The organism is Pseudomonas sp. GW821-FHT01D09 (assembly GCF_059422465.1).
In genome coordinates this window covers 127,434-242,776 of sequence record NZ_JBWKWY010000006.1, presented here as the reverse complement: position 1 = coordinate 242,776, position 115,343 = coordinate 127,434, and the positions used below count along the sequence as shown (strand labels likewise).

At 59.3% G+C, this 115,343-nt stretch carries 100 protein-coding genes and 3 pseudogenes (1 of these 103 only partly in view); 53 read left to right on the top strand and 50 right to left on the bottom strand.

From position 1 onward, the window contains the following. Positions 1 to 834: the 5' portion of an ornithine cyclodeaminase family protein gene (locus tag AC07W7_RS09615; protein ID WP_099170349.1), read on the bottom strand. Its footprint begins 306 nt before the window's first position; only the first 834 of its 1,140 coding nucleotides appear in the window; the start codon lies at positions 832 to 834; its stop codon lies beyond the left edge, outside the window. Between the two features lie 185 nt (positions 835 to 1,019). On the opposite strand from AC07W7_RS09615, the gene AC07W7_RS09610 reads away from it, so the two are divergent. After that, a complete protein-coding gene (locus tag AC07W7_RS09610; RefSeq protein WP_495039196.1) occupies positions 1,020 to 1,847 on the top strand; it encodes an AraC family transcriptional regulator in 828 nt (275 codons plus the stop codon). An 80-nt stretch (positions 1,848 to 1,927) separates the two neighbouring features. On the opposite strand, the gene AC07W7_RS09605 is transcribed toward AC07W7_RS09610, so the two are convergent. The 9 genes from AC07W7_RS09605 to AC07W7_RS09565 form a co-directional block, all read right to left on the bottom strand. Next, positions 1,928 to 2,869, bottom strand: a complete 942-nt coding sequence (locus AC07W7_RS09605) for a helix-turn-helix domain-containing protein (protein ID WP_099170351.1) — start codon at positions 2,867 to 2,869, stop codon at positions 1,928 to 1,930. A 77-nt stretch (positions 2,870 to 2,946) separates the two neighbouring features. Beyond that, positions 2,947 to 3,726, bottom strand: coding sequence for a 2-keto-4-pentenoate hydratase (locus AC07W7_RS09600; protein ID WP_197882803.1), 780 nt, complete (start codon positions 3,724 to 3,726; stop codon positions 2,947 to 2,949). Beyond that, the gene (locus AC07W7_RS09595) at positions 3,723 to 5,330 is read right to left on the bottom strand and encodes a bifunctional 3-(3-hydroxy-phenyl)propionate/3-hydroxycinnamic acid hydroxylase (RefSeq protein WP_099170353.1); all 1,608 of its coding nucleotides are present in this window, start codon (positions 5,328 to 5,330) and stop codon (positions 3,723 to 3,725) included. Before AC07W7_RS09595 ends, AC07W7_RS09600 begins: the two co-directional genes overlap by 4 nt. Positions 5,331 to 5,392: 62 nt before the next feature. Continuing rightward, a complete protein-coding gene (locus AC07W7_RS09590; protein WP_099170354.1) occupies positions 5,393 to 5,995 on the bottom strand; it encodes an amino acid synthesis family protein in 603 nt (200 codons plus the stop codon). Between the two features lie 10 nt (positions 5,996 to 6,005). After that, positions 6,006 to 6,455, bottom strand: coding sequence for a VOC family protein (locus tag AC07W7_RS09585; RefSeq protein WP_099170355.1), 450 nt, complete (start codon positions 6,453 to 6,455; stop codon positions 6,006 to 6,008). A gap of 11 nt (positions 6,456 to 6,466) precedes the next feature. Beyond that, a complete protein-coding gene (locus tag AC07W7_RS09580) occupies positions 6,467 to 7,507 on the bottom strand; it encodes a WD40/YVTN/BNR-like repeat-containing protein (RefSeq protein ID WP_495039195.1) in 1,041 nt (346 codons plus the stop codon). Positions 7,508 to 7,519: 12 nt separating this feature from the next. Next, a complete protein-coding gene (locus AC07W7_RS09575; protein ID WP_099170357.1) occupies positions 7,520 to 8,314 on the bottom strand; it encodes an SDR family NAD(P)-dependent oxidoreductase in 795 nt (264 codons plus the stop codon). A 27-nt stretch (positions 8,315 to 8,341) separates the two neighbouring features. Then, positions 8,342 to 9,832, bottom strand: coding sequence for an aldehyde dehydrogenase family protein (locus AC07W7_RS09570; RefSeq protein ID WP_169866763.1), 1,491 nt, complete (start codon positions 9,830 to 9,832; stop codon positions 8,342 to 8,344). Between the two features lie 11 nt (positions 9,833 to 9,843). After that, positions 9,844 to 11,385, bottom strand: coding sequence for an acetolactate synthase large subunit (locus tag AC07W7_RS09565; protein WP_099170359.1), 1,542 nt, complete (start codon positions 11,383 to 11,385; stop codon positions 9,844 to 9,846). 234 nt (positions 11,386 to 11,619) lie between these two features. Between AC07W7_RS09565 and AC07W7_RS09560 the strand changes: the two genes are divergently transcribed. Beyond that, complete coding sequence (locus AC07W7_RS09560) at positions 11,620 to 12,378, top strand: IclR family transcriptional regulator (RefSeq protein ID WP_099170360.1); 759 nt, start codon at positions 11,620 to 11,622, stop codon at positions 12,376 to 12,378. Positions 12,379 to 12,388: 10 nt separating this feature from the next. On the opposite strand, the gene AC07W7_RS09555 is transcribed toward AC07W7_RS09560, so the two are convergent. From AC07W7_RS09555 to AC07W7_RS09545, 3 genes are all read right to left on the bottom strand, one after another. Beyond that, on the bottom strand, positions 12,389 to 13,702 hold the full coding sequence (locus tag AC07W7_RS09555; protein WP_495039194.1) for an alginate export family protein: 1,314 nt from the start codon (positions 13,700 to 13,702) through the stop codon (positions 12,389 to 12,391). Positions 13,703 to 13,705: 3 nt separating this feature from the next. Further along, positions 13,706 to 15,136, bottom strand: coding sequence for an aldehyde dehydrogenase family protein (locus AC07W7_RS09550; protein WP_169901388.1), 1,431 nt, complete (start codon positions 15,134 to 15,136; stop codon positions 13,706 to 13,708). An 88-nt stretch (positions 15,137 to 15,224) separates the two neighbouring features. Next, a complete protein-coding gene (locus AC07W7_RS09545) occupies positions 15,225 to 16,673 on the bottom strand; it encodes an APC family permease (protein ID WP_495039193.1) in 1,449 nt (482 codons plus the stop codon). Between the two features lie 300 nt (positions 16,674 to 16,973). Here AC07W7_RS09545 and AC07W7_RS09540 point away from each other — a divergent pair. Together AC07W7_RS09540 and AC07W7_RS09535 are read left to right on the top strand one after the other, a co-directional pair. Beyond that, a pseudogene (locus tag AC07W7_RS09540) lies at positions 16,974 to 18,167 on the top strand (PDC sensor domain-containing protein); the annotation flags it as partial. A gap of 102 nt (positions 18,168 to 18,269) precedes the next feature. Further along, positions 18,270 to 19,025, top strand: a complete 756-nt coding sequence (locus AC07W7_RS09535; protein WP_413469292.1) for a methyl-accepting chemotaxis protein — start codon at positions 18,270 to 18,272, stop codon at positions 19,023 to 19,025. Positions 19,026 to 19,061: 36 nt separating this feature from the next. On the opposite strand, the gene AC07W7_RS09530 is transcribed toward AC07W7_RS09535, so the two are convergent. Both AC07W7_RS09530 and AC07W7_RS09525 read right to left on the bottom strand, forming a co-directional pair. Continuing rightward, a complete protein-coding gene (locus AC07W7_RS09530; RefSeq protein ID WP_495039192.1) occupies positions 19,062 to 20,510 on the bottom strand; it encodes an APC family permease in 1,449 nt (482 codons plus the stop codon). Between the two features lie 94 nt (positions 20,511 to 20,604). After that, entirely contained in the window at positions 20,605 to 21,573 is a 969-nt protein-coding gene (locus tag AC07W7_RS09525) for a helix-turn-helix domain-containing protein (RefSeq protein WP_099169607.1), read from the bottom strand. 214 nt (positions 21,574 to 21,787) lie between these two features. On the opposite strand from AC07W7_RS09525, the gene AC07W7_RS09520 reads away from it, so the two are divergent. The 3 genes from AC07W7_RS09520 to AC07W7_RS09510 all read left to right on the top strand — a co-directional run bounded on the left by AC07W7_RS09520 (position 21,788) and on the right by AC07W7_RS09510 (position 25,290). Further along, complete coding sequence (locus tag AC07W7_RS09520) at positions 21,788 to 23,164, top strand: aspartate aminotransferase family protein (RefSeq protein WP_495039191.1); 1,377 nt, start codon at positions 21,788 to 21,790, stop codon at positions 23,162 to 23,164. Between the two features lie 27 nt (positions 23,165 to 23,191). Continuing rightward, entirely contained in the window at positions 23,192 to 24,646 is a 1,455-nt protein-coding gene (locus AC07W7_RS09515; RefSeq protein ID WP_169901385.1) for an aldehyde dehydrogenase family protein, read from the top strand. Between the two features lie 80 nt (positions 24,647 to 24,726). Further along, on the top strand, positions 24,727 to 25,290 hold the full coding sequence (locus AC07W7_RS09510) for a cytochrome b (protein WP_099169610.1): 564 nt from the start codon (positions 24,727 to 24,729) through the stop codon (positions 25,288 to 25,290). 34 nt (positions 25,291 to 25,324) lie between these two features. Here the strand turns inward: AC07W7_RS09510 and AC07W7_RS09505 are convergent, their stop codons facing one another. From AC07W7_RS09505 to AC07W7_RS09490, 4 genes are all read right to left on the bottom strand, one after another. Further along, positions 25,325 to 26,773: an alpha/beta hydrolase domain-containing protein gene (locus AC07W7_RS09505; RefSeq protein WP_495039212.1), complete on the bottom strand. Its 1,449-nt coding sequence runs from the start codon at positions 26,771 to 26,773 to the stop codon at positions 25,325 to 25,327. Between the two features lie 50 nt (positions 26,774 to 26,823). Then, the gene (locus AC07W7_RS09500; RefSeq protein WP_099169612.1) at positions 26,824 to 27,198 is read right to left on the bottom strand and encodes a DUF6152 family protein; all 375 of its coding nucleotides are present in this window, start codon (positions 27,196 to 27,198) and stop codon (positions 26,824 to 26,826) included. Next, the gene (locus AC07W7_RS09495) at positions 27,195 to 28,016 is read right to left on the bottom strand and encodes a hypothetical protein (protein ID WP_141562832.1); all 822 of its coding nucleotides are present in this window, start codon (positions 28,014 to 28,016) and stop codon (positions 27,195 to 27,197) included. Before AC07W7_RS09495 ends, AC07W7_RS09500 begins: the two co-directional genes overlap by 4 nt. Before the next feature lie 134 nt (positions 28,017 to 28,150). Continuing rightward, a complete protein-coding gene (locus tag AC07W7_RS09490; RefSeq protein ID WP_099169614.1) occupies positions 28,151 to 29,488 on the bottom strand; it encodes an alginate export family protein in 1,338 nt (445 codons plus the stop codon). A gap of 217 nt (positions 29,489 to 29,705) precedes the next feature. On the opposite strand from AC07W7_RS09490, the gene AC07W7_RS09485 reads away from it, so the two are divergent. Genes AC07W7_RS09485 through AC07W7_RS09430 form a run of 12 tightly spaced genes read left to right on the top strand, consistent with a single transcriptional unit; the run spans position 29,706 to position 38,832 of the window. After that, positions 29,706 to 30,098, top strand: coding sequence for a DUF6152 family protein (locus AC07W7_RS09485; protein WP_169901380.1), 393 nt, complete (start codon positions 29,706 to 29,708; stop codon positions 30,096 to 30,098). A gap of 52 nt (positions 30,099 to 30,150) precedes the next feature. Further along, positions 30,151 to 30,912, top strand: a complete 762-nt coding sequence (locus AC07W7_RS09480; RefSeq protein WP_169866775.1) for a hypothetical protein — start codon at positions 30,151 to 30,153, stop codon at positions 30,910 to 30,912. A 26-nt stretch (positions 30,913 to 30,938) separates the two neighbouring features. After that, positions 30,939 to 32,423, top strand: coding sequence for an alpha/beta hydrolase domain-containing protein (locus AC07W7_RS09475; RefSeq protein WP_495039190.1), 1,485 nt, complete (start codon positions 30,939 to 30,941; stop codon positions 32,421 to 32,423). Positions 32,424 to 32,444: 21 nt separating this feature from the next. After that, complete coding sequence (locus tag AC07W7_RS09470) at positions 32,445 to 32,933, top strand: DUF6644 family protein (protein ID WP_099169617.1); 489 nt, start codon at positions 32,445 to 32,447, stop codon at positions 32,931 to 32,933. Positions 32,934 to 32,965: 32 nt separating this feature from the next. Further along, a complete protein-coding gene (locus AC07W7_RS09465) occupies positions 32,966 to 33,454 on the top strand; it encodes a DUF6644 family protein (RefSeq protein ID WP_099169618.1) in 489 nt (162 codons plus the stop codon). Beyond that, the gene (locus AC07W7_RS09460; RefSeq protein ID WP_495039189.1) at positions 33,454 to 34,128 is read left to right on the top strand and encodes a DUF6162 family protein; all 675 of its coding nucleotides are present in this window, start codon (positions 33,454 to 33,456) and stop codon (positions 34,126 to 34,128) included. The genes AC07W7_RS09465 and AC07W7_RS09460 overlap by 1 nt, the downstream gene beginning before the upstream one ends. Beyond that, positions 34,125 to 35,057, top strand: a complete 933-nt coding sequence (locus AC07W7_RS09455; protein WP_495039188.1) for a metal ABC transporter solute-binding protein, Zn/Mn family — start codon at positions 34,125 to 34,127, stop codon at positions 35,055 to 35,057. Before AC07W7_RS09460 ends, AC07W7_RS09455 begins: the two co-directional genes overlap by 4 nt. A 14-nt stretch (positions 35,058 to 35,071) precedes the next feature. Beyond that, entirely contained in the window at positions 35,072 to 35,752 is a 681-nt protein-coding gene (locus tag AC07W7_RS09450; protein WP_099169621.1) for a metal ABC transporter ATP-binding protein, read from the top strand. After that, entirely contained in the window at positions 35,749 to 36,654 is a 906-nt protein-coding gene (locus AC07W7_RS09445; protein ID WP_495039187.1) for a metal ABC transporter permease, read from the top strand. The genes AC07W7_RS09450 and AC07W7_RS09445 overlap by 4 nt, the downstream gene beginning before the upstream one ends. Beyond that, positions 36,651 to 37,646 carry a metal ABC transporter solute-binding protein, Zn/Mn family gene (locus AC07W7_RS09440; protein WP_495039186.1) on the top strand — a complete coding sequence of 332 codons (996 nt, stop codon included), beginning with the start codon at positions 36,651 to 36,653 and terminating at the stop codon, positions 37,644 to 37,646. Before AC07W7_RS09445 ends, AC07W7_RS09440 begins: the two co-directional genes overlap by 4 nt. A 29-nt stretch (positions 37,647 to 37,675) precedes the next feature. Then, complete coding sequence (locus AC07W7_RS09435; protein ID WP_076960909.1) at positions 37,676 to 37,999, top strand: hypothetical protein; 324 nt, start codon at positions 37,676 to 37,678, stop codon at positions 37,997 to 37,999. Positions 38,000 to 38,007: 8 nt separating this feature from the next. Next, complete coding sequence (locus tag AC07W7_RS09430; protein ID WP_076960908.1) at positions 38,008 to 38,832, top strand: DUF4198 domain-containing protein; 825 nt, start codon at positions 38,008 to 38,010, stop codon at positions 38,830 to 38,832. 168 nt (positions 38,833 to 39,000) lie between these two features. Here the strand turns inward: AC07W7_RS09430 and AC07W7_RS09425 are convergent, their stop codons facing one another. The 9 genes from AC07W7_RS09425 to AC07W7_RS09385 all read right to left on the bottom strand — a co-directional run bounded on the left by AC07W7_RS09425 (position 39,001) and on the right by AC07W7_RS09385 (position 50,029). After that, positions 39,001 to 40,860 carry a calcium-binding protein gene (locus AC07W7_RS09425; protein ID WP_495039185.1) on the bottom strand — a complete coding sequence of 620 codons (1,860 nt, stop codon included), beginning with the start codon at positions 40,858 to 40,860 and terminating at the stop codon, positions 39,001 to 39,003. Positions 40,861 to 41,107: 247 nt separating this feature from the next. Then, positions 41,108 to 42,376 (bottom strand): OprD family outer membrane porin, encoded by a 1,269-nt coding sequence (locus AC07W7_RS09420; protein WP_495039184.1) that lies wholly within the window; start codon positions 42,374 to 42,376, stop codon positions 41,108 to 41,110. Positions 42,377 to 42,487: 111 nt separating this feature from the next. After that, positions 42,488 to 43,405: a fumarylacetoacetate hydrolase family protein gene (locus AC07W7_RS09415; protein ID WP_099169626.1), complete on the bottom strand. Its 918-nt coding sequence runs from the start codon at positions 43,403 to 43,405 to the stop codon at positions 42,488 to 42,490. Between the two features lies 1 nt (position 43,406). After that, entirely contained in the window at positions 43,407 to 44,525 is a 1,119-nt protein-coding gene (locus AC07W7_RS09410; RefSeq protein WP_495039183.1) for a cupin domain-containing protein, read from the bottom strand. After that, positions 44,515 to 45,570: a carbon-nitrogen hydrolase family protein gene (locus AC07W7_RS09405; protein ID WP_083743018.1), complete on the bottom strand. Its 1,056-nt coding sequence runs from the start codon at positions 45,568 to 45,570 to the stop codon at positions 44,515 to 44,517. Before AC07W7_RS09405 ends, AC07W7_RS09410 begins: the two co-directional genes overlap by 11 nt. Continuing rightward, positions 45,567 to 46,961: an amino acid permease gene (locus AC07W7_RS09400; protein WP_076960903.1), complete on the bottom strand. Its 1,395-nt coding sequence runs from the start codon at positions 46,959 to 46,961 to the stop codon at positions 45,567 to 45,569. The genes AC07W7_RS09405 and AC07W7_RS09400 overlap by 4 nt, the downstream gene beginning before the upstream one ends. Positions 46,962 to 47,133: 172 nt before the next feature. Continuing rightward, complete coding sequence (gene kynU, locus AC07W7_RS09395) at positions 47,134 to 48,354, bottom strand: kynureninase (protein WP_495039182.1); 1,221 nt, start codon at positions 48,352 to 48,354, stop codon at positions 47,134 to 47,136. Between the two features lie 5 nt (positions 48,355 to 48,359). Beyond that, positions 48,360 to 49,301 carry a tryptophan 2,3-dioxygenase gene (locus tag AC07W7_RS09390; protein WP_099169630.1) on the bottom strand — a complete coding sequence of 314 codons (942 nt, stop codon included), beginning with the start codon at positions 49,299 to 49,301 and terminating at the stop codon, positions 48,360 to 48,362. Continuing rightward, positions 49,298 to 50,029 carry an alpha/beta hydrolase gene (locus AC07W7_RS09385; RefSeq protein ID WP_495039181.1) on the bottom strand — a complete coding sequence of 244 codons (732 nt, stop codon included), beginning with the start codon at positions 50,027 to 50,029 and terminating at the stop codon, positions 49,298 to 49,300. Before AC07W7_RS09385 ends, AC07W7_RS09390 begins: the two co-directional genes overlap by 4 nt. Positions 50,030 to 50,325: 296 nt before the next feature. Between AC07W7_RS09385 and AC07W7_RS09380 the strand changes: the two genes are divergently transcribed. The 3 genes from AC07W7_RS09380 (at position 50,326) to AC07W7_RS09370 (ending at position 52,667) form a co-directional block, all read left to right on the top strand. Further along, positions 50,326 to 50,823 (top strand): Lrp/AsnC family transcriptional regulator, encoded by a 498-nt coding sequence (locus tag AC07W7_RS09380; protein ID WP_076960901.1) that lies wholly within the window; start codon positions 50,326 to 50,328, stop codon positions 50,821 to 50,823. A 134-nt stretch (positions 50,824 to 50,957) separates the two neighbouring features. Continuing rightward, complete coding sequence (locus tag AC07W7_RS09375; protein WP_495039180.1) at positions 50,958 to 51,710, top strand: maleate cis-trans isomerase family protein; 753 nt, start codon at positions 50,958 to 50,960, stop codon at positions 51,708 to 51,710. A 57-nt stretch (positions 51,711 to 51,767) separates the two neighbouring features. Continuing rightward, entirely contained in the window at positions 51,768 to 52,667 is a 900-nt protein-coding gene (locus AC07W7_RS09370) for a LysR substrate-binding domain-containing protein (protein ID WP_495039179.1), read from the top strand. A gap of 13 nt (positions 52,668 to 52,680) precedes the next feature. Here the strand turns inward: AC07W7_RS09370 and AC07W7_RS09365 are convergent, their stop codons facing one another. Beyond that, the gene (locus tag AC07W7_RS09365; protein ID WP_076960898.1) at positions 52,681 to 53,277 is read right to left on the bottom strand and encodes a helix-turn-helix domain-containing protein; all 597 of its coding nucleotides are present in this window, start codon (positions 53,275 to 53,277) and stop codon (positions 52,681 to 52,683) included. Between the two features lie 192 nt (positions 53,278 to 53,469). Here AC07W7_RS09365 and AC07W7_RS09360 point away from each other — a divergent pair, with 192 nt between their 5' ends. From AC07W7_RS09360 to AC07W7_RS09350, 3 genes are all read left to right on the top strand, one after another. Then, positions 53,470 to 54,606, top strand: coding sequence for an NAD(P)/FAD-dependent oxidoreductase (locus AC07W7_RS09360; protein WP_076960897.1), 1,137 nt, complete (start codon positions 53,470 to 53,472; stop codon positions 54,604 to 54,606). Positions 54,607 to 54,633: 27 nt separating this feature from the next. Continuing rightward, positions 54,634 to 55,014, top strand: a complete 381-nt coding sequence (locus tag AC07W7_RS09355; RefSeq protein WP_169902202.1) for a RidA family protein — start codon at positions 54,634 to 54,636, stop codon at positions 55,012 to 55,014. An 82-nt stretch (positions 55,015 to 55,096) separates the two neighbouring features. After that, complete coding sequence (locus AC07W7_RS09350) at positions 55,097 to 56,158, top strand: YkvI family membrane protein (protein ID WP_169867081.1); 1,062 nt, start codon at positions 55,097 to 55,099, stop codon at positions 56,156 to 56,158. A 3-nt stretch (positions 56,159 to 56,161) separates the two neighbouring features. On the opposite strand, the gene AC07W7_RS09345 is transcribed toward AC07W7_RS09350, so the two are convergent. Next, a complete protein-coding gene (locus AC07W7_RS09345) occupies positions 56,162 to 57,106 on the bottom strand; it encodes a Dyp-type peroxidase (protein ID WP_169867082.1) in 945 nt (314 codons plus the stop codon). Positions 57,107 to 57,264: 158 nt separating this feature from the next. Here AC07W7_RS09345 and AC07W7_RS09340 point away from each other — a divergent pair, with 158 nt between their 5' ends. Then, positions 57,265 to 62,142, top strand: coding sequence for an RHS repeat domain-containing protein (locus AC07W7_RS09340; protein ID WP_495039178.1), 4,878 nt, complete (start codon positions 57,265 to 57,267; stop codon positions 62,140 to 62,142). A 111-nt stretch (positions 62,143 to 62,253) separates the two neighbouring features. On the opposite strand, the gene AC07W7_RS09335 is transcribed toward AC07W7_RS09340, so the two are convergent. From AC07W7_RS09335 to AC07W7_RS09305, 7 genes are all read right to left on the bottom strand, one after another. Continuing rightward, complete coding sequence (locus tag AC07W7_RS09335; protein WP_495039177.1) at positions 62,254 to 63,501, bottom strand: OprD family porin; 1,248 nt, start codon at positions 63,499 to 63,501, stop codon at positions 62,254 to 62,256. Positions 63,502 to 63,539: 38 nt separating this feature from the next. Beyond that, a complete protein-coding gene (locus tag AC07W7_RS09330; protein WP_076960891.1) occupies positions 63,540 to 64,874 on the bottom strand; it encodes an MFS transporter in 1,335 nt (444 codons plus the stop codon). A gap of 53 nt (positions 64,875 to 64,927) precedes the next feature. Further along, positions 64,928 to 65,689, bottom strand: coding sequence for a 1,6-dihydroxycyclohexa-2,4-diene-1-carboxylate dehydrogenase (locus AC07W7_RS09325; protein ID WP_169902205.1), 762 nt, complete (start codon positions 65,687 to 65,689; stop codon positions 64,928 to 64,930). Positions 65,690 to 65,699: 10 nt separating this feature from the next. Further along, positions 65,700 to 66,722: a benzoate 1,2-dioxygenase electron transfer component BenC gene (benC, locus tag AC07W7_RS09320; protein WP_495039176.1), complete on the bottom strand. Its 1,023-nt coding sequence runs from the start codon at positions 66,720 to 66,722 to the stop codon at positions 65,700 to 65,702. Between the two features lie 10 nt (positions 66,723 to 66,732). Next, positions 66,733 to 67,221: a benzoate 1,2-dioxygenase small subunit gene (benB, locus tag AC07W7_RS09315; RefSeq protein ID WP_076960888.1), complete on the bottom strand. Its 489-nt coding sequence runs from the start codon at positions 67,219 to 67,221 to the stop codon at positions 66,733 to 66,735. Then, positions 67,218 to 68,594 carry a Rieske 2Fe-2S domain-containing protein gene (locus tag AC07W7_RS09310; RefSeq protein ID WP_099169641.1) on the bottom strand — a complete coding sequence of 459 codons (1,377 nt, stop codon included), beginning with the start codon at positions 68,592 to 68,594 and terminating at the stop codon, positions 67,218 to 67,220. The genes benB and AC07W7_RS09310 overlap by 4 nt, the downstream gene beginning before the upstream one ends. Before the next feature lie 107 nt (positions 68,595 to 68,701). After that, a complete protein-coding gene (locus AC07W7_RS09305; RefSeq protein WP_495039175.1) occupies positions 68,702 to 69,649 on the bottom strand; it encodes an AraC family transcriptional regulator in 948 nt (315 codons plus the stop codon). 260 nt (positions 69,650 to 69,909) lie between these two features. On the opposite strand from AC07W7_RS09305, the gene AC07W7_RS09300 reads away from it, so the two are divergent. Continuing rightward, the gene (locus AC07W7_RS09300; protein WP_495039174.1) at positions 69,910 to 70,572 is read left to right on the top strand and encodes a hypothetical protein; all 663 of its coding nucleotides are present in this window, start codon (positions 69,910 to 69,912) and stop codon (positions 70,570 to 70,572) included. A gap of 96 nt (positions 70,573 to 70,668) precedes the next feature. Here AC07W7_RS09300 and AC07W7_RS09295 read toward each other — a convergent pair whose 3' ends face one another. Then, positions 70,669 to 71,607, bottom strand: coding sequence for an Lrp/AsnC family transcriptional regulator (locus AC07W7_RS09295; protein WP_495039211.1), 939 nt, complete (start codon positions 71,605 to 71,607; stop codon positions 70,669 to 70,671). A 142-nt stretch (positions 71,608 to 71,749) separates the two neighbouring features. Between AC07W7_RS09295 and AC07W7_RS09290 the strand changes: the two genes are divergently transcribed. The 3 genes from AC07W7_RS09290 (at position 71,750) to AC07W7_RS09280 (ending at position 75,749) form a co-directional block, all read left to right on the top strand. Beyond that, positions 71,750 to 73,042: an MFS transporter gene (locus tag AC07W7_RS09290; protein ID WP_169902209.1), complete on the top strand. Its 1,293-nt coding sequence runs from the start codon at positions 71,750 to 71,752 to the stop codon at positions 73,040 to 73,042. A gap of 87 nt (positions 73,043 to 73,129) precedes the next feature. Next, positions 73,130 to 74,542, top strand: a complete 1,413-nt coding sequence (locus AC07W7_RS09285) for an amidase (RefSeq protein ID WP_495039173.1) — start codon at positions 73,130 to 73,132, stop codon at positions 74,540 to 74,542. Between the two features lie 169 nt (positions 74,543 to 74,711). Beyond that, a complete protein-coding gene (locus AC07W7_RS09280; protein ID WP_495039172.1) occupies positions 74,712 to 75,749 on the top strand; it encodes a fimbrial protein in 1,038 nt (345 codons plus the stop codon). Positions 75,750 to 75,808: 59 nt separating this feature from the next. Here AC07W7_RS09280 and AC07W7_RS09275 read toward each other — a convergent pair whose 3' ends face one another. Continuing rightward, entirely contained in the window at positions 75,809 to 76,534 is a 726-nt protein-coding gene (locus AC07W7_RS09275) for a methyl-accepting chemotaxis protein (protein ID WP_413469161.1), read from the bottom strand. 132 nt (positions 76,535 to 76,666) lie between these two features. Continuing rightward, a pseudogene (locus tag AC07W7_RS09270) lies at positions 76,667 to 76,951 on the bottom strand (HAMP domain-containing protein); the annotation flags it as partial. 871 nt (positions 76,952 to 77,822) lie between these two features. Here AC07W7_RS09270 and AC07W7_RS09265 point away from each other — a divergent pair. The 14 genes from AC07W7_RS09265 to AC07W7_RS09200 all read left to right on the top strand — a co-directional run bounded on the left by AC07W7_RS09265 (position 77,823) and on the right by AC07W7_RS09200 (position 95,181). Further along, positions 77,823 to 78,230 carry a GtrA family protein gene (locus AC07W7_RS09265; RefSeq protein ID WP_076960880.1) on the top strand — a complete coding sequence of 136 codons (408 nt, stop codon included), beginning with the start codon at positions 77,823 to 77,825 and terminating at the stop codon, positions 78,228 to 78,230. Next, a complete protein-coding gene (locus AC07W7_RS09260) occupies positions 78,211 to 79,197 on the top strand; it encodes a glycosyltransferase family 2 protein (protein WP_236309530.1) in 987 nt (328 codons plus the stop codon). The genes AC07W7_RS09265 and AC07W7_RS09260 overlap by 20 nt, the downstream gene beginning before the upstream one ends. Beyond that, positions 79,197 to 80,609 carry an ArnT family glycosyltransferase gene (locus AC07W7_RS09255; RefSeq protein WP_495039171.1) on the top strand — a complete coding sequence of 471 codons (1,413 nt, stop codon included), beginning with the start codon at positions 79,197 to 79,199 and terminating at the stop codon, positions 80,607 to 80,609. The genes AC07W7_RS09260 and AC07W7_RS09255 overlap by 1 nt, the downstream gene beginning before the upstream one ends. A 96-nt stretch (positions 80,610 to 80,705) precedes the next feature. Next, the gene (locus AC07W7_RS09250) at positions 80,706 to 81,332 is read left to right on the top strand and encodes a LysE family translocator (RefSeq protein WP_495039170.1); all 627 of its coding nucleotides are present in this window, start codon (positions 80,706 to 80,708) and stop codon (positions 81,330 to 81,332) included. Between the two features lie 62 nt (positions 81,333 to 81,394). After that, positions 81,395 to 82,357 (top strand): arsenic resistance protein, encoded by a 963-nt coding sequence (locus AC07W7_RS09245; RefSeq protein WP_495039169.1) that lies wholly within the window; start codon positions 81,395 to 81,397, stop codon positions 82,355 to 82,357. A gap of 242 nt (positions 82,358 to 82,599) precedes the next feature. Beyond that, positions 82,600 to 83,847 (top strand): multidrug efflux RND transporter periplasmic adaptor subunit MexE, encoded by a 1,248-nt coding sequence (gene mexE / locus AC07W7_RS09240; RefSeq protein ID WP_076961133.1) that lies wholly within the window; start codon positions 82,600 to 82,602, stop codon positions 83,845 to 83,847. A gap of 15 nt (positions 83,848 to 83,862) precedes the next feature. Beyond that, on the top strand, positions 83,863 to 87,042 hold the full coding sequence (locus AC07W7_RS09235) for an efflux RND transporter permease subunit (protein WP_076960876.1): 3,180 nt from the start codon (positions 83,863 to 83,865) through the stop codon (positions 87,040 to 87,042). Further along, positions 87,039 to 88,454 carry an efflux transporter outer membrane subunit gene (locus AC07W7_RS09230; RefSeq protein WP_495039168.1) on the top strand — a complete coding sequence of 472 codons (1,416 nt, stop codon included), beginning with the start codon at positions 87,039 to 87,041 and terminating at the stop codon, positions 88,452 to 88,454. The genes AC07W7_RS09235 and AC07W7_RS09230 overlap by 4 nt, the downstream gene beginning before the upstream one ends. A gap of 416 nt (positions 88,455 to 88,870) precedes the next feature. Further along, positions 88,871 to 89,011: a hypothetical protein gene (locus tag AC07W7_RS09225; protein ID WP_495039167.1), complete on the top strand. Its 141-nt coding sequence runs from the start codon at positions 88,871 to 88,873 to the stop codon at positions 89,009 to 89,011. An 89-nt stretch (positions 89,012 to 89,100) separates the two neighbouring features. After that, entirely contained in the window at positions 89,101 to 90,081 is a 981-nt protein-coding gene (locus tag AC07W7_RS09220) for a cupin-like domain-containing protein (protein ID WP_495039166.1), read from the top strand. Between the two features lie 169 nt (positions 90,082 to 90,250). Beyond that, positions 90,251 to 91,483: a hypothetical protein gene (locus AC07W7_RS09215; RefSeq protein WP_495039165.1), complete on the top strand. Its 1,233-nt coding sequence runs from the start codon at positions 90,251 to 90,253 to the stop codon at positions 91,481 to 91,483. 27 nt (positions 91,484 to 91,510) lie between these two features. Beyond that, positions 91,511 to 92,941, top strand: a complete 1,431-nt coding sequence (locus AC07W7_RS09210) for a hypothetical protein (protein ID WP_495039164.1) — start codon at positions 91,511 to 91,513, stop codon at positions 92,939 to 92,941. Then, positions 92,934 to 93,914, top strand: a complete 981-nt coding sequence (locus tag AC07W7_RS09205; protein WP_495039163.1) for a HesA/MoeB/ThiF family protein — start codon at positions 92,934 to 92,936, stop codon at positions 93,912 to 93,914. The genes AC07W7_RS09210 and AC07W7_RS09205 overlap by 8 nt, the downstream gene beginning before the upstream one ends. A 1-nt stretch (position 93,915) precedes the next feature. Then, the gene (locus tag AC07W7_RS09200; protein ID WP_495039162.1) at positions 93,916 to 95,181 is read left to right on the top strand and encodes an MFS transporter; all 1,266 of its coding nucleotides are present in this window, start codon (positions 93,916 to 93,918) and stop codon (positions 95,179 to 95,181) included. A gap of 98 nt (positions 95,182 to 95,279) precedes the next feature. On the opposite strand, the gene AC07W7_RS09195 is transcribed toward AC07W7_RS09200, so the two are convergent. Further along, on the bottom strand, positions 95,280 to 96,296 hold the full coding sequence (locus AC07W7_RS09195; protein ID WP_495039161.1) for an AraC family transcriptional regulator: 1,017 nt from the start codon (positions 96,294 to 96,296) through the stop codon (positions 95,280 to 95,282). A 184-nt stretch (positions 96,297 to 96,480) separates the two neighbouring features. On the opposite strand from AC07W7_RS09195, the gene AC07W7_RS09190 reads away from it, so the two are divergent. Further along, entirely contained in the window at positions 96,481 to 97,683 is a 1,203-nt protein-coding gene (locus AC07W7_RS09190) for an MFS transporter (protein WP_076960873.1), read from the top strand. Here AC07W7_RS09190 and pssA read toward each other — a convergent pair. Next, the gene (gene pssA, locus AC07W7_RS09185; protein ID WP_495039160.1) at positions 97,680 to 99,023 is read right to left on the bottom strand and encodes a CDP-diacylglycerol--serine O-phosphatidyltransferase; all 1,344 of its coding nucleotides are present in this window, start codon (positions 99,021 to 99,023) and stop codon (positions 97,680 to 97,682) included. The two genes, AC07W7_RS09190 and pssA, sit on opposite strands and share 4 nt — an antisense overlap. Before the next feature lie 124 nt (positions 99,024 to 99,147). Here pssA and AC07W7_RS09180 point away from each other — a divergent pair, with 124 nt between their 5' ends. Together AC07W7_RS09180 and AC07W7_RS09175 are read left to right on the top strand one after the other, a co-directional pair. Then, entirely contained in the window at positions 99,148 to 99,711 is a 564-nt protein-coding gene (locus AC07W7_RS09180) for a TetR/AcrR family transcriptional regulator (protein ID WP_099168948.1), read from the top strand. A 44-nt stretch (positions 99,712 to 99,755) separates the two neighbouring features. Beyond that, positions 99,756 to 100,235: a nuclear transport factor 2 family protein gene (locus AC07W7_RS09175; RefSeq protein WP_076960870.1), complete on the top strand. Its 480-nt coding sequence runs from the start codon at positions 99,756 to 99,758 to the stop codon at positions 100,233 to 100,235. Between the two features lie 42 nt (positions 100,236 to 100,277). On the opposite strand, the gene AC07W7_RS09170 is transcribed toward AC07W7_RS09175, so the two are convergent. From AC07W7_RS09170 to AC07W7_RS09155, 4 genes are all read right to left on the bottom strand, one after another. Further along, positions 100,278 to 101,435: a PQQ-dependent sugar dehydrogenase gene (locus tag AC07W7_RS09170; protein ID WP_495039159.1), complete on the bottom strand. Its 1,158-nt coding sequence runs from the start codon at positions 101,433 to 101,435 to the stop codon at positions 100,278 to 100,280. 19 nt (positions 101,436 to 101,454) lie between these two features. Continuing rightward, on the bottom strand, positions 101,455 to 101,772 hold the full coding sequence (locus tag AC07W7_RS09165; RefSeq protein ID WP_076960868.1) for a hypothetical protein: 318 nt from the start codon (positions 101,770 to 101,772) through the stop codon (positions 101,455 to 101,457). A 187-nt stretch (positions 101,773 to 101,959) separates the two neighbouring features. Next, the gene (gene lpxO, locus AC07W7_RS09160) at positions 101,960 to 102,859 is read right to left on the bottom strand and encodes a lipid A hydroxylase LpxO (protein WP_076960867.1); all 900 of its coding nucleotides are present in this window, start codon (positions 102,857 to 102,859) and stop codon (positions 101,960 to 101,962) included. A 284-nt stretch (positions 102,860 to 103,143) separates the two neighbouring features. Beyond that, complete coding sequence (locus tag AC07W7_RS09155; RefSeq protein WP_099168951.1) at positions 103,144 to 104,484, bottom strand: LPS O-antigen chain length determinant protein WzzB; 1,341 nt, start codon at positions 104,482 to 104,484, stop codon at positions 103,144 to 103,146. 405 nt (positions 104,485 to 104,889) lie between these two features. Here AC07W7_RS09155 and AC07W7_RS09150 point away from each other — a divergent pair, with 405 nt between their 5' ends. Beyond that, positions 104,890 to 105,300: a TIGR03067 domain-containing protein gene (locus AC07W7_RS09150; protein ID WP_169866613.1), complete on the top strand. Its 411-nt coding sequence runs from the start codon at positions 104,890 to 104,892 to the stop codon at positions 105,298 to 105,300. A gap of 134 nt (positions 105,301 to 105,434) precedes the next feature. On the opposite strand, the gene AC07W7_RS09145 is transcribed toward AC07W7_RS09150, so the two are convergent. Continuing rightward, on the bottom strand, positions 105,435 to 106,247 hold the full coding sequence (locus AC07W7_RS09145) for a class I SAM-dependent methyltransferase (RefSeq protein ID WP_169901599.1): 813 nt from the start codon (positions 106,245 to 106,247) through the stop codon (positions 105,435 to 105,437). A gap of 477 nt (positions 106,248 to 106,724) precedes the next feature. Between AC07W7_RS09145 and AC07W7_RS09140 the strand changes: the two genes are divergently transcribed. After that, complete coding sequence (locus AC07W7_RS09140; protein ID WP_099168953.1) at positions 106,725 to 107,135, top strand: Imm70 family immunity protein; 411 nt, start codon at positions 106,725 to 106,727, stop codon at positions 107,133 to 107,135. A 100-nt stretch (positions 107,136 to 107,235) separates the two neighbouring features. Here AC07W7_RS09140 and AC07W7_RS09135 read toward each other — a convergent pair whose 3' ends face one another. After that, on the bottom strand, positions 107,236 to 107,892 hold the full coding sequence (locus AC07W7_RS09135; protein WP_495039158.1) for a hypothetical protein: 657 nt from the start codon (positions 107,890 to 107,892) through the stop codon (positions 107,236 to 107,238). 825 nt (positions 107,893 to 108,717) lie between these two features. On the opposite strand from AC07W7_RS09135, the gene AC07W7_RS09130 reads away from it, so the two are divergent. From AC07W7_RS09130 to AC07W7_RS09115, 4 genes and pseudogenes are all read left to right on the top strand, one after another. Beyond that, the gene (locus AC07W7_RS09130) at positions 108,718 to 109,938 is read left to right on the top strand and encodes a DUF4765 family protein (protein ID WP_495039157.1); all 1,221 of its coding nucleotides are present in this window, start codon (positions 108,718 to 108,720) and stop codon (positions 109,936 to 109,938) included. Between the two features lie 287 nt (positions 109,939 to 110,225). Continuing rightward, positions 110,226 to 110,567, top strand: a pseudogene (locus AC07W7_RS09125) (site-specific integrase); the annotation flags it as partial. 5 nt (positions 110,568 to 110,572) lie between these two features. Further along, entirely contained in the window at positions 110,573 to 112,159 is a 1,587-nt protein-coding gene (locus tag AC07W7_RS09120; protein WP_076960863.1) for an ABC-F family ATPase, read from the top strand. Positions 112,160 to 112,326: 167 nt separating this feature from the next. Beyond that, on the top strand, positions 112,327 to 113,499 hold the full coding sequence (locus tag AC07W7_RS09115) for an MFS transporter (protein WP_169866611.1): 1,173 nt from the start codon (positions 112,327 to 112,329) through the stop codon (positions 113,497 to 113,499). On the opposite strand, the gene AC07W7_RS09110 is transcribed toward AC07W7_RS09115, so the two are convergent. Both AC07W7_RS09110 and AC07W7_RS09105 read right to left on the bottom strand, forming a co-directional pair. Further along, on the bottom strand, positions 113,493 to 114,530 hold the full coding sequence (locus AC07W7_RS09110; protein WP_495039156.1) for an alpha/beta hydrolase family protein: 1,038 nt from the start codon (positions 114,528 to 114,530) through the stop codon (positions 113,493 to 113,495). The genes AC07W7_RS09115 and AC07W7_RS09110 overlap by 7 nt on opposite strands. Before the next feature lie 201 nt (positions 114,531 to 114,731). After that, complete coding sequence (locus AC07W7_RS09105) at positions 114,732 to 115,343, bottom strand: FMN-dependent NADH-azoreductase (protein WP_099168959.1); 612 nt, start codon at positions 115,341 to 115,343, stop codon at positions 114,732 to 114,734.

Genomic DNA, 115,343 nt, shown 5'->3' with positions numbered 1-115,343 from the left:
GTTGTCCAACACCTTGCGCACGTCGCGCTGTTCCATGCCTGCGTCGAGGGAGCACGATGCCGGCATCGCGAGGAAGGCGCCGGGCTTGACCCACTCGCGCCGCACAATTGGGTAGATCGAGGGGTCGCCCACCTCGCCGGAGCTACAATAAGTAACAAGGTCCGAGTCGCGAACCACCGCTTCAAGGGTGTCGACGACCTGGAGCGTGGTGATCTGCGGATAAGTGTCTTTGACCCACGCCATAAAGTTGTCGAGGCTCTTCTGGCCACGGCCCTTGATCTTCAACGTATCAATATGCGGGCATACCGCGATGAAGGCCGCCAGCGTGGTCTTGCCCATCACCCCCGGGCCGAGCAGGCCGACGACTTTCGAGTCCTTGCGGGCCAGGTGACGCGCGCCCACCCCGGGAATCGCACCGGTGCGGTACGCTGACAGCAGGTTGGCCGACATATGGGCCAGCGGTGCGCCGGTGTCGGGGTCATTCAGGGTGAACATCAAGATGGAGCGCGGCAGGCCTTTTTCGCGGTTGGCGATATTGGAGCCGTACCACTTCACCCCGGCGGTGCAAAAGCTGCCGCCCAGATAGGCCGGCATGGCCATCATGCGCCGGTCGGCCGTGGGTTTGGGCATGTTTGGAAACGGCGAGTCCTGCGGAAAAACAACCATCGCGCCATGGGAGTCATTGTTCGGGCCGGCCATGCGGTAGTCACCGGCATACAGCAGGCCGAACATTTCTTCCATGGTATTCACGCAGGCCAGCATGTCGGTCACCCCCGCACGGATCATGTCCTGCTCGGAGAGGTAGATGAAGTCGATTTTTGTATTTATAGGCATAGTTATTCTCGGGTTGAAGGTGAGATCGCTGCGGTAGGCGCAACTCCACACTGTCGACGTCGAGTATCTGGCGGCAGTATCCGGCGGTATTGTAAATTTCGGACATGCCCACGGGCCGGCAGCGTGTCAGTTGGCGCGATTAATGCCTTGGATTTCCCGTACCGCTGCCGTCCCAAGGGGCAACCATGATCCAACAGAGCGTGCCGACTCCCCGGCCTCACACGGTGAACGAACAGCCCTGGTTCGTACTCAACTCTTCACGCTATTGGGTGATGCCCTGCGCGCACCCGGCGATCTCGCATTTCTATGCCTTCGATGTGGCCCACTCGAGCAATCTGCTGGCCGTGCCGGACGGCTGCGTGGACATTGTGTTCGACTGCGACGCCACCCGCCCCAGCGCCCGGATCTGTGGCACCCCGCTGACCGCCCAGGCCGTCCAGTTGCACCAGCACCATCACTACTTTGGCGTGCGTTTTTCACCGGGAATCATTCCCGGCTTTATCAATGTGCTGGCCGAAGAGTTAACCGAGCGGGAATTCGACCTGCTGGAAGTCTCGGGGTTTGCCCAACGGATCTTTGAAAGCATCGTGCAGGCCCCCCTGCTGGGCGATCAAATGCGCCTGTTCAACGACTATCTGGCCCCTCGCCTGATGGGCAAGACGTCCAGGCTCACGGCCATGATCATCCAGCAGACGCTGCGCCATCGCGGCGATGTGCGGATCCAGCAACTCGAAGACCTCAGCGGCTACACCAGTCGCACGGTGCACCGTCAGTTCAGCCAGGACACCGGCATGTCCCCCAAGACTTTTTGCCGGATCATCCGCTGCCAGGCAGCCCTGGATACCCTCAATACCCAACACGATGTTTCGTTTTCGCAGTTGGCGCTCGACCTGGGGTTTTCCGACCAATCGCACTTCCTGCGCGACTTCAAGAAGCTGGTCAGCACCACGCCCTGCGACTACCAGCGCAAAATGCTGCAGAACGCCTACACCGACCGGATCAGCTACGCCTGAGCGGGCCGTACGCCAACCCCCCATCGCTATCGTTTCGTTCGTCAGGCACAGTGCGCTTCGTCGCAGGTCTCGAGCGCGGTTCAGCCCATCGCCCGACGGGTCTCGGACGGCGACTCGCCAAACAGCTCGCGGTAATGCGCGGCAAAGTGGCTCAGATGGAAAAAGCCCAGGGCCACCGCGATCTCACCGACGTTATGGGCATAGGCAGGCGTGGCGATCAAGCGTCGGCGCACCGCATTCAGACGCAAGTTGCGCAGGTACTCGACCGGGCGCATGCCGGTCACCGCCTGAAAGCTGTTCTGCAGGGTCCGCCGGCTCACCCGCAGGTGTTCGCACAGGTCGAGAATACTCAGTGGACTGTCGCCACTGGCATCGATCAACTCCTGGCAGCGCTTGACCAGGTAAGCACTCACGGCGAAGTTGCCGCGACGGCAGCGCACCTCGTCGGTGGCATTGCTGAACAGGTCGAGGAAGGTGTTGAGCAGTTCGTCCTCCAGCATTCTTTCGGCGGTGCTGCTGATGGCGTCCGTTTGTTCCAAAAGGTGACGAAACAGTGGGTAAATACGCTGGCGTATCCGCAGCAGTAACGCGTCATCCGCGCATAGCTGCGAGCGGGTGGTCAGGCGCTTGAGCTGATCACGGGACAACTCGAAGGCGGCCAGTTTGGCGAAGCGTACTGTATCGACATTGAGCGCGAAGAAGTGCGTGCCTTCAGGCGCATGCAATACAAACTCCTCGCCATCGCGTAACAGCACTACGTTATGCGTGCCCACCTGTTGCCCTTGCGCCACCGGTGCACTGCCCAACGACATGGCCGCGCACAGGCGTCCCGTCGGTGCATAACCGCGCTGTACCACGCGTTTGTCCAGGACCTCCTGGAAGATCTGGAAGCGGTCGGCAGACAACTGCAGCAGTTCACTGGTCAGGCAGCCACGGCCCAGTTGGTCATACACTTGCCGCCAGCCCTGGATGGAGCCGGCATGGAGTTGAGGGTCATTGAAGGTTCGGACTTCAGCCAGCATGATCGTCGTTCCTCGTTGGCCCCGTTGTGGTTATCGGCCTGAAAGGGGCTTAAGTCATCCATGACGACCGCTGTGGTTTACACAGGGAGGGTGTCCGCGCTGAAAACCAAAGCCAGTTCCGTGCCAAACATATGCAGGCGGTACGTGGTGGGCTGGATACTCATCGGGGCCAGCAGCGCCCCGCACAGCACCACCTGCCCGGCCTCCACCCGTTGGCCGTCCGCCAACAGACGGCGGATCAGCCAGCACAGATTGGCCAGCGGCGGGTCCTCACGATCCTGGGTCTGGCCATCGCCGCAGGGCGCGCCCGCGCATTCCAGGCGGTAGCCCACATTGGCGTGTTGCCGCGGATCGAACGCCATCCGCGGCCCGAGGCAGTAAAGCCCCGCCGCCGCGTTATCGGCCAGAAAGGCCCCCACGCCGAACGCCCACCCCTGCCAACGGCAGTCGGCAATCTCGAACGCCGGAGCCACTTGTGCAATGGCCGCCAGGATCTCCTCGTCGCGGTAGTCTCCCGGCGCCAGGCTGCGCCCCAGGATGATCGCCACTTCGATCTCCAGCTTGGGCTGGATCAACCGTGAGAGCGCCACCACCGTGTTCGGTTCGACACTCATCCGATTGGTCAGGCCGCCATACACCGGCTCGTCAATGCCCATGCGCTGTTGCGCGGCGCGGCCGGCGAAGGCGATTTTCCAACCGCTCAGTTGTTCGCCTGCCCCCATGCGCCTGTCCAGCGCCTGGCGTTGCAACGCGTACCCTGAAAGCAGGTCCAGCGCCTCGGGTGGCAGCGGCGCAATGGCTTGTGCCGTGCGCGTGGCCTGGTGCAACCGGTTCAAGAACCCGTTATCGCCGCTCATGACAGTTGTTCCGCCAATTTGCGCAACACACCTTCAAGCCGCTCAGGTGTGGTAATGGCCGCGATAAACCGGTCCGGGCGCACCACGACGATGCAGTCGCGGACCTTGGAGAACCATTCGCCCAGGCGATTATCCACGTCCTCCACGCTGATCGCGTCCATGGCCATCAAGGGCTGGTGACGAGCAGTGCCACTGCGCGAACGATTGACCTGAATGAAGCGCGTGTCCCAGCGCCCCCAAAAACTCGTGGTTTCTTCGCTGAGGGCCTCGCGGGGATTGACCCGATACCCCAGCACCGCATAGGAATGGCCCAGCACCTCATCAAGACGCCGACGCTGGCCCTCGCTGTCTTCGATATAGGGCTGCACAAACAATTGGCCGACCAGGTCGTCCTCACGCAGTTCGGCACGCTCGTGATAGACCAGGCCCTTGGTGATGGTGGCCTTGGGCTTGAACTTGAACTCCAGCAGGTGCGAACGCAGGTTATCGACGCTGTTCACCGCCTGGAACAGCCAGTCACGCACACCGGCCATCAACGGGTTGGTCAGCCCCAGTACGGCGCCCATGTTGTCGGCCAGGGCCACCAGTTCGGTGGCGTGCCCGCGGCGTTCCTGGTCGTAGCTGGCAAGGATCGCGTGTGAGGCGCGGCCCTGGAGGATAGCCGCCAGCTTCCAGGCCACGTTGGCCACATCGCGCAACCCGGAATTGAGGCCCTGCCCGGCCCAGGGTGGCGAAATATGCGCGGCATCGCCGACCAACGCCACCCGCCCTTGAACAAATCGCGCCGCGACCCGGGAATGGTGGGTATAGGCGCGGATACGGATGATATTCAACGCGTCGACCGCGTCGCCGATATGCCCACGGATCAGGTCGCGGATGGTGCTCTCGTCACACATCTTCGCCTCATCCTCGCCCTCCATCAGCATGAACTCCCAACGGCGCTGCTGGTAGGGCAGGTAAATGCACACGAAGGGCCGTTGCGGGTCGGCATGCAGTGCGGTGTAGGGGGCATCCAGGGTGTCATTGGCGGTGTCGATCACCACCCATTTGCGTGGATGGGTCAGCCCCAGCAACTCGATGCCGAGTTTTTTGCGCACCGTAGAACGCCCGCCATCGGCGCCGATGACATAGTCGGCGCGCAGTTGGTAGACCTCGCCCCGAGCATCGCGCACCTGCAAGGTCACGCCCTGCCCGTCCTGTTCCAGGTCAAGCATTTCATGGCCCTGGCGCAAAGTGACGCTGGTGCGCTGGCCCAGGGTTTGGCGCAGTGTGCCTTCAAGCAATTGCTGCATGAAAATATTGCGCATTGGCCAGCCGTAATGGGCGGTACTGGGCTTGACCTCGGCGAAACACACACCACGGGCGTTGTAATAGCGCAGCGGCACATCGCAGATCATGTCGCGCGCGGCCAGTTCGGCGATGCCGATGCCCTGCAATACACGCAGGGCTTCATCGTCCATGCCTACCGCACGCGGGTACGGCAGGATGCCGTCGGCAAGCTCAAGGACGATGCAGTCGATTCCGTACATCCCCATATAGTGCGCGGCCGTGATCCCGTTGGGGCCGCCGCCGACAATGACAACCTGGGTTTTCTCCTGCTTCATCGCTATTCACCGCTTTCTTGTTGTGGTTTTAATCCGGCGTCGCCAAAGCTGCACGCCCGCAATCAGTACAGCCCATCAACCCCTTTGACATCTTCGGCCTGCAGGCCGCCGAGCCTGGCATGCAAGCGCCCACGGGTGGCAAAGGCCCAGATCACGATCACTTCATCCGGCGCGGGGCCGTCACCGAACATCAGCGACATACTGTCGTAGTGCGAGCGCACATACAGGGCATCCTTGTGGGCCAGCGGCACATCAATGGTGGAGCCGGGGCCGCCGCGCTTGCCGGTGGAGGGCACCCAGGACTTGCCGCCGCCCAGCGCCAGGCGCACCGGGTCAGCAGCCGGGTTGGTCAGGAAGGCATTGCCATGTTCGTACTCGCCCTGGCTGCCCACCACGCACGCTTTGCCGTAGCTGACAATCTCCCGGGAGCCGGCCAACGCCTGGATACGACGTCCAAACTCATGCCCCAGCTGTGGCGAGGGTTGGACCAACTCGGCCAACGACTCGCTGTAGCGACCGGCATAGGGGTTGGCGATCACGGCGGCAACGGCATATTTGAACAGCGGCTCGCCATCGGCCAATTGGCCGGTTTCGTTGGCCAGGGTTTCTTCGACAAAGCTGTACCATTTGCGGATGTGATAAGTAGCAAAGTTAGCGGTTTTCATAGGGTTTGCCTCAAAGTGGGTCCAGTTTGAAATGACGACTCGGCGCACCGGCGGCCTTGAACCGGGCCTTGCCGCGTGCATCGTCGTGTTCGGTCTCAAGGAAAAATTCCATGCGGTTGCCGTCGGGATCGTTGAAGTACACGCCATGGCCGATCTCGTGGTCGGTGATCTTCACCACTTCGACCCCCTTGCCCAGCAACATGCCGTAGAGCTGACGCAAGGTGGTCATGTCCCCGGCGATCTCCAGGCCGTAGTGTTGCAGCCCCAGCCCGCCCTGGTGGGCGCCGGGCTCGGCACGGATCAAGGCGATGTCGTGATGCTTGCCGCCAAACGCCATCATGACCCAGCTCTCGCCACGGGCACTTTCGTGCATGCCCAGGATGTCGGCGTACCAGCGCGCCGACACGTCAGGATCACTGACCCAGAGCGATAAATGAGTACGCAGGATCTCGACCTTCATGGCGCTCTACCTCAATGCTTTTTCACGATGGATTGATGCCCGGCCTTGATCTGCGCCACGGCAGGTGTCCAGAGCACATCGGCGATCTCGCTGAATTCGCGCCAGTGCTTCTGCCAGCCATCACCGCCATTGTCACTGGTGAACAAGTGCCCATACTTGGTGCCCGCCACGATCTGCTGCGGGTTGGCCGGGTTGAACGCAATCGCCCAGACACAGGAGTTAGGCTGCTGCGGCAAGGGCAGCACCTCCCAACTGAGCGCGGCATCGCGGGAGACCAGGATCTTGCTGGTGGTGCCGGGAGTACCGTCGGAAATACTCAGGTACAGCAGGTTCTGCGTGCCCAACGGCGCGTTCATCGCACGTATGTAGTACAGGCCAAAGGCTTCCCGGCCGATGATGCCGGTCCAGGTCAGCCCTTCATCCAGGCTGCGGTAGACCGCATTGACGCACACCACCACAATGACTTTCTCGCCGTGATTGGGCAGGACCAGGATGTTGTGGATGTCCGAGTTGTAGTCCCACAGCAGCCGGTCGTCGACTCGCGTCCAACTGTCACCACCGTCGCGGGAATGGAACAGCCCGCCCTCCTCCAGGCCGAACCACAGCTGGTTGCGGTCGGTCGGGTCATAGGCGAAGGCCAGCAGGCGCGGGCGGCTGACGCCGTCGCAGAACTCCGGGATGTCCACCGGGGCACGGTCCCAGTTCAGGCCACCGTCCAGGGTCCGCCAGAGCACGGCACGCGAAGGCGCACCGGTGCCGACAAACATCCGTTGCGCATCCTGCGGGTCGACCGCGACTTTCCACACGGTCTGCCCATTGAACGGCGCATCGACCCGCTGCCAATGCCCACCGGTATCGCGGCTGACGCACAAGCCCACGTCTGTGCCGGCATAGATCACCTCGGGGGTATCGGGATGCACCCCCAGGGATCGGGTGATTGCATCGAACTCCAGGTCCTGCCCCAGGCCCAGGCGGTGCCAGGTACGGCCATCGTCGGCACTGCGGATCACCGCTTGCCCCACGGTAGCCACCAAAAGGGTTCCGTTACTCATCACTGATGCTCCTCAGATATAGATGCCACGGGTCAAGCCGCCGTCGATGCCGATCGACTCCCCGGTCACCGCACCGGCCTTGGGCGACGCCAGAAAACCAATCAGCCAGCCCATTTCAATCGGCGCGAGGGTGCGGCGAATCGGCGTTGCGTCGATATACGCCTGCTCGACCTGCTCCGCGGTCTTGCCTTGCTTGATCCCTTCGCGCTCGTACAGCTCCTGGATATGCGGGGTGTCCACCACGCCGGGGTGAATCAGGTTGACCGTGATGCCCGAGGCGCCCAACTGGTCGGAAAGGGTCTTGGTCATATGGGCAATCGCCAGGTTGCGCATGCCCGAGAGGACTTTGCTGCTACGTCCGGTGAGGCCGCCGATGTTGATGATGCGACCGAAGCCGGCAGCCTTCATGTGCGGGGTCACGGCCTTGGCGCAACGGAAGTAGCCGATCACCTTGGTGTTGAGGTCCGACAGCAGCTCGTCGTCGCCGGCATGCTCGATGTCGTTGCGCACCACACCGGACGGCGCGGCGGCACCGTTGACCAGGATGTCGATACGACCAAAGTGCTTGTAGGCCGCCTCGACCATTTCCGACACCGCCGACATGTCATTGGTGTCACAGAACAGCGGCAGCACTTCGTTGCCGGTCTGTGCGCTGATCTCCTCGGCAGCCAGTTGCAGGAACGCCATGCGCCGCGCACAGATCACCACCTTGCAGCCTTCCTCGGAGAGAAAACGTGCCACTTCCTTGCCAATGCCCATGCCGCCACCGGTGACAATGGCCACGCGGCCTTTCAATTCCAGATCCATAGCAATTACCTCTTGTGATTATTCAGTTCAGGCCAGATCGACAAACACGCTTTTGGTCTCGGTGTAGGCATCGATCACGTTTTTCCCCATTTCCCGGCCCCAGCCGGACTGCTTGTAGCCGCCGAAGGGCGAGGCCGCATCGACCACATTCCAGCAGTTGATCCACACCGAGCCGGCCTTGAGCTGCGCCGCCACGCGGTGCGCCGAGCGTAGGTCGCGGGTCCACAGGCCCGCCGCCAGGCCATACGGCGAATCGTTGGCGCGCAGTACCAGGTCGTCGATTTCGGTCCAGCTCATGACGGTCAGTACCGGCCCGAAGATCTCTTCGCGGGCGACACAGGCACGTTCGGCGCGATCAAGAAATACGCTAGGCGCCATGAAGTGGCCGCGCTCCAGATGGGCCGGCCGGGCGCCGCCGCAGATCAGTTCGGCACCCTCCTCCTGGCCCCGTTGCAGGTAGCCCTTGACCGTGCTCAGTTGGCGCTCCGACACCAGCGGGCCCATGCTGCTGGCCGGGTCCAGGCCGTTGCCGAGCACGTGGGCGGCGGCATGCCGTTCAAGCTCTTCCAGCACCTGGTCCAGCACGCTGGCATGCACATACAGGCGCGAGGCGGCCGTGCACACCTGGCCCTGGTTGTAGAAGATGCCATCGGCGGCACCTTTGGCAGCGCGCACAATATCGGCGTCCGGCAAGATGATATTCGGCGACTTGCCGCCCAGCTCCAGCGAAACCTTTTTCATGTTGCTGGTGGCGGCTTGCGCGATCAGCCGGCCGACCTGGGTCGAGCCGGTAAAGGCAATCTTGTCGACATCGGGATGCTGGGCCAGCGGTGCGCCCGTTTCAGCGCCAAGGCCGGTGACCAGGTTGACGACCCCGGCCGGAAACCCGGCGGCCTCGATCAACTGCACCAGGCGGATCGCCACGAGTGGCGTTTGCTCGGCGGGCTTGAGCACCGCCACACAACCGGTGGCCAGTGCCGGGCCGAGCTTCCAGACGCACATGTTCAACGGGAAATTCCACGGCACGATCAGCGCGCAGACCCCCACCGGTTCACGCAAGGTGTAGTTGAGCATGGGCGCACCGCTGGCCGGCGACACCGGCAGCGTGCTGCCTTCGATCTTGGTCGGCCAGCCGGCGAAGTAGCGCAGGATGGTCGCCGCACTGGCCGCTTCACCGCGCGCGGCGGCGATGGGCTTGCCGTTCTCCAGGGTGATCAGTTGCGCCAGCTCTTCGCGGTGCTGGTCCAGCAGATCGGCCAGGCGCAACAGCAGCAGGCCGCGCTGGGCCGGCGACTGCAGTGCCCAGGCGCCATTGAACGCCGAGCGCGCGGCAGCGACCGCCGCCTCCACATCACGCGCATCGCCCTGGGCGACTTCGCCCAGGGTTTCTTCGGTCGCCGGGTTTTCCACGGCAAACCGCCGGCCAGCGGCGGCGTCCTGCCAACTGCCGCCGATAAACAAGCGGCCCGGCCGGGACAGAAAGGCCTGGACGGCCGGCAGCACTTCAAACGGTTTCATCATCGACTCCTTCACAGCGCCATTTCGATCAGGCAAGGACCGCCATCGGCTTTGGCAGTGGCCAGCGCCCGTTGCAGTTCGGCATTGGTTTGCACCGTGCAGGCCGGCACGCCGTAGCCTTTGGCCAGGGCCTTCCAGTCAATGCGCGGGCTGTCGAGCACCGTCAAGCGCAGGGCTTGCGGTTCCATGACGCTCATGCCGAAACGCCGCAACTCATTCTGCAAAATGGCGTAGCGATGGTTGGCGGCAATCAGGATCACCACCGGCAACTGCTCGCGGGCGATGCTCCACAGGGTTTGAATGGTGTACTGGGCGCTGCCGTCGGATTGCAGGCAGAACACCCGATTGCCGGGTTCCGCCAGGGCGGCGCCGAACCCCACTGGAATCCCCTGGCCAATCGCACCACCGGTATTGGTCATTACCCGATGCCGGGCGGCGCGGGCGGAGGCGGTGAAGAAGGGATAACCGCAGGTCCCGCCCTCGACCGAGACAATACTGTCGTGGGGCAGCGACGCGGCCAACACTTGCCCAATGGACTGCGGCGTCAGCTCGGCATGCCCGGGCGGCAGTTCGATGCCCTGGGGCGTCGGCACGTAGGCCGGTGCATCCAGGACCTCGGCCAGCGCCGTCAGCGCCCCGGCCACGTCGTCACCGACATCGGCCAGCGCCAGCAGGCGCTCGCGCTCGGCCAGGCGCGACGGTATGCCTTCGTAGCCAAAATAGCTGATGGGCTCCGGCACCCCGGCGCAGACGACCAGGTCGTACTGCTGAAGAATTTCAATGGCCACTTCCGGGAAGTACGGCAAGCGGTCCAGGTCCGGCAAACCGCCGCCACGGTAACTGAGCCGGGGAAAGGTCTCGGCAAACAAGCGCACGCCCGGCAACTGGGCCAGGCGCCCCGCCGCTTCCAGGCCGGCGACCGACAAACCCTCATCGCCGACGATAAACACCAGGCGCTTGCCATCACGCAGGGCCTGCGCCACGGTCTCGACCCGATCACCGGCAAACCGGCGCACGGGTGCGCGCAGCGGTGCAAACACGCCGTGGTCCGGCACCGCGTGGCCTTGCAGGTCCATGGGCAGGATCAAGCTGGCAATTTGCCCTTTGGCTTGCCAGGCCGCGCGCACCGCTTCCTGCAAGTCCTCACCGATCCCCGCAGCCGTACGCGAGGTGCGCACCCAGCCGGAGACCGTCCCGGCCAAGGCCTGGATATCACTGGCCAATGGCGGGTCGTAGTTGACATGCCATGACGCGTGATCGCCGATCACATTGACGATGGGGGTATTGGCCCGACGGGCGTTGTGCAGGTTGGCGATGCCATTGGCAAACCCCGGGCCCAGGTGGGTGAGGGTCATCGCTGGCTTGCCGGCAATCCGGCCATAGCCGTCCGCCGCGCCCGTACAGACCCCTTCAAACAGTGACAACACCGGCTTGAGAGCAGGTGCGCTGGCCATCGCAGCCACCAGCGGAATCTCGGTGGTCCCGGGGTTGGCGAAGCAGTACTCGATACCGCTTGCCGCTGCCGCATTCACTATCAGTTGCGCACCATTCATTTTCAGCCCTCTTGCTTGAGCATTTGCAGTGATGAGATTTATCACACACAAAAACCAAACCAACAAGCATTTATTTATTTTTTTCTCATTTTATGAGATTTATGCGAATTTAAAGGACGTCAATACCCGTCAGAGATTGCGTTTTTCTCTCACTGCGGTAGTGTTGCCCTCGTGCGAATTGCCTGATCCATTAAGGTAGGCGGCAAGCGCCCTTCCCCTTCTCCTAGGAACGAAATGAGCAGCCTGAGCAAATTGCTGAGTGTCCTGGACCTGTTCGGTCCACAAACGCTGAAGATCGACCCCGACACCATCGCCGAGCGCATGGGGCTGTCACGGGCGACCGTGTACCGCTACGTCAAGGATTTGTGTGACGCCGGCCTGCTGACCCGCGTGGACGCCGGCAGTTACGGCCTGGGCCCGCGTGTGATCGAACTGGACTGGATGATGCGTCAGTACGATCCGATCCTTCTCGCCGGCCGCGAACTGATGCACGAGCTGTCCGCGCAAACGGGCCTGGCCGTGTTTGCCAGCGTGTTTTACGACGGGCGCATCATCAACACCTACATCGCCGAACCTACCGACACCTATCACTTTGCGTTCGGGCGCGGGCAACCGTTGCCGTTCTTTCGCGGCGCACAATCGAAGGTCTTGATCGCCTTTCAGAAAGGCCGCCGCCTGCAACGCCTGTTCGACGAGCACATGGCCAACGACCCCAACAGCCCGTATGACTGGGCAAGTTTCTCCAAGGCGGCGAAAAAGATCCGCAAGGACGGTTACTGCCTGACCCACGACGAACTCAACCTGGGCCTGACCGGTATCGCCGCGCCTATCCTCCAGGCAGACCTCGACGAAGTCGTCGGCAGCCTGTCGGCCGTTGGCAGCAGCCAAAGCTTCAAGCTGCTGCGCCAGGACACCGTGGTCGAAATGGTGATGGATACCACCCGGCGCATTGCCGAAAACATGCGCAACCCACCGAGCGGCATCACGCCCTGACCCGCCGGGCTCAGAACGGCATGATCAGGGTCAATTGGCTGTAGAGGTTGGTGCCATTGCCACCGACCTGGTTGCCACCGCTGGTCGAGTCTTGCTTGGGCTGGTACACCCCCACCAGCGGGGTGGCGATCAAGTGCGGGTTGACCGCCCACTCAAGGTACATATCCAGCTCGCAGGCATCGAGGTTCAACGCATTGCGTTTACGCAACGTGTCGTAATCGAAGTACAGCACCCCCAGGGTCAGGTTTTCCAGCGGGCTGGCCTTCAGCCCGACGTGCTGGATGCGCGTATTGGTGTTGAACGGCCCGGCGAAGTTGCCGGCCACTTCGCCCTGGAACCAGGTGCCGTAGCCCATGCTGAAGCCGGTGAACAGTGCGTCCCACTGCTGGGAATAGCGGGTGTAGCGATAGCTCACCTTGGGCCTCCAGGTCGTATCGGCGAAGGTATAGCCCGCTTCGCCGTACCAGGCTTTTTCCGGCCCCGCGTCCTTGTCCTGCCAGGCGTATTCAAATGCCAGGCTGACGTTCTGGATACCCCCATCGCCTTCGCCGCGTACGCTGTAGACGTTCATGCCCTTGCGCTGGCGTTGAAAGTCGCTGGCCCATTGCTCGTTGACATCGATGCCATGCACCCAGGTCAACCCGAGGGTCCCCGCTCGGGCGGTGTAATCCAGGGTGCCGGCGGCCAGTTCGGTTTCGGCCTGGACGCGATTGTCGGACTTGAGCCACATCAGGCTGCCGTGCAGGCCGTCCTGCCCGCCCAGGCGCAACACCGCGGTTCGATCGAACGCATGCCGCGCCGCCAAGTAATAGGCGCCACCACGGTTCAAACGGCCATCGGCCGGGCCCTTGCCCAGGTTCAGTCCGTCATCGTTGATCAGGAACCCTCGGCCGAGCTTGACCACTTGGCGCCCGCCAGACATATCAATGCCGTCCTTGCCCAATGCCGGAAACAGGTCGCCGGAGCGCCATCCCAGGTAGGCATCCTCGATCTTTGTGGTGCGCTCGCTGCCCAGGGCATTGCCGCTCGGATCACCGTCTCCCCAGGTGGCACTACTGAGCAGGGCAAATGCGCCATACGCGGTGCCGTTGCCCCCCAGTGCCTGGTCGCCGCTCAAGCCATATTTGATAAAGCCTTCGCGCCAGGTAGAGCCGCCTGACGTGCCGTCATAATTCTTGCGGCTGTTGAAGTGGCCGAACACCGCAGTCATGTCGGCGTTGAGATGACGGCTTGCATCGCTGTACAGCTCATAACCCTGTACCTGATGGCAGAGACCTATGGCCAGCGTGCAACCCAATAGCAGATGACGTGATGAATAACCCATGGCTCAAGCTCCTTGTGCGTTGTCACGCTTGCGGACGAACAGCAGTTGCTGGCCAGTGAACTCCAGCAGCCCCTCAAGGCCGAACTCGACGCCAAACCCGGACATTTTGCTGCCACCAAACGGTGTGTTCGGCTGGATCTGTGCATGGCAATTGACCCAGGCCACGCCGCTCTCCAGGCGGCCGGCCAGGGCCTGGGCCTGCTCGACATCCGCCCCCCAGACCGATCCGCCCAACCCCATGTCACCGGCATTGGCGCGCCGCAGCACATCCTCCACCTCTTGGTAAGCGATCAAGGGCAACACCGGGCCGAACTGCTCCTCGTCGACCAGGCGCTGCCCATCGGTAATGTCCGCGACCAGCGTGGGCGGATAGAAAAAGCCGGGGCGGTCCAGACGCGCACCGCCGCACAGCACCCGCGCACCGTTGGCCCGTGCATCGGCGACCAAGGCTTCCACCAGTTCCAGTTGCTCAAGGTTCTGCACTGGCCCGAAGGTGACACCGGCTTCAAGACCATCACCGACCACCTGACGCGCCGCAATCTGCGTCAGCGCCTCGGCGAAAGCCTGGTACTGCGACTCATGGATGTACAGGCGCTTGAGGGCCGCACAGGTCTGGCCCATGTTCAGGAAGGCCGCCTGGAAAATCTCCTCGGCCACCGCCTCCACCGGCGTCCCCGGCAAGACGATTGCGGCGTCGTTGCCCCCTAGTTCCAGGGTCAGGCGCTTGAGATTGCTGGCGGCGCCGCGCATCACGCTTTGCCCGGTGGCGGTGGAGCCCGTGAAGACAATCTTCTGGATCCCGGGGTGCGCCGTGATCGCGCTGCCAAAGCCCTGCTCGCCCGTCACGCAATTGATCACGCCACGCGGCACATGGCGGGCAATGATGTCCACCAGGCCCAAGGTACTCAATGGCGTCAGGCTCGACGGCTTGCTGATCACACAATTACCGGCACGCAACGCCGGCATGATGTGCCACACAGCGATCATGAACGGCCAGTTCCATGGCGTGATCGACGCCACCACCCCCAAGGGCTTGCGGTGCAGTTCGATCCGTTGGCTGGGGGTGTCCTCCACCTGCTCCACCACAATCTCCTGCGCCGCAGCGTAACGGGTCCAGGCGGCCGCCCCCATGACCTCGGAAAACGCCAGCGCCAGTGGTTTGCCTTGCTCACACACAATCAAGCGAGCCAATGCCTCGGCCTGCCGTTCGATATCGGCCGCAATTGCCAGCAACCGCTCACTACGCTCGCAGTGGCTGCTGTGCCGCCAGCTTTTAAAGGCGACCCGCGCGGCGTCCACCGCCTGGTCGAGTTGCGCCAGGGAGCCGGCCGGGCATTGAGCGAATGCCGCGCCGGTGGCTGGATTGATCACGTCAAACTGGCCCTGTTCACCGGCCACCTGAGTGCCGTTGATAAGCATCTTGTAATGGTCCATTAAAATCTTCCTTTCACGCGCTGACCAGCCATGCCGGGCAACGACAGGCTGCAATTGTCGAGTGGGTCGAGCAGTAACGCCGGCGGCGTTAGAGCGTGTGGCTGCCCAAGGCGAGAAACCGTTGCGGCGAGATTTTGCGCAGCCGCGCGGCGAGCACGATGCCGATGATCAGGGCCACGGGAATAATCGCGCAGAGGCTATAGGACAGCAGTTGACTGGCACCGGTGAGGACATCGAAATGCACCACCGCCAGCACCAGTACCAGCACCAGCGCCAGGCAGGAGAAACCTGGCAGGAGACGTCCACGCCAAAGCCCGACGCTCAGCTCGGGATGACGATGGAAGTAGACGCATACCGCCACCGAGGTCAGCGCCATCAACAGGATGACGCAGAGGGTGGCCAGGTTGGACAGCCAGGCAAACAGTTGCAGGATCGGGTCCGCATCCATCGCAGCGAACACCAGGACCACCACCGCCGCAATCAGACTCTGCAACGCCGAGCCCATATGCGGGCTCTGGTGCACGCGATGGGTGGTCCCCAACAGGCTGTGCAACAAGCCGTCGCGGCCAATGGCATAGAAATAACGCGCCGCCGCGTTATGAAAGGCCAGCAGCCCGGCATAGATACTGACCATGAACAGCACCCGGATGATCTGCGTCAGGTGCGGGCCGACAAAGTGGTCAGACATGCCGTAGATAAAGGTGGTCGGGTCCTGCAAGGCCTGGAGCATCGGCACGATCTTGTCCGCGCCCACCCCCACCACCATCGACCACACCGACAGCGCGTAGAACCCGCCGATCAACAACACCGAGCAGTAGGTGGCAATCGGGATGGTACGTTGCGGGTTCCTTGCCTCTTCGCCGTAGATGGTCGTGGCCTCGAAGCCGATAAAAGCTGCAAAACAGAACAGCAAACCAATGGACGGCGTGCCGCTGAACACATGACTGCGGTCGAATGCATCAAGGTTGATGCCACTGTCGCCGCCGGACTTGAGAATCGCGAAGTCCAGGACCAGGATCGCCAGATACTCGGCAATCACCACCACCGACAGCACCCGCGCCGACAGGTCAATCTTGCGGTAGCCCAGGATCGCAATGCTTGCCATCGCCATCAGCGAGTAGGACCACCAGGGCAGCACCAGGCCGACCACGCTTTCCAGGGTGCCACTGACCACCCCGCCGAACATGCCATACAGGCCGACCTGCAGGATGTTATAGGCAAACATCGCCAGCACCCCGGCGGCGCCGCCGGCCAGGCCGCCCAGGCCACGGGAAGTGAAGGCATAAAACCCGCCGGCATGGGTCAGGTGGCGGGACATGGTGGTGTACCCCACCGAGAACGCCAGCAGCACTAGCAAGGCCAGGAGCAGCAAGGCCGGCGTACCGGCGCCATTGCCCAGCATGATGCCAATCGGGAAGCCGCCGGCGATCACGCTGAGCGGACTCGCCGCCGAGATCACGAAGAAGATGATGAAGCCCACGCCCAGGGCGCCACGCTTGAGCTCCGTGGAGCAGTTGACCGGGATAGATACACTCATTTTTTTGACCTTATTGTATGAGGCAGTCGCTTTAGGGGTGGCCCGATCAGACAACATCGGCACCGGTTGCACGCTGGATTTGATCCTATGCGCGCCTGCGAACCGCTCGCTATCCCAAATCGGTAGCATCCGCGACGCCGCCCCAAAACAGGTCGGGCTTGCACGTCCACTCCCCCAGCAGTTGCCGATTCGGGATAGCCGCCGAGCCTTTCATCCCCGCAACCTAGGCTAGCCCGCGCTCTGCCCGGGTGCCGACAACAAGAATAAAAAAGCCAAAGCCCTCAGCAGGAAGTCTCAGCCATGCCTCTAGCCCACCTCACCCTCCAATGGCGCATCACCTTGCTCAGTGGGCTCTGCCTGCTGGCGGTGGTTGCTGCACTGATCGGCGCCAGTGCGTACCAGAATCAAAGCAGTGCAAAACGGCTCAAAGAGCAGAGCAGCCAGTTGCTCGGGCAGGCCGCGGTAGAGCGCTTGCAGGCCCAGGCCGTCGCCCATGGCCAACAAGTGGAGCGCTTTTTCAACGAAACCGCGTTGTATGGCGAAGGGTTCGCACAACAGGTCCTGCAACTGCGCGAGCAAACGCTCAGTGGCCGCCTCACAGTCGCGCAATTACGCCAAACCCTGATCGGCGCCACCCGTGAAACCCTGGAAAAACGCGAGAAAGTACTCGGCCTGTACGTCATCCTGCTGCCGGATGCGCTGGCCGGCCCTGATGCCGTTTGGCGCGGCCAACGTGACCTGGCGGGCAATGAAACCGGGCGCTTTGCCTTGTATTGGTCGCAGAGCCAGCCGGGGCGGCTGGTACAGGAGGTGCTGAGCGAGGCACAGATCAACGCCAACACGGCGCCCCCCGGCAGCGAACCGGCGAACGCCTGGTACACCTGCCCTCAAGCGCAACGACGAACGTGCGTGGTAGAGCCCTACACCATCGAAGTGGAAGGCCGGAAAGTCCTGATGAGCAGTATTTCTATCCCCTTGATCAGCAACGGCAAGACCCTCGGCGTGGTGGGCATGGACATCAGCCTCGACACCTTGCAAAAGCTGGCCGCCAACCTCGGCCAGGACCTGTACCAGGGCAACAGCGAAGTGAGCATTGTGTCGTCCGCAGGCCAAGTGGCAGGCCGTAGCGGCGAAGTCTCGGCGACCGCTCTGGATATACGCCAGGCCGTGCAGACCGTGGCAGGCAATCCCCCCTGGCAACTGCAGATCAAGGTCCCGCAAGCCTTGGTGCAGGCTCCCGCCCGACAGATGCAAAGCGAGCTGGACGACAAAAGCCGTGAAGCCAACTGGCTCAACCTGGGCCTGGGCCTCCTGGCCAGCAGCCTGGGCATGTTGCTGATCTGGTTGGCCGCCTACGGCGTGACGCGCCCGCTGCTCAAGATGGCCGGGCTGCTTGACGCCATTGTCGAGGGCGATGGTGACCTCACCCAGCGCCTGCCTGCCGGAGGGCGCGACGAGTTGGGTCAATTGGCCACGGGGTTCAACCGTTTCCTGGACACGTTGCAGCCGATCATTCGTGACATTCAGGCTGTCTGCCACAACACCCGCAACAGTGCCGATACCTCGTCGGGCATTGCCCGGGACGTCAGCGCCGGCATGCAGAACCAGTACCGCGAAGTGGAACTGGCGGCGACCGCGCTGCACGAAATGAGCACCAGCGCCCAGGAAGTGGCGCGTCACTCCCACAGTGCCGCCAACGCCGCGACCGCCGCCGAAAACGCGAGCCGATCTGGCCAGGCGGTGTTCTCGACCGCCGAGCGCAGCATCGAAGCCCTGGATCAACGCCTGGAAACCACCCTCAAGCAAGTCCACGACCTGGCCGTTAGCAGCACCCAGATCGGCCAGGTCCTGGACGTGATCAGCAGCATTGCGCAGCAGACCAATCTGCTGGCGTTGAATGCCGCCATCGAAGCGGCCCGGGCCGGCGAACAGGGACGCGGTTTTGCAGTGGTGGCCGATGAGGTCAGGCACCTGGCCAGCAACACCCAAAGCTCGGTGGAACAGGTGCGTACGGTGATCGAGACCTTGCAGCAGTTGAGCCAGGCGGTGGTGCACAGTACCCAACTGAGCCGCGAGCAAGCCGGCGGCAGCGTGCTCCAGGTACAACAGACCCGGGTAGCCCTGGAGCACATTTCCCAGGCGGTGGATGTGATCGAGCAGATGAACCAGCAGATCGCCAGTGCCGCCCTGGAGCAAAGCACGGTGGTGGAAGATATCAGCCGCCGGGTCAGCGACATCCGCGGCATCAGCGAAACACTGACCCGCCGGATGAGCGACGCCTCAAAGGCCAGTGATTCACTGCATCAAATGGCCAATCATCAACAGCAACTGGTCGGCCATTTCCGGGTGTAAGGGGTAGGAAGCGAGGCTGTCGTTTCAACGCCGGGTTTAGAGCTTGTGGTAACCCAGGGCCAGAAAGCGCTGCGGCGCTGTCTTGCGCAGTCGCATGGCGAGGAACAGACCGCCCAGCAGGGCCATCGGGATAATGACGCAGAGGCCATATGACAAAGCCATGCTGGCCCCCGTCAACACATCGAAATGCACCACCGCAAGTACCAGCACCACCAACAGGGCAAGGCACGAGCAACCGGGGAAGATTTGCCCGCGCCAGGCCCCGACCTTGAGCTCGGGGTGGCGCCAAAAGAACACCAGCACAGCCGCCGAGGTGAGCGCCATCAGCAAAATCATGCACAGCGTGGCCAGGTTGGACAGCCAGGCAAACAGCTGCAGGATCGGGTCCGCCCCCATTGCGGCGAACACCAGCACCACCACCGCAGAGATCAGACTCTGCAACGCCGAGCCCATATGCGGGCTCTGGTGCACGCGGTGGGTGGTGCCCAACAGGCTGTGCAACAAGCCGTCGCGACCAATGGCATAGAAATAACGCGCCGCCGCGTTATGAAAGGCCAGCAGCCCGGCATAGATACTGACCATGAACAGCACCCGGATGATCTGCGTCAGGTGCGGGCCGACAAAGTGGTCAGACATGCCATAGATAAAGGTGGTCGGGTCCTGTAAGGCCTGGAGCATCGGCACGATCTTGTCCGCGCCCACCCCCACCACCATCGACCACACCGACAGCGCGTAGAACCCGCCGATCAGCAACACCGAGCAGTAGGTGGCAATCGGGATGGTACGTTGCGGGTTCCTTGCCTCTTCGCCGTAGATGGTCGTGGCCTCGAAGCCGATAAAAGCTGCAAAACAGAACAGCAAACCAATGGACGGCGTGCCGCTGAACACATGGTTGCGGTCGAATGCATCAAGGTTGATGCCACTGTCGCCGCCGGACTTGAGAATCGCGAAGTCCAGGACCAGGATCGCCAGATACTCGGCGATCACCACCACCGACAGCACCCGTGCCGACAGGTCAATCTTGCGGTAGCCCAGGATCGCAATGCTCGCCATCGCCATCAACGAGTAGGACCACCAGGGCAGCACCAGGCCGACCACGCTTTCCAGGGTGCCACTGACCACCCCGCCGAACATGCCATACAGGCCGACCTGCAGGATGTTATAGGCAAACATCGCCAGCACCCCGGCGGCGCCGCCGGCCAGGCCGCCCAGGCCACGGGAGGTGAAGGCATAAAACCCGCCGGCATGGGTCAGGTGGCGGGACATGGTGGTGTACCCCACCGAGAATGCCAGCAGCACTAGCAATGCCAGGAGCAGCAAGGCCGGCGTACCGGCGCCATTGCCCAGCATGATGCCAATCGGAAAGCCGCCGGCGATCACGCTGAGCGGACTCGCCGCCGACACCACGAAAAAGATGATGAAGCCCACGCCCAGGGCGCCACGCTTGAGCTCCGTGGAGCGATTGACCGGGTTAGATACGCTCATGTCATTGACCTTATTGGCTGGAGGATCGGTGGCGCGATCCTAGGCCTGCGCCAAAACGCCCCGGTATCCCAAATCGGTCATTCGCTGTTTGTGTTCAGGCGCGCGCGTCACCGTGGATGGCCGCACGGGCCGTCTGGGACGGCAACTCTGCAAACAGCTCCTGATACTGCGCCGCAAAATGGCTCAGGTGATAGAAGCCCCACTGGGCAGCGGCATCCCCGATCGAGAGGTCGGCTGCGCGAGTGGACATCAAGGTGCGTCGTACCCCATTGAGCCGCACAGAACGCAAGTAGTTGAGCGGCGTGGTCTCGGCAACCGCCCGGAAACTGTTCTGCACCGTACGCCGGCTCACCTGCAGGCGCTGGCACAACTCGATCACGCTAGGCACGTTGAGCATTTGCGTGGTTGCCAGGCGGTGGCATTTTTCGACGATAAAGCTGCGCGTGGAGCTGGGGCTGCGCTGGTGTTTGTCACAGGCCGGGTCAGTCATCAGTTGCAGCAACTCATCGAGCATGGCCTGCTCCAGCGCCAACTCCCGTGCTCGCGTGCTGTCGCCACCGTCATGGGTCAAGGCCTGGGAGAACAGCGCCAGCAAGCGTCGCCGGGCCTGTGCAAAGCGCTGGGGAGACACCCTGATCACCGGCTGGCGCAGCAACAGCTTGAGTTCCCTGGACGCCGTCGTCTGCTCCAGCGCCTGCTCGAACAAATCCCGCTCGAAGGTGATGGACAGCAGCTCCATGCCCATCGGCATATGGAACATGAACTCTTCGCCACCGTGCAGAAAGAACAGGCTGCTGTCATCCACTTCCCGCCCCTGCATCCGAATCGCACCCGGCACGTTGATCGGCACGGCAAAACACATCTTGCCCCGCGGGGCCACGCCGTTCTGCACCACACGTTGGTTGATCTGTTCGAGAAACAAGTGACAACCCGCCGTCGTCAGTTGCATCAGCGAACTTTCGGCCGAACCGGCGGTTAACTGGTTGTAGTCCTGGTTCCACTCTTGCACGGTCGCCGCATGCACATGGACGTCTCGAAAATGGCTGATATTCATAGTTGTCATGATGTACGCACGCCTCGACCAGTCTTCTTGTTTTTAGAGCGCTTTTCTTGATGATATTCGCATATGGCGAGATTCCTGCAAGTTATTTGCCGTGTTTTCTCGCCATTGCACCCTGCCTTCAAGCCGGCCTGGCCAAGTGCCGATTCGGGCTACCGGCCCGGCCTGCGCCACGGGGATGATCGACTCACTGAAAACAACACGCAGAGAAGTCGTCATGAGTGAAGCCAAACTGGAATCCCTCCACTTCGCGGATGCCCCGCGGATTATCTCCAACACACTGCCCGGCCCCAGGGCCAGCGAGGCGCTGGCCCTGTCAGCGCGTACCGAGTCGATGGCCCGCGGCGGTGGACGCATGCCGGTGGCCATGGACCGTGCGTTCGGTGCAACCTTCAAGGACCCCGACGGCAATACCTACATTGACCTGTCCGCCGGCGTTGGCGTCAGCAGTGTGGGCCGTTGCCATCCCAAGGTGGTACAGGCCATTCGCGAGCAGTCCGAAGTGCTGATGCATGCCCTGGAAATCAACAGCACGCGCCGCACCGAGCTGGCCGCCAAGCTCTCCGAGATCGCGCCCGATGGCTTGCGTGGCGATTGCATCACCTTCTTCACCCAGAGCGGCAGCGATGCACTGGAGGCCGCGATCAAGTTCGCCAAACGTGTCACCGGGCGCCATCAGATCATCGCTTTCCACGGTGGCTACCACGGCGTGTGGAACGCCTCGGGCGCCCTGACCACCGGCACCGCCTACCGCAAAGGCTATGGCGCGCAGATGGGTGGCGTGATCCATGCCCCCTACCCTTATGCCTACCGTTTTCCGTTCGACACCACCCACAAAAGCGCCGAGCAGATCGCCGGCGAGTACGTGGACTACCTGCTGAACACGCCCTACACCGCCGCCGACGATGTCGCCGCCGTGATCGTCGAGCCGGTACAGGGCGAAGGCGGTTACGTGCCACCCTCGCCAGAGTTCCTGCAACGCCTGCGCCAGGCCTGCGACCGCAGTGGCACGCTGCTGATCGTCGATGAAGTGCAATCCGGCGCTGGGCGCACCGGCAAGATGTGGGCGGTCGAGCATGCCGGCGTGAAGCCCGACATGCTCACCTTCGGCAAAGGAATCGGCAGCGACCTGCCCATGGCCGGCCTGATCATGCGCTCGGACCTGGCGGCCAGGATTCCCGACGGTTCCATGCCCAATACCTTCGCTGCCAACTCGTTATCGGCGGCGGTGGCGCTGACCAACATCAGCCTCCTGCAGGACCCCGAACTCGACCTGCTCAACCGTGCCCACACGCTGGGGCTGGAAGCGCAGGCGCGGATCCGTGGTTTTAACAGCCCATTTGTCGGTGAGGTCCGTGGCCGCGGCCTGATGATCGGTATCGAACTGGTCGAAGACCCGGTCAGCAAGACGCCCCTGGCGGGCGAAAAAATCGGCCAGCTCATGGGCTACCTGCTCAACCACGGCGTGCTGATGGTGCCCTGTGGCCGCTACAGCAACGTCATGCGCGTGATGCCCTCGCTGACGATCTCACGCGCGCTGTTCTTCAAGGCGCTGGACATCTTCGGCGCGGCCCTGGCGACCCTCAAGGCCTGATCCTGCACACTGTTTATGGACTGCAAAATGACTAATCACTTCAATCACTTTATCGAGGGTGCGTCCTGCGCAGCCTCTGACGGGCGCAGCATTACCCTGGTCAACCCCATTACCGAACAGGTCTACGCCACCTGCGCGCGCGGCACGGCGCAGGACGTGAACCGCGCGGTGGGCGCGGCGTGCACCCAGCTTGAGCGTGGCGCCTGGAGCCGGCTTGACGGCGCCCAGCGCGCTCGGCTGCTGTTGAAACTCGCGGACCTGGTCGAACGCGACGCCCACTTGCTGGCCGACCTGGACGCCAACGCCATCGGCCGCTCCCCCGTCGAACCACGACGGATGGACCTGCCCAACGCAATCGCCAATCTGCGCGCCGCCGCCGGCTGGGCCAACCAGCTTGAGGGACGCACCATTCCCACCGGCGGCTATTTCGGCAGCAAGACCCTCTCCTATACGGTACGCGAGCCCGTGGGCGTGGTCGGCGCCATCGTGCCCTGGAATTCACCGCTGATGATCACCGTCTGGAAACTCGCCGCGCTGCTGGCAGCCGGCTGTACCGTCGTGATCAAGCCATCGGAAGAAACCCCGCAGTCGGCCCTGCACCTGGCGGCGCTGGCCCAGGAGGCGGGCTTCCCCGACGGGGTCATCAATGTGGTCACCGGCTACGGTGACGAGGTGGGTCGCGCCCTGTGCGAACACCCACACGTCGCCAAGATCAGCTTTACCGGTAGCCCCGAGGCCGGGCGCGAGATCCAACGCACCGCCGGCGTGCGCTTCAAGCGCGTAGCCCTGGAGCTGGGCGGCAAAAGCCCACAGATCGTGTTCGACGATGCCTCCTTCGACGACGCGTTGCGTGGCTGCGCCCTCGGCCTGTTCGCCAACCAGGGCCAGATCTGTGCGGCCGGCTCGCGCATCCTGGTCCAACGCGGCCTCGCCGAGCGCTTCGCTGCGGCGCTGGCCGATGCCGCGCGGGCGGTCACGGTGGGTGATCCCCGGGAGCCCGGTATCCAGATGGGACCGGTGGCCAAGAAAGCCCAGTTCGATCGCGTCAACCGCTACATCCAACTGGGTATCGACCAAGGCGCTTCTCTGTTGGCCGGTGGTGTCTCGACCCCTGAGCGGGGCTGGTTTGTGCGCCCGACAATCTTCGCCAATGCCCGCAACGACATGACCATCGCCCGCGACGAAATCTTCGGCCCCGTCGGCACGGTGATCACGTTCGACAGTGAAGACGAGGCGGTCGCCCTGGCCAACGACTCCACCTACGGCCTGGCGGCTACGGTCTGGACCCGCGACCTGGTGCGTGCCCATCGCGTCGCCGCCGCCGTGAAGGCCGGTGCCGTGGGCATCAATTGCTGGAGCCCGCTGGATGCCAACCTGCCCTGGGGCGGCGTCAAGACCAGCGGCATTGGCCGTGAGGGCGGGTTTGGCGGCGCGCTGGCCTACACCGAAGAAAAAGTCATCACCGTGCTGCTGCCTGCCTGAGCACCTTCCCTGTCCTGACCGGGCCACCCTGTGCCAAGGGTGGCCCCCTGACGCCTTTGCTGATCAATGGAGAGCCTGCGATGAACCCGATAGACCAACCGACAATTGATCGGTATCCGACCGCCCTGCGCCTGTTGCATTGGCTGCGCGCCGTACTTGTGCTGGGCCTGCTCTGGGCCGGCTGGCATATGACTGGCCTGAATGATGACGTGGCAAGCAAATACGAGCTCTATTACCCCTGGCACAAGTCCTTCGGGTTGTTGACGTTCCTAGTGGTCCTGACCCAGGTCACCCTGCGCTGGCGCACCCCGCACCTGCCGCAGCCCCTGAAAACCCTGGCGCAGTACGAGAGGGTCTTGTCCAGGCTCGCGCAACGGGCCATGTATGCGCTGCTGGTGCTCGTGCCGTTGATGGGGTACTCCATGTCGAGCACTTACACCATGAGCGACGGGGTATTCTTTTTTGGGGTCAACCTGCCGGAACTCTTGACCAAGAATGACGAGTGGTTCGCCGTGTTCCAATGGCTGCACAAAGTGTTCGCCTATAGCCTGCTCGGGCTGATCGTGCTGCATGTCGCGGGGGCCCTCAAGCATCGGTTCTACGACCAGGACCCGCGCAACGACGCCCTGCGCCGCATGCTGTGACGGCATGAGGTGTTGGCGCAGGACGCCAACACCTTCACGGCTTGGGCTGTCGATCCCGGGTAAAGTCCTGCGGCACAGCGACAGGCTGGACCCGGCGGGCATCCTCCAGCAGCAAGTAACCCTCCTGGATCGCCTGTTGCTTGGCCGCCTCGAAGCGCCCTGCGTACTGGGTATAACTGCCATAAAGCGCCTGCAATCGTTGCGCGGAATACGGCACCTTCGTGTCGTACACCGTCCCGCAAGCGGTCTCCTGATCGGTCAGGTAGGTGGCGCTCGGCACCTGGATCCACGGTGGGCGCACCCCTCCCAGCAGGTTGCCACTGTGCGGATCGCGAGCAACGCCCTGTCCCTCGCGAACCACCCGTTCAGCCTTGGGCATCGGCGTACCGTCACGTACCCAGCGATCCATCGCCTCGAGGATCGCCGACACGACCGTCTCCACGGGCTCGTCATAGAGGAACTGGCATTGCAGCTCGTTGCGCTTGTCCCCGTCAGCCGGGTGTGGTTCCGTGCTGTCGGTGCCCTGATCGGCAAGACGCAGGTGCGGCATCCCGGTCACTTCGTAGTAACGTAGCTTCGGCTGGTTCGTATCGGGCGGTAGCGCGATTGCCTGGCTGGCATCGTGCACCACCTCGGTCTGGCTATAGACCGTCACAAACGGCGCATCCCCGGGCAGGTTGCGCGGCGTTCGCAGCACCTCTCCCCCCAGGTCGCCGTACACAACGTGGCCGGTCATATAGGCGTCGATCAGCGCTTGCCCATCGGGCATGCGCCACTGCTGGTGGCGCCCCTGGTCGAGATAATCGAACCAGAGCTGGCCGTTGATTGCCCAGGTGTTGACATAAAGGCGCTTGACGTTCAACCCCGGCATGGGGCCGCTCGCGAGGTTGGACTTGAGCAGCAAGGCCAGTTGCGCGGCAATCCCCTGCGCCTGCGGCGGGTACTGGTCGGGGCCATTACCACGCCGGAACCGGTCGCTGTCATAGTAGCTGCCGAGCGGCGCATAACGCTTGTAGTCATAGCGGCGCATAAAGTCCAGGTTCAAGTTGCGCGGCTCGGGGTCCCACTCCAGGGTCTTGGGATCATTCGCCGGCCGGTTGATGCTCAGTGTGTAGCCGACGAATGCATAGCCCTTGCGCATCAGGTAGTCGCGGGTGAGGATCCAGCCCGCGCCACGCTCGCCCATCCAGCTGAACGGTTCGATCACCACGGTGCCGTTGAATTGCCCGGGGTCCTTGGGTTTTCTGATCAGGAAGCGCGTCACGTAAGGTGCGTCGAACAAACGCTCGCCAGCGGCGGTGATCGCTGGCGCGAGCCCCACCATGTAGTACTCCTCCTCGACGTAGCCGAGCTTCTCCAGGTCGACATATTCCGTGCCATGCCGTGCCGCCGACGCCAGTGGCAGCCGGCCGCTTGCAGGCACCGGCGCGATCTGCGGCATGACCGGCGTTTGCGCAGCGACGGGCTCGCCCCTCGTCAACACCAGGAAAGCCGCCAGGGATAGGATGGGGAGCCGCGGCCCGCCGACGGGCCTCACTTCCAGGCTCCAATGACTTTACCATCGGGCAGGCGCAGCGCCTGAAGGGCACCGCCCGCCTTCGTCTCGTCTTTCATCGGCGCAAGTTGCACGTTGATCCTGTCGCCCGGCTTGAGGGTGTTGGCCATCCAGCCCTGGCGCATCAGGATGTTCGGGCCACCGGCTTCGATGGCCCAGGTCTCGGTCTTGTCCCCGGTCTGCACATCGACGAACAACCAGACATGCGGGTTTTTATACTGCACCTCCCCCACCGTACCGACGATCTCCACCATCCTCGCCATATCGAACGCCGAGTAGGAATGGTGGGCAAACGCAATGGGTGCCGTAAAGCCCAGCAGCACCAAGCTGAACACCATGGGTTTGATATTCACTGTGTCTCTCCTTGTTTCTTATTGTTCTTGCGCTCGGGGATGGTCGTGACTTCCGCTCCCGTCACCGGGTCGATCGACTCGTTATTGCTGTCCTCGCACACGTACTCAATGAATTCGACGCCCTTGGGCGCGCGGCGGAAAGTCAGCGGCGCCCAATGCCATGGCTTGACCAGCGCATCCGGGTCTTCGACCAGGCCATCCACCTGCAGCAGGCCTTTATCGTTGATGAAGATCCGCTCCCTGATGATCATGCGCGGGCCGTGGCCAAGTGCATCGTCGGCATGGCCATACTCATTCAATGTGGTTTCCTGCCGGATGTTGGTGGTTTCGACGACCAATACATTGCCCTCCCAGTGCGCGGTCGAATGCCCCTCGAACGTCGGGGGGGCTTCCTCGGGGTTGGGGTGGGCACGCCCGTCGAGGTAAATGCGCCGTGTCTCGCGCAGGAACTCCTGCGCCCAGTTGACCTGCGTCGGCGTCTGCATGATCTCTACCGCGTAGGGCCCCACCATGTTCGTCGGCATGCCCAACACCTTGCACGAGGTCTTGAACTCACTGCCGACCGCCGCGAGCGCCGCCGTGCGCTTCTTGAAGCTTTCGAGGTACACCCCCTTGAGCTGCGGCACGCTGCCGAACGGAGGGCCGACATTGGTCTCGGGGTTATCGGCCCCGGTGCTGTTGACGAGCGGGTCCACGGAGCTGCCCACCGGCATCCAAAGCCCGCTGATATCGGGCGGCGCGGCGCTTGAGTTGAGCGGGTACCCGGTTGCCGCCAGGGCAACCAGCAGTATGAGAAAGAGGGATTTTGTTATAGGCATAATCTGCATGTCCTCTATTAGCGGTTTGGCATCCCGGCCAGCGCCGGGCGCGTGGGGACGATACGCAAGCACTCTGCGGGTGAGGTAGCCCAAATCAGCATGCGCTCACGCTGCTGGGCGACCTGGGCACCCCTTCAGTAATTCACCCACACAATGAACTGCAAGTAGGTGTTGGTGGCGGCGCTCCCGCTCTGCAGGCCGCCGTCCCCGAACCATTTCCTGGGCTTGTAGAAGCCAATGAGCGGCGAGAGCGTGATGCTGTCTGTCACCCTCCAGTCCAGGAACAGGTCCACCTCCCGCGCACTGGCATCCTGCGAGTCCCGGTCGGAGAGTTGGTGGTAATTGAAGAACATCGCATTGAGGGTCAACTTGTCGGTGGGGCGGACCGAGAACAGCACATCGTTGATCTGCATGTTCCAGGTCACCGATGCGGCGTAGTTGACCGCCACCTCGCCTTGATAGCGCCGGCGATACCCCCCCTGGAACATGAAGTCCCAGCCCTCGGAATAGCGCGCATATCGATAGCTGACCGTCGGTTGCCACGGGGCATCGGCAAAGGTGTAGCCCGCGTCGAAGAACATCGCCCGTTGCGACCCCGAGCGTTTTTCCTGGCGTGCCACCTCGAAGGCGAAATCGGCATGCTCGATCCCCGCATTGCCCTGGCCACGCAAGCTGTAGGTCTCCAGGCCCTTGCGCTCAAGGCGCTCGCCAAAGGCATAGCGCTCGTCGACATCCAGGCCGCGCACATAGGTCGAGCCGATAGAGCCGATGGGCGTCGTGTAGTCGAGGGTGGCGGCGGCCACTTCAGTCTTCGACTGCCCGGGATTGTCCGATTTCAGCCAGATCAGGCTGCCGTGCAAGCCCTGCTCGCCCCCCAGCTTCAATACGGCGCTATGGCCGAACGCCAGGCGCGGGCCCAGGTAGTAGGCCCCGCCACGATTGAAGCGGCCATCCGCTACGCCTTCGATGGGGCTGAAGGCTCTGCCGGGCGCGAAGCCATCGTCGGTAATCAGAAAACCATTCACCGACACGATCTGCCGGCCAAAGGAAAAATCCACGCCGTCCTTGCCCAGCGCGGGAATCAGCTCACCGGAGCGCCAGCCCAGATAGGCCTCTTCCACCGCCGTTCTGCTTTCATCGCCGGCGCTGATCCCCCCCGGATCCCCGTCGCCCCATGAGGCGGTGCTGATCAGGCTGAACCCGCCATAGATCGAGCCGGCATCGAGCTTATCCGTGGCACCACTGACGCCATATTTGGCGAAGCCCTCTTGCCAGCGCATCCTGCCGGGCTCCCTCTGCGGGTCGCCGATATAGTTCCTGGCACTGCTGAACCAGCCCAACCCCGCCCAGAGGTCGGCGTTGAGCACGGTTGCACCTTCGTCTTCGTTATACAGCTCATAACCCTGGGCCGCCGGTTCAAAAGCGCAGAGTGCAACCAGCGAAATCAATGGGCCGTACGGGGGAATGCGCATGACGTCTCTCCTGTTTTTATAGTTATGAGGCGAGTCATGAGTGTTGCGGCTTGAGTGGCGCACCGGGTATCCCAAATCAGCACCTGCAAGGGCAACGGTCCTCCCCCTGCAAAACTTGCCCAGCCCCTTGAACAGTTGCCGTTTTGGGATACGGCTTCGGCACATGCTCCCCCTAAGCTGGGCGCCATAAGAACGTATAAAAACCGAGGCACCCGTCATGATTCCTTTGCCACGTCCGCCCCTGTCACGCCGGCAACTGTGCCTGTTGACCCTCATCGCCTGCAGTGCCCTGCCGTCCCTGGTGACCGCCCACCATTCGTTCGCGATTTTCGACCAGACCCGCACGATCACGCTCAAGGGGGTGGTCGGGCGCTTTGCCTGGACCAACCCTCACGTCGCGATTTACCTCGATACGCCCGGCCCGCCGCCCCAGCAATTCAAGATCGAGACCGGCAGTGTCAACGCCTTGAAGCGCACCGGCTGGAACGCTGACTCGATCAAGGCCGGCGAGAGTGCCGAGATCTCCTTCAAGCCGCTGAAAAACGGTGACCCAGGCGGGCTGCTGGTGGAAATCAAGATCGGTGGCGCCGTGCTCTCGGGAGGCGGCTGAGGCAAGCCCCTGCCCGCTGCATGCAGACCGGACTGACCGTGGAGACACTTCGATGAAACCGACACGCACCTTCAACCTCGCCCTGCTCTGCCTGGCGGCCGCGTTCATGAGCGTCACCGGGACGAGCGAGGCAACCCCTCAGGGCAGCAAACAGGCACGCCCCGATATCAGCGGCACCTGGGAAAGAACCCCGGACGACTGGTTCGGCGAGAACCCGGACGATCCGGTACACCCGGGCGGGCCGATGGATTTGAAGGCGCCCTATGCCAGCGAATATGCCGCGCTGAAAAAGCGCCAGGCCGTAGCGAACGAGGCCGGCACGCCACTGGCCACGACCAGTGCCCGATGCCTGCCCGAAGGGATGCCAACGTTGATGGCGGCGCTCTTCCCGATCCAGATCATTCACGACGCCAAGCAAGTGATCGTGCTCGGCGAGTATCTCCAGCAGGTACGCCGGATTCTCTTGAACGAAGCGATGCCGGCACAAGACAAGCTGGACCCTACCTATCAAGGCCATTCGCGCGGCCACTGGGAAGGCAACACGCTCGTGGTGCAGACCCAGGGCGTACGCACGGACGTGAGTTTCTACGATGTGCCGCACAGCGCTGCGATGAAGATCACCGAACGCCTGCGGCTTCGGGGCCCCGACCACCTGGAAAACCAGGTGGTGATCGACGACCCGCAGGTGCTCAACACGCCGTATCGCTTCACGTTCGACTACAAGCGCTCCGACTACGCCATTCAAGAATACGTTTGCGAGAACAACCAGATCGTGATCGACAGCGAGGGCAAGGCAACCCTCAGTCGCGAATGAACTGCCACCCCCTTGGAGATGACCGGATGAAACGGCTGATAACCGTCAGCGGGTTGCTGTCGCTGATCCTTACGTCGAACACGTTCGCCCAGGTGCCAGCCATGCCCACGGCGCTCGCGGTGCCTACTTCAGGCCAGGCACCGCTGTCGTCGGCCAGGCGCCCGGGCACCGAGTACAGCGACCTGGACGCCTACGGCTATGTCGAGGAGGAGTTTTACCTGCAAGGCGTCGCCCCGGCCATCACCGCCTCGGGCCAACCCCTGTTGGAGGCGCCTTACACCACGCGCATTCTGGTGCGCAAACCGGCGGACCGCGCGCGCTTCAATGGCACGGTCGTGATCGAGCCGTTCAGTTGGTTCGGCGAGCGCGGCGCGGGCTGGATCCTGACCCGTGACTATTTGCTACGGCGCGGCTACGCGTATGTCGGGTACACGCTGAATGTGAATACGCCGCCGGTCGATCCCAAATTCATCGCCGACACCCCGGCCGCGCAGGCCGAACAGATCGCACAGTATGGCCGGATCGTGAACTTCGAGTTTATGCGCCGCTTCGACTATGCGCGTTATGCGCCGCTGGGCACCTATTACGATCCACAACGTTTCACCCGCGGCGACGGGCCTGATCCGTTCCTGCCACAGTCCCAGGGCATCGGCGCGCAACTGGCCTTGCTGCTGAAAAGCAACACGGCGCAAGGCCCGTTGGCCGGCCTCGCTGTACAACGGGTCTATGTCAATAGCTGGGCCGTGACTGCGCAAGTCTGGATGGACTACCTCGACCAGGGGCGGCACCAGCAATGGCGCATGCCCGACCAGACGCCGCTGATCGACGCCTACATGACCGGCCGCATGGCCTACGGCGAGGTGGGTGGCGACGTGATCCGGCTGCCGCGCAAAATGCCCGATGGCGTGCCGTTCGTGACCGTCTACAGCCAGTCCGAACTGATGCATGACGTGATCGAGGGCATCAACCTGCCCCCGGACACCGACACCCCGCAAGTGCGCTACTACGAAGTGACCGGCATGCCGCACCTACGCCTGGCCGACCTCGGCACCGAGCACAGCGAACGGCTCCCCGCCGACCTCGACAAGGGCAACGACCCACGGTGCCAGACCTTGTATGACGAACCGGCGGAACTGGTCGTCTCGGCGCTGCTCGATGGCATGGACCGCTGGGTGCGCGAGGGCAAGCCCATGCCGAGGGCTCCCCGGGTCGCCCGCGAAGGCAAGGCCGCCGCGCGCGACCCGGCAACCGGCAACCTGCAAGGCGGTGTACGCCCGCCGTGGGTCCAGGTCCCGAGCGCGACCTACCTCACCGAGCAGGAAACCGGCTGCGGCCTGATCTATGACACCAAGGTGGCCTACCCGAAAGACGTACTGGGCCAGCGCTATGGAAGCTTCAGCCACTACCGACAGCAATTTGAAAGCGCCAAGGCCGTTTCAGTCCAGGAAGGCTTCCTCCTGCCGGAAGATGCGGCGGGCCTGCGTCCGATCGCAACACCTCAAGACTTCTAACCCCACGTCGAGGAACAACCGATGTCATCAGAGCTCGTCATTGCCTGGATCTACGCCTCCCCCTTGAGCACAGGCATCAGGGACATGCTGTGGGTCGTGCCCACCGTCCAGAGCATTCATATCCTGGCCATCGCCGTGATCTTCGGCTCTGCGGTGCTCTGCGACCTGCGCCTGGCAGGCGTGTTCGCCACCGACCAGCCCCTGGGCGCTGTGGTGCGTCGTTACGACCCGTGGATGCGCCATGCGCTGCTCGTGCTGCTCTTGACGGGGCTGATCATGACCCTCGGCGAGCCTGATCGCGTCCTCGTGAACACAACGTTCTGGCTGAAGATGGCCCTGGTCGTGAGTGCGTTCACCTTGACCTGGTGGCTACACCGCTCCCTGCTGCGCCCGGCTGACGCGGCCCAACGCACTGGCGCGCCCCGGCTTGGTAAGGCACTGGCCTGGCTGTCAATCGCCTTGTGGTGCGTGGTGATCATCTGCGGTCGCTGGATCGCCTACACGCTCTAAGCGTTTTCAATCATAGCTCTCAGGTACTCGCCATGGATATTCAACCCTTGCTGCAAACCCTCCAGGACACCGGGACCGCGACGTTCATCCGCGAGTCAGGCTCGGCCTTTCCCGCCCTGGAATCGGTGCATGTGATCGGCATCGCTCTTGTTTTCGGCACCATCGGCGTCGTGGATCTGCGCCTGCTGGGCGTGGCCGCCCATCGCCGCAGTGCGCTACGGCTGATCCAGGAACTGCTGCCGTACACCTGGGTGGCCTTCGCCGCCTGCGTGATCACCGGCCTGCTCATGTTTAGCGCCAACGCCACCACCTATGCGCAGAACAGCGTGTTCTGGTGGAAGATGGGCCTGCTGCTGCTGGCGGGCCTCAACATGGGGGTCTTTCACCTCGGGGCATTTCGCCGGATCAACGACTGGGACACCACATTGCCGCCGCCCGGCCCGGCGCGTGCCGCCGGGTTCAGCTCGCTGGCCTTGTGGGCCGGGGTGATCTGCCTGGGTCGCTGGATAGCATTTTCCTGATGGCCCGCCTTGTGCACCCGGCCTCCGGCCGATGGGAGTCGCTGGCCCTGCTGTTGGCGACGCTGGCCGTCATCGCCAGCGTGGCCGGCTATGTGCTGCTGCGCCCGCAGAAAGCCGGCCCGCCTACGCCCTTGAGCTGGCAGGTACGTTCCTTCGATGGTTTGAGCGCGGTCGACCAGGCTATCCACAGCGCGCTGTTACCGGCCGGAGAAGAAATCATCTGGTCCAACAACGATACCGGTGGCTGGATCACCCTGGAGCATGCCCAGAAGATTTTGCTGCCGCCCTTCTACCGCGATGCCTTCTGGAAGGCCAACGGCGAGGTGCACTGGCAATTGATTCTGCCCGGCACCCACCGCCCCCACGGGCTTGCCGCCGACGCACTCACACCGGCCGCCAGCGACGTGTCCCGGGCCACCCAAGGCCAGGGGGCGACGGTCTACTACGGCTCAGGGGGCCGCGCCCCCGGCCAGAGCGCCTACCTGCTCGTCATCGGCCACGCCCATGCCGGTGTGATGTGGGCCAACCAGGCAACGATCTGGGTCCACCGCGACCCGAACGCCCCCTACCCCGGCATCGTAAAGCCCGAATCCCTGGTCGGCAGCGGCTGGCGCCAAGTCATCCCCTACGACGGTGCCAGTGAAGTCGAACGCGTAAAAGGAACCCAGCCATGAACCTGTCCAAGAAGTACCCTGCCCTGTGGCGCCATTACCTGGCGCTGCTGGTACTGCTACCTGCCATCGCGTTTGCCGGCACCGGCCCTTCCTCGGGCACCCCCCTGAAAATCGGCGTCACACTGCACCCTTACTACAGCTTCGTGGCAAACATCGTCGGCGATCGGGCACAGGTCGTTGCGCTGATCCCGGCACAGGCCAACCCGCACAACTACCAACCGCAGCCGGATGACATCACCCGTGCGATGACTCTCGATGCGCTGGTCGTCAACGGCATCGGGCACGATGAGTGGGCCTCGCAGATCATCAAGGCCGCCGGCCGCGGGGCGACATTGCCGATTATCCAGGCCAATGCCTCGGTGGCCCTGATTCCCATCGGTGGCGACCAGGGAGGCGCCAAGGTGGTCAACCCGCACACCTTTGTTTCCACCACGGCAACGATCCAACAGGTGTTCGAGATCGCTCGCCGGCTGGGGGAACTGGACCCGGACAACGCCAGCGCGTATCGACACAACGCCCTGGCATACGCCGCACGTATCCGCGCACTACGGGCACGCTTCATGACGCGCTTCGCCGCACTCGACCTGGCGTCGTTCCGCTGCGCGACAACCCATGCCGGCTACGACTACCTGATGCAGGAGTTCGGCCTGTTCGTCAGTGCCGTGATCGAGCCGCGCCATGGCGTCGCCCCGACAGCACGCCAGCTGGCCAACACCATCGAGGCGATCAAGCAGGCCGATGTGCGCGTGCTGTTTGCCGAGAAACACTTTTCCATTGACCTGGCCAAGCCTATCGAGGCCGCCACCGGGGTGAAGGTTTTCGCGCTGTCTCACATCACCGGCAGTGCCTACAGCGCGGACGAGTTCGAGGTGGCCATGGGTGAAAACCTCGAGACCCTGGCGGCGGCCGTTGAATACATGCAGCGATGAAGGAGGATCAAGCCATGCGCGGACCCGCGATAGTGTTCGATAACGTCTCATTGCAACTGGGAGGCACCCAGGTGCTGGACAAGGTGAGCTTGCGCGTGGAGGCCGGCACGCTCCATTGCCTGGTGGGCCCCAACGGCGGCGGCAAAACCTCACTCGTGCGTGTCTTGCTGGGACAAATGCCCCATGCCGGGGAGGTGCGCCTGGAGGGTGCGCTCACAGCGCCGCTGGGGTATGTCCCGCAATTGCCGGACCTGGACCGCAATGTGCCGATGACAGTCAACGATCTGATGGCCTTGCTGGGCCAACGCCGGCCCGCCTTCCTGGGCGCCAGCCGCGCCGCCAAGGCGGCCAATGCCCAGGCCCTGGCACGTACCGGCATGGCCGCCATGGGCGCCAAACCCTTTGGCAGCCTGTCGGGTGGCCAACGCCAGCGCGTGCTGCTGGCCCAGGCAATCAGCCCGGCGCCCTGGCTGTTGATTCTCGATGAGCCGACCGCCGGGATCGACGAGGCAGGTGTACGCCTGGTGGAGACGCTGGTGGGCGAGCTGCTGGGCCGTGGCGTCACCATTCTGTGGATCAACCATGACCTCGAACAGGTCAGGCGTCTCGCGCAGTCCGTGACCGTTATCAACCAACGGGTGCTGTTTCATGGTCCCGCCGATCAGATCGACCGCTGGCTGGAGGTGATTCGATGAGTGCCTTGTATGACTTCATTCGCGACCGGCTCCAGGCCCTTGCCGCGAGTCACCTCTTGCCGCAACCCTTTGAATACGAGTTTGTGATCAATGCACTGATGTGTGCCGTTCTGATCGGGCCGTTGCTGGGTGTGCTGGGTTCGATGGTGATGATCAAGCGGATGGCGTTCTTCAGCCAGTCCGTGGGCAATGCGGCGATGACCGGCGTGGCCATTGGCGTGTTGATCGGCGAATCCTACACCTCACCGTACTTTTCAATGTTCGGTTTCTGCCTGCTGTTCGCACTGACGCTCAAGTACACGCAGCACCGCACCACACTGGCCAACGACACACTGATCGGCGTGTTCCTCTCCATTTCCCTGGCGGTCGGCGCTTCGTTGCTGCTGTTCGTCTCGGCGAAGATCAATACCCATGTGATGGAAAGCATGCTGTTCGGCTCCATCCTGGCCGTCGACCACCGCGACATGAACGTACTGCTTGGCATAACGGTGGTGTGCACACTTATCGGGCTGCCCCTGTACAACGGGATTTTGTTGTCCAGCCTCAACCCGAGCCTGGCCCATGCGCGTGGCGTAAAGGTGCGCAGCGTCGAATACCTGTTCGTGGTGTTGGTCACACTGGTGACCGTCGCCTGCCTGAAGATCATCGGTGCCGTGCTGGTCGAGGCCTTGCTGCTGATACCGGCAGCGGCAGCCCGCAATATCAGCCACTCCCTGCCGGGACTGGTCACCCGCGCCGTCCTGATTGCGACGTTCTCCTGTGTCGTCGGGATCCTGGCCCCGATGCAGTTCCAGATTCCCGTACCGACGGGCGGTGCCATTGTGATCGTCGCGGCATTGGTCTTCGTGGTCACCACCGTGATCCGCGCCACCGCGTCCCGGTTCAGGGGAGCCAGCGTATGACCCGGCCTACTGTTCTGCGCCGCCTCTGGCCGGCGTTGCTGGTACTGCTGCTGGGCGGCCCGTCATCGGCCTTGGCGCAAGCCGAACGCCAGCCAGTGCTTGTTGCCCTGCCGGCGCTCTTTGCGCTCACTGCGGCACTCGGCGATGGCACGCGCCTCGAGGTGGTACGGCTTCCGCCAGAGGCTGGCGTGCCCATGGAAAGCCAGGCCAGCGCGCTGTCACGCCTGGAACCGGCGCTGTTCCAGCAGGCCGTCGCCGTGGTCACCCTGAGCAGCCTGTGGCGCGCTGACCCCCTGTATGCCACGGCCCGGCGCCACAACCTGCGGATCGTCGAGATCGATGCCTCACGCTCATGGGACAGCCTCAAGCCCAGCGTGGCCGTGACCCGCGTGCCCTCCAGCGATGTGCCCTGGGCTGGCGTTCGTGATGGCGCTGGCGCCCCGTCGCCGTATGCCTGGCTTGGGCCTGTCAATGCCATGCGCATGTCGGCGCTGATTGCCGCCGACCTGGCACGTTTATCCCCCGCCGATGCGCCGCAGATAGAACGCAACCTTGCCGCACTCGACGGCCGATTGCGCCGGTTGAAGGCCGACTACGGTGCGCGCCTGCTGGAGGTACCGGATCTGCGTGTGCTGTCGCTGGCCAACGAGTTGGTCTATCTGTTTGGCGAGTTTGGCGTGTATGTCGACGGTTGGTTCGTCCGCCAGGATATCGACTGGAGTGACGCCGACCGCGCCGCCCTGACCCGCTACCTGCGCGAGCGGGAGATCCGCGTGGTGGTCCACAAGTGGGCACCTGACTCCAGGATTGCACAGGCCATCGAGGCCGGTGGCGCACGCTTGCTGATACTGGATACCGGCAACCCGGGCCTGCTCGCCAACACGGCCAACCGCTACGAAACCCTGCTCAGTGCCAACCTGGATGCCTTGCTGGCGGCCTTTGCGCCGGCTGGCAACCCTGCGGCTGCCATTCAAGCATCGGCACCGCAGTGATCAACCTCGACTGTGGAGACTCAAACCTTATGAAACCCCGATATTTGGCCCAACCGATGTTCATGACCGCTGCACTGTTGTGCTGTCAGGCAGCCTTGGCCCATGCCCCCGTGTTCGACTGCTATATCGAGCACGATGACTGGGTGAAGTGCGAGGCGGGCTATACCGATGGCAGTTCCGCCGAGGGTCGAAAAATCCAGGTCCAGGACGCAAGCAACAAGCTGTTGCTCGACGCCCGTGTCGACCAGGACAACAGCTACAGGTTCCAGGCGCCCACCGGCAGCTATCGTGTGGTGTTCCTCGGTGGAGACGGCCATGACACCACAATCCAGTCCTCCGATATTTCAAGGTGACATCGACCATGGCGATCACACCACGACTGCTGCAAGCCCTCGCTGCCGTGACCTTCGGGTGCGTGAGCTGCGCCGCCCAGGCCCACTTCCAGATGCTCTATGTCAAGGAAACGGCGCTGTCGCGTGCAGATGACCTGGAGTTTGCAATCGTGTTCACTCACCCGTTCTCCGCCGGGCCGACCATGGCCATGGGGCAACCCCGCGCCTTCAGCCATATCGGCTCCCACAGCGGCGAGCAAACCGACCTGCGCCACTACCTGCGACCTGTCCAGTGGCAGAGTCGCGGCAACCAGGCGAGCGCCTACCGTGCGTCGATTCCACGGGCGTTGGTGCGCTCACTGGGCGACCATGTGTTTGTACTCGAACCCGAGCCCTACCTGGAAACCGAGGAAGACGTCTATATCCAGCAGTTCACCAAACTGATCGTGAACGTGGGCGGCGTACCCGGCAATTGGTCAGAGCCGCAGGGCTTGCCGGTGGAAATCCAGGCCCTCAACAAGCCCTATGCCAACTGGACCGGGGGCGTGTTCCGCGCCGTGGTGTTGGCCGACGGCAAGCCCGTGCCGTTCGCCGAGGTCGAAGTCGAATACCTCAACCACTCCGTCGATATCGCCAACAACGTCTTCGGCCAGCAAGACTATGTCACAGCTCCCCAACCGGCCTTCAAGTCTCTGAGTACGTATGCGGATGCCCAGGGGATCGTGAGCATAGGCCTGCCCCGCGCCGGCTGGTGGGGCATTGCAGCGCTCAACATTGGTGCGACAAAAACCCATAAAGGCAAACCCCTGTCCCAGGACGCGGTGCTGTGGGTGCAGGCCAGGGATATGAAATGAGTCGACTCCCTACCGCTGTCGCGTATGGAGTGATGAGCGGGGAACAGGTTTTCGGCAACGCTTGCAAACTGGCTGGCGACGCAGCCGGCATGGCGTGGATGGCAGCCGGTCACTGGGCGCCACCTTCTTTTGTAAAAGAAGGTGGCGCCGTTAACACCGGTGTGTTTCTCAGACCAGGCTGAGCATATCCGCGCTCAGATTCGCCGGGTTGAAGCCCACCAGCGTGACACTGGCGTCTCCGGCCTGGATCAGCGTGTCATTGCCTTGCTGGCTGGCGGCACTGATCACCGCATCGGTAGAGGCGAAGAGCGACTTGGAAAACACCAGCACATCCAGCCCGTTCTGGTGAATGTTGAAGTCGCTGATCCGATCCTGGCCAAAGCCTGCCTGGTCGAAGACAAACACGTCACTGCCGACGCCGCCACTGAGCAGATCGTTGCCCTGCCCGCCCACCAGGATATCGTTGCCGGCGGCGCCATAGAGCTGGTCATTGCCGCTACCGCCCAACAAGGTGTCGTTGCCCGCGCCACCGTGCAACAGGTCATTGCCACCGCCGCCGCTCAGTGTGTCGTTACCGGCCTGGCCAAACATCAGGTCACGGCCGCTGGTGCCATTGAGGTTGTCAGCCAGCGTGGTGCCTTCAATGGCTTTGTTGTACGACTTGTCCTGGCCAAACCAACCTTCGTAATCCAGCTTGCCGCTGGTGATGGTGTAGGCCGGGGTCAACGCCTGGCCGATGCTGCTGAGAAAATTGCCGATCAAGGGCAATTGGCTGGCATTGGTGGCCAGGGCCGTTTCAAACTCTACGTGCTCGACGCCGCGCAGTTCCTTGAGCCCGTATTGGCCGCTCGTATCGTTGAGGAACACGGTACCGTCACTCAGATTGACCGCTTCATAGTTCGCCGCGGCGCCTTTGAGGAACACCTTATCGTTGCCCGCGCCGCCGGCTACGGTATCGGTGCCGGTGCTGAGCCGGAAGCTGTCGTCGCCGGCAAAGCCATCGAGGAAGTCATCGTGGCGACCGTCTTGCAGCTTATCGGCGCTGGACGTCCCGAGCAGGAACGCCGGGGTGCCATAGTGGTTGGAAGTCGCCGTCGCTTTGTCGCTGACCCAGGTGAAGCTGCGGCTGATCGGGTCGAGGTTGCTGATGATGATGGTGCTGTCACGCTCGATGTAGTCGTAGAACGTCGACTGGCTGATGGTCTGGATGGGGTTGATGAAAATGCCTTCGAGGTGGGCAGCCCAGCCTGTCAGGTTGGCAATGGAGAACGGACCATTGGGCCAGGTGGGCAAAGCGTAGATCGTGTCGAAGAGCACAATGTTGTCGGTGGTCGAGGTGTAGTTGATATCGCTGCCGGTCAGGGCGTCGATGGCGGCGCTGCCCAGGTTGGTTTCTTCGCCGATCAGCCGGTGCACCACATCGTTTTCAAAGCCAAAGTTGAAGATGCCACTGTCGTTGCCGACCTTGGGCGACTCCATGCCGAAATAATCCGAGTCTTTGAAAAAGCCGTCTGCCAGGGTGTCCTTGGCCAGGAACATGCTGTTGGTCACCGAGCCTCCCTGGCTGTAACCGGTAACCAGTACGTCTTTGCCACTGAGGTTTTTGCCGATGGCGTAATCCTTGACGGCATCCAGCAGGTAATCGAAACCGTTGATATAAGAGTTGTCGATCATGGCTGGCCAGCCTGCCAGGTCGATCAGCGAGTTGGTACCGGCAGAGGCAAAAGCCATTTTGGTCAACTGGCCACTACTGTCGTACTGCCCGAACACCCGGGCCTGGGCACCGATGACATCCCCACCCGTGAAGCTCCCCGTAAGGTCCAGATGGCTTTTATCGACATTCAGCTCGCTGGCATTAATCTCACGCCACCCCTGGGGGAGAGTGAAGTTAGTGCCCTCGCCAAGGACCGCCCCGGGTATGTTGTAAAGCACCCCGACGGTGGCAACACCACTGGCGTAGGTGGCCAGGTTCCAGGCATCAGAAATGAGCGTACGGGCGTCTTGCCCTTTGTAATCAAATATCGCCATGATTCATTTTTCCTGTAAGTTGAATTTCAAGAAAAAACAAGCAGTTGGAAATACAGCATTTTATTACTACGATCAAAACTTCTGAGCCTGGACTTAAATCTCTAATAGATCTGGTGTTCCGAGCCCGCGCCAACCCTACAGGGTTGTTTTATCGGCAGGGCCTGGAAATTGAACATTGGCAGATTTGCCTTATATATAGGCAAATATGTTCTTTTGTCGCTTATTACCCCATCAACGTTACCGCCCCTCAGAAAATACTGATCGGGTAATCAACAAAAATGCGCAGTTCGTTACCCCCTATATTGTAATTGCTCGCTTTATTGGAGACGTTCAAGTGCGAGCTGCGAACCTTGAAACTCAGGTCCTTGGCCTTGCCACTTTGCACCACATACTGCAATTGATTGAACAGCTCAGTCTCTCGGCCGTCACCGGTGCTCTGCGTCTTGATGTTGTCACCCCGTACATAGGCCACCCGATAACTCAGCCCGGGTACCCCGCTGGCGCCAAAATCATAGGCATAGCTCAACTGCCAGGAGCGCTCATCTTCGGCATTGAAGTCAGACCAGTAGGAGTTCGCCACATAAATCGTGCCATTGCTGTCCCCCACCCCACCGGCATTTTGATAGCGACCGTAAATGTATCCGGTGTCCCCGGTATTGCGTTGGTGGGCAAGCATGAACGCATGAGGCCCCGTCTTATAGGTGGCGGCCAGGCTCCAGATCACATTGTCCCGACCGGCCCCGGCCGCGAAGTCTTTGTCCAGGCGGGTTTTATAGGCATTGAAGTCAACGGTCAGGGAACGCTCTTTCTCAAGCGGCATTTCATACAGCAGATTGGCATATTGGCGCTTCAAGACCTGTTGGATATCTGAAGCGTACAGCGCTGCACTCAGGCGATTGTTGAAACGATAGCGCACCCCGTACACATCGATCCTGTCCAGCCCGCCACTGTCGCGCCCCTCGGCGCTTTTCCTGGACTGCGCCGTAAAACGGCCGAGATTGACTTCCAGCCCTTCAAGCTCTCTGGAGGTGATCAGGGTGCCGGTGTAGGCATCCGGTAACAGGCGGGCACTGTCATGCCGCAAGACCGGCAACACCGGCATCTGGTCACCATATTCAACGACGGTTTTGGAGAGACGCAGCTTGATTGAGGCGCCAGCCTTGGCGATGTCGTCGGCAGGCGCCCCACTGTCGCCCTGCTTGAAAAAGTCGATACCGCCAGCACCGCTGCGACCCTTGCCGCCATCCAGGCGAACAGCGTAGTCAGCAAAGCTGTTGATCCCAAACCCGATGAACCCGTCGGTAAATCCAGAGGTGAACCTGGCGCTTATCGCCTGCCCCCATTCGGCCTTGTCTTGATTGCCGTCTTTGTAATCGCGGCTGATATACGCATTCCTTAATAAAACATTCAGGCTGCTGTCTTGAATAAACCCATTGGTGGGCAATGGTTCTTCGGCTCGTGCCTGCATGGACGCAGCGGCAACAACTAGCAGGACATATACTTTTTTATTATTCATATTCATACACCCGAGCAAAGTCGTGGGCATATCCGCAAGGACACACCCAAGTCATCATTTAAGTTAAGTAGGACCTGCAACAAGACCGCGTCAGTCAAACAGCCCTTGCGCTTATTGACTGTTCACCACGGGATTGCGCAACAGGCCAATACCCTCCACCCAGGCCTCAATAACATCCCCGGGCACCATCCACTCTTGCGGCGTGCGCCCGGCTCCCACACCCGAGGGGGTGCCTGTGGCAATGATGTCGCCCGGTTCCAGGGTGATTGCACTGGCAATGTCGGCAATCAACGCGGGAATCCTGAACAACATATGGCGTGTATTGGACTCTTGCTTGAGTTCTCCATTTTTCTTGAGCGTCAGCGCCAGGTTGTGGGGGTCCTTTATTTCATCGGCGGTTACCAGGCAAGGTCCCATGGGGCAATACGTGTCTTGCCCCTTCGAGAAGATCCACTGCCCGGCCCGGCGATTGTCCCGCGCGCTGATGTCGTTGATCACCGTATAACCGAACACGTAATCCATGGCCTGCGATTCGGCAATGCCTTTGGCCTGGCGCCCGATCACCACCGCAAGTTCCACTTCCCAATCCAGTTGCTGGGTGAGTTGGGCGTTGTGTTCGATCCCATCGCCGGGCCCGATCACACTGGTTGGCGGCTTACTGAACACCACCGGTTGTGACGGCAGTTGCGCCGCCGTGTCCAGGCTGCGACTGGATTCGGCGACGTGTTCACGGTAATTAAGACCAATGCCAAAGATGTTCTTGCGCGGTTGTGGAATGGGCGCCAGCAGGTGCACATTGTCCCGCCAGGTCGAGGTGCCTGGCGGCCATTGGTCGGCGTACGGGTCACATAACCGGCCCAGTAACGCCAGTGCATCGGGGCCGGCATCGATCAGGCCCAGCATGGAGTCCGGCAGTGTCTGGCCGGCACTGGCGGCCAGGCGCGCCACATCAACCACACGCTCACCGAGCCATACGCCAAGACGGGCCGCATCGGTGCGAGCACGGTTCTGGTAGGTTACCAAACGCATATCAGTTCTCCTGACCTTGAGTCATAAGTTGATGGCCGCCATTCAGGGCATAGGCCTCTTCGCGGTAGATCGACAGGGCTTTCATCACGGGAAAATCGCTGAATGAAAACAGGCAGGCATCGTCGTCCGGCGACAGGTTGGCGTGCTCGTGCCACGCCCAGGAAGGCACGCAGAAAATGTCGTGTTCCTCCCAGTCAAAGCGCTGCCCATTGATGATTGAATACCCGCAGCCTTTGGCCACGTGATAGATCACATTGCCCGTGTGACGGTGGGCGCGGGTCGCTTGCCCGGCCCGCAGCATTTGCATAGTGGCCCCCAGGGTGGGCATGACCGGCCCGCCGGTCAGCGGGTTTACGTACTCCAGCATCACCCCGTCGAACGGCGAGCCCTCGCTGGCTTGCGCGTATTGGCAAAGCGCCTCGTAGGTGTGTGTCCACGAATACTTCAGCAACGGTGAATAGGCTTTGCGCCAATCCGGTTCCAAGGGCCTGACGCCGGCATGGCTGTAGGTGTTGTAGGACGCATCCAGGGGCCGGGTGACGTGCTGGTGCAAGTCGGGATGCACTTCGTAGAAGTTCGCCTCCAGGGTGTTGATCAGCGGAATGTCGAGCCCGTCCTGCCAGATACAAGGACCGCTTCCCGTGTCATTGCCGTGTTCATGCCAGGTGCCATTGGGGGTGATCACAAAGTCATTGCGGTTGAGGCTCACCCGCTCGCCCTCGACGATGGTATAGGCGCCCTCGCCTTCGATGATAAAGCGCAAGGCAGACGCCATGTGCCGATGCGCGGAGGCCGCCTCCCCCGGGTTCATGACCTGTAGGCCGGTGTACAACAGGCCGACCGCCGCGCTGACATCGTGCCGCTTGGGGTTGACCAACATGATGACCCGGCGTCCGGCCTCTTGCGGGCGGACCAGTTCAAGGGAGCGCAGCACCAGGGGACGCAGTTGCTGATAGCGCCAAATCATCGGAACCGAATGGGCCTTGGGCTCCCAGGGCTCGATGTCATTGGCCACCGTCCACAAGGCCCCCGCCTCGTATTCGGCAAGCTGCTCGTAATACGCGTTGAGCTGCGGTGTATTGACGACTCGGGCACGGCCTTCAACGTTGTCATCCTTCATGGCGGCTAGCTCCAGCAGTGAACCTCTCGTCATTGGGCGACGCCTCTGTGCCCAGCGGCACGCGAGGGCAAGCGAGGGGTTCTTGAGTGATGATATTCAGTGCCTCGAGCGGGCGTTTGTTGAGCGACAGACTGAAGATATCGAAGCGGTTGTAGTGACCGACGATGTCGTGCATCTGTTTGGGCTGGATGCATTTGCTGAGGTCGATCTGCGCGTAGACGATGCCTTCCCGGTCAATCAACGGCTCAGTCAGCAAACGACCATCGGGGCCGAAAATCCCGGAAAACGCGCTGTTCTTGCGCTCCAGCATGGCCCGGGCCTTGGGATCGTCCCCGGCCACGGCAGTGATGATCGGCTCCGAGATCGCCGAGCAAGACACGATATTGAAGACCTTGCCCTCAAAGGCATGGGCCGCGGCGCGCAGTTTGATGGCCTCGACCATGTCGTAGTCGTCGGGCGCCACGGGCAAGGCAATGTAGTTGGCAATGTGGATGAGTTCGCCTTGGGCCAACAGGCTGAACCGCGCCAGGGTATTGGTGTTCTCGCCACAGGCCAGGGCGCCGATCGGTCCCAGTTCGGTCTCATGGACCGTTAACGAACTGCCATCGCCGCCGGTCCACGTCAGCTTCTCGGCCCAGGTGGGCACCAGCTTGCGGTGGCGCCCGATAAGGTGGCCCTGCGCGCTGATCATCAACACCGTGTTGTAGAGCGTGCCGTAGCTGTGGGCACCGCGCTCGTTCACACCGATGACGACAACACAGTTGGCCTGCCGGGCGGCCGCGCACAGCCGCTCGGTTTGCGGCCCGGGCACATCAATGGCGCTCACATACAAGCGCTCGTACCACGCACTGCCCTCTACGGGGTTCATCGTCCAGTTCCAGTAGGGATAGCCGGCCACAAAAACTTCAGGAAACGCCACCAGGCGCGCCTGGTTATGTGCGGCCTCGGCAATCAAGCGACAGGCCAGTTCAACCGTGGCGTCAGCCTCCAGGTACACCGGTGCGGCTTGTACAGCGGCGGCAATGAACGGCGGATAGATCTTCATCCCTTCTCCTCCAGGGTAGCCAGCGTGGGCAGGCGCTGATGGATGCAGCGATAGGCGATAGCCAGCACCAGGAGCAGTGGCACGCCAGTCACCAGCGTCATGCGAAACTGTGGAACCAGCAGCGTGGTGCCGAGCAACGCCGCCATCAGCGTGCCCCCCACCAGCGTGGTCAACGGAAAACCTCTGACTTTGAAAGCAAGCGTGAGGTTGTGGTGTTGGTAATGGCGGCGAAAGCGCCAATGCGTGATGAAAATCATCAGCCAGGTAAAGAGCGCGCCGAACATGGCAATCGACATCATCAAAATGAAGGTGCCCTGGTCCAACAGCACGCTGCACAAGCCCGCAGCGGCCACGCCGAATGTCGAGAAAAACAAGCTGTTGAGCGGCACCCCCTTGGCGCTGACCTTACCCAGCATTTTCGGGGCATAGCCTGTACGGGACAGGCTGAAGATCATGCGTGAGGCCACATACAACTGGGCATTCATCGCCGACAACGCTGCCGTCAGGATCACAAAGTTCATGATGCCCGCGCTGCCCGGGATCCCGATCAACTTCATCACCAGGACAAAGGGGCTCTCACGTTCATTGGCCATTTGCCATGGAACAATGGCGACCATGAGCGCCACGGTGAAGATGTAGAAAAATACCAGGCGAAACAATGCCGACTTGAAGGCGCTTTTTGCCGCGGCGCCTGGGTTGTCCGCCTCGCCGGCGGCCACGGCGATAAACTCGATACCAATAAAACTGAATAACGCGATAATGGCCGCCGACCAGGTCCCAAAGAACCCATTAGGAAAAAAACCTGCTCCCTCCATATAATTATCGAAGCCAATACCGCTGTCGGCAGGTGTTTTAAACACGATATAACTACCGATCACAATAAATGCAGCAATCGCCGCCACTTTGAAAAACGCCAGCCAGTATTCAAAAGCCCCAAACACTTTGACGGTTTGCGTATTCAAATAAATAATCGCGCCGGAGAAGATGGCAATCCATAACCAGGCGGGCGACCCCGGCGCCCAATACTGCATGTAGACCGCAATCGCGGTGACTTCAGTGCCAATCACCAGCACCACGGAAATCCAGTACGCGTAGCGCACCAAAAAACCGGCGAGCCCGCCCAGGTACACTTCGGCATAGGCGCCAAACGACCCGGTAACCGGGTGCGCGACCACCATCTCGCTCAAGCAGGCCATCAGGATAAATGCCACCAGGGCGCTGATCGCATAACTCAGAATGACGCTCGGCCCTGCCATGCCGATCGCCGTGCCGCTGCCCAGGAACAAGCCAGTGCCAATGGCACTGCCGATTGCAATCATGGTCAGTTGCGGTTTGCTCAATAGCCTCTTTAAACCATTTTCCCGCTGCGTAATACCATCTACAGTAGACATAGGTCATCCTCTGAACAGCAGAACTGTTCATTAAGCCTTATAAGTTATTGCGCTACCCTGAGCGGGCAATCGCGTTTTTTATGCGTAATAGGGCCGAGACAAAAACTATCAGGCACCGGAGTGCCGGATATAAAACACCATCCAATCAAATCAACGTTCTAAAACAACTTGTTCAGGTGAAGGCTTTGCGTTCTTCACCGGAAATAACCAACCATTCACGGTTGACCATAATCTCTTCAAGTGCGCTGACCAAGTGCTCCACTTCATCAACATTGTTGTACAGCGGGGCAAAACCGAAACGCATGAAATCGGGCAGTCTGAAGTCGCCAATGATCTGGCGTTTCTGCAGGGCTTGCATGATTTCGTATCCCGCCTCGTGCCGCAGCGATACATGGCTGCCACGCTGTGCATCGTCCATGGGCGAGGCGATGACAAAGCCATGGGCTGCAAGCCTGTGTTGCGCAGCCTCCATGAAGTGGCGGGTCAGGGCTGTGCTCTTGGCTCGCAGCGCCTGCAGGTTGACACCCTCAAAAGCATCCAGGGCGTTGTGCAACACTGACAAGCCCAGCACCGGATGCGTCCCGCAGAAGAAGCGCTCAATCCCTGGCGCCGGTGCGTACTCAAGGTCGAAGTCAAACGGCGCGCGATGACCAAACCAGCCTGTGAGAGGTTGTTCGCATTGCTCGATATGGCGCTTGGCAACATAGAGATACGCCGGGGCGCCGGGGCCGCCATTCAAGTACTTGTAGCCACACCCGATGGCAAAATCGACTTCACAGGCATCCAGTTCGCAAGGCACTGCCCCGGCGGTATGCGACAGATCCCAGATCATCAACGCCCCGGCGGCCTGGCAGGCCCGGGTATAGGCCTGCATATCGTGGATATGTGCCGTGCGGTAATCGACATGGGTCAACACCACGGCGGCGACATCCACATCCAGGGCCTGGGGGATGCTGGCTGCCGGCACGGCATCCACAATCAAGCCATGGGTCTTGGCCACTTCATTGATGATGTACAAATCGGTTGGAAAGGAATCGATGTCCGTCACGATCCGCGTGCGGCCTGGGCGCAGCCTGACCGCGCTGACCAGGACCTTGAACAGATTGACCGAGGTCGAATCACAGGCCACCACTTGGCCGGAGCCGGCACCGATCAGACGGGCCACTTTTTCCCCGGTGCGGGTGGCCAGGTCACGCCAGTGGGCATCATTCCAGGAGCGGATCAGGCCCTGCGCCCATTGTTTTTCCACCACCTCAGTGACCTTCGGGCCCACGCTCCTTGGCATCAGCCCCAGCGAGTTGCCGTCAAAATAAGTCACCCCTTCCGGTATCGTGAAACGCTCACGCATCGATGCCAGCGGATCCGTGCCTGCCACATTTTCTGTACCCAACATACTGATCAAGCTCCCAACCGTGTACGAATTGTCCAAAGCTCCGGGAAGAATCGGTGCTCTACCACGTGCTTGAGCCACGCCACGCCTGCCGATCCTCCGGTGCCGGGTTTAAAGCCCAGAATGCGCTCGACCGAACTGAAGTGCCGCCAGCGGTATTGGGAAAACAAATCGGAAATCTCGGTCAGCCCTTCGCCCAACTGATAGAGGTCATTTTCCGCAGAAGGATCGGCGTACACCGTCATCCACGCATCCTCCACGCCCGCATTGACGACATAGGCCTGCGACCAGTCGCGCTCCAGGGCATCCGCGGGCATTGCCACCCCACGGCGGTGCAGATAGCGCAACACGTCGTCATACAGGCTGGGGGATTTCAGCGCCTGTTCAAGGTAGGGATAGACATCCGGGTTGTTGGCATGGGCCTGGGCCAGACGCACCGATTTATTGCCGAGAATAAATTCGACATGGCGGTACATGTAGGACTGCTGGCCTGAAGAAATCCCCAGGTTATTGCGAAACTCATTGAAGCCCTCAGAGGTAATGGTCGACAGCACGTCCCAGGTTTTGATCAGGTACTCGAACAGGCGCTTGATCCGCGGGATCAGGACCAGGGCCCCGGGCAGGTCGTCTTCCTGGATACGGCGCTGGAAATTGTAGGCTTCAAAATGGATCGCCTTGAACGTCAGCTCCGTGCACTGGGTGATCAGGATGAACAGCATCTCATCATGACCTTCACTGCGCATATGCTGGGTGCTGAGGAGCAAATCGTTGCGGTGATAGTCGATGTAAGGGTTGCTGGTCCCATCGAAGTCGACCATGGGCTGGCCCGAGGTTTGCTTGACGCTTTTTTCCCGGCTCTCGTGGCTCGTCTGATCAATCTGCCTGACCAAGGACAATTCCAGTGCGGGATCACGCACCAGGGGAATGTGCCGGCTTCGTGTTTTTTTCATTGTGGTACTCCTGACAACCGCAGTACGTCAGCGCCAATCAAGGTGGCTGACTGGGAAATATCAAAAACGATATCGAAGTGATTACGCCCTGGGACTTCATACAAGGAGACATCGGCCCCCACGCTGATCAGGCGCTGTGCGAAGTCGCGGCTCTGCTGCTTGAACGCATCGGTTTCCTGCTGGCCAAAGCACACAACCGTCGGGCAAGGGCTGACAATCGGTTGCAGTTGGGGGCTTAACGCCAGCGCCGAATCCAGGGTCAGCTTGAGCGGCGTATTGATGTAGGTCGGGATTAACGGACGCAGGTCGTAAATCCCGGAAATCAACAGCGCGGCGGCGAAAGGTGGCTGGCCGCCTTCGCGTGCGCGCCAGTCGAAGGTCAACAGCATGGCCGCCAGGTGCGCACCGGCCGAACTGCCAGCGATCACTATCCGGCAGTTCGGCCGGGCCGCCTGCAGCGCCTCCAGGGCACGGCAGCATTGCCGGGCCATATCAAAGATATTCGCAGCGGGGGCAAGGCTATAGTTGATGGCCGCATATGCGATGTGGTGCGCGAGCAGGCCCTCGGCCGGGAAGCAAGAGTCCTGCGCCGAAAGCTCTTGCCAGTAGCCGCCGTGGATGAACACCAGCATCGATGACGCGGCCTGGGCGACCGGCTCGAACAGGATTGAATATTCATCGGCACCCTGGCCGTACTCAATACGCGTGGCGGCATGCCGGGTACACATAAGATCACTGAGCGCTCTGTATTGAAGTACCACGGACATAAAGTCCGGGGCGACAGAGCTGGGTGAGTAGGCTCGTTCCAGAGCCGTTAGCGACATTGCCATGAGTACGCCCGCCAATCGTTTGTTTTGACGGTTTCATTTTAGGGAGATCGGCCAGGTAAATTTTGCTTGTCTGCTGGCAAAAAACGACGTCGCCCGGTTATTCGTTTCCAATCGAAGGCAAAAAATGGTTAGTCTTTCCACCTGCCGCGCATAAATACAAAAATACCCTCTTTTTCCTGCCTGAGGACCCGCACATGCCTGCCGCTATCGAACTGTCTGCACTGGATCGGGAAATCCTCTGCGTCCTGCAGAGTGACCCCCGCATTTCCATGGCCAACCTGGCCGAAAAGGTCAACAGTTCGGTGTCACCGTGCTGGCGTCGGGTCAAGCGCATGGAGGACGCGGGCATTATTCGCGACTACAGCTTGCAACTGGATCGCAAGGCATTGGGGTTTGGCATCGATGCGTTTGTCTTCGTGAAAATCGTTTCCCACATGGAACAGCACGCTCAAGAGTTTGAGCAGGCTGTCTCCAGGCTGAGCAATGTACTGAGCTGCTACATCCTCTCGGGGATGGACGACTACCTGATCCGGGTCGTCGCCCCCGACCTGGACACCTTTGCAAACTTCAGCCGCAAGGTGCTGGCTGCCCTGCCCCATGTAAAGGAAGTGCGCAGCACGTTCGTGATGCACGAAATCAAGGAAACCCAATGCCTCCCCCTGCAAGGCATGCCCTACCTGTTCAGCCAGTAATGGCACCCGCCGCCATCGCCGTTGACGATGGTGGGCTCGCGAACCACTGATGTACGGGGCCATAACCCCCTCTTAACATGCCCCCACACAGGCAAACGCCTTGGGCGCGAGCTTATTTCAGAGGGGGTCAAGCCATGAAAAACTTTCGTATCGGTCAAATCGTTCCAAGCTCCAATACCACCATGGAGACTGAAATCCCGGCGATGCTGACGTCTCGTTACGCCCAGTTTCCCGAGGAGCGCTTCAGTTTTCATTCCGCGCGCATGCGCATGAAGAATGTCAGCCACGACGAGCTGAAAAAAATGGATGCCGACAGTGATCGCTGTGCCCTGGAGCTGAGTGATGCGCGCTGTGATGTCATGGCTTACGCTTGCCTGGTCGCAATCATGTGCCAGGGCCCGGATTACCACAAAGTGTCCCAGGCACGCCTGTCCGAGGTCGTGCAAAGCAATCAGGCACCGACGCCGGTGCTCAGCTCCGCCGGTGCCCTGATCGACAGCATCAATGTGCTGGGCTTGAAGAAAGTGGCGATTGTGACGCCCTACATGAAGCCCCTGACGCAACAGGTGATCGACTACATCGAAGCAGCCGGCATCGAGGTGACGGACTCCATCAGCCTGGAGGTCTCCGATAACCTGGCCGTCGGGCGCCTGGACCCGATGAACCTGATCGCTCATGCCGATCGCCTGAACATCGGCTCAGCCGACGGCGTGGTGCTGTCGGCCTGTGTCCAGATGCCCTCGCTGCCAGCCATCCAAATCGTCCAGGATCGCCTCGCCATGCCGGTGCTGTCGGCCTCGGTGAGCACCGTTTACCAGATCCTCAAGACCCTGGGTTTGAAAGCCCAAGTCCCGAACGCCGGTTATCTGTTGTCCGGTGCATTCTGATCTTCAAGCGTAGCGGTTAGTATGGGTCATACTCAGGCAGGCAAATTGGAGCCGGCAATGAAACTTGATCCCGTCTCCCTACGCTTGTTTATCAGTGTCATTGAAGAGGGCACGATCAGCGCCGCCGCCCAGCGCGAACACATCGCCGCGGCGGCGGTCAGCAAACGCTTGAGCGAACTGGAAGAATCCCTCGGCTTAAGCCTGCTGGTACGCACCAACAAAGGCATTACCCCGACGCAAGCGGGTATTTCCTTGCTGTATCTTGCGCGAAGCGCACTCAACAACCTCAACGACATCGCCGTGCAAATGCGGGACTACTCCGATGGCCGTCGCGGCTCGGTGCGGGTGCTGGCGAACATCTCGGCGATCAGTCAGTTTCTCCCGGCGCTGCTCAAATCCTTCATGACGCTTTACCCGTTGATCACCATCACCCTGGAAGAACAGGAAAGCCTGGCCATTACCCGGGGCATTGCCGAAAAACGGGCCGACATCGGCCTCTTTACCCATATGCCCCATGGCGCGGATATCGAGGTTTTTCCGTTTCGCCGCGATCGCCTGGTGTTGCTCGTGCCCAAGGATCATCCGCTGGCCAATGAGACCAGCGTTCGCTTCCACGCCATCCTCGATGATGAGTTTGTCGCCCTCAAAAGCGGCACCCACTTGAACTTCCAGATGATCAAGGCCGCCAACGACCTGGGCCGCACACTGAAATTGCGCATGGAAGTGTCCAGCTATGACGCGTTGTGCCTTATGGTCGATGCGGGTATCGGCATCGGCATCCTGCCCCAAGGCAGCGCGCGCACTTACAACCTGCCCAACACGCGGGTCCTGCCCCTGGATGAGCCTTGGGCCCAGCGGGAACTGGCGTTGTGCGTAGCCTCGCGCGACGCCCTGCCCGTGGCAGCGCAACTGCTGTTGGACCATCTGCTGGCGGTCGACGCCGTGCCCAGCGCTTGAGCTGCCGATGACCTCAGTACTCCGACATCACCACCATCACTTCGGCGACCGCGCCCTCCTCGCCTTCTGCCAGGTAAATATGGCCGATGGCGCTGTTGAAATAGGCCGTCTCGCGGCAGCCGATGCGCAGGGATTCGCCCGTTTCAAATTGAATGCGCACACGGCCTGACAGCACAACCGCAAACTCTTGCCCAGGGTGACGGATGTAGTCTTCAAATTGACTCAGTTCCCGCGCAAAGATCCGCGCATACATCGGCGTCATGCTGCGCCCGGGGAAATCCCCGGCCATCGGGTGATAGTCATAATTGCCCGTGCTGTAACCGGCCGCCCCGTCGATGGCGGTGCGAACCGCCGTCGGCTGTACAGCGCTGCCCCCCTGTTTACCCGGGCTGAACAGCTGGGCAATGTCCACACTCAGGGCTCGCGCGGCGGCGGCCAGTTTTTCGTAACTCACCGACACTTGCGCCAGTTCCATCTTCGACAAGGTCGACAACGCCACGCCTGAGCGCTCGGACAATTGCTTGAGCGTCAACTTCTGGTGTTTGCGGATAGCCCGCAGGCGGGCACCGACCTGGGCGCGATCTATCAAGGGATGGGGCGTGGAACTCATGCAGACTCTCTGTTGTACAAAACGGTGACTGGGACTGAGCCAGGGCATGGGGCTGAATAATACCTCAAGGTTATGGGTTGACTGGAAAATTCTCATATCTTACATTTCTCTTATCTGAGAATTACAAAAACAGAGGACAGGGCATTGCAGCCCTCTCCCCACAAACAGTCCCAGACACAGGAGGTACTCGCGATGCACGACAGCGAATGTTTCGATTTCGCCATCATTGGCGGTGGCATTGCCGGGGCCTCCCTGGCCTATCGCCTGGCCGGACAAGCCAGCGTCGTGGTGCTCGAACGTGAAAGCCAGCCGGGTTACCACGCCACCGGACGCTCCGCCGCGATGTTCATGGAAAGCTATGGCACCCCGCAGATCCAGGCCCTGACCCGCGCCAGCCGCCACTTCTATGAGCAGCCGCCAACCGACTTCACCGAACATGCGCTGCTCGAACCCCGTGGCTGCCTGTACATCGCCAGCCAGGCGCAGCAATCGCTGTTGCAACACACCTTCGCCACCAGCCAGGCACAGGCCGCCAATGTGTCATTGATCGATACCGAACAGGCCCTGGCGTGGGTGCCCTGCCTGCGCCCCGAGGCGGTAGCCGGGGCGATGCTCGAAACCGACGCCCGCGACCTTGACGTCCATGGGCTGCACCAAGGCTTTTTACGGGCCATGCGCCGCGCCGGTGGCGTGCTGCACTGCGATGCGCACCTGAGTGGCGCCACCCGCGAAGGCCGTCACTGGCACCTGACCCTGGCCGACGGCCGCCAACTGCGCGCACGCCACCTGGTCAATGCCGCAGGTGCCTGGGCAGACCAGGTCGCACAGCAGTGCGGTGTGCCGCCCATTGGCTTGCAACCCTGCCGACGTACCGCCTTTACCTTCGACGGCCCCGAGGGCATGGACTGCTCACGCTGGCCGGCGGTAATCGGCATCGACGAAAGCTTCTACTTCAAACCCGACGCCGGGCAATTGCTCGGCTCACCGGCCAACGCCGATCCCGTCCCGCCCCAGGATGTGATGCCCGAAGAGCTGGATATTGCCACCGGCATCTACCACATCGAGGCCGCCACTTCCCTGACCATTCGCCGCCCACGCCACAGTTGGGCCGGCCTGCGCTCGTTCGTCGGCGACGGTGACCTGGTGGTCGGCTGGGACAATCATTGCGAAGGTTTCTTCTGGCTGGCGGCACAGGGCGGTTATGGCATTCAGTCCGCAGCCGGTGTGTCGCAACTGGCCTGTAGCCAATTACTCGATCAACCCCTCCCCGACACCCTGCGCCGCCAGGGCGTCGAGCCCCAGCGCCTGGCCCCTGGCCGCTTGCGTTAATCCATCATCCCAATGAGGTTGCATCCCATGTCTGACACCTTCCAGCGTTACCCCAGCCACCTGCCCTACCCGTTCTCCAAGGCCATCCGGGTCGGTGATTTCTTGTACCTCAGCGGGCAAGTCCCCATGCCCCCCCTGGGCGAGGTGGTGCTCGGTGATATCCGCGAGCAGACCGAGGCGGCCATGGCCCGCATCGGCGAGACCCTGGCCGAATGCGGGGCGGGTTTCGAGCACGTGATCAAGGCCACGGTGTGGCTGTCGGACATGCAGCACTTCGCAGGCTTCAACGAGGTGTACAAGCGCCACTTCCACGACGGTTTCCCGGTGCGCTCCACGGTCGGCGGCGCCCAACTGGCGCTGGGGGTCGATGTCGAGATCGAAGTCCAGGCGTGGCTCGGCGCCCGTTGATTGACCCAGCACGATGCCCCGGGAGGCCATGAGCAGTGGCCTACCCTTAAGCCATAACAACAATAATGTGAGGCAAATCGTCATGAAAGAAAGTCTGAAAATCGCCGGTGCCTTTGTTGGCGTCATTGTCGGAGCAGGGTTCGCTTCCGGTCGGGAGCTGCTGCTGATGTTCGTGGATTTCGGCATCTGGGGGCTGCTGGGGTCGGTGGTCAGCGCCGCGCTCTTCATCTTTTTGGGCATGGCCCTGGCGGGCCTGGGCAGCCGGCTGCGGGCCAAGTCCCACAAGGACGTGGTGCATGCGTTGTGCGGGCGTTACCTGGGCACCTTTGTCGACCTGATGATCACCTTTTTCATGTTTGCGGTGACGGTGGTCATGCTGGCCGGGGGTGGGGCCTTGCTGGAACAACAGTTCGCCATCCCCGCCCTGTTCGGCAGCGCGGCGGTGACCCTGCTTGTGGTCGCGATCGTGTGCCTGGATGTGAAGAAGGTCATTGGCATGATCGGCGCCGTCACGCCGCTGTTGATCCTGACCGCGACAGGCGTTGCCCTGTATGGCGTCGCCACCCGGGGTTTGGGTTTCGGTGAACTCAACCAGCTGGCCAGCCAGCAAGACGCCGGCGCGAGCCATTGGCTGCTGGGCGCGTTGTTGTACGTGTCCTACAACATCGTGGCGGGGGTGCCGTTTCTTGCGATCATGGGCGGCGCCGCAAAATCCGAGAAACAGGCGATCTGGGGCGGCATCTTCGGCGGCGCGTTGCTCGGGCTGCTGATGCTGGTGATGAGCCTGGGCCTGCTGTCACGCCTGGACAGCGTGGCGGACCTGCCCATGCCCATGCTGTCCATCGCCACGGAGGTTTCGCCGGTCCTCGGCCTGCTGATGGCGGTGATCATTTTCCTGATGATCGTCAATACCGCTGTCGGCACCCTGTATTCCTTTTCGGCCCGATTGCTGCCGGCAGGCACCCGCACATTCCGCCTCGGCTCAGCCGCCGCCGGCGCATTGGCGTTTGCCGGCAGCCTGGTCGGGTTTGTCAGCCTGGTGGGTCAGGTCTATCCACTGTTTGGTTACCTGGGCTTTTTGCTGATTGGCGCCGTGGTCGTTGGTTGGCTACGTGCGGGACGCCTGGCCTCCCGGGCTTATTAACCGCTAAGGCGCGCGCTCGGCCAACGCCTCCAGCAGATCAGCAGACGGCACAAAGAACAAACCGCCGGTGACCGCCGTGCTGAAGTCCAGCAGGCGGTCATAATGGCCGGCGGGCCGGCCGACAAACATGTTCTGCAGCATCAGTTCCAGTGGCTGCGGTGAGCGCGCATAGCCAATGAAATAGGTGCCGAACTCCCCCGCTCCCGGCCGGCCAAAGGGCATGTTGTCGCGCAGGATTTTCACTTCCTCGCCATCCTGGGTAATGGTGGTCAAGGCACTGTGGGAATTGCTCGGCTTGACGTCATCCCCCAGCTCGATATCCGACAGCTTAGTACGCCCGATCACCCGCTCCTGGGCCTCGGTGGACAAGGCATTCCAGGCTGGCATGTTGTGCAGGTACTTCTGCACCAGGACATAGCTGCCACCGCTGAACGCCGGATCCTCCTCGGCGACGATGGTAAAGCCCACGGCCTTGCGCCCGGTGGGGTTCTCGGTGCCATCGACAAAACCGATGATGCTGCGCATATCGAAATTGCGGAAACCCTGGACCTCATCGACCACGCTCACCGCATCGCCGAGGGCCGCCATGATGTGCGTGGCCAGTTCAAAACACAGGTCCATCCGATCGGCGCGAATGTGCAGCAGCACATCCCCCGGCGTGGAGACCGCCATGCGCCCCGCCACACCGACCGCCTGAAACGGATGCAGGGACGCCGGACGCGGGCTACCGAACAAGGCATCCCAGGCCGTCGAGCCAAAGCCGCAGACACAGGTCAGGTTGCCATCGGGCACGCGCTTGCCGACGGAGCGTGTCAGGCCGGCGATATCGCCGCACCACTCGCGCACGGTCTTGGCCGCCTCATTGCCGGGGGCAAGGGTGGCGACCATGAATATGGCGGCGCTGGTAATAGGGCTACACACAGACTGGGGATCACTATTCGGGTTCATCGTCAGGGGTTCCACACGCAGCTCCACGGTTAAAGGAGAGAGTAAAAAATCCTACACCCATTACCAAACGATATAAATGACTGTGAGAGTTGACAGTTACGTCAGCGCCAGCGGCCACGTAGTTTTTGAACAGGGATATAAATCTCTAGGAGAGAATGATGGCGCATAACCCGATGGGCACCGACCCAACCGACGACGAAAACGATCCGATCTTCAATGCCACCACACAAAAGCGCAATGTAGTGGACCCGCGCACCGGTTTGTTTGAAGTCTATGTGCCCTTGCCGGCGGTGACCGGCAATACCGGCAACGGGCCAGTAATCGAAATGAGCCTGCACAATACCCCAGTGGTCAATAACGAAGCGGCACTGGGGGATGGTTGGTTCTATGCCATGACCACCTACAGCGAACGCCACAAGAAGCTCACCTTGCATTCCGGTGAAGTGTTGACGGTGGAAAAGGATAAAGATCTCAAGCAATCCGCCGTGATTGCGCAATGGAGCGCTGGCAAGCTAACCGTTCACCGCAAAGGTGGCCGCACGGAAGTGCTGACACTGCTGGCCAATACCGGCATTTACGTACCCGAGTCCCTGACCAGCGATGGTTACAACCACGTGACCCTGAGCTGGATGACCACCGCCCATGTCATCGACGCCAAAACCTACTACCAGATCCAGTTGACCGAAATCCGCGACGCCACCCGCAGCCTGCTCAAGGTGCAATACACCCCCGGGGACCCGACGGCCACGCCCGTCCTCAGTTCGGCCACGATGACCTTCTGGCCCGACGATGCCGTCGAAACCCTGAGCTACACCCTGGCCATCGAGGATTACGCCCTCAAGTCCATCAGCCTGGGGGCGGATATCAAAAGCAGTTTCGAGTACCTGGATCACCCGACCTGTGGCTGGCTGCTGACCAGCATCACCAGCTTCGACGGGCTCCAGGAGCAGGTGCAATACCTGGACAACGGGCTGACCTTCCCGGACAACCCCAAGCTGTCGGCGCTGCCGTGCGTCAGCACCCATACCCTGACACCCAATGGCGGCGGGACACCGGTCATCACCACCTATGTGTACCAGCGCCAGGACCCGGACCACTACCGCACGATCATGAGCGAGGGCGTGCCGGCTATTCGCACGACTACCTATAACTACAATGAACAGCACAACGTCACCTCCGAAGTTCTGGTTCAAGGTGGGGCCAGGACAGAAATAAAATACACGATGGTGGCGCAGGAAGATCTGTACAGACGCACGACGACCACTACCTATACCAAGGGCAACAAGAACCGTGAAAAAATCATCGACAACCACTTCGACGAGCATTCAGCCCTTAAGAAAAACGTGCAAAATGGAGTCACAACGGAGATCGGTTACCCTGTTCGCAGACTTGTCGAGACAGCCCCCAGCCAAGCTCTGAGGAAGGTTCATGCACTGCTTAGCGTCATGAAGGCGACGTCCAAACAGGCACCGACCCTAACCCCTCCTTTTGATTGGCCTCCGGACCTTCAGTTTGTGCTGTCGCCTTTTGAGTCAACTTATATTGATGCCGAACTCATCGAAACCCCCGGGCTACTATCAATTATTCCGGAACTGTTGCCCTTTTTAGCGTTGCTCTCCGGGTTGTTGAATGTGGCGCAGTTCAAGCAATACGGGTACACCGAAATACCGGGTCTAAATGAGCTCAAAGTCCAAAGCTGCTTACAGGGAGCTCTGGCGACGAACTCAGTTGCCGAGGGCGTCTTGACCGGTCAGTACATCGACTATTTCGTGAGTGATGACTTTCGCAAAGGTCGCCAAAAGATCTTTGGCCAGATGTCACTCAGCAACTACAACCTGATGCCAACCTATATAGAACCCATTCGCACGTACAATTATGTTCTAGGCGGCGTTGCCAACACTGAGCTGACCACCCAGACCACCGAAACCGACGCAACCGGCAACACCCGTACTTCGTCGCAAACCCATAGTGTCCTCAGTGGCCGTCTTGTCCGCCAGGTCGACAGCGATGGCAACCGTACCGAATTTGCCTACAACCCATATGGGCAGCTCATCACCCTGACCACCTGCGCCCAAAGCACCACGTATCGCCAGGTCACCACCTACACCTACCCCGCCCCGGGGCAAGTGGCAATCACCGACCCCAACGGGAAAACCCACTTGAGCCAGTACGACGGCCAGGATCGATTGGTCAGTGAGTACTTGCTCGAAGGCAGCCAACGCAAGCAAACCAAGGCGGTTACCTATGACCGCCTTGGGCGTGAACTGCGCATGTCGAGTTTTGATTACGACGAGAACGGGACTCAGCTTACCCTCTGGCAGGAAGCTCAGTACGACGACTGGAATGCCGTCAGCGGCCGACGCTACAGCGATGGCCGGGAAGACTTCAATCAGTATGACCCCATCGCGCTCACCCGTACGCAATGGACCGGCAAGGCCACCGACAAGCATGCCACCGTCACGTTCTATAACACGGACGAAACCATTAAGAAGATTGAATGGAAAGACCAGAACGGCACGGTTTATCAAACCCAGGCGGCCAGCTATACCCGGGCCAAGCAAGTGGAGCGGCTGCACACTGACAACGAATTCGGCTCCACCACGATTGACTATACCTACGATGGCAGCGGTCGGCTGCTGCAGGAGAAACACAGCGAAAAAGCTCCAGGATTGCTCGAGCCCTCCTTCATCTACAGCTACCACTACACCTACCCGGTGCATTGGCTGCTCAAAGAGGCCACGCAAATCGAGCTTGAGTCCGCCGGAAAACGCCAGGTCCTGGGCAAACGCAGCTTCGACAGTTGGGGCCGGGTGACTTCACTGACCCGTGGCAGTTGCACCGAGACCTACACCTACACCGGTACAAGTCCGGTGCCCGCCACCACCGTGACCGCCGACGGCCGCACGCTCAAGCATGACTACATCAAGGAATTGGGCAATCGCCTGGCCAAGGTCAGCACGGTGGATGGCAGCGCACAGAAGACGTTCACCTACGCCTATGGCACACAAGGTATTGCCACGGCATCCGAGGGCGAACATTTCCTCCAGTACAACCATGACCTCTATCTGAATATCACCCAACAACGGGTGCAAACCGAGCCTGGTCAAAGCAAGGAAGTGCTTTACACCCACTCACCAGGCGCACGCTTGCTCAACAGCACCGACGCACAGGGTCAGCAGACGCTGTTCATCTACAGCCGTAACGGGCAACGCTACGCGACTAATAACTATCATTTCACCACCAGCCATAATTACGATGATCAGGGACAGTTTCAGGAAGAAATCATCGTCGGCCCTTATAACCTGGCGCCCATCTCCCCAATAACCTTCAAGGTGAATTACACCCACGACTCACAACAACGTGAAACCAGCCGCCAGTTCACACTCACCGATAAAGTTGACCTCCTGCTGGAAAACACCTATTACACCGATGACAAACTGAAATCTGCCCAACTGAAACAGGGCACCGCCGTGCTGGGCTCCCGCAGCCTGACTTATACCCCCGGCGGCCGGCTTATGGCCTGCACCACTACCGGTGTCTGGCGGCCAAAGACACCGGCCAACAAAAACATCGACAAGCAGGAGTTCACCTACGACGCACTGGGGAATGTACTCACATGCATCACCACCTTTGGCAGCGCAAAAAACACCGCGACCTACACCTACGATGCCGCCAATGGCTATCGTCTTGCGAAAATCCAGAACAGCCATGGGGATTACAGCGCGTCTGCCACCTTGAGCTATGACGCAGCAGGACGGGTGACCCGGGATCAGGCGGGCAAGACCTACAGCTATGACTGGCTGGGACGGCTGATCCAGGCCGGCAGTACGTACTACAGCTACGACCCTTCCGACCGTCTGATGACCCGTGATGACGGCGGCGGACCGAGCCAGATCATCTACAACGGGCTCAAGGCCTGTGGGGACTACTCGCCTGGGAATCTCGATAGTAGCCGCAACCTCAACCCCGGCAGTGCCGCCTGTACCGCACAACAGATCAAGCGCTCCGGGGTCCAGAGAACGCTGTTCGAGCTGAGGGATATCAACGGCAGTGTAGTGGCCAGCTATGACGCCCAGGCACAAACCCTCAAGCATCATGCGTATACCGCCTTCGGCGAGCACTTTTCCGAGGAGAGCGACTCGGTACTGGGCTTCAATGGCGAATACCGCGACAGCAGCACCGGTCAGTACCCCCTGGGCATGGGCGGTCGCTGGTATGACCCTGTCACCGGGCGGTTTCGTATCCCGGATGACCTGAGCCCGTTCGGCAAGGGCGGGCCGAATCTCTATGCCTATTGCGCCGAAGGAGATCCGGTCAATTATCGGGACCCCACCGGACACTATTCCGTGGATCAGCAACTACGAAAGATTTGGGGAGACAAGTTGCCTGGCCCCTTCGGACTAGGGCCCGCAGGATCGTTGATTCATACGATACTGTGGGGAGGGATCGGCGTATTGACCGCTGTGATGACAGGAGGGGCATCCCTGTTACTAACGGCAGCCGCAGTCGCATTTGCCGTGACCTCGCTTGCCACCGGCATTGCCTCGGTGATAGTCAGTTCTTCAGACCCCACCGCCTCCCGCATCCTGGCCTGGATCTCCCTGGGCACAGGGGCACTGGTCGGGCTGGGGACGCTGGCGGCCAAAGTGGTGAGGCTTGGCATGTATCTGGGGCGGTCTCTGCCGTCGGTCGCCAGGAACCTTGTCAGCAAGGCGTCAACCACAGTGGTCAAAACCCTCAGGCAGTCACACGTGGTCCGGGGCATTGAGCGTATCTGGGCAATGGCGTCCCCCCGCACAAACGTGAGCGGGCTGGGTCTCTACAACGATCAGTCGCTAATGATCCAACGTGGAGCGTCAAGCCCGTTAGACATAGGAGACGTGAACACACTCTTGTTCGTGACTTCCGGGGTCTTGGGGAATCTGGAGGTCCTTGAGTCTGAGCCTGCACAGCTTGCCGATACTTTTGTCGGGGATATTACGTGGTTGCCCTTCGGCAAATTCGACAGTTTGTGGCTGAAGATCAGGGTCCGATAAGGTCGGTGCAGCCTTGAACTACACCAAAGGCACGCGTACCTCAAGCTGACCGAACAGGGCCTGATGCCCTGCTCGGTTAGTGATTGTCGCTAACCACTGCCAGAGCAGCGCCTAAAGCAGCGTCCAGGTATAACTGAGGATCAACCGGTTCTCATTGATATCACTGCGGTAGTTTGATCGCGCCATCACATTGCGCAGGCGAATCCCCAGGCCGCTGAGCACGCCGCTTTGCACGGCATACCCGATATCCAGGTCACGCTCACGGTCGCGACCTTCATAGCCGGCACCGGTGTTGACGTTGTTGCCCGTGATATAGCGCACCGTGGTCGTCAGCCCCGGCATCCCCAGCGCGGCGAAGTTGTAGTCATGGCGCACCTGCCAGGAGCGTTCGTCGGTATAGGCGAACTCGTAGGTGGGCACCTCGTTGCCCAGCGGCGTGATATTGGCAAACACCCGTGGGAAAGCGCTGTCGCCATACATCGCCTGATAACCGACAGAGAAGGTGTGGCCACCACGCTTGGCCGACAGCAGCGAGAAAAAGGCCTGGTTGTCGATCTTGCCGAGTAACTGCCCGCCCTCCTCGCGTGCCGTGTAGTAGCCCAGGTTGGCGCCCAGCACCCACGTCCCGAACGGCTGGCTGTGCTTAAAGCCGATAAAGTCCTGGGCGTAGATGTCCTGCAACTGGCCATGCCAGAGGCTGACGCTGCTGCGCTCGCGATTAAAGGCATAGTCGCCGCCGACATAGTTGAAGGCATCGCTCTGTGCCCCGCGCTGCGGCATATGGCCGAGCATGGCAATCATCTTGCTGTCACCGGCCTCGTTGCGCAGGCTGGTAGTGCTCAAGTGCCCGGCCTGTAGCGTAAGGCCCGCGATCTCGCTGGAGCTGAGGTTCAGCCCCTGGTAACTGGGCGGCAGCAGGCGGATATCGCTGAAGGCCAGTACCGGCAGGTTGGGTTGCAACTCACCGACTTTCAACTCGCTGCGCGAGACCCGCGCCTTGAAGGTCAGGCCCAGGCGGCTGTAGTCGTCGGCGGCGCGCCCATCGTCCTTGACCGGTAGCAGGCCGCTATTGACCCGGTCCGGGCTGCTGTCGAGCTTGAGGCCCAGGGTGCCCAGGGCATCCAGGCCAAAGCCCACGGGGCCGGGGGTATAACCGGATTTATAGGTGAGGATAAAGCCCTGGCCCCACTCCTGGGCCTTGGACTGTTGGTTGGCGCCAACGATGTCGGAAAAATCGCGGCTGAAGTAATAGTTGCGGGCCTGCAAGGTGGCCGTGGAACCCTCGAAAAAACCACCCTCGCCCGCCACTGCCGCAAGGGGCAGCCCTAGCAGGGAAAGCCAGATACGTTGTGTGTTCATGTCGTTGCTCTTTGTTTTTATTATCGACAGGGGTGTAGCTACAGCGCCTGGGCGGCTGGCAACGCAATACGGGTGCGCCGCTCATTCAGGGCGAACACCGTCATCGCCAGCGCCGCCACGGCACCGGGAATGGCAAAGGCCATAAAGTTCAGTTGCAGGGGCAGTTCGATCGCCATCAGCGCGCCGCCCAACAGCGGGCCGACGATAGCGCCATTGCGCCCGATGCCGGAGGCCCAGCCCAGGCCGGTGGCGCGGATCGACAAGCCATAGAGCTGCGCCGCCCCGGCATACAGGAGGATTTGGGTGCCGATGGTGGTGGCGCCGGCGATAAAGATCAGCAGGTACAGGACCGGCATCGGGCTGTTGATGCCCAGCAGGCTGATGGAGACTACGGCGGCCGCAAAGAAGCTGATCACCACTTTCACCAGGTTCAACCGATCCCCCAGCCGCCCGCCGAGCAGCGCCCCGGCCATGCCACCGAGGTTCAGCGCAATCAAAAACGACAGGCTCGACCCCAGGCTGTAGCCGGCCCCGGCCATCAGTTTGGGCAGCCACGAACTCAAGGCATAGACCATCAGCAGGCAGCAGAAAAATGCCGTCCAGATCATGGCTGTGCGTACCGCCAGGCCATGGCGAAACAGCTCCACCACCGACGCGCCCTGGCGTTTGACGTCCGTGATGAGCAGTTCATCCAAGGGGTTGATCGGCGTGCCTGGCGACAGGCGATTGAGCAGCGCCCGGGCCTGTTCCATCCGGCCCTGGCGGATCAGGAACCCGATGGACTCGGGCAGCCACAACACAATCAACGGCAACAGCAGCAGCGGGATGACCGCCACGAAAAACATCGACGACCAGCCGTAGGCCGGCAGCATGAAAATCCCCACACTGGCGGCGAGCATGCCCCCCAGGGAATAGCCGCTGAACATGAAGGCCATCAAGGTGCTGCGTACTTTTTTCGGTGCATACTCGTTGATCAGTGCGGCGGCATTGGGCATCAGCCCACCACAGCCAAGCCCGGCGATAAACCGGCAGATGCCGAACTCCGTGGGGCTGCTGGCAAAGCCGTTGACCACCGTGGCGACGCTAAATAACGCAAAGCAAAAGACGATGCCTTTCTTGCGCCCGAAGCGGTCGGCCAGGGTGCCGAAGATCAGCGCGCCGAACATCATGCCGAACAGCGCATAACTGCCCAGGGCGCCGGCTTGCAAGGGCGTCAGGCCCCACTCGCGCATGATCGACGGCAGGACCACGCCATAGATAAACAAGTCATAACCATCAAAGATCAACAGCAAGGCACACAGGCTGACAATCAACCAGTGGAAGCGGTTGAACGGGGCATTATCGATAATCGAATGAACGTCATGGGTACGCATGGCAGTGCTCTCATTATTGTTGTTGTGAGTCAGTGTCTGCAGGTGGAACGCTATTAGCCGAGGTCGCCACCGCCTACCGGCAAGGTCACGCCGGTGATGTAAGAGGCTTCGTCAGAGGCCAGGAACAGGATCGCGCCCACTTGCTCGTCGATGCTGCCGTAGCGTTTCATCGGGCTGCTGTCCAGGGTCTGGTCGACGATCTGCTGGTACCACACGCGCTCCTGCTCGCTCTGCGCCTGGCTGTTGCGCGGGATGCGGCGCGGCGGGGCCTCGGTGCCGCCCGGCGCGGTGGCGTTGACGCGGATGCCGCTGCCGGCGGTCTCCAGGGCCAGGCAGGCGGTCAGGGCATTCACCCCGCCCTTGGCCGCGCCATACGGCACCCGGTTGACCCCACGCGTGGCGACCGAAGACACGTTGACGATGGCGCCGCTGCCCTGCTCCAGCATGTAGGGCAGCACGCAATGGCAGCACCACAGGGTGGGGAACAGCGAGCGGCGCACTTCGGCCTCGATTTGCGCCTCGGCGTAGTACTCGAAGGGCTTGGCCCAGATGGTCCCGCCCACATTGTTGACCAGGATATCGATGCGCCCGAAACGCACCTGGGCGGCGGCCATCACCTGGGCGCACTCGGCATGCTGTTCCAGGTCGGCGGTGAGGGTCAGCACCCGCGGGTGCTGCACTTCGTGCACCAGTTCCGAGCGATCGACCGCGACCACCCAGGCCCCCTCCTCCAGCAACCGCTCGGCCACGCGCCGGCCGATGCCCTGGGCGGCGCCGGTGACCAGCGCAACCTTGGTGTCAAAACGTAGAGTCATGCTGATTTCCTCAGGCGGCGTCAGAGCTCGCGACAGCGTTAGGGGTGAACTTCTCGTAATGGAAACTGGCCGGGCTCACGCCCTGGCTCTTGAAGTGCTGGCGCACCGCATCGACCATTGGCGGCGGCCCGCACAGGTAGACGTCAATATCGCCGTCATTGAGCACCTCGCTGGCCATATGCTGGGTGACATACCCCTGGCGTGGGTGTGCGGTCTGCGGGTCGGCCACGCAGGTGACAAGCCTGAGGTTGGGCAGCCGCGCAGCGAAGGCCTCCAGGGCCTCGACCAGCACCAGGTCCTGATCCCGCGTCACCCCATAGATCAGGGTGATCGGCCGGGTTTCCCCGCGCAGGGCCAGCACTTCAAGCATCGACAGAAACGGCGCCAGGCCAGTGCCGCCGGCCAACAACAGCAGCGGCCGCACCACCTCACGCAGGTAAAAACTGCCCAGTGGCCCGGTGATCAGCACGCTGTCGCCCGGCTGGGCGCGTTCCAGCCAGCCGCTCATCAACCCGCCCGGCACATGCTTGATCAGGAAACTGGCCAGCGCCTCCCCGGGGCGGCTGCTGAATGAATACGAGCGGGTTTGCCCACTGTCGGGCACGTCGATATTCACGTACTGCCCGGGCAGAAACACCGGCGCGTGGTCCAGCTCGAAACTCACCTCCAGCGCGGCATCGGCATGCCGGGTGATGCTCGCCAGTGTCGCGGCAAAGCGCGTGGTGCCGGTCTTGCAGGCACTGGACGGCACCGGCACGGCAATCACGCAATCAGAATGCGGCACCATCTGGCAGGTCAGCACCTGGCGCTCCTGGGCTTCATCCGCACTCAGGGCGTCTTCGATGTAGTCGTCGCCCAAGTCGTAGGCGCCGGTTTCACAGCGGCACTTGCAGGTGCCGCACACCCCGTCCGAGCAGTCCATGGGCAGGTTGATACGTTGGCGGAAAGCGGCATCGAGGACCTTCTCCCCCACCTGGCAGTCGATAAAGCGGGTCACCCCATCCTCGAAGTTCAGGGCAATGGCATACGTCATGGCGGTGTCCTCAGATGTGGTAGATGTCGATGACCTGGTGGATGTAGTCGTTTTTCAGCACCACCTTCTTGCGCGTGATCAGCGGCTGCTCGCCGCGGATATCCAGGCCATAGAACGAGGTGCCGAAATAGCTGTCCGTGGTCTTGTAGCGGTGGCTGAGGGTGTGCCAATTGAAACGCAGCTCCACCTGCGCGCCATCGTCGGCCAGCACTTCGAGGTTACAGAGCATGTGCACGGTGCGCGGCTCGGGCGTGCTGGCGCTGGAGCGTTCGGTCTTGATCCGAAAGATGCGGTCTTCCAGGCCGTCGCGGCTGGGGTAGTAGATCAGCGAGATTTCGCTTTGCGGGTCTTCGGTGAGGGTGTCGTCGTCATCCCAGGCAGGCATCCAGAATTGCACCTTGGGCGAATAACACGCCAGCCACTCATCCCACTGGCGGTCATCCAGCAGACGTGCTTCGCGGTAGAGAAAGTCCAGCAGGCGCTCACGGGACAGGCTCATGGCTGCACCTCCCGGTCGCTGGCGATCAGGCCTTGCTGTTCACGTTCGATCGCACGCTGCAGGCTTGCGGCCCAATGCGCGTGCTGGCGCACGAACAAGCCCTCGTCTTCGGTTTTTACCCCGCTGAGCTGCGGCTGCATGCCCATGGCCCGGGCATTGTCGTCGGCCCCCTCAACCCACTGCTTGGCGCCACGGCTAAGGTCATTCCACAGGGTGGTCGCGCCCTGGTAGCCGGTCTGGCAGGCGCGGAACTCTTCCAGGTCATCCGGGGTTCCCATACCGCTGACGTTGAAGAAGTCTTCGTACTGGCGGATACGTGTGGCCCGCTCCTCGGCACTTTCACCAATCGGCGCCATGCAATAGATCGTCACTTCGGTCTTGTCCACCGCAATGGGCCGCACCACACGGATCTGCGTGGAGAACTGGTCCATCAGGTACACATTGGGGTAGAGGCACAGGTTGCGGGTCTGGTCGACGATAAAGTCGGCGCGCTCCTGGCCCAGGCGCTCGGCCAGCGCCGCGCGGTGGGCATGCACCGGGCGCACTTCGGGGTTGAGCAGGCGCGTCCACAGCAGGATATGCCCGTGATCGAAGGCGTAGACCCCGCCCAGGCTTTTCGACCAGCCATTGGCGTCGACAGTGCGTGTGCCTTCGGCCTCGTAATTGCGCCGGCCCATGGTCGCCGAATAGTTCCAGTGCACGGAGCTGACGTGGTAGCCGTCGGCGCCGTTCTCGATCTGCAGTTTCCAGTTGCCGTCATAGACATAGGACGAACTGCCGCGCAGCACCTCCAGGCCCAGGGGGGCCTGGTCGACCATCTGGTCGATGATGACCCGGGTCTGGCCCAGGTAATCACTCAGTTCCGGCACCGCCTCGCTGAGGCTGCCGAACAGAAAGCCACGGTAGTTTTCAAAACGCGCCAGGCGCTTGAGGTCGTGGGAGCCGTCACAGTCGAAGCTGTCCGGGTAGGCCCCGGTCTTGCCGTCCTTGACCTTGAGCAGCTTGCCGGCGTTGCTGAAGGTCCAGCCGTGGAATGGGCAGGTAAAGGAACCCTTGTTGCCCTGCTTGCGTCGGCACAACATGGCGCCGCGATGGGCACAGGCGTTGACCAGGCCATGCAGGGTGCCTTGTTTGTCGCGGGTGATCACCACCGGTTGGCGGCCGATCCAGGTGGTGTAGTAGTCGTTGATGTGCGGCACCTGGCTTTCATGGCCCAGGTAGAGCCAGCCGCCCTCGAAGATATGCTTGATCTCCAGGGCAAACAGGTCGGGGTCGGTAAAAATGTCGCGGCGGCAGCGGAACACCCCGGTCGCGGGATCTTCCTGAACGGACTCGCGCAGTTGTACAGCGAGGCGGTCGAGTGTACTGGTCATGGGGCAGGCCCTCCGTTGTTCTTGTATCAGGCGCCCTCACCGTACGTGTTCGTCCCACTCCTCAATATCCGCTTCCTGCACATCAGTATCCGGCTGGCGCAAGCGCCTCAGCGATGGCGCTTCCAGGTCTGCGAAGGCAGCTCGCCAAAGCGTTTGCGATAGGCCTCGGAGAAACGCCCCAGGTGCATAAAGCCATAGTCCAGCGCCACTTCCGTCACGCTGCGCGCGGTGCTCAGTTGCAAGCGTGCGTGCACCTGCTCCAGCTTGCGCCGGCGTACGTAGTCACGGGGCGACAGGCCCACCTGGCGCTCGAATAGGCTGTACAGCGAACGCTCGCTGACCTTGGCCACCGCCATCAACTGCTCGATGCTGATGTCTTCACCCAGATGCTCCTCGATAAACTCGCGCACCGCCTCGAAGCCCCCCCCTTGCGCCGCCTGGGGCACCACCCGCAATACGTTGCTGGCCAGCAGCGCCAACAGCTTATTGGCCACAATCCGCTCATACAGGTCCTGCACGTGTGGCTCGGCGGCATTCTCCGCCTCATGGCAGATCAGGCCCAGCAACGGCAAAAAACCGCCCAGTTCACTGAGCGCATGGCGCGCCGCCGCAAAACGGATCCCCGGCTGCGGCAGCGTCCAGTGCTGCGCCAGGCAAGCGTTTTCCAGCAGGCGTACCGGCAACTTGATGATGAATTTCTCGCAGTCGGCCGAATAGGTCAGGTCCACCGGGTCATCGGGATTGATCAGCAGAATCTCGCCCGGCCCGAACACCTGCTCTTCGCCCCGGGAATCGGAGCGGCAGTGCCCCGTCAGCAGGATCTGCAAGTGATAAATGCTCTCCAGCGCCACCGACGTGACCCGCACCGGCGCGCCATAGCTGATACGGCACAAGTCCAGGCTGGAAAAGGTCCGGTGGCTGATGCTCGCCATGGGCCGGCCCCTGGGCGGTAGGCGAATACAGTGGCTGCCTACATGCTGATTGACATAATCCGACACGGCATAGGCATCGGCACCCTGGAAAATCTGGCTGCGCTCACTCAATAGCACGGTCATGGTGCGCCTCTTTATAGTTATTGGCCTCAGGCTGAGGCGTGGCGTCGCAAGCGTCCAATATGGATAAGGTCTGACGGGATACCCTGCAGGTATGGTCAGCTTTGCCTAGGTCGATAATCCGCACTAGGCCGGGCATCATGCGGCGCACGACAATCTGGGTGGCGACATGTCTTGATACGTGTTTACCTGGACGATTATCTCGATTGATGTTGCAAGAACTCAGACAGCCTTGGCGCCGCCTTACATAAACAAGGATCATTATGTTGCGCAAAAGTCAGATCATTACCTTCCCGGCCCTGATCGCATTGTCATTGTTACTCACCGGCTGTCCGCCACCCGCCGAATTCACGCAGTGGAAACGCACGTCCACGAGCGCAGACGGTGTTAAAGCGGCCATGACGGAATGTGGCGACCCGGTAGACACTTCAATGATGCATTTACCAATAAACGAGCGGGTGCTGCAGTTCCAGTGTATGCAGCGCCTGGGTTTTAAGCGTAAAGATGGGTTTGAGTTTTGTGAAGTCATGAAGGATATTCCGGCGTGCGTCGAAGAAAAAAATGGTCGCCCGCTTAGCCTGTCCCAACTCGAAGCATTGCCGTATGGCGAAGATGAAGGCTTCTATCCAATAAAACCCGACTCTGGTCGGTATGAAGACATGCAGGTCACCTGGCGTAAAGTGGGCGCATCACGCCACTTCTCGGTACAACTTGCCAATAATCATGAAGCGCTGCCGGTCATGTACGCCTGCGGATATCCGAAGCCACTCGGGTCGAATTCGCAAGTCGCCAGCATCGGACGCACAGCCAAAGTGCAACGCTGCATGATAGATCATGGCTTTGAACCGAAAGAGGATAGGGTCTTGGTTTGTCGACCTTATCCCCAAGTGACGGGTTGTAAAAGCACCCCTGAAAACAGGGGCTGATTTTATACTGTTGCGCCTCGTAGCCCATTCTGACTTGGGTTCATAGGGCGGGCTCGTCCAGCCAACCGGCGAACAAACGGAGGGCTGGCCACCCTACTACTCGACCATAAGCCCGCGACGCACTCGCCCCGCCCTTTTATAGGCTCTGACCACCGTATTGCTCTCACAAGAAATAATCCCCTCCAAGGCTCCCATCCGGGCAGTTGAGACAGTCCACAGATCATGGATATCACGACACAACACATGCCAAAACAACTGCGAGCCTCCACTGGTACCGAACAGGCAGCGCGTGTGTTCATCCTTGGCCAGCTCCAGGGCAACCCCCTCCGCCGCCCCCGGTCGGGTTTGCAACGACAGGATCGCCTCGACCCCATAGCCCACCAACAGAGGCTCAAGCTCTACACGAAAGGTCAGGGCATTGCTATCGACAAGCCCACTCAGCATCCGCTGAACCTTCGGTTCACTGACGCCACAGGTTTCCGCCAGCACGCCCAGGCTGGCCCGACCATCCAGCATTAACGCCCCCAGCAGCCGCATCTCGTCAGCACTCAGGCTCACAGGCCCAGCCAGCACCGGCTCAGTAGGCACCGACCCATCGATCCGCCAGCGACTGGCGCGCCGGAACGACCTGAGGACCACTTGCGATTGAACCTGCCTTACCCCTGGCACCAGCGGCAGCTCTCGCACCACCATGTCAGACAGCGCCTCCACGCTCGGTAAGTTGATCTCGGTGAAGATGTCGAACTCTCCCGTTGTCGCCATGACCACCTGCGTCTGCGCCAACTGCGCCAGGTGCTCCGCCACTTCCCTCTGGCGCCCGTCGGCGACCCGAATCCACGCATGCAGCACCGGGCCGCCACCGACGACAACCGGATCAAGCTCGCCGATCACCCGGATATACCCACTGTCCATCAGGCGTTGCAGGCGGCGTGAAAGCGTCCGCTCGGCCACATCGCAGCACGCACTCAGGTCGCGCCAGGTGCCGCGTGGGTTGGCTTGTAGCGCAATCAGGCAGGCCAAATCGGTTTCATCCAGCGCGAAATGTCTTTTTTCATCCGTATAGACGATTTACGAGACCATATTCTTACAATACCTTAATTCAAGTGGCCAAATTAAAACAAAACAAAGCCGCGCATGTCCAAAAATAATTAAAATTCAAAACCAAAGGCACAAGCCAATGAATTATGCGACTCAAACGTCCCAAGCGGTAAAGCCGCAGGTATCCACCGCGCGTAAAATTGCGGCAGGCAGCATTGGCAATGCAGTGGAGTGGTTCGACTGGACGATCTATGCGTCGTTCGCGGTGTTCTTTTCAACACAATTTTTTCCGAAAACTGACGAAACGGCGTCCTTACTGGCGACGTTCGCTATTTTCGCCGTCGGTTTCTTCATGCGTCCAATCGGTGGCTGGGCGCTAGGCATCTACTCGGATCGCTATGGCCGCAAATCCGCATTGGGGGTCACCATCATGCTGATGGCCGGCGGCTCACTGATGATCGGCATTACCCCCACCTACGAGCAGATCGGTCTGCTCGCCCCGTTTTTGCTGGTGATCGCGCGACTGATGCAAGGCTTGTCGCTGGGCGGTGAATACGCGTCCGCCTCTACTTACCTGGCCGAGTTAGCGCCAGATCACCGTCGCGGCTTCTTTTCGAGCTTTGTCTTCTTCAGCTCCGCCGCTGGCATTCTGACCGCATCGGCGATCGGCTGGGCCCTGACCACCCTGCTCACCGACGAGCAGATGAGAGAGTTCGGCTGGCGCATTCCGTTCCTGCTCGGCGCCCTGGGCGGTATCGCAGGCATTTGGCTGCGGATGTCGGTGCCTGAAGCTGAAGCCTCCACGCCGCAACCCCCCAATAAGGTAGAAAAGCAGCCGCTACGCACCCTGCTGCGCGATTATCCGCGCGAGACCCTGCGCATTGTGGGCTTTTCGATCCTCAGCACATTTGCCTTTTACCTGTTCGTTATCTACATCCCAACCTATGCCATCCGGGCGCTGCACGTAGCGTCTTCGACAGCCTTTGCGGCCAATACGGTTGCCATGGTCGCGTTCATGCTCGTGCACCCACTTTTCGGCATGCTCTCTGACAAGTTCGGGCGCAAGCCGCAACTGATCGCTTTTGCCCTGGGTTACCTGCTGTTCTTCTACCCGATCATTACCAACATGCAGCCGACGTTCTCGTCGATCCTGATGGTGGAGCTGTTCGGCCTGTTGCTCTACGCGCTTTATACCTCGATCGCGCCAGCCATCATGTCCGAGCAGTTCCCCAGCAGCGTGCGCGCCGTCGGCATTGGTGCGCCCTACAACCTGATGGTGGCCTTGCTCGGCGGTACGACGCCTTACCTGCTGACCTGGTTGCAGAGCCATGGCCAAGAGAGCTGGTTCTTCTATTACGTGCTCGCAGGCGCCGCGCTCACCCTTGTGACCTTCATCAAAATGCCAGAGACCGCCGGAAAGTCACTGAAATAGGCACTGGCTCGAACAACGCGATGCAATCCCCGTCAACGACCGTCGAACACGGGGATACCGACTCACCCATCTTAGAACCCAGACATTATGCGCGAACAATCCGAAGCCCTTTGTTTCCAGACTGCCCGGCAGATTGCCCATCTGATCGCGACCCGGCAGATCACCTCGCGCGCCGTCACGCAATATTTTCTCGACCGTATTGCCCGCAGCAGTGCGCTTAACGCCTTCACGGTCGTGTTCCCGGAGCAAGCCTTGGCGGCAGCCGATGCCGCCGACAGTGCGCTCGATACCGGTCACTCCTTGAGCCCATTGCATGGCGTGCCGGTGGCCATCAAGGACAATATCGAAATCGCCAACACCCTGGCCTCGGCAGGTTCGTTAAGCCGCCTGACGGCTATCAGTTCCGCGACCAGCACCGTCGTGCAACGATTACAGGCGGCCGGCATGGTGATCCTGGGCAAGACCCAGATGACCGAGTTTGCCTTCGGCTTATCTGGACAAAACCCGACCCGAGGCACGCCCTGGAACCCCTGGGACGCCAAGCAGCAGCGTGCCCCGGGCGGATCCTCTTCAGGCGCGGCGGTCGCTGTCGCCGCCGGGCTTGCCCCGATTGCCGTCGGTGGGGATACCGGCGGATCGATACGCGCTCCCGCCTCGCTGAATCATTTGGTCGGCTTCAAGCCGTCCAGCGGACTCATCAGCGTCGACGGTGTCGTTCCACTGGCACCAAGCCTGGACGTGCTGGGCCCCATCGCCCGCGACGTTGACGACGCCCATGCGCTCACAGCCATCATGGCCAGCCCGTCTACCGGCACTGGGCTGAACGTTCAGTCTGAACTTGCTAGCAAGCTACTGCCCGCCACGCCGGGCACAGTGTTCGTACTGGACCAGGGGGCGTTCCCCAGTGCGCTGTCCATGGGCACCCGCCGGGTCTGGGATCAGGTATTGGTCAATCTGCACGCGGCCGGCTGGACGCTCGAGAACTGGGCTCCCCAGGCTGAGTTGGATATCGGCCAGCTTTCCGAGTGCAACTCGATGATCATTGCCTATGAGGGCTATCGCCAGTTTGGGCACCTTGCGCATGACCCCGCGCAGCTACTCTGGAAGGTGGTACGCCATCGAATCCTGGCGGGCGCGGATATCAGCCGCGACGCCTACGAACACGCCATTGCACAGCGTGCCAAGGCAGCCGAGGCCTTCACACGAGCGATCGGTTTATCCGGTGTATTGTTGATGCCTGTCAGCGGTCACGGTGCCTTGCCCCTTGATGACGAAGACACCCACCACGCCAGTATTGGCCAGTTCAGCCGAGCGGGTAATTACCTCGGCACTCCAGCAATCGCCCTGCCAGCCGGTTTCGATGAAGCCCAGATGCCGATTGGCGTGCAGCTGCTATCCCCGGTGTCTACCGACATGCACTTGCTGAAAATAGCGAGCGCGATGGCACCTTCACTCTTGCTTGACGCGCGCAAGCCTGCGCTTGAGCGGTGGGGGCTTTAAGCCGGGAGCCATCCGAGCAGCATCTAGCGGCACGCCTCCAGTCAGGCCAATGCAGCCTCTGCTGCGGCCGCCTGACGTCATCATCACAAAACAATAAGAATCATCTGATTCTAACTTCGGATCTGACCAGATAGATTACTGGCGTAGCAGGCTACTGTAAGGAACGGCAATGCACGCCCTGAGTCGCCAAATGCAACAAACAATTTTTACAATGAGCTTTTTGATGATGGACATACTAAAACCAGCGACCCTTACTGCACTGTTAATTTTATCGTGGAACGCGACAGCGGCAACATGCTCTTTTTATCCGGGTCACCAGCAAAGCACAGTCAAATTTACGCTCCCCCTTACAATATCGCTTCCACGCGACGCGCCGAACGGGACCGTTTTATATGAAAGCCCACCCAGCACACTTCAGAACGTTGCAAGCTCGTTTAAGTGCACGAGTGAATCCAGCAAAGGCGTGATAAATAGTGTTGGTTCTACCGTACCCGACGCCGTTACATTCCCAATTGGAGATACGGGAATCGCTTGGCAATGGTTACGTATTGATACCGATAAGCTGTTAAAAGGCTTTCCAGGCTCAATAAAGCAAAAGGTGGGTGGTTTTGGTTACAACGGGACCTCTCATGCGATTCGATTAATGAAAATTGGAAATATTTCTAACTCCCGAATTGCTCCTGGCATCCTCGGCCGCGACGCTATAGGCGGAACCGAACCATTAGCCATGGAAATTATTGGTGCTGGAACGTCCGTAATTCCACAATCATGCGAAACGCCGGACGTTCAAGTCGACATGGGGCCTCACGATATCAGCTCATTTCCAACGATGGGGGCTTATTCCAAATCGGTACAGTTCAATATCAAGGCTAACAACTGCCCGACAGGCATGAACAAAGTCACCTATTCCTTGAAAACAACGCCGGGCAGCCCTGTGCAAGATGTATTTAACGGGACGATTAGTTTAAATCAAAGCTCAAAGGCTAAAGGTTTGGCTTTGCAAATACTCGGCGAGAACGAAGAACCTGTTGTCTTCGACCAAGACTACACCGCAGGCAACTATTCAGCTTCAGGAGGGAGTTTTACCATCCCATTAGCTGGGCGATACATTCGGATACTACAAACGGGAAGTAAAGGCGGGTTCGATCCAGGGATGGTCCCTGGAACTGCCAACGCAGAGCTCTGGTTCATCATGAGTTACCTTTGAACCAACCCTAAGCGTTAGCGCCTTGGGGCGCCGTACATTGCTGACAACGCCCGCCCCCCTCAAAGCCGAAACCGCCCCACCGACTGCGCCAACTGCCCCGCCAGTGCCGACAACTCATCCGTCGTCCCCGCCGTCTGGCCAATCACCCGGGTATTGCCCTCCGACATCCCGGCAATCATCTCGACCTGATGCGCAATTTCATTACTGGCCAGGCTTTGTTCGCCAATGGTGCGCGTGATGTCGTGGACCAGTTGTGTGGTGTTCAACGTCGCATCCAGAATCTCGCGAATCGCACGTTCCACATCGGCCGTGACCGCCATGCCTTTATCCACCTGGGCCACACCGGCTTCCATGCTGGTCACCGCCTCGCGGGTACTTTGCTGGATGCGCGAGACCATGCTGGCGATTTCCTGGGTGGAAGCACTGGTGCGCCCCGCCAGGCTGCGCACTTCGTCGGCCACTACGGCAAAACCGCGGCCCTGCTCGCCAGCGCGGGCGGCTTCGATGGCCGCGTTGAGCGCCAGCAGGTTGGTCTGGTCGGCGATGCCCTTGATCACCTGGATAATGCTGTAGATCCCTTCGGACTCCTTGTCCAGTGTGCGGATCACCTGGGCCGATTGTTGCGCCGACTGGGCGATGCCGTCCATATCGCTCACGACCTGGTGAATGACCTGCCCACCGTTCTTGGCCAGGGTTTCGGCCTGGTTGGCCATTTCCAGGGCGTGCACGGCATGCCGGGTGATTTCCTCGATGCTGGCGGTCATTTGACTGGTGGCGGCCGACATGGTCCCCGCCGCCGAACTCTGCTGCTGGCTGCTGACGGCCACCTCATGGCAACCGCTGCTCAACTGCTGGCTCATACGGGTGATGCCCTGGGCGTTGTTGCGCACCGCCTCAATCATGCCGCGCAAGTCATGCTGCATGACCGCCAGGCTGCGGATCAGCATACTGGCCTCATCGCGGCCGACAGCTTCGGGAATCGATTCGCTGAGGTTGCCGTGGGCAATGCTCTCGGCAATCTGCCGCGCCAATTGCAACGGCCGCATGATGCTGCGGGTAACCCAATAGCCTTGGGCGCTCAGTAACAACAGGCACAACACCAGCACCACGCCGAGGGTGAAGTTGGCGCTGCGCACGGTTTGACGGGTCTGCTCGCCACTGGCCTTGGAGTTGTTTTCGATCAGCTCGCTCAAACTGGCCATCTGGCCTTCCAGCTGGGTGAACGCGCTGGTAAAGGCGCCCAGCTCTTGTTGCGCGGCGACGGGATCGTCCATCGCCACACTGACAATCCGCTCACCCGAGGCAATGTACGTGTCGAGGCTGGGCTTGATACCGCTCAGCGCGCTCTTGAGGGTGTCGTTGAGGGGAAGTCCGAGGTTATCACTCAGCGCCTTGCGAAAATGCCCCGCATGTTCAGTGATGGCTTCCTGCACTTGCTCCCGGCTGCTGACACTTTTGCCCAGCCCCACCAGCATCGCCGACAGCACATCGGCGCGCAGCGCGTCGTGCATCATGTCGGCCTCCAGGTGATTGCTCAATGCGGTCATGCTGACCTCACTGTCAATCATCGCCGCCTCCATGCGCGCATTCCCCAGGTAGTTCACCAGGCTGATGATAAGAACCGTGAGCACACTGGTGCCGATCAGTAATAACAGACGTAGTTTTATCGACATCCCTGAACCCTCTGCGGTTATGGACTAAAACAAGGTGCTGATGGCTGTCGTGTAAAACACATCGACGCGTTCGCTACCCATGATTTAAGCCTACTTGCAGGTTTTCGCTGCGGTAATGGCGATTTAGGTCTCGGTGTCTTTTGAGACTGGCGCTCCGTAGCCACGACCGAGCCCATCCACTCGCCCCCCAGGGAGTCGTCAAGCGCCAGGTAGAAAACGCGGACCACTGGAATAAACAACAGTGCTTTTTCGGCTATAACTCGCAAACTCTTACAGTCAACCAACACCAAAATTACACTTTGGTAATATCAGCGTTATTAAACACTTTTTTCACACGCTGGCGCCCATAAATAGTTAAAGTCAACGCCACACAGACTCTTGAATACGCGTAGTTCTTTCGATGAAGCCCCCTGCATACCGTGACACTTACACCCCCCTACCTTGCTATTTAACAGTTGGAATACTTGCCACCGGCACTCATTACATAACACTTTTGTTATTGTCGCAGGTTCTACCGGCACTCATTGCGACGCTGCTGGGAGCCATAGCCGGAACCGCCGTAAGTTACCAAGGCAATAAACGCTGGACGTTTACAAAAAACCACCCACCCGACGCTTATCAATGGTTGCGTTTTTGCATCACGGCCCTCGCCTATAACTGCGCAAACCTGGCGCTGATGGCCGTCCTGCTGGAGCTCTGGCCCCAGCACCTTTGGCCGATGCAAGTGATGACCACCCTCGCCCTGACGTTGATCACTTATCGAATCAATCAGTACTGGAGCTTTCGCCATGAACCCGTCAAGACCTGAGCGCCCCCCTCGCCCGCTGCTCAGTGTGGTTATCTGCTGTTATAACGAAGCCAAGGTACTTCCGATCTTTCATAAACGTCTCATGGCAGTACTCAAGACACTAAGCATTCACCACGAAGTGTTGTACGTGAATGATGGCAGCCGCGATGGAACGCTGTCTTTACTGGACGGTTATTGCCAGACGCCCGGAGTTCGATGCCTGAATCTAAGCCGCAATTTCGGCAAGGAAGCGGCCATGGTCGCCGGTCTGGATTACGCGGCCGGGAATGCGGTGTTATTTATTGATGCCGACTTGCAAGACCCACCCGAACTTATTCCATTAATGGTTCATCATTGGCTTGCCGGCAGCGATATTGTCAATATGCAGCGCCGCAGTCGTCTATCGGATACCTCAAGCAAACGCATCAGTGCCCATCTCTACTACAAACTGATGAACTTCCTGGCCGATAAGTTTGATGTTCCCGCCGACGTCAGCGACTTCCGCCTGATCGGCCCTGCGCCCCTGGCAGCGTTGCGAGCCATGCCAGAGCGCACACGCTTCATGAAAGGCCTGATCAGTTGGCTGGGGTTCAATACCATCGAGTTGCCCTACGACCGTGAGCCGCGCAGTGCCGGCCTCAGCAAGTGGGGGCCGCTGGCATTGATCGACCTGGGCATCGAAGGTGTCTTGGCGCTTTCGCGCAAGCCGTTGCGCTGGTTCAGCCTGCTCAGCCTGGTGATTTTTGTCGCGACCCTGGTCTTTCTCATCCATCAGATGAGCGTCAGCACCGTCAGCTCCCATCACGTGATCATGGGCATTGCCGCGTTTATTGCCCTGGGCATCGCCATGATCGGCGAATACCTGGGGGCCACGCTGAGCGAGGTCCGGCAACGCCCCATTTATCTGCTCAACAACCTGCTCGGCGAAGCCCCCAAGCGGCCAGAACACACCTGCCCAACCCCTCCTCGTGAACAAGAAAAGCACTGATGACCATGACAACCCGTACGCTATGGCTGCTATTGATTGCCATTTTGGGCCTGCGCCTGGCCAGCCTGGGCCTCTACCCGCTGATGGACACCTCCGAAGCCCGTTACGCTGAAATGGCGCGCAAGATGCTGGTCCTCGGGAACTGGGTAACCCCACTGTTCCAGGTGGATGTGCCTTTTTGGGGCAAGCCACCGCTGTCGTTCTGGAGCCAGGCGCTGGGCATGAAGCTGCTGGGCATCAATGAATTCGCCATTCGCTTTCCGGCATGGCTGTTTCATGTTGCCAGTTGCCTGCTCATCATCCGTTTTGCCCGTGAGCAAGTGGACGAAAAAACCGCGCTCTTGGCGGCGATTATCTTTTCCAGTTCGACCCTCGGCCTGTTGTCGGCCGGTGTGGTGTTGACCGACCCGGCGCTGAGTTTCTCGGTATTGCTGGCCAGCTATGGTTTTTGGCGCGGCATAACCCAGGGGGACCGGCGCTGGGCGCTGGCCGGGTTTGCCGGGCTGGGGCTTGGGCTGCTGGCGAAGGGGCCGTTGGCGGTCGTGTTGGTGGCGATTCCAGCGCTCATCTGGACCCTCTGCTACCGCCCATGGCGCGCGTTTTGGCGCTTGCCCTGGATCACCGGCCTCTTGCTGATGCTGCTGATCGCCGTGCCCTGGTACCTGATTGCCGAACAGCGTACGCCTGGTTTTCTCGATTACTTCCTCGTGGGAGAGCATTGGAAACGCTATGTGGTCAGTGATTGGGCCGGCGACTTGTACGGCAGTGCCCATGCCCGGCCAATCGGGGCGATCTGGCTGGACCTGTTGCTCGCCTTTTTCCCATGGACGCTGCTGTTGCCCGCGCTTTACTTTGGTTTTCGACGCTCGGCACTGGCGGGGCGCTACTACGCGTTCATTGCCCTGTGGGCCCTGGCCACACCGGTGTTTTTCACGTTCTCCGGCAATATCCTGTGGACTTACCTGCTGCCGTCGCTGCCAGCCTGGAGCCTGTTGCTGGCGGGCGTACTCAATCACGGGCCTTGGCGTACCGGCAAAACCGTCACCGGGTTGAGCCTGGCACTGCTGCTGCCGGTGTGGCTGCCGATTGCCGCCATCGATGGCCGCGTCTTTGACCGGCCGAACAACCAGCGCGACCTTGCCAACGCCTGGCAGCAATTGCAGGCAAGCAAGCCTGGAAACCTTTACTACTGGGGCCGTCGCTCCTATGCGGGGGAGTTCTATACCAATGGCCAGGCTCGCCAGGTAAAGGACTTCAGCACCCTGCCAGATGACCCCAGGTTCTATATCGCCCGTCGTGAACGCGACCTCAAGCGTGGCCTCCAGGCCTTGCAGCCGTTCAACTGTGTCGAACAGCTGCGTGCCAGCCAGAGTGTGTTGTTCAGGTGCGAACCGCTCAAGCCTCCTGCCTGAGCACACCGGCTTGGGCGGTGGCGACAGCGCTCTTGATCTCGGGGCGCCCGCGGGAGCAGGATAGCTGCCTTCGCCCTGACGAAAAGGACTGTCGTTATGTTCCCCCTGGATATCTGGCTGACCTATACCGCCGCCTGCCTGTTGCTGGTGCTCTCCCCCGGCCCGGACAACCTGCTGGCCATCGCCAGGGGCCTGAGCCAGGGGCGCATGGCGGCGGCCGTTTCGGGGCTCGCATCGGGCACCGGGATTGTGTTTCATGTGATCACGGCCTCATTGGGCTTGACCTTGTTGATGCAAACCTCTGCCGTGGCCTTCTGGGTCGTCAAGGTCATCGGCGCCAGCTACCTGTTGTGGCTGGGCATCAAGGTCTTGCGTTCGCACAGCCTGATCAACTTCAAGCCGGCAGCACGGCAACCGCTCAACAGCATCTTCCTCACTGGCTTCCTGTCGGCGGCGCTGAACCCTAAGCCTGGGCTGTTTGTGCTCGCGTTCATTCCGCAATTCGTCAACCCGTCACTGGGCTCGGTCACGCTGCAAATGATGGTCTACGGTGCCTGGTTCGCCGCGTTGACCGCCCTGGGCTTCGCGCTCATGGGGATTTTTGCGACACGCCTCTCGACGTGGTTGCAGCGCAAGCCCAAAGTCGTCAATGGGTTGAATGTGGGGGCCGGACTGACCTTCGTCGCGTCCGGGCTTTCGGTGGCGGCACTCAGTCAAAAATAAGGGCCTTGTTTCGGTTACCCTGTACGGCGCAGACCGCCCCGCCTCCGTGACCAGGACACCCCGTGACCCGAGAGCAACTTGAGCAGAACCAGATCCCCGTCTACCTCGTCGCCGTTATCGGCGCGGCCCTCGCAGGCCTGCTCGCCCCGCAGGCCGCACCGGGTCTTGGCGCCCTGGTAACCCCGGCAATTGCCGTGCTGATGTACGCCATGTTCCTGCAGATCCCGTTTCTGCAACTGCGCCAGGGGCTTGCCAACAAACGCTTTATGGCGGCGCTGCTGGTCGCCAACTTTGTGTTGATCCCGCTGCTGGTCTGGGGCCTGACCCTCGGCTTGAACGACCGGCCGGCCATCCTGATCGGCGCATTGCTGGTGCTGCTCACGCCGTGCATCGACTACGTGGTGGTGTTTACCCATCTTGGCAAAGGCGATGCCCGGCTGACGCTGGCCGCCACCCCGGTCTTGCTGTTGCTGCAATTGGCGCTGCTGCCGCTGTACCTGGCGTTGATACCGGCCGGCGACGCGGCGGTGGCGATCGCCATCGGCCCGTTTGTCGAGGCCTTTTTGCTGCTGATCGTGCTGCCACTGCTGCTGGCGGTGCTGACCGGCGCCGGGGCCCGGCGCTCGCGCCTGGTCGAACGCTGGAACGACGCCTGGGCGTGGATGCCCGTGCCGGCCATGGCGGCGGTGTTGATCGTGGTGATGGGGTCGCAGATCGCCTTGGTTGCGCAGGCGTTTGCACAGTTGCTGCCGGTGGTGCCCGTCTATTTAGGCTTCATGCTGCTGGCCCCCGTGATTGGGGCGCTGACGGCCCGGGCCTTTGGTTTGCCGGCAACCACCGCGCGTTCGGTTACGTTCAGCAGCGCAACCCGCAACTCGCTGGTGGTCCTGCCGCTGGCGCTGGCGCTGCCGGAAGAGCTCCGCGCGCTGGCCGCCGCTGCCGTCATCACCCAGACCTTGATCGAGCTGGTGTTTGAGCTGATTTATATCCGCCTCATCCCGGCCCTGGTCTGGCGCAGCCGCTAGGGTTGCGCCCGTGTCGCATGCCAGCGTACCAGCAAGCCGGCGTTTTGCTGGGTTGCAGTTCGCGCAACAGTGTCTTGTCATCAATGGGATTGATAGCCCCCTAACAAAACCCCCATCCTAGAAGGCTTGGCTGACGCTTATATCATTCCGAATGATAGTTACCTTTGTTTCATTCGATTCGTGAGATAGCACACAGGCCGAGCATGATCCGCCCATCTCAAATAGATTGGCGGATGCACCTCATGGAACAGTCACTCAAACATTTGCGCTATCCCCTGGCCCTTTTGGCCGTGCTGGTGTTAAGCGCATGCGGCAAGGCCCCCGAGCAGGCCGCTGCCATGCCCGCCAGCAAAGTCAGCGTTGCCAAGGTCCTGGAACAACCGGTCAACGAATGGGATGAATTCACCGGCCGCCTGGAAGCGCCGGAAACCGTGCAAATCCGTCCACGCGTGTCGGGCCAGATCGATCAGGTAGCCTTTACCGAGGGCGCGCTGGTGAAAAAAGGCGATCTGCTGTTCCAGATCGACCCGCGTCCGTTCCAGGCTGAAGTGCGTCGCCTTGAAGCCCAGTTGCAACAAACCCGCGCCGCCGCCTCGCGCAGTGACAACGAGGCCCAGCGTGGCGAGCGCCTGCGCCAGAGCAATGCGATTTCCGCCGAACTGGCCGACTCGCGCACCACCGCCGCCCAGGAAGCCCGCGCTGCCGTGGCCGGGATCCAGGCACAACTGGACCTGGCCCGCCTGAACCTGAGTTTCACCCGGGTCACCTCGCCCATCAGTGGCCGTGTCAGCCGTGCCGCGATCACCGCCGGCAACCTGGTCACCGCCGATGTCACCGAGTTGACCAGCGTGGTCTCCACCGACAAGGTCTACGCCTATTTCGACGCCGATGAACGTGTGTACCTCAAATACACCGAACTGGCGCGCCAGGGCCGTCGCGGCGCGACCACCCCGGTGTACCTGGGCCTGTCCAATGAAGACGGCAACCCGCACCTGGGCCAGATGAACTTTGTCGACAACCAGGTCAACCCGGCCACCGGCACCATCCGTGGCCGTGCCGTGTTCGATAACACTGACGGGCGTTTCACTCCCGGCCTGTATGCGCGCCTGAAATTGGTGGGCAGCGGCACCTACTCCGCCGTGTTGATCACTGACGAAGCCGTGGGCACCGACCTGGGCAAGAAATTCGTGCTGGTGATGGAGGGCGACAACAAGGCGGCCTACCGCGCCGTGGAACTGGGGCCGAAGATCGAAGGCCTGCGTATCGTGCGCAGCGGCTTGAGCAAGGACGACACCATTATCGTCAAGGGCCTGCAGCGGGTACGCCCGGGATCGCCGGTCGCCCCGCAAACCGTCCCGATGGCCAGCCAGGCCACCCTCGCCGCCTTGGCCAAACAACGACAAGCGCTTGAAGCCAGCAACCTGGAACAAGTCGCCCCGCAAAATAAAACCGCGTCCAAGCTCGCCAGTGTCACGACTCCACGCGGTTAAGGGACTACACACAAGATGAATTTTTCCAAGTTCTTCATTTCGCGGCCGATCTTCGCAGCGGTCCTGTCGCTGCTGATCCTGATCGCCGGCGCGATTTCGCTGTTCCAATTACCGATCAGCGAATACCCGGAAGTGGTGCCGCCGACCGTGGTCGTGCGTGCCAACTTCCCCGGCGCCAACCCCAAGGTCATCGGGGAAACCGTGGCCGCGCCGCTGGAACAGGCAATCACCGGCGTCGAGAACATGCTCTACATGTCCTCGCAGTCGACCGCCGACGGCAAGCTCACCCTGACCATCACCTTCGCCCTGGGCACTGACCTGGACAATGCACAGGTGCAGGTGCAGAACCGGGTGACCCGCACCCAGCCCAAACTGCCGGAAGAAGTGACGCGCATCGGGATCACCGTGGACAAGGCCTCTCCCGACCTGACCATGGTGGTGCACTTGACCTCCCCGGACCAGCGCTACGACATGCTCTACCTGTCCAACTACGCCATCCTCAATATCAAGGATGAGCTGGCGCGCCTGGGGGGTGTCGGTGATGTGCAGTTGTTCGGTATGGGCGACTACTCGTTGCGGGTGTGGCTGGATCCGAACAAGACCGCCTCGCGCAACCTGACCGCCACCGATGTGGTGACCGCGATCCGCGAACAGAACCGCCAGGTAGCGGCCGGTGCGCTGGGCGCGCCACCCGCGCCGACGGCCACCAGCTTCCAGCTGTCCGTCAACACCCAGGGGCGCCTGGTCACCGAGGACGAGTTCGAGAACATCATTATCCGTGCCGGCGATAACGGTGAAATCACCCGCCTCAAGGACATTGCCCGGGTCGAATTGGGCTCCAGCCAATACGCCTTGCGCTCATTGCTCAACAACCAGCCGGCGGTCGCACTGCCGATCTTCCAGCGCCCTGGCTCCAACGCGATCCAGATCTCCAACGAAGTGCGCGACAAGATGGCGGAGCTGAAAAAGAGCTTCCCCGAAGGCATGGACTTCAGCATCGTCTATGACCCGACCATCTTCGTGCGTGGCTCCATCGAGGCCGTGGTGCATACCCTGTTTGAAGCCCTGGTCCTCGTGGTGCTGGTGGTGATCCTGTTCTTGCAGACCTGGCGCGCCTCGATCATTCCGCTGGTGGCCGTACCGGTCTCGTTGATCGGCACCTTTGCCGTGATGCACCTGTTTGGCTTCTCGCTCAATGCGCTGTCACTGTTCGGCCTGGTGCTGGCCATCGGTATCGTGGTGGACGACGCCATTGTGGTGGTGGAGAACGTCGAACGTAATATCGAGCTGGGCCTGGAACCGTTCCCGGCCACCGAAAAAGCCATGAGCGAAGTGACCGGCCCGATCATTGCCACCGCGTTGGTGCTGTGTGCGGTGTTTGTTCCGGCGGCCTTTATCAGTGGCCTGACCGGGCAGTTCTACAAGCAGTTTGCCTTGACCATTGCGATTTCCACCGTGATCTCGGCCTTCAACTCCCTGACCTTGTCCCCGGCCCTGGCCGCCGTGTTGCTGCGCAGCCATGACGCGCCCAAGGATCGCTTCTCCAAGGTGCTCGACAAGCTGTTCGGAGGCTGGCTGTTCCGCCCGTTCAACCGCTTCTTCGAGCGGGCCAGCGGCGGCTACGTCAGCACCGTGCGCCGGGTGATCCGTGGCAGTGGCATCGCCCTGTTCCTGTATGCCGGCCTGATGGTCCTGACCTGGTTTGGCTTTGCCCACACCCCGACCGGTTTCGTCCCGGCCCAGGACAAGCAATACCTGGTGGCCTTCGCCCAACTGCCGGACGCTTCCAGCCTGGATCGCACCGAAGATGTGATCAAGCGCATGTCGGATATCGCCCTCAAGCAACCGGGTGTGGAAAGCGCCGTGGCTTTCCCTGGCCTGTCGATCAACGGTTTCACCAACAGCCCCAACAGCGGCATTGTGTTCGTGACCTTGAAGCCGTTTGACCAGCGCAAGGACGCGAGTATGTCCGCCGGTGCAATCGCGGGCGCCCTGAACGGCAAGTACGCCGATATCCAGGAAGCCTACATGGCGATCTTCCCACCGCCGCCGGTACAGGGCCTGGGCACCATCGGCGGGTTCCGCCTGCAAGTCGAAGACCGCGGCAACCTGGGCTACGAGGAACTGTACAAAGAAGTGCAGAACATCATCACCAAGAGCCACAACGTGCCGGAACTGTTTGGCCTGTTCACCAGCTACACGGTCAACGTGCCCCAGGTCGATGCCGCCATCGACCGTGAAAAGGCCAAGACCCACGGCGTGGCGATCAGCGACATCTTCGACACCCTGCAGATCTACCTGGGCTCGTTGTATGCCAACGACTTCAACCGCTTTGGCCGTACCTACCAGGTCAACGTCCAGGCCGAGCAGCAGTTCCGTCTTGAAGACGAGCAGATCGGCCAGTTGAAAGTGCGCAACAACAAGGGCGAGATGATCCCGCTGGCGACCTTTATCAAGGTCAGCGACACCTCGGGGCCGGACCGCGTGATGCACTACAACGGCTTTATCACTGCCGAGATCAACGGCAACGCCGCCCCCGGCTACAGCTCGGGCCAGGCGCAAGAGGCGATCGAGAAACTGTTGAAAGAGGAACTGCCCAACGGCATGACCTACGAGTGGACCGACCTGACCTATCAGCAAATCCTCTCGGGCAATACCGCGCTGTTCGTGTTCCCGCTGTGTGTCTTGCTGGCGTTCCTGGTACTGGCCGCCCAATACGAAAGCTGGAGCCTTCCACTGGCGGTGATCCTGATTGTGCCGATGACCCTGCTGTCGGCCATTACCGGGGTGATTCTGTCCGGTGGCGACAACAACATCTTTACCCAGATCGGCTTGATCGTCCTGGTGGGCCTGGCCTGTAAGAACGCGATTCTGATTGTCGAATTCGCCAAGGATAAACAGCAAGAAGGCCTCGACCCGCTGGCTGCGGTGCTGGAAGCCTGCCGCCTGCGTCTGCGGCCGATCCTGATGACCTCGTTCGCCTTCATCATGGGCGTGGTGCCCCTGGTGCTCTCCAGCGGCGCGGGTGCCGAGATGCGTCATGCCATGGGTGTGGCCGTGTTCTCCGGGATGATCGGGGTGACTTTCTTCGGCCTGTTGCTGACGCCCGTGTTCTACGTGTTGATCCGTCGTTATGTGGAGCGCAGCGATGCGCGCAAAGCGGCCAAGGCCTTGAAGCTGGAGACACAGCAATGAGTGTGAAGGTGTTCCTGCCGAGCCTGCTGGTGTTGGCGCTCAGCGCCTGTGCCGTGGGCCCGGACTATAAAACCCAGCCATTGGAGGCGGCCACTATCACCGCCGCCGCCGATGCCCGGCAGTACGACCACGCCAAGTTTGAAGGCATCTGGTGGCAGCAGTTCGAGGACCCGACCCTTAACCAGTTGGTCCTCCAGTCGTTGAGTGGCAACCGTGACTTGCGGGTCGCCTTTGCCCGCCTGCGGGCCGCCCGGGCGATTCGCGATGACGCCAGCAATGATGCAATGCCAACCATCACCAGCCGTGCCAGCAGTGATTTGGCCAAGGGCCAGATCCCCGGCCAGACTACCCGCCGGGTCAGTAGCGAGCGCTATGACCTGGGCCTGGACATGGCCTGGGAGCTGGACCTGTTTGGCCGTATCCAACGTAACCTGCAAGCCAGTGACGCCGACCAGCAAGCGGCCGAGGCCGACCTCTACCAACTGCAAGTCACGATGATTGCCGAACTGGTGGACGCCTACGGCCAACTGCGCGGCGCGCAACTGCGGGAAAAAATCGCCCTGGCCAACCTGAAGAACCAGCAGGATTCGCGCACCATCACCGAAAGCCTGCGCGATGCCGGCGTCGGCGACCAACTGGACGTGGTGCGTGCCGATGCACGCCTGGCGGCGGTCGAGGCCAGCGTGCCGCAATTGCAGGCCGAGCAAGTGCGCGAGCGCAATCGCATCGCCACCCTGCTCGGCCAGCGCCCGGACAAACTCACAGTGGACCTGAGCCCGGCCAACCTGCCGGCGATTGCCAAGGCCTTGCCGATTGGCGACCCGGGGCAACTGCTGCAACGGCGCCCAGACATTCTCAGCGCCGAACGCAAACTGGCAGCCGCCACCGCGCGTATCGGCGTGGCCAAGGCCGACCTGTTTCCACGGGTCAGCCTCAGTGGTTTCCTCGGGTTTACGGCTGGCCGCGGTTCGCAGATCGGTTCATCGGCCGCCAATGCCTGGGCCCTGGGCCCGAGCATCACCTGGGCCGCCTTTGACCTGGGCAGCGTACGCGCGCGTTTGCGCGGTGCCGATGCCGAGGCCGATGGCGCCCTGGCCACCTACGAGCAGCAAGTCTTGCTGGCCTTGGAAGAGTCAGAGAACGCCTTCAGCGACTACGGCAAGCGCCAGCAGCGCCTGGTCTCGCTGATCCGCCAGAGCGAATCCAGCCGCGCCGCCGCCGACCTGGCCGAGATCCGCTACCGCGAAGGCACCGCCGACTTCCTCGTGCTACTCGACGCCCAGCGCGAGCGCCTGCTCGCCGAAGACGCCCAGGCCCTGGCCGAAGTGGACCTGTATCGCGGCATCGTGGCGATCTACAAGGCACTGGGTGGTGGCTGGCAGCCCGAAACGGTGGTCGCCAGCCGCCAATGATGTAGACAGAGCTCCTTTGGTTGGTCGCATCCAACCAATTTTTAGCCCCGTGGTCCATTCGGTCATGGGGCTTTTTTTGTTTGGGGCGTCCTAAAATATTGAACGTTATTTCTGTAAGACGAACAAGAAGCCATTGGTAAGTAATTTCCTAATACCGTGCTGCATCTGGCGTATCAGGTTTAAATATTTTTTATCGATGCGTTTGTATCGCAACAGTTGTTACTCTTATCACAGACACACTGACACATAACACTTGCACAATACCGACAACATAGTTTTTACTCAGGTGGCGTTGATTAGTTCATAAATTATGCGCCCCTGATAATTTTAATTTAGGGTCTCCGCGTTATTCTGGACCGAAACGTCAAATCAGCTAAAACTGCTACCACCTCATCAATCAACAATGAGAATAAAAAATGAAAAATGAAGAAACGATTGAATATGCACCAGAACCAGACAATACCTACTCTGCCACCAATAAAAATGAAGATATCTCTTTCTTCATGGACTTAGCAGATGATGAACTGATGCTTCAAGCTGTTTTTAGTCGTTGTTAACGATTCGCTAGAACTATGGTAAAAAAGGTCATTCATTAGTTTGACCTTTTTAAAAAATCAGTAAAAACATTCAAGCAAGGAGCCCCCCCTTGTCAAATATAATTCCTCTTGAAAGCATTAATGCTAGAGATGTAAATCTTTTTCAAAAAAAATACCTTATGAATGAAAAGCCAGTCATTCTAAAAGGAATGGGTAAGGATTGGCCCGCGATTAAGCGTTGGTCTGCAGATTTTTTCAAAAAAAATTATGGGCATATTAAAGTACCTGTTTGCTACTACAAGACAAAACAGCAAGAACCATATAAAAACCAAATTAAAATGCTCCTGCGGAAATATATATATCTAGCAGAAAAAAATAATTATTTTGATAATGACGTTGATTTACCGTATCTGGGCGGCTGGATCTATCATAAAGAATTTCCTGAGCTTCTAAATGATATAGATATGACCCTGCCTTGTTTTCCTGATAACTGGTTATACAAACTACCGCCGTCGATTTCAATACCACCGACAAATTTGATTATTGGCTATCGACATGTATCAAGCCCTCTCCATACAGATTCTTTTTTCGTTAATTCTGTGTTAACCATGATTGTCGGTGAAAAAAAAGCACGTATGGTGTCGCCATCGCACACATTTGCAGTTTCAAATGGACAGGACTTATTTAATCCTGAAATTGCTAATGAAGTGCTCGAGCAAGGTGCCGATATTTTTGAAGGTGCAATATCAGAAGGAGACGCATTTTATATTCCGCCTGGATGGTGGCATAACGTAGTCAACTGTGGGTTCACTATCGCTGTTCAAAATTTACATGTAGACACCTATAGATTTCCACTTTTTGAACAGCAAATACGTGGATTTGTTCTGCCCATACTAAGTAAAATAGAAAATTTAGGAAGAGATGCTAGGGAAGAACTATTTAAAGCAGAGAAAATACTACCCCCGCCCTTGTCTCATAAAATTGGTGGTTTTATTGAGCATGAAGAAAACTATATTATGTTCCTTAAAAAATCAGCAAAAAAGTCTGAAGACTACCTAAGAAGTTATTATCCGCAGGATCCTAGCAGCTAAGAAACAACATATTAAAAAATCCCAAACCAATAGAAAATTAATTGAATATTATTTTCAAGCGTTTTTTTTGCAAAGCATGCCATATGTATTGCTAGCAAATAATTCAACCCGTAAATCATGATAATTAAATACTATTGGTAGACTAGCACCAAGAAAGTAAGGAGGCTGTATGGTGAAGAACAACGAACTAATCAGAATTGCTGTAGACGCACCTCCTGGACCATTAAAATCTCCTCGTAACTACGGTGCTCTACAAATAGCGAGTTTGGGAGCGCTTCCTCCAAGAGCGCCATTGTCTGCACCACTCCCAAACGTGAGCATAGAGGGCGGCTGCGATATAAACATTAAAGATGAGGGATGTACATACACTCTTTCCCCCAAAGCTAATAACACCTGCAAACTGGATAATATTTCAGGAAAAGATTATTTGAACGGACTTAACTATCTAGCTAATCATGATATCATTGTCCGTCACCTGATCATGAGTAAAGCAAAGTTTGGATTAACACAAGATGGTAGTGCCATTATCAGATTCCAGGAAAAAGTTCCAGCCTTTGAAGGATTACTCTCATCTCCTGCTTGGATACCGTTCCGTACTGATAAATGGCCAGGAGCACGACAAATTTGTGAAATCGCTCCAAATCGGTGGGAGGCTTTTTGCCCCTACAATAGCATCCCTTCTATTCTTATAGAAGTTGTTCGCAACCCTGAAGAGAATGTCACGCTTTACGAAAAAGGAATTATTAATCAGACTGCAGACACTGCTACTCCATTTAACTCAACTCCATCAACAAATGGGCAACGCATTGTTAAGAAAACATCTCTTAGAGGTATTTTAGTTTTTTCAGGCGAGCTTATTGGAGAGAATAAAAAATCACTTCGTAAAGAAATTAAGAATATTTTAAAAACGACCAACTGCGGAGAACATGTAGGTTGGGCAAGGATCGCTACACCATCTGATGATCCAGCACCGCTAAAAAGCTTAACAATTCTAAATTGGTCGCCTATAGCATCGAAAAACGGTCTTATTCTAGCATTTTCCGATTATTATCCTAATGCTACAGTAGCCTGGTCTATTGCGACGACTCTTCATAAAAATGGCATACCTTGCATTCCCATCTCTGACAGCTATTCAAACCCTAAAGTTAAAGCTGACATGCGACTAATGATAGTTTCTGGGCCAACTAATGATGCCTGGGGTAGATATGCCTCATTAATATTATGTCCTGCCTGGCGAAGTGAATCACAAGCCCAAAAATTATATGCCAACACATTAAAATCATCTACATTTAGCAATGCACATACACAATTGCTTGATAGTTTATTGGACGATTTATGTCCAAGCGTGATGATTGGTGCTATTCCAAGTATTTGCTTGAGCAATATTAATTCCAGCAATTAATATGCCTACTGCAGCTAATAAGCTAATATGAGCCACACTACAAATATGATAAATACAAAAGTAGACCTACATATTCCGCCACTGAATAATTCGAGCAAAATTTGCCAAGATATAATTAAAACCTTTGGCCTATCAGAAGACGGATGGATGGAATCATTATCAAACTTAGAGATCCCTGCCCATGGAATCATTCTAATAACGGGAGTAAGTGGTGTAGGCAAAAGCTTATTATTAAAAGATATTTCTCGGCATTTTTTAGCCATAAGAAAAGTACCAAATCATATTGATAAAAAGAGGTCTATTGCGGAAATTATATCTTGTGCAAGTGCAGGCGAGGTCATCCGCTATCTTTCAAAGTTTGGGTTGGGAGAACCACGTATCTTGATTGGCCCTTTCTCTCACCTATCTGATGGACAAAAAGAACGTTTCCTTATTGCGTTAGCTTTGCTCCAAGAAGCAGGACCGCTTATCCTTGACGAGTTCACTACACGATTGGATAGGCGTACAGCCCAAATTATCGCTATAAATTTAGGGAAAATTCTTCGATCGAATAAGCAAAGTGCTTTTATTGCAAGTTGCCATGATGATATTGTCGATTTTTTAAAACCTGATATTCATATTGAGCTTTGCTCGAATGGAAAACATTGCTTTTTTAAAAAGAAAATAAAAAACACAAATATATTAGAAAAACTAGAAATAAAAATTAAAAGAGGCACTATAGACGACTATAAAAAACTTTCTCGCTATCATTATGAAAATGACAACCCGAATGATATTGATATGTTAGCACCTCTTGTTGATCATGTCGTCACTGCTTACTCTAAAGGAGAGTTGATTGGTGTTAATTTGTGTGTTCGTCCATGGCCAAAAGCATTTGAGATATTCCCTGAGTTCTCAGAAGTCAACAAATATGTATTGCAATCATTTCGGGTCATTGTACATCCACAATATCGTGGCATTGGACTAACTAAGGCACTAGATATAATCCCCAATCCAAATACAAAAACACTATTATCGTGGTCTGCATTTTCTTCATATTACTCTTTCCCAATTCTCGCAAGTTATCAACGGTTAAATAGCCCGTTTGAAATAATGAGCCACGCAGAAAATTTACTGCAAGCATTTGTTGAACCACGACAAAAAAACAAAGAAAAATCACTTCACCTCACTATCGAGTGCAATCAACTCTGGCAAGAACTCACAGATGAAGAAAAAAAAACATTGAAGCTCCTGATTGTAGATGCTGCAAGTGAAAAAAGTTTGCGTCTAATTCTCTTTCAAAGAAAAATATCTGGTTTGCATACCTCCGCTGAATCCATAAATTTTATTAAGTCTCTTTTTTTGAAGCTTTACTCCAAATCCAGCAATGACGTTTTACCCATGCTGTTGGCTGAAACGGTTTATAGGCCGATGGCTATGTTTGTTAAAAATATAACAGAGGACTCCTCTCTTGCTTAAAAAAGAAAGTCAATGGGTATTACGTGGTGATGTTGTCGTCATTAGTGAAGACAATCAACTTAAGTTGATCGCAGAGAGCGGCATAAAAAACATCAAACCCCATAACTCCGACATAACCAAACTGTTTTATCTACTTAGTACAGCAGGAGTTGTGTTGGAACTTGATAATGAGCCAGAAGGAAGCCTTCTTCTAAAACTAAAAAATGCTAATCTCATTCATGCGGCCCCTCCTTATGGAATGACTCCGTTACAGGCTATCCAATGGTCATGGAATGAAGCTATTGCACCAAACCAAGAAATGAGTCAACAGCTAAAAAACTCATCAATAGTAGTTGTTGGATGCGGTGGTACCGGATCTTTAGTTGCACAAAGTCTTGCAGGTTCAGGTGTTGGTTCTTTTGTTCTTATTGATTTCGACAAAGTGAGCATGGACAATCTTAATCGTCAATTTGTTTTTAGCGCCCACGATATTGGCCAATATAAGGCAGACATACTTGCTCGACGATTAATAGAGAATCAAAAAGTAGTCAACGCCAAGTCCATTATATCCGAGATAACTTCCAGTAAGCAATTAGCGGAGTTGGCCAAGGGGGCGAATTTAATAATATGTTGCGCTGACGAACCTAAAGGCGCTATTCAGAGTTACGTAGCTAACGCAGCATTAAAAATAGGCGCATCCGCGCTGTTCGGTGCCGTTGGCATTAACAACGGTATACTTGGACCACTTCTCAAAGATAGATCTTCATTTCAAGCTTATTTACGCTGGATTAGAAAAGCACACCGTATTTGTAAAAAAATAATTGTTCCAGCACGTTTTCCGTCCAACGGGATAACAAATTCGATTGTTGCTAACCTTTTAGCTTGGGAAGCTTTTCAATATTTGGCAAACATTGGCCCTTCAAAAGTAGATGCATGCACCTTAAGCTTAAACTTTAAATCTTTTGAGCTTACAAAAAAGCAGGTATTCAAATAAAATGGGCACACTCAAAATTCTAAAAAATAAAAACGACAACTTATATTACTCCTTGTCCATATTTCTTAACTTGGATGTTCAGAGAAGCTTGTTTGTACTTTACCTGCTGCAACTCGGTATAACGCAAGGAGAAATAGGCATTCTTCAATCTTTTTTATTCTTTTCTTCTGTAGCGTTAGAGGTTCCATCTGGTTTGCTCGCAGATCGACATGGTCGTAAATGCTCTCTTATAATCGGTTTCCTAGGATTATTTATAAGTGGCATTGGTTTTTTGCTATTTTCCTCTTTTATTCCTTTCGCAATTATATTTTGCCTGTTCGGTGCCAGTATTGCTATGGGCTCCGGTTCAGACAGGGCATTACTATACGATAACTTACTAGCTGAACATCGAGCTGAAGAATATCCTAAAATATTATCACGCGCTCGCGCTATTGGTGCAGTTTCCTTAGGTTTATCCATGCTTCTTGGGGGCATACTACAAGATACTTGGTCCTGGAACAGCGTTTATATTTTTTTTGCGATATCAAAACTTGCCGGGGCCCTTGCTGTAACATTTATCCCCGAAATCAAGCTCCCGCCTATCTCACTGGACGCCAATAAAAGAAGCAGCAGGAGCAATGAAAATACAGAGGGTATTTTCACTTTGCTAATTGATTTTTTCCGTTCTAAAAAAGGTGCCTTTCTTATACCTTTATTTATTGGCTATGCTTTATTCGAGCTTTCAACGATCCCTTTATTTATCTATGGCCAACCATTTTTCTCCATTCAGGGTTTAGACGTGCCTATGATTGCTGGCATTTATGCTGGCGTTGAAGCGATATCGGCAGTCATGTTTATGGCTGCTGGTTTTATTTGTTCCAGATTCTCTCTCGGCATCATTGCTATCACCACTACTCTTGCAGTTACTTTTCTTCTTTTCATTTTATCGTTGAATATCGGAATAGTTATTTCAATTGCCAGCTTTCTTCTGATCATGTCGCTCCCTGCCATATATGAGACGTCATATGAAACGTATATTCATGACAATGTCGAGTCACGCATCCGAGCATCTTGCCTCTCTGTTGCAAATCTAGTTAACTCAGTTATTATTGGCATCTCCTACACTGTTTTCGGCGGACTATTAGATCGATATGATTTTTCGTTAACGCTGATTATAGTTGCCGCTTCCTGCCTTGTTGGTTTGTTTGGTGTAAGTATAACATTGCTGATAGGTGGACAAAAAAACCACTTAAAAAACACTAAGCCTGAATCGTCCCGGATTTTCTAGACGCTCTCCAGGCGCGTGGCATAACGCTTTTCAAACCCTACACGGTTATAGAAAGCCGGCCGGGAACTTTAACTGAGCCTTATCTACGCCCTTATGTCCTACGTAGCATCATTAAGAATCAAACTACGGTAATGCCCAGGATTGGATCCCGACCATTTGCGAAAAGCCTTGTAGAACGAACTCACATCGGCAAAACCCAGGCGACTGGCAATCTCGGCAAAGCTGATCTCGGCTTCGGCCAGCCAGACAATCGCCAACTCCTTGCGCACGCTGTCCTTGAGCCCCTGGTAGGTCTGCCCTTCTTCCGCCAGCCGCCGACGCAGGGTGGACGCGGACATGCATAATTGCTGGGCCAGGCTTTCGGTTTCCGGCCACTGCTGGGCCGGCTGTTGGCGCAGGTCATGCTTGATGCGCATCGCCAGGCTGTCCGGGTCGCGGTATTTGACCAGGATGTTGGCGGGCGCATGGGCCAGGAAGCGCTTGAGCTCCTCGGGGCTGCGCTTGATCGGCAGGTCGAGGCAGTCGGCCGAGAAGATCATCCGGGTGCGGGGCCGGTCGAAGCGCAGGTTGTCAGAGAACATCACCTGGTAATCATCACAAAACGCCGGCTGCGCGCCGCGCAGTTCAATCGCCAGGATCGGGATGCGCCGGCCGGCCAACCAGCAAGCGACACCGTGGACGATCATCCAGTAGCAAAAATAGGTGAACGCCCGCCGCGGTTCGGGCTCGGGTTCCAGCAAGACGATTTCCGCCAGGCTTTGCTGGCGCACCAATTGCGCGGGCAGGTGTTCGAGCATCAACGACAGGAAGCCCAGGCCGGTTTCCAGGGCCTCGCCCAGGGTGGGCTGGGCCATGGAGGCATGACACAGGAACGCCAGGCTGCCGGATTTGAGCTTGCGCGGGTCCATGCCAAAGAACTCATCATCCCGGCGCCGCGCCAGCAAGCGCCAGAGCCGGGCGTACGCCAGCGCCGGGACCCGGGCGGCGGGCTGCTCCAGCAACACGGGGTCGATCCCGACCTTGTTCAGGGCCTCCCGCGTCGCTGCACCGGGAGCACAGCTCTGCAACAGGGCTTCGCCAACCAGGTGGATAGAGATTGTGTCTTTTTCCGACATGGGCCAGGGCTCAAGCTTGTAGGTGGGCCATTGTAGGAGCGTGTGGGCAGATGAGAAACCCAAATTGCGCCCCCACTGCCGCGCGCGCGTGGGCTGCGGATTTCTATCATCGCGGTTAATCGCGCTTTGTGTTTAGCCGTCTTACCTATAACGTTCAATCGATCCCACTCAAGGAAGATTTCCCATGCCCGATTCAGCCGCCAGCCTTGATGCTGCCTTGCCCACTCCAGTGACATTCAACCTGCGCCCCCTGCTGATCGCCAATATGGCCTGCACCATGGCGATGATGGCGTTTGTCTCGCTGATCGGCCCCATCGCCCGGGTGCTGGGGCTGGCGACCTGGCAGGCGGGGGCGGCGGTGACGGTGTCCGGGGTGATCTGGATGCTGCTGGCGCGCCCCTGGGGCCAGGCCAGTGACCGCCTGGGCCGGCGGCGGGTGCTGCTGCTGGGCACCGGCGGCTTCACCCTGGCGTACTGGGCGCTGTGCGTGTTTATCGACGCCTCCCTGCAACTGCTGCCCTCGGCCATGCTGGCGTTTATCGGGCTGGTGCTGGGGCGCGGGTTGATCGGGGTGTTCTACGCCGCGATCCCGGTCGGTGGCTACGCGCTGATCGCGGACAATATCGAGCCGGCCCACCGCACCCAGGCCATGGCCTCGCTGGGGGCGGCCAACGCCTGTGGCCTGGTGCTGGGGCCGGCGATTGCCGCGCTGCTGGCCCGCTACAGCCTGAGCCTGCCGTTCTATGCCATGGCGCTGTTGCCAATGGCGGGCTTTTTGGTGCTACTGGTAAAACTGCCCCGCCAGGAACTGCACCTCAAGCAACCGCCCAAGGCCGTCAACCTCGCGGACCCACGCCTGCGCCGCCCGCTGGTGGTGGCCTTTGTCGCCATGTTGTGTGTGTCCATCGCCCAGATCACCGTGGGTTTTTTCGCCCTTGATCGCCTGAAAATGAACCCGGCTGACGCCGCCCAAACCGCCGGGATCGCCCTGACGATGGTGGGCCTGGCCTTGATCTGCTCGCAGTTGCTGGTGCGTAAACTGGAGTGGCCACCGCTGCGGATGATCCGCGTCGGCGCCATCGTCGCCGCCCTGGGCTTTGCCGGCAGCATGTTCGCCGATACGGCGTGGATCCTCTGGCTGTGCTTCTTCGTCTCGGCGGCGGGCATGGGCTGGATCTTCCCGGCGTTTGCCGCCCTGGCGGCCAATGCGGTGGAGGCCTCGGAACAAGGGGCCACCGCCGGCTCGGTGGGTGCCGCGCAAGGCTTGGGCGTAGTGGTCGGCCCCCTGGCCGCCACCCTGATCTATGCCGTCGAACCGCGGCTACCCTACCTGGTCGCCGCCGCCCTGTTGTTGCTCGTTGCGCTCTGGCCGGCACCGCGCCACTAGAGGATCCGGTACAGCAAGCGCTCGACCCGCACCCGGCTGACCCGGCGCAAGAACTTGCCAACGGCTTCGGGGTAATCCACCAGCGTCTGCAACTGCTGGTAGCCCTGGATCCGCGTGGCATGCCGGAAAATCTCTGCAAGCTCGCTGCGCCGTGGCGCCAGCCACTGGCCCTGGGGGTCGTCGATCAGCAAGGCGTTTTCCAGGTCCAGGCGGAAGGCCCGGGGGTTGAGGTTGTTGCCGGTGAGCAAGGTGTAGCGCTCGTCGACCCACATGCCCTTGAGGTGATAGGTGTTATCCCCGTCGCGCCACAGGTGCAGGCTGAGTTGGCCGCTGTCGATCATGCGCTGGTGGCGCTTGGCAAAGCGGCGCAGGCTGATTTCGTAGAGATACGGCAGCGCGGCGATGATCCTGAAGGGTTCGCTGGGCGGGATGTAGAAGTCGTTGGCGGTCTTGTCGCCGACGATGATATCGATCTTCACCCCACGGGCCAGCGCACGGTTGATTTCCCGGGTCACCGGCAGCGGCAGGTTGAAATACGGGGTACAGAGGGTCAACTGCTGCTGGGCGCTGGCGATCAGCTCGCAGATCACCCGGCTCAGCGGGTTGTTCTTGCCCACCCCCAGCAACGGGCTGACCGACAACCCGCCAATGCCAGCCTGGCCGGCCGTGGTGTCATAGGTCGCGTGCTTGAGCCGGCTGCGCAAGTCACCGATGTCATTGCGCAGGCTGCGGGTGGTGGGCAGGTTGGGCAGGTCCAGGCGGTGTACCGCCTTGGACGCTACCAGCCCGTGCTCCACCAGGTGTTGCATGGAGTCGGCCAATGGTTTGTTGTGGATCAGGTGATAACGGTCGAAGCGGTATTTGTCGAACTTGTGCAGGTACACATTATTCAAGCTGGCGCCGCTGTACAGCACGCTGTCATCGATCACGAAGCCCTTCAGGTGCAGCACGCCAAACAGCTCGCGGGTTTGCACCGGCACCCCGTACACCGGCACGTGCGTGGGGTGTGCCTGGGTCATCGCCTGGTACCAGGCGCTGTTGCCCGGCTGCTTGCCCGCGCCGATCAGGCCGCGCTGGGCGCGCAGCCAGTCCACCATCACCACGATCTCCAGCTCGGGCCGCGCCGCCTTGGCGGCATGCAGCGCGTCAAACACCTCCTGGCCCGCTTCGTCCTGTTGCAGGTACAAGGCGACAAGGTAGATACGGTGTTGGGCCTGGGCGATTTTCTCCAGCAGGCAGCGGCGAAACTCAGCGGCGCCGGACAGCACCTCGATAGCATCGGCGGTCAGGGGAAAACCGCGCAACTTGGGTAACAGGGAACGTTTGAATAACGACGGCATAGGGCCCGCAATGATCGAATCCGAAGAGCCCGAGAGCTTACACCATGGGGGTGGCCAGGTCTGCCCACGAGATGCCGAAAATAATTGTTTGACCAAGAAGAACGATCGTTCTACTGTTGGCGACATGAACGATATGACCAGCAGTGAAACCCGCGACATTATCCTGGACGTCACCGAAAAGTTGATCTACCGGCATGGCATTGCGGCCACCGGCATGGATCTGCTGGTGAAAACCGCCGGCGTCTCCAGAAAAAGCATCTACCGCTACTTCGCCAACAAGGACGAACTGGTGATCGCCGCCCTGCAGCGGCGCGACGAGCGCTGGCTGCAGTGGCTGCGCAGCGAGGTCGAGCCCTACGCCGACAGCGGCGCGCGCTTGCTTGGCGTGTTCAGCGCCCTCAAGCGCTGGTTTGGCTCCGCGGACTTTCGCGGCTGCGCCTTTATCAACACCAGCGGCGAGACCGGCAACCCGCAAGACCCGGTACGCCTGCTGGCCAAGGCGCACAAACAGAAACTGTTCGAGTACCTGCTCGAACTGTGCAAGGCACATGGCACCCCCGCCCCGGAGCAACAGGCCGCGCACCTGCTGATCCTGGTGGATGGCGCCATTACCATGGCCCTGATCATGGGCGATGTAACCGCTGCTGATAATGCGCAATGCATGGCGCGAACGTTATTGGCACTTTGAACGTTGGATGGGTTTAACGATTAATGTTCTGAAGGAACTCTCAAATGTCAGACAATGCACACCTGCGTCCGCCATTACCGCCCTTTACTCGGGAATCGGCGCTTGAAAAGATCCGCCTGGCCGAAGACGGCTGGAACTCCCGTGACCCGCAACGCGTGTCGCTGGCCTACACCCTGGACACACAGTGGCGTAACCGCGCCGAATTCGCCCACAACCGCGAGCAGGCCCGGGCATTGCTCACACGCAAATGGGCCAGGGAGTTGGACTATCGCCTGATCAAGGAGCTGTGGGCCTTTACCGGCAACCGCATCGCCGTGCGTTATGCCTATGAATGGCACGACGACTCCGGCAACTGGTTCCGCTCCTACGGTAACGAGAATTGGGAGTTTGACCAGGATGGCCTGATGTCCAACCGGTATGCGTGCATCAACGACATGCCGATTAAGGAAAGCGAACGCAAATTCCACTGGCCACTGGGCCGGCGCCCGGATGATCACCCGGGGTTGTCGGAATTGGGGTTGTAGGGGGTTTCGCGGCAAGCACCCAGTGTGCTTGCCGCTTATAGCTCAATCCTGCTGCAAACCCACCTGATACAACACGCCATCCGCTTCATCCGTGAGCACGTACAGGAAGCCATCCGGGCCCTGGCGTACGTCGCGGATGCGCGCCTTCAACTCGCCCAGCAGGCGCTCTTCGTGCACCACCCGATCGCCGTCGAACTGCAAGCGGATCAGCTCCTGGCTGGCCAAGGCGCCGATAAACAAGTTGTGCTGCCAGGCCTTGAACCGGTCGGCGTCGTAGAACGCCATGCCGCTAATGGCCGGCGACTTTTCCCATACATGGTGCGGGCCGACCGTGCCGTCTGCTGTCTTGCCAAGGGCCTCGGGAATCGGCAGCAAGGAATAGTTGATGCCATGGGTCGCCAGTGGCCAGCCGTAGTTCTTGCCACGCTCGATGATATTGATTTCATCGCCACCGCGCGGGCCGTGTTCGTTTTCCCAGAGGGTGCCGGTCCAGGGGTTCAGTGCGGCACCTTGGGGGTTGCGCTGGCCATAGGACCAGATCTCCGGCCGGGCCCCCGGCTGACCGACAAACGGGTTGTCATCCGGCACGCGGCCATCCGGGTAGATCCGCACGACCTTGCCTTGCAACTTGTCCAGGTCCTGGGCTGTGGAACGCTGGTTGTTTTCCCCCAATGTCACAAACAGATAGCCATCGCGGTCAAACACCAGGCGTGAACCAAAGTGATTGCTGGTAGACAACTTGGGCTCCTGGCGCAGGATCACCTGGAAGTCCTGCAAGCCGCTCAGGTCCGCGCTCAAACGGCCACGCCCCACCGCCGTGCCAGCCGTCCCGCCCTCGCCGCCGCCTTCCGCGTAAGACAGATAAACCAGGCGGTCCTCCTTGAAATCAGGCGACAGCACCACATCCAGCAAGCCCCCCTGCCCCTTGGCCCACACGTGCGGCACGCCACTCAGGGGGGCGGATAACTTGCCATCACTGCTCACAAAGCGCAGCGCGCCAGGACGCTCGGTAACCAGGAAGCCCTGCTTGTCTGGCAAGAACGCCACGGCCCAGGGGTGGTCCAGGCCTTTGACAATCGGGGTGACGCTGATGCTGCCTTGCTCGCTGGGAAACTGCCGGGTATCGGCAGCAAACGCGGGCAGTGCGACGGCCAAGACACTGGCACAGCAGGTCGCTAAAAGAGATTTGCGTAGAAACATACCGTGGGGCTCCTTGCGTTCAGGGCCGGCGATTGCCGTTGGCATCTTGCGTCGGGGCTGAGGGTTGCGGGGCAGGACGTGCGGGGGCTGCATCACGCTGCGGGTAGCGGTTGCCGATGCCACCGTTTTCCAGGGTCGGCGGCCGAGGCACAGGCGCGGTGTAGGTGCCACGCGTGGCGGGCATCGAGGGCTGCGTGCCCTGCATGCTGTTGGGGTTGGCCCGCTTGATCGGGCTGTTATACGGGTTGTTGTTGCCGGGCAGGTTCTGCGCCTGGGCCCCGCCACTCAAGGCGAGGCCCAGGACCAGCACCACAAGGCTGCGTGTACGGCGGTTCATGACAAAGCCTCTCTGGGGCGAGGAATACCTGCATTCGATAACACGCTACGCGTTGGGTTCGGGCTGGGTAACTAAATAGTTTCCAGGCAGGTGTAACACGGCTTTGCAGAGCCTGGGCAACAGCCAGCAGATGGCGCAGAGACTGGGGGACGAATCCGTCGGACTGATATGCCCCCCCCGGATGAGATCAGATCAATATGAAGAGCAGCGCCAACCCGGCGAAGATCGCCCACTTTTCCAGGTAGTAGCGGCTACGGTTGCGCTTTTTCAGTTCCTTGCCCCGCAGGCGGATTTTGTACAGGCGGGTAAAGGCGCGGTTCAAGCCGCCGGTCTTGTCCCCGGCATCATTGGGCGAGCCGGCAGCGGCCATGACGTTGCGGCTGAACCAGCGATTGAACGCCGCCGCCCAGCGATACTTCATGGGCCGCTCGATATCGCAGAACAGAATGATGCGGTTTTGCGTCGTGGTGTTTTCGGCGTAGTGGATGTACGTCTCATCGAACATCACCGCCTCGCCGTCACGCCAGTAGTAGTTCTCACCGTCCACATTGATATAGCAGCCTGGATCGTTGGGGGTATCCAGGCCCAGGTGGTAACGATAGGAACCCGCGTAGGGATCACGATGGCGCACCAGCCTGGAACCTGGCGGCAATTCGGCAAACATCGCGGCCTTGATCGAACCGATACTTTGCACCAGCTCAGTGGTGCGTGGGCACAGCTTCATGGCCGAAGGGTGACTGTCGCCGTACCACTTGAGGTAGAAACGCTTCCAGCCCGACTTGAAAAACGAGTTGAAACCCACGTCGTTGTATTGATCCGAACGCTTGATCTCCCCGGCCCGCATCAAGTTCTGGCCTTCCTCGCGAATCACCTGCCAATGCTCCTGCAGCGGGCTCAGGTCGGGGAAGTCACTGGGCGACAAGTAAGGCCGGCCGGGCAACCTGGAGAACGCGTAGAGGAAGCAGTTGACCGGTGCAAGGAAGGTCGAGTGGTCGCTTAACTGCCGGCCCAGCTTATGTCGCACCCGGCCACGCAGGTGTACATACGCAATGGAGACAACGTAAAGGGCAACAATGATGAGTTTCACGGGAATTCGTCACATATCAGAAGAGTACTGGCTGCCCCTTTAGGCCCTGCCGAGCCCGGAATGGAAAATGCAGCCCCTGAAATCACAATTCGTTAACAGGCCCACGAGTGTCTTGGAGACCATTCGGATAGTGGCCAATGGCAGTTATTTTAGCCACAGATTGTAACCAAAGGTTAACTAAGAATTGTGAAAAGGTGTCTTCCAACTGTATAGCCGCGCCACCCCGAAAGTGCGGTGGCGGGTATGCCGGGCTGCGACGCAGCCCGGGAAAGGCCTCGCGCGACTCAGCCCAATGGCTGGTCATCCTTGCGTTCGCGCCGGGTAAAGCGGTCATCGTCCAGGGCTGGATAGCCCACGGTGCGGCGTGTCAGGACCAGATGGCGAACCAGCGCAATAAACATCCCCAACAGCAACCCGGCCACCAGGCTCAAGGCAACCACCAGGACTTTCTTCGGCTTGATCGGGCTCAGCGGTTCCTGGGCGCGCCGGTCAATCGTCACCAGCTTCAAGGCACTCATATCGATATTCAGGCCGCGCAGGCGGGCCACTTCAGCACGCAAGGGCTCGACATCCTGCAGGAAAATATCTTCATTGCCCCGCCGCTTCATAACCTCGACCTGGCGATTGACCTCCAGCAACTGCAGTTCCTTGCCGATTTCCGCGACACGGCTGTTGGTGAAGTCGTCGCTGGTCCGCTGCTGCAAGGCCGTGCGCTCGGCTTCCAGGGCCTCAGTACCAAGGAAGTACAGGGGAATCTGCTGGTTGTTGACCTCGGTGCGCATCACCTGGCTGGAGCCGTTGCGCCCGGCATCGGCCATGGACGACGGGGTGGTCGGGTTCTTGATGCCCATGGACTTGGCAATCGAAATGGCTTCATTGAGCTCGGCCAAGCGGTTGGAGCGCTGCATTTTCATCTGCAGGCGCAAGGCGCTGAGTTCATCTTCAAGCTGGGCGCGCTTGAGCTTGTCGCCTTCGAGCAGCTTGGCGATTTTCGATTCCTTGTCGGTTTCGTAATTGGCGCGTGCTGCGTCAATCTTGCCTTTGAGCTCAGTGAGGCGATTGTTGACGATCACCTTCAGGTCGGCGCCCACTTGCTCGCGCTCGGCGGCAATGGCGTAGTCGACAAACCCGTTGAGAATCGCCACCCCGTCCATATCCGTGGGGTATTGCAGTTCGAGGCGAATATAGCTGCTCAAGGAGTCCGCTTTCTTCGGGTCAGGCAGGATCAGCTTGATCGAGTTGCGGTTGAACGCCTCGAAACTCTGTTCCAGGCTGCGCCCCGGCTCCTGGAACGCCTGGAACAACGCCGGGTTGGCCTTGAAGAAGCTCAGTCGCGCATCGTACGAATCCAGTTGCGCGCCCACTTTGGCCAGCGCGTCCGCCGGCGGCAACTTGTAGACTTCGGAACGATTGAGGGCATCCAACTCATTGATAGCCGCAGGGCGCAGCACACTGCTGACCTGGTACTCACGGGGGGCCAACAACGCGTAGCCAACGCCCACCAGGCCTGCAAAAAGGGTACAACCGATTACCAGTTTCTTTTGCCGCCAGATCGAGTGGAACAGGTCAAATAAATCAATTTCATCAGACACCACGGGGGCTTGAACCTGAGGAGTTCTATTCAAAATGGGGACACCCTTCAAAAAGTGGACACTGGCTGCCCACTACACAATAGATCTGAATAACCAATTGAGAATGCAGGGACAACGCCCTGGATATGGCTAATACGACATAAGGCAACGGTCATCCGACCATTCAGTCACTGAAAAAGTCCCTACCGCATCGAGATTGTTTTCCTTCAGAAAGATTAATGTCATATAGGACGCCGCTCAGCGTAGATGACATATCAAGAAACATCCTTCTCACGATAGGCCAAAATCGTTTTAAATATCTGCTGGCAAAGGAAAAAACCCGACAGGCGCACAACTTTGGGAGATTTCCTACAAAACCTAATAACCAAACTCGACAGGAAACATTTCTTGCTGTCGGCGAGCCCGCCATTGAGGCCTTATCAAAACAGGAGTTTTTGCATGCCATTGCCCTCTTCCCACGCCACCCCGTGCCCAACCGAACGGGATCGACAGGCCCTGCAAGGCACTTGGGAGCAGATCGCCCTGGAAGACAGCGGCATCGCCAACCCACCGGATGAACACAGTGCGCCCGGTGCGCTAACCACAATTGAGGGGGATCGATTCCAGGTCATGACCCTCGATGGCAAGGTCTTGCTGGAGGGGTGTTTTACCCTGGACGCCCGCACCACGCCCAAGAGCATTACCTGGATCGATGCCATCGGGGCCGACGCCGGCAAATGTCTGCCTGCGAGCTACACCCTGGAAGATGAGCGCTTCGTGTTTATCGCGGCAGATGAAGGCATGCCCCGGCCGACGCATTTCAGTACGACGCCAGGGCAGACAATGCGCACCTTCGTGCGCCGGGCTTGAGGGGGTTGGGTGGCATCCGTTTTAGCGACAGGATTTTCACAAACGCTTCACGTTTGGCGCGATAGGTTGAACCCAACTCCTCAAGTAAATCCCTTGGCCCGCCGCCCCAGCGGGCCTTTTTTTGCCTGGCTTTTTCAGGCCGGGCACTTGACGGCGGTCAGGGTGTAGCACATCGGCAATTGCGCCGCCTGGTCCTCGTACTGGTCGTAGACTTCTTCACGATTGGAGTGTGGGTACTCCTGCAGATGCCGCAGTTGCAACCCCGCCGCGATGGCCGCGCTGACAATCTCCCCCAGGGTATGCACGAACCAGTAAGAGGCAGCGGCGGCCCCCTTGCTCGCCCCCTCATAGACAATTGCCTCGTGCTGCACAAAAGGCTCGCGGCGAAAGTATGAAGTGGCCGGCAACATCGGGTTGGCAGCTTCGGGATCGAACACTTCCAGGAACGGATGGGTCTCGTAGATCACCAGCGTCCCCCCTGCTTTCAGGGTGCTGGCGACATGCCGCATAAACAGTGCGATATCCGGCATCCAATTCAGCACGCCGATGGTGATCAGGGCAATGTCAAACCGCCCGTGCAGGCGCTCGGGTAAATGATGAATATCGGTTTCGATAAACTCAGGTGAATGTGGCGACCGGCTGGCCAGTTCCGCAGCCTGGGCAAGAAACGCATCGGACTGGTCGATCCCGACCACGCTGCTGGCGCCCAGCCCATACAGCGACAGGCTTTCACGGCCGTTATTGCACCCCAGTTGTACCGCGTCCCGGCCCCTGATCCCCACCTGCAACAACAGGGCGGTCAGGGTCGGATCCAGGCAACTGAACCCCGGCTCGCCAACGGCCTCAAGCAGGCCTTGCCAGTGCTCGGTCGCTTTATGGTGTGCGGCGGATTCGTTCCAGGCGGCCTTGTTACTGGCGATGGCCTGTTGAGCAGACAGCGTGTCCATTGCGTCTCCAAACGGTTGAGCGTGCGCAACACAATGGCAATGAGCGCCGTCAAAAAATAAAAAGGTGGTTCGCCCCGCACCGACAGCCTCGCCATCCCTGAACCGGTAAAGAGCCATCACTGCAGGGCGAACGGTGGAAACTTAATCCACGGCCATTGGATGTTCAACTGTTATCAACACGGGATCGGACAATCGAGACAATTTCGATACAACTTGATGAATTTTGTAGAATTTACAGCCCAAATAACCAAGCCAGGCACTGCTCGCCGTCCGACAGGCCTGCCTGTCATATAACTCGCGCCTCACCTATGCGACAATGCGCGCCAAATTCCAACATGCACCCCATATTTTCCTGTTAACTTTGGCCCGCCAAAATACTGGATATATACAGGTTTAACGGTGTTCGCAGGGAAGCGCTATACTCAATATCCAACGGTTAATCACACAGGCCGCAACGCCACGTCACGAGGATCGCAGATGACAGTCGGAGTAACAGTGGGGTCAATCACAGAAGAACTTGGCGCGCCATCGTTCGTGCACTCTTTTTTCTCAACCATCAGCGCTCATTGCGAACCCACTGGTTGGGGGCGCAGCCTTCCACACCTGATGAATGAACTCTACCAGGGCCGCCTCGCTCATGTGAGCGCCCTGTTTGCACTTACGGAACTACGGATGGCGAAAGCCACGTTGAGCAACTTACCTCCCTCATCTGTTGTCTGGGACATCGAGAACCGCTTGGCCAAACCACCTTGGGGCGACAACATCGCACCGCACATCACGAACCTTGGTAACTACTTCGTATCGAGTACCGGGCGCGACGTTTTCCACATACTTGAAGAGGTGTTAGCCACCTCTATCGAAGAGCGACGGGATGTCCTTCTTCAGTGACAGGCTGTAGCCGGCCGCTATAGGACACAGAGGTTGTAGATTTCGACTTGGACTTTCAAACCCCTTGAAATTTTCAATTATAAAAATCTGAAAATCCCCCTCAGCGCCGCCTTAATGCTTCCTCAATAAGTGATGAGGGATCAATGGCATAGCCCTTTTGCCCAAGCAATTTATAAAAATCTTTATTGCTATTTTCAAATACTGCCAAATTCGAGGTCTTGACACCAGAACCATCTAACTCCTGCAAAATAAAATAAATAACATCTCCTTTTGCCCACACGGCTTGTTTGAAGCTGATGCCATTCTCATTATCAGTGCTGAGTTTTGTAACAAGCGGCAGACCCATTTTTTCCTGGATCTCCCCGACTAGACCGCTACTCTGTGAACGTGAATAAATTCTCAGTTCGTACATTGACAATATTTCTTCCACTTCAGAATAATGGAAAACTATTTTATTCTTCTTTTCTTCAAATTCGCCAGAAAGACTCACACCATTGTAATTTAATAAATTCGGCGAAGAGCTTTCCGATCTCTCATACCCAAACAATGTTTTTTCTTCCGATGAAACTGCATCAACACCAGCTACCTTATAAATAGATTGAATATTTTCTTTAAATGTAAGATTTGCCAAGTCCAGGCCATCAGAAACGGGTTTTGAGCTTTGGGTGGTATTCCCCCCAACGTCCTTATCATTATTTTTTGAAAAGCAAACCGGAGCAATGACAAACAGAAGAACAATGAAAGCAATTTTTTTCATGTCTACTTGCCTCATAAAAATTTACTGAATTAGATTTTCAAAAAACGATGATCAATTAAGCACAGGGAGGCCGCCAAGGTCAAAAACTCCGATGTTTAGCAAGCCTCCGGTCGCGATTGATTGCCAACCACGTCACAGTAGTGAACACCGACCCCAGTGGCCATCAGGGCATGGTCAATCACAAGTCGCTGAAGACATCGCGCCGGAGAAGATTGGCCAGGCCGTTTGCAGCATTCCCCACCGATGGACGATCTACCTGAGCACCCTGTGGGTTTTGCCAAATCGCTCCAAATGAACGCCTGTGACGGCGACGAATAACCCTCCCTGCTCGCTGCATCCGGTCACGGAGGGCGGCGCCTGAATATGGTAACTGCAAACGAATCAAATAATTCCCCTAATGCGTAGCAATGCATTTATCAGTGTGTCTGCTCAGGTGCCTCAGTCAGAGATAAATATCCAAGCAGTTCCCCTCTCCTGTGTTGTAGCTAAAAAACCTTAATCATCAGAGCGAATTCGGAAGTTACCTCGCCATCATTAAAAAATAACTCCCACCTAAACTTCACCTCTTTCAAATCCAGAAAACCAATTAACTTACTGAAATAAAAAGTTAATAAAAATTAATAAATATCTTCTATTACCCCAATAGACCCCCACTATTTGAAACACTCTTGACACAATATTTCCTGGATGCAACTTTGTGTCTCGAATGTTTGATAAAGGAACTACTGATGGCCAAATGATTATATAAAAATCTTAATCTGACTTGCCATAAGCACGCTCTAGTTGCTTACGGCTTCGTACAATTAAATATAGGCAGATATACACATGAAAAACATCAAGCTACTCTCTTTGCTGGCACTGGCTATTTCAGGTGTAGCACTCGCGGCGCCGCCCCCTCGTGAGGAACCTTCCGATAAGCCACCGACCACTCAGACCCCGACAATAGATCATGACAAAGCTCTTGAAGATGCAAAGAACAACCCCGGGAAAGTAGTCGATCTAGGAGGTGGAGTTACCACCACAACCGCCCCGCATGATCCGAGAATTAGAACCGACTATACTTTCAACGACTTTCTGAAAATCGTAAATAAAGCATTTACTCAGCCAGTTACCTCCTTCTTTGAGTCTGCTGATGACCTCCATGCTGCGTTAAATAATAAAACTCCAACCTTTGACCCATCGGATCGGGAGGTTTTAAGCAAGGTAGGTCAAGTGATTGCAACGGTGGTCGGAGCCTCGGGCGGCGTGGGAGCCGTTATGGTCACCACTGGCCAGGTTGCAGGCATCGCCAGTGACGAAGTTCAGACAAAAATGAACTCTTTCCCTCTTGGTTTCAGGCTTCAGGGAAAGGAAGTTATTACCATTGAGCCTCTTGGTGGCCCTCGAAAGGTGAGTTCCTCTGGTGAAACTGTAAGTCCAGACGGTAAACCAATCACAAGTATCCTTAAGAGGATAAACGGCCGGATAGGAATTCCACTGAGCCCCGTAAACCCACCAAGACTTCCATCTAATTTGGAGCTTGAACGTCTGCCCTCATACGCTGAATTACCACTAGAAAACCTAGAGCGTGATCCTGAAAACCCTGATGACGGGCCTTTACCTATTGAACTGACAGACAAAAGCAACAGCCTTTCTTCGACTCCAACTGATGAAGTAATGAATAGGGCAGTCAATCCGCAGCGCGGAGAGGAATTTGTTACTTTATTTCGGGGAACCTCAAAATTATCAATAGAAGCGATGGCTGCAAATGGAAGTGCTGGAGGGGAGCCAGTCGATGTACTTGCAGCTCCACCTACTACCAACGAAGTTAAAAGACAAGTTGGAAGAGGGGCCTTTCTTCCAGAATTTTCTACGAGTATAAATACTGCAGATCAATTCTCCAGAGGCCGCTATCTAGTTGTGGTCCGTATAAAGGCTAAGTACCTTAGTAAAGGCAGCGCGGTGGAGCATGGATTCATTGCAAATAAAAATGCGCCTATTGAAATCTTAAAAATATATGATCGGACTTTTGGAAAACCTGAGCGCAATATTCCAAACGCATCATAAATTTTAATCAATCGTAAATGACGGGGCGACCATGCCCCGTCATCTTTCTGTCTGGGTGAGGCTCTACCAAGCCTGAAACATGAGTAGTCCGGTTTACTCATGCGGGCTCCCAAACGCCAGCCTGTCAACTCTTATTCTCCGGTCTACGGCTTCGGCTCCGCACCATAGGCAAGCCTACGTCATAGAGCAAGATCAGCAATCGGCGACAAGTAGACCAGGTACGAGAGTGGGAACGCCTGGTAAGCATCGCCAGCAAGCGCGGAGCGACCGCGTTCTTCGCCACCGTAAGGGTGCTGGAAACACCTTTCGTTTTTCCGCCCTCGAAGCACTCGGAGTACGTGAAACAGACATCCGACCTGCACAAACAATGGACTCCGGCGTTAAAAGCTTTGAACATCCGTCGTCGCCCGCCATACAACTGTCGCCACACCTATGCGACAATATGCATTATGTCTGGCATGAACCCCGCCTTCATCTCCCAGCAGCTCGGCCATAGCGTGCAGATGCTGCTCTCGACTTATGCGCGTTGGATCAACTCAAGCTCGGACTGGAGCGAATTGGAAAAGCTCCAGATTGGTCCCAAATTGGTCCCAGCTCAAATAAGCGCACCCCAAGCTATTGATAGGTAAAGTAATTGATCTCCACAGCTAACATCACCATGCAGTTCGGCGCCAAGCCGCTGTTTGAGAACGTCTCGGTCAAGTTCGGCGCCGGTAACCGTTATGGTTTGATCGGTGCCAACGGTTGCGGCAAGTCGACCTTCATGAAAATCCTCGGGGGCGACCTCGATCCGTCCGGCGGCCAGGTCATGCTGGAGCCGAACGTGCGCCTGGGTAAACTGCGCCAGGATCAGTTCGCCTACGAAGAATTCAACGTGATCGACACCGTGATCATGGGTCACGAAGAGCTGTGGAAGGTCAAGGCCGAGCGCGATCGCATCTACTCGCTGGCGGAAATGAGCGAAGAAGATGGCATGGCCGTGGCCGAGCTGGAAACCGAGTTCGCCGAAATGGACGGCTACACCGCCGAATCCCGTGCCGGTGAACTGCTGCTGGGCCTGGGTATCGGCATCGAGCAGCACTTCGGCCCGATGAGTGAAGTGTCGCCAGGCTGGAAGCTGCGTGTATTGCTGGCCCAGGCGCTGTTCTCGGACCCGGAAGTGTTGCTGCTCGACGAACCGACGAACCACCTGGACATCAACACCATCCGCTGGCTGGAAAACGTCCTGACCCAGCGTAACAGCCTGATGATCATCATCTCTCACGACCGTCACTTCCTGAACAGCGTGTGCACCCACATGGCTGACCTGGACTACGGCGAGCTGCGCCTGTTCCCGGGCAACTACGACGAGTACATGACCGTGGCGACCCAGTCCCGCGAGCAGTTGCTGTCGGACAACGCCAAGAAGAAAGCGCAGATCTCCGAACTGCAATCGTTCGTCAGCCGCTTCTCGGCCAACGCCTCGAAAGCCAAGCAGGCCACGTCCCGCGCCAAGGCGATCGACAAGATCCAATTGGCCGAGGTCAAGCCTTCGAGCCGTGTGAGCCCGTTCATCCGCTTCGAGCAAACCAAGAAGCTGCACCGCCAGGCGGTCATCGTCGAACGCATGGCCAAAGGCTTTGACGGCAAGCCACTGTTCAAGGACTTCAGCTTCCAGGTTGAAGCCGGCGAGCGCGTGGCGATCATCGGCCCGAACGGTATCGGCAAGACCACCCTGCTGCGCACCCTGGTCAACGAACTGACCCCGGACGCCGGTAGCGTGAAGTGGACCGATGCGGCTGAGCTGGGTTACTACGCCCAGGACCACGCCCATGACTTTGAAGACGACATGAGCCTGTTCGACTGGATGGGCCAATGGACTCAAGGCGAACAAGTGATCCGTGGCACCCTTGGCCGCATGCTGTTCTCCAACGACGAGATCCTCAAGTCGGTCAAGGTCATCTCCGGTGGCGAGCAAGGTCGCATGCTGTTCGGCAAGCTGATCCTGCAAAAGCCCAACGTGCTGATCATGGACGAACCGACCAACCACTTGGACATGGAATCCATCGAGGCGCTGAACCTGGCGCTGGAGAACTACCCGGGCACGCTGATTTTCGTCAGCCACGACCGTGAGTTCGTATCGTCCCTGGCCACCCGTATCATCGAGCTGAGCCCAAGCGGCGTGATCGACTTCAGCGGCACCTACGACGACTACCTGCGTAGCCAGGGTGTGGTGTTTTAAGGGCAGCCAATAGCGGTTAGCCACAAGCAGCAAGTAAAAGCCCCGCCAGCAGTGACGGGGCTTTTTGCATTGACGGAAATGACGCTGTCGTTGGATCGTTAGCCTGCTTCCTTTTTCCCCATGCCCTTGCCATGATGCGTTCACCGCCCTGCCGCGAATAAGCCTCCATGCCTGCCGCCCCCAGCTCCCTGTCGATCACCTTGCAGATCGTCTCCATCGTCTTCTATACCTTTATCGCGTTTATCTGCATCGGCCTGCCGATTGCGGTGATTCCCGGCTACGTCCATGAACAACTGGGCTTCAGCGCCGTGGTGGCAGGCATCACCATCGGTTCGCAGTACCTGGCCACCCTTCTCAGCCGCCCCATGGCTGGGCGTATCTCGGACAACCTCGGCACCAAACGGGCGATCGTGCTCGGTTTGAGCGGCATCCTGCTCGGCGGCGTGTTGACCTTTTTCGCCACGCTGCTGCACAGCCTGCCCAGCCTGAGCCTGGGGGTCCTGCTGGTCGGCCGCGTGCTACTGGGCGTGGCCCAGGGCCTGATCGGCGTGGGCACCATCAGTTGGTGCATGGGCCAGGTCGGCGCCGAACACACCGCGCGCTCGATCTCCTGGAACGGTATCGCGTCCTATGGTGCTATCGCCATTGGCGCACCGCTGGGCGTGGTGATGGTTGCGCAATACGGCTACAACAGCCTGGGCCTGGCCCTGGCGCTGCTGGCCGGGCTGGGCCTGGTGCTGATCCGCAAAAAAACCTCGGTGCCGGTGGTGCGCGGCGAGCGCCTGCCGTTCTGGGCGGTGTTCGGGCGGATTGCACCGTTTGGCGCCAGCCTGTGCCTGGCCTCCATCGGCTACGGCACCCTGACCACCTTTATTACCCTGTTCTACCTCAGTCGCGGCTGGACCGACGCCGCCTGGTGCCTGACGGTGTTTGGCCTCTGTTTTATCCTCTCGCGCCTGCTGTTTATCTCCAGCATCAACCGTTTTGGCGGCTTTCGCGCAGCAATTGCCTGCATGAGCCTGGAAACCCTCGGCCTGGCCCTGCTATGGCTCGCGCCCTCTCCCGCCATCGCCCTGATCGGCGCCGGCCTCACCGGGTTTGGCCTGTCGTTGGTGTACCCGGCACTGGGCGTCGAAGCCATCAAACAGGTGCCCAACAGCAGCCGCGGCGCGGGGCTGAGTGCCTATGCGGTGTTTTTCGACCTGGCGCTGGCGATTGCCGGGCCATTGATGGGCGCGGTGGCCTTGAACCTGGGTTACTCGTGGATCTTCTTCGGCGCGGCGCTGCTCTGCGTCACGGGCCTGGGCCTGACCTTGCTGCTGATGCGCCGGGCCTACTGATCCGCGGTCTGCATGCCGGCCCGCGCGTGCTGGCCGAGGGTGCGGCTGAAAAAACGCCCGGCCTCGGAGACCAGGTCGCGGTGGATGCCCTCGCGGTCCACCCCATCGGCATCGGTACACAGCGCTGGCATCAGCGCCAGTTGCTCGTCATCGCAGGGCGCCATGAAGATAAAGTGCCCGGCCCCGGCCAACAGTTTGAAATCCGGCGGCTGCGGCAGCTTGCGCGCCAGGGCGGCGGCGTTTTTGTCCACGGCCACCAGCTTGTCACCATCGCCGCTGTACAGCAGCACCGGTACATGCACGTCGCCCAGAGTATGACGACCAAACATCAGGCTCAGCGGGGCCATCAGCATCAACGCGTGGATCCGGGGATCGGCCTGGGGTTGCAGGTCATCGCGGTCGACCACCAGCTCACCCTTGGTCGTACAGGCGTCGCGGTCTTCGGGACGTTCCTGGCAATAGCGGCGCAGGCGCTCGAAATCCGGCCTGGCCCCGGCCAGGATCAGTGCCGTCTCGCCGCCCGCCGAATAGCCGATCACGCCCACCTGATCCACATTGACGAACGGCGACAGCATCGGGTCGCCCAGGGTGGCGCTAATCGCTGCAGAAATCTGGAGCGGGCGCCCATACAGGTTACTCAAGGTGCCCAGGCGGCTGTGGTCCTTGTAGTTGTCGCCAGGATGCAGCACCGCCACCACCACAAACCCTTTGCGCGCCAGCGACGTTGCCAGGTCGTGCAAGGCCAGGGGCGTGCCGGTATTGCCGTGGGACAGCATCAGCAGCGCAAAGCGGCCGATGGCGACCTTGGCGTCCTCGGTGGCGGCGACGCGATACGCGCCCACCTGGTTGATATGTTCCGCGCCCGTGGACGGATAAAACGCGATGGCTTTCATCGGCTGCCCATCCAGTGGGTCGAGAAAGCTCATGCGGTGATAACCCACGCTCCAGTGGGGGTGCGGGGCCACGGCAGCGTGCACGGGAATGAGGCCGCTGAGCAGGCAAAGCAGCAAGACTGCACAAAAACGCATCATGGGGCTGTCCACCTGGGCTGTGTGACGCCTGCGAGTCGGTTCAGGCTCAGGCGGCATGGCCCTGCAAAGCATAACCTGCGCCAGATTCGCCCGCCCAAAACAAAAAACCCTGTATCCCGCTGGTTTTCAGGCCAGCAGAATACAGAGTCTAGGCGTCTCGGATCAGATTGACAGCAAGTCGCGGCGATCTTTACACAGGGCTTACGCTGCGACGAACAACTGCTCGCTGATCACGGTATTGGCGTCGTTCAGCGCCTTGCTGCGCACTTCGTCACCGTAGGCCAGGCCATGGGCGCGGACGAACTCGACATCAGTGATGCCCAGGAAGCCCAGCAACAACTTCAGGTAGTCCTCGTGTGCGCCGCTGGAAGGCTGGCCTACGTGCAGGCCGCCAGCCGTGGAGACCACGATGACTTTCTTGTTACCGCACAGGCCTTCCGAGCCGGCTTCGGTGTAGCGGAAGGTCTGGCCGGCGACGGCAATGCGGTCGATCCAGGCCTTGAGCTGGGTGGGGATGGTGAAGTTATACATCGGCGCGGCGATGACCACCGCGTCGGCGGCCAGGAACTCGGCCAAGGTCGAGGCGCTCAGGTCGGCTTCGTGCTTCTGCACTGCATCACGCAGCTCGGCGGCGGTGCCCAGGGCGCCCAGGGTAATCCCGGAAAAATGGTTGATGCCTTCGCTGGCCAGGTCGCGGTAGGTGACTGCCACACCCGGCTCGGCCGCTTGCCAGGCCTTGACCACTTCGCGGCTCAACTGGCGGGAGGCCGAGTTGTCGCCCAGGATGCTGGAATCGATATGCAAGAGTTTCAT

Excerpts from the sequence above, each read along its gene's own strand:
- AC07W7_RS09405 (WP_083743018.1), bottom strand. The coding sequence starts at position 45,570 with ATGAAGATCTATCCGCCGTTCATTGCCGCCGCTGTACAAGCCGCACCG.
- benB (WP_076960888.1), bottom strand. The coding sequence starts at position 67,221 with ATGAGCCTGTCCCGTGAGCGCCTGCTGGACTTTCTCTACCGCGAAGCA.
- AC07W7_RS09460 (WP_495039189.1), top strand. The coding sequence starts at position 33,454 with ATGGCCCGCCTTGTGCACCCGGCCTCCGGCCGATGGGAGTCGCTGGCC.
- AC07W7_RS09430 (WP_076960908.1), top strand. The coding sequence starts at position 38,008 with ATGGCGATCACACCACGACTGCTGCAAGCCCTCGCTGCCGTGACCTTC.
- AC07W7_RS09310 (WP_099169641.1), bottom strand. The coding sequence starts at position 68,594 with ATGACCAGTACACTCGACCGCCTCGCTGTACAACTGCGCGAGTCCGTT.
- AC07W7_RS09105 (WP_099168959.1), bottom strand. The coding sequence starts at position 115,343 with ATGAAACTCTTGCATATCGATTCCAGCATCCTGGGCGACAACTCGGCC.
- AC07W7_RS09110 (WP_495039156.1), bottom strand. The coding sequence starts at position 114,530 with ATGATGCGTTTTTGTGCAGTCTTGCTGCTTTGCCTGCTCAGCGGCCTC.
- AC07W7_RS09225 (WP_495039167.1), top strand. The coding sequence starts at position 88,871 with ATGAAAAATGAAGAAACGATTGAATATGCACCAGAACCAGACAATACC.
- AC07W7_RS09415 (WP_099169626.1), bottom strand. The coding sequence starts at position 43,405 with ATGCGTTTGGTAACCTACCAGAACCGTGCTCGCACCGATGCGGCCCGT.
- AC07W7_RS09535 (WP_413469292.1), top strand. The coding sequence starts at position 18,270 with ATGCAGAACCAGTACCGCGAAGTGGAACTGGCGGCGACCGCGCTGCAC.
- AC07W7_RS09210 (WP_495039164.1), top strand. The coding sequence starts at position 91,511 with ATGAGCCACACTACAAATATGATAAATACAAAAGTAGACCTACATATT.
- AC07W7_RS09140 (WP_099168953.1), top strand. The coding sequence starts at position 106,725 with ATGACAGTCGGAGTAACAGTGGGGTCAATCACAGAAGAACTTGGCGCG.
- AC07W7_RS09280 (WP_495039172.1), top strand. The coding sequence starts at position 74,712 with ATGCACGCCCTGAGTCGCCAAATGCAACAAACAATTTTTACAATGAGC.
- AC07W7_RS09250 (WP_495039170.1), top strand. The coding sequence starts at position 80,706 with ATGTTCCCCCTGGATATCTGGCTGACCTATACCGCCGCCTGCCTGTTG.
- AC07W7_RS09480 (WP_169866775.1), top strand. The coding sequence starts at position 30,151 with ATGAAACCGACACGCACCTTCAACCTCGCCCTGCTCTGCCTGGCGGCC.
- AC07W7_RS09440 (WP_495039186.1), top strand. The coding sequence starts at position 36,651 with ATGACCCGGCCTACTGTTCTGCGCCGCCTCTGGCCGGCGTTGCTGGTA.
- AC07W7_RS09520 (WP_495039191.1), top strand. The coding sequence starts at position 21,788 with ATGAGTGAAGCCAAACTGGAATCCCTCCACTTCGCGGATGCCCCGCGG.
- AC07W7_RS09190 (WP_076960873.1), top strand. The coding sequence starts at position 96,481 with ATGCCCGATTCAGCCGCCAGCCTTGATGCTGCCTTGCCCACTCCAGTG.
- AC07W7_RS09495 (WP_141562832.1), bottom strand. The coding sequence starts at position 28,016 with ATGCCTATAACAAAATCCCTCTTTCTCATACTGCTGGTTGCCCTGGCG.
- AC07W7_RS09420 (WP_495039184.1), bottom strand. The coding sequence starts at position 42,376 with ATGAATAATAAAAAAGTATATGTCCTGCTAGTTGTTGCCGCTGCGTCC.
- AC07W7_RS09470 (WP_099169617.1), top strand. The coding sequence starts at position 32,445 with ATGTCATCAGAGCTCGTCATTGCCTGGATCTACGCCTCCCCCTTGAGC.
- AC07W7_RS09575 (WP_099170357.1), bottom strand. The coding sequence starts at position 8,314 with ATGGATCTGGAATTGAAAGGCCGCGTGGCCATTGTCACCGGTGGCGGC.
- AC07W7_RS09330 (WP_076960891.1), bottom strand. The coding sequence starts at position 64,874 with ATGCGTACCCATGACGTTCATTCGATTATCGATAATGCCCCGTTCAAC.
- AC07W7_RS09200 (WP_495039162.1), top strand. The coding sequence starts at position 93,916 with ATGGGCACACTCAAAATTCTAAAAAATAAAAACGACAACTTATATTAC.
- AC07W7_RS09530 (WP_495039192.1), bottom strand. The coding sequence starts at position 20,510 with ATGAGCGTATCTAACCCGGTCAATCGCTCCACGGAGCTCAAGCGTGGC.
- AC07W7_RS09345 (WP_169867082.1), bottom strand. The coding sequence starts at position 57,106 with ATGAACCCGAATAGTGATCCCCAGTCTGTGTGTAGCCCTATTACCAGC.
- AC07W7_RS09255 (WP_495039171.1), top strand. The coding sequence starts at position 79,197 with ATGACCATGACAACCCGTACGCTATGGCTGCTATTGATTGCCATTTTG.
- AC07W7_RS09215 (WP_495039165.1), top strand. The coding sequence starts at position 90,251 with ATGGTGAAGAACAACGAACTAATCAGAATTGCTGTAGACGCACCTCCT.
- AC07W7_RS09445 (WP_495039187.1), top strand. The coding sequence starts at position 35,749 with ATGAGTGCCTTGTATGACTTCATTCGCGACCGGCTCCAGGCCCTTGCC.
- AC07W7_RS09400 (WP_076960903.1), bottom strand. The coding sequence starts at position 46,961 with ATGTCTACTGTAGATGGTATTACGCAGCGGGAAAATGGTTTAAAGAGG.
- AC07W7_RS09145 (WP_169901599.1), bottom strand. The coding sequence starts at position 106,247 with ATGGACACGCTGTCTGCTCAACAGGCCATCGCCAGTAACAAGGCCGCC.
- pssA (WP_495039160.1), bottom strand. The coding sequence starts at position 99,023 with ATGCCGTCGTTATTCAAACGTTCCCTGTTACCCAAGTTGCGCGGTTTT.
- AC07W7_RS09340 (WP_495039178.1), top strand. The coding sequence starts at position 57,265 with ATGGCGCATAACCCGATGGGCACCGACCCAACCGACGACGAAAACGAT.
- AC07W7_RS09360 (WP_076960897.1), top strand. The coding sequence starts at position 53,470 with ATGCACGACAGCGAATGTTTCGATTTCGCCATCATTGGCGGTGGCATT.
- AC07W7_RS09525 (WP_099169607.1), bottom strand. The coding sequence starts at position 21,573 with ATGACAACTATGAATATCAGCCATTTTCGAGACGTCCATGTGCATGCG.
- AC07W7_RS09130 (WP_495039157.1), top strand. The coding sequence starts at position 108,718 with ATGAAAAACATCAAGCTACTCTCTTTGCTGGCACTGGCTATTTCAGGT.
- AC07W7_RS09235 (WP_076960876.1), top strand. The coding sequence starts at position 83,863 with ATGAATTTTTCCAAGTTCTTCATTTCGCGGCCGATCTTCGCAGCGGTC.
- AC07W7_RS09590 (WP_099170354.1), bottom strand. The coding sequence starts at position 5,995 with ATGAAAACCGCTAACTTTGCTACTTATCACATCCGCAAATGGTACAGC.
- AC07W7_RS09285 (WP_495039173.1), top strand. The coding sequence starts at position 73,130 with ATGCGCGAACAATCCGAAGCCCTTTGTTTCCAGACTGCCCGGCAGATT.
- AC07W7_RS09290 (WP_169902209.1), top strand. The coding sequence starts at position 71,750 with ATGAATTATGCGACTCAAACGTCCCAAGCGGTAAAGCCGCAGGTATCC.
- AC07W7_RS09355 (WP_169902202.1), top strand. The coding sequence starts at position 54,634 with ATGTCTGACACCTTCCAGCGTTACCCCAGCCACCTGCCCTACCCGTTC.
- AC07W7_RS09230 (WP_495039168.1), top strand. The coding sequence starts at position 87,039 with ATGAGTGTGAAGGTGTTCCTGCCGAGCCTGCTGGTGTTGGCGCTCAGC.
- AC07W7_RS09580 (WP_495039195.1), bottom strand. The coding sequence starts at position 7,507 with ATGAGTAACGGAACCCTTTTGGTGGCTACCGTGGGGCAAGCGGTGATC.
- AC07W7_RS09585 (WP_099170355.1), bottom strand. The coding sequence starts at position 6,455 with ATGAAGGTCGAGATCCTGCGTACTCATTTATCGCTCTGGGTCAGTGAT.
- AC07W7_RS09380 (WP_076960901.1), top strand. The coding sequence starts at position 50,326 with ATGCCTGCCGCTATCGAACTGTCTGCACTGGATCGGGAAATCCTCTGC.
- mexE (WP_076961133.1), top strand. The coding sequence starts at position 82,600 with ATGGAACAGTCACTCAAACATTTGCGCTATCCCCTGGCCCTTTTGGCC.
- AC07W7_RS09475 (WP_495039190.1), top strand. The coding sequence starts at position 30,939 with ATGAAACGGCTGATAACCGTCAGCGGGTTGCTGTCGCTGATCCTTACG.
- AC07W7_RS09370 (WP_495039179.1), top strand. The coding sequence starts at position 51,768 with ATGAAACTTGATCCCGTCTCCCTACGCTTGTTTATCAGTGTCATTGAA.
- AC07W7_RS09455 (WP_495039188.1), top strand. The coding sequence starts at position 34,125 with ATGAACCTGTCCAAGAAGTACCCTGCCCTGTGGCGCCATTACCTGGCG.
- AC07W7_RS09545 (WP_495039193.1), bottom strand. The coding sequence starts at position 16,673 with ATGAGTGTATCTATCCCGGTCAACTGCTCCACGGAGCTCAAGCGTGGC.
- AC07W7_RS09605 (WP_099170351.1), bottom strand. The coding sequence starts at position 2,869 with ATGCTGGCTGAAGTCCGAACCTTCAATGACCCTCAACTCCATGCCGGC.
- AC07W7_RS09385 (WP_495039181.1), bottom strand. The coding sequence starts at position 50,029 with ATGTGTACCCGGCATGCCGCCACGCGTATTGAGTACGGCCAGGGTGCC.
- AC07W7_RS09560 (WP_099170360.1), top strand. The coding sequence starts at position 11,620 with ATGAGCAGCCTGAGCAAATTGCTGAGTGTCCTGGACCTGTTCGGTCCA.
- AC07W7_RS09595 (WP_099170353.1), bottom strand. The coding sequence starts at position 5,330 with ATGAAGCAGGAGAAAACCCAGGTTGTCATTGTCGGCGGCGGCCCCAAC.
- AC07W7_RS09275 (WP_413469161.1), bottom strand. The coding sequence starts at position 76,534 with ATGTCGGCCGCCACCAGTCAAATGACCGCCAGCATCGAGGAAATCACC.
- AC07W7_RS09465 (WP_099169618.1), top strand. The coding sequence starts at position 32,966 with ATGGATATTCAACCCTTGCTGCAAACCCTCCAGGACACCGGGACCGCG.
- AC07W7_RS09350 (WP_169867081.1), top strand. The coding sequence starts at position 55,097 with ATGAAAGAAAGTCTGAAAATCGCCGGTGCCTTTGTTGGCGTCATTGTC.
- AC07W7_RS09305 (WP_495039175.1), bottom strand. The coding sequence starts at position 69,649 with ATGACCGTGCTATTGAGTGAGCGCAGCCAGATTTTCCAGGGTGCCGAT.
- AC07W7_RS09195 (WP_495039161.1), bottom strand. The coding sequence starts at position 96,296 with ATGTCGGAAAAAGACACAATCTCTATCCACCTGGTTGGCGAAGCCCTG.
- AC07W7_RS09510 (WP_099169610.1), top strand. The coding sequence starts at position 24,727 with ATGAACCCGATAGACCAACCGACAATTGATCGGTATCCGACCGCCCTG.
- AC07W7_RS09390 (WP_099169630.1), bottom strand. The coding sequence starts at position 49,301 with ATGAAAAAAACACGAAGCCGGCACATTCCCCTGGTGCGTGATCCCGCA.
- AC07W7_RS09260 (WP_236309530.1), top strand. The coding sequence starts at position 78,211 with ATGAACCCGTCAAGACCTGAGCGCCCCCCTCGCCCGCTGCTCAGTGTG.
- AC07W7_RS09425 (WP_495039185.1), bottom strand. The coding sequence starts at position 40,860 with ATGGCGATATTTGATTACAAAGGGCAAGACGCCCGTACGCTCATTTCT.
- AC07W7_RS09570 (WP_169866763.1), bottom strand. The coding sequence starts at position 9,832 with ATGAAACCGTTTGAAGTGCTGCCGGCCGTCCAGGCCTTTCTGTCCCGG.
- AC07W7_RS09170 (WP_495039159.1), bottom strand. The coding sequence starts at position 101,435 with ATGTTTCTACGCAAATCTCTTTTAGCGACCTGCTGTGCCAGTGTCTTG.
- AC07W7_RS09115 (WP_169866611.1), top strand. The coding sequence starts at position 112,327 with ATGCCTGCCGCCCCCAGCTCCCTGTCGATCACCTTGCAGATCGTCTCC.
- AC07W7_RS09165 (WP_076960868.1), bottom strand. The coding sequence starts at position 101,772 with ATGAACCGCCGTACACGCAGCCTTGTGGTGCTGGTCCTGGGCCTCGCC.
- AC07W7_RS09450 (WP_099169621.1), top strand. The coding sequence starts at position 35,072 with ATGCGCGGACCCGCGATAGTGTTCGATAACGTCTCATTGCAACTGGGA.
- AC07W7_RS09485 (WP_169901380.1), top strand. The coding sequence starts at position 29,706 with ATGATTCCTTTGCCACGTCCGCCCCTGTCACGCCGGCAACTGTGCCTG.
- benC (WP_495039176.1), bottom strand. The coding sequence starts at position 66,722 with ATGACGTATGCCATTGCCCTGAACTTCGAGGATGGGGTGACCCGCTTT.
- AC07W7_RS09135 (WP_495039158.1), bottom strand. The coding sequence starts at position 107,892 with ATGAAAAAAATTGCTTTCATTGTTCTTCTGTTTGTCATTGCTCCGGTT.
- AC07W7_RS09410 (WP_495039183.1), bottom strand. The coding sequence starts at position 44,525 with ATGAAGGATGACAACGTTGAAGGCCGTGCCCGAGTCGTCAATACACCG.
- AC07W7_RS09610 (WP_495039196.1), top strand. The coding sequence starts at position 1,020 with ATGATCCAACAGAGCGTGCCGACTCCCCGGCCTCACACGGTGAACGAA.
- AC07W7_RS09435 (WP_076960909.1), top strand. The coding sequence starts at position 37,676 with ATGAAACCCCGATATTTGGCCCAACCGATGTTCATGACCGCTGCACTG.
- AC07W7_RS09265 (WP_076960880.1), top strand. The coding sequence starts at position 77,823 with ATGAAGCCCCCTGCATACCGTGACACTTACACCCCCCTACCTTGCTAT.
- AC07W7_RS09490 (WP_099169614.1), bottom strand. The coding sequence starts at position 29,488 with ATGCGCATTCCCCCGTACGGCCCATTGATTTCGCTGGTTGCACTCTGC.
- AC07W7_RS09335 (WP_495039177.1), bottom strand. The coding sequence starts at position 63,501 with ATGAACACACAACGTATCTGGCTTTCCCTGCTAGGGCTGCCCCTTGCG.
- AC07W7_RS09300 (WP_495039174.1), top strand. The coding sequence starts at position 69,910 with ATGTTGCGCAAAAGTCAGATCATTACCTTCCCGGCCCTGATCGCATTG.
- AC07W7_RS09600 (WP_197882803.1), bottom strand. The coding sequence starts at position 3,726 with ATGAGCGGCGATAACGGGTTCTTGAACCGGTTGCACCAGGCCACGCGC.
- AC07W7_RS09565 (WP_099170359.1), bottom strand. The coding sequence starts at position 11,385 with ATGAATGGTGCGCAACTGATAGTGAATGCGGCAGCGGCAAGCGGTATC.
- AC07W7_RS09375 (WP_495039180.1), top strand. The coding sequence starts at position 50,958 with ATGAAAAACTTTCGTATCGGTCAAATCGTTCCAAGCTCCAATACCACC.
- AC07W7_RS09365 (WP_076960898.1), bottom strand. The coding sequence starts at position 53,277 with ATGAGTTCCACGCCCCATCCCTTGATAGATCGCGCCCAGGTCGGTGCC.
- AC07W7_RS09150 (WP_169866613.1), top strand. The coding sequence starts at position 104,890 with ATGCCATTGCCCTCTTCCCACGCCACCCCGTGCCCAACCGAACGGGAT.
- AC07W7_RS09175 (WP_076960870.1), top strand. The coding sequence starts at position 99,756 with ATGTCAGACAATGCACACCTGCGTCCGCCATTACCGCCCTTTACTCGG.
- AC07W7_RS09325 (WP_169902205.1), bottom strand. The coding sequence starts at position 65,689 with ATGACTCTACGTTTTGACACCAAGGTTGCGCTGGTCACCGGCGCCGCC.
- AC07W7_RS09555 (WP_495039194.1), bottom strand. The coding sequence starts at position 13,702 with ATGGGTTATTCATCACGTCATCTGCTATTGGGTTGCACGCTGGCCATA.
- AC07W7_RS09515 (WP_169901385.1), top strand. The coding sequence starts at position 23,192 with ATGACTAATCACTTCAATCACTTTATCGAGGGTGCGTCCTGCGCAGCC.
- kynU (WP_495039182.1), bottom strand. The coding sequence starts at position 48,354 with ATGTTGGGTACAGAAAATGTGGCAGGCACGGATCCGCTGGCATCGATG.
- AC07W7_RS09550 (WP_169901388.1), bottom strand. The coding sequence starts at position 15,136 with ATGGACCATTACAAGATGCTTATCAACGGCACTCAGGTGGCCGGTGAA.
- AC07W7_RS09180 (WP_099168948.1), top strand. The coding sequence starts at position 99,148 with ATGAACGATATGACCAGCAGTGAAACCCGCGACATTATCCTGGACGTC.